The organism is Streptomyces sp. NPDC006365, from assembly GCF_042870755.1.
Lineage (GTDB): Bacteria > Actinomycetota > Actinomycetes > Streptomycetales > Streptomycetaceae > Streptomyces > Streptomyces xiangluensis.
On sequence record NZ_JBIAHS010000014.1, the window covers coordinates 54,900 to 168,210 of the forward strand.

105 protein-coding genes and 1 riboswitch (2 of these 106 only partly in view) are annotated in these 113,311 nt (G+C 69.5%); of the genes, 55 read left to right on the forward strand and 50 right to left on the reverse strand.

Annotated features, from left to right (window positions below):
- The 3 genes from ACFYO0_RS31390 to ACFYO0_RS31400 form a co-directional block, all read right to left on the reverse strand.
- Positions 1-75, reverse strand: partial view of a hypothetical protein gene (locus tag ACFYO0_RS31390; RefSeq protein WP_388682810.1) — the start only. Its footprint begins 1,329 nt before the window's first position; only the first 75 of its 1,404 coding nucleotides appear in the window; it begins with the start codon at positions 73-75; the stop codon falls past the left edge of the window.
- 201 nt (positions 76-276) lie between these two features.
- Positions 277-1,404 (reverse strand): alpha/beta hydrolase, encoded by a 1,128-nt coding sequence (locus tag ACFYO0_RS31395; RefSeq protein ID WP_388682812.1) that lies wholly within the window; start codon positions 1,402-1,404, stop codon positions 277-279.
- A gap of 71 nt (positions 1,405-1,475) precedes the next feature.
- Complete coding sequence (locus tag ACFYO0_RS31400; protein ID WP_388682814.1) at positions 1,476-2,171, reverse strand: class II aldolase/adducin family protein; 696 nt, start codon at positions 2,169-2,171, stop codon at positions 1,476-1,478.
- 194 nt (positions 2,172-2,365) lie between these two features.
- Here ACFYO0_RS31400 and ACFYO0_RS31405 point away from each other — a divergent pair, with 194 nt between their 5' ends.
- From ACFYO0_RS31405 to cobC, 16 genes are all read left to right on the forward strand, one after another.
- A complete protein-coding gene (locus tag ACFYO0_RS31405) occupies positions 2,366-3,145 on the forward strand; it encodes a lysozyme (RefSeq protein ID WP_388682815.1) in 780 nt (259 codons plus the stop codon).
- Between the two features lie 197 nt (positions 3,146-3,342).
- Positions 3,343-4,560, forward strand: a complete 1,218-nt coding sequence (locus tag ACFYO0_RS31410; protein ID WP_388682817.1) for an anion permease — start codon at positions 3,343-3,345, stop codon at positions 4,558-4,560.
- Positions 4,561-4,572: 12 nt separating this feature from the next.
- The gene (locus tag ACFYO0_RS31415; protein ID WP_388682819.1) at positions 4,573-4,794 is read left to right on the forward strand and encodes a hypothetical protein; all 222 of its coding nucleotides are present in this window, start codon (positions 4,573-4,575) and stop codon (positions 4,792-4,794) included.
- A 96-nt stretch (positions 4,795-4,890) separates the two neighbouring features.
- A riboswitch (cobalamin riboswitch) is annotated at positions 4,891-5,031 on the forward strand.
- 124 nt (positions 5,032-5,155) lie between these two features.
- Positions 5,156-6,127, forward strand: coding sequence for a cobalamin biosynthesis protein (locus ACFYO0_RS31420; protein WP_388682821.1), 972 nt, complete (start codon positions 5,156-5,158; stop codon positions 6,125-6,127).
- Complete coding sequence (locus ACFYO0_RS31425; protein ID WP_388682823.1) at positions 6,124-7,719, forward strand: cobyric acid synthase; 1,596 nt, start codon at positions 6,124-6,126, stop codon at positions 7,717-7,719. Before ACFYO0_RS31420 ends, ACFYO0_RS31425 begins: the two co-directional genes overlap by 4 nt.
- A complete protein-coding gene (gene cobN / locus ACFYO0_RS31430) occupies positions 7,716-11,369 on the forward strand; it encodes a cobaltochelatase subunit CobN (protein WP_388682825.1) in 3,654 nt (1,217 codons plus the stop codon). The genes ACFYO0_RS31425 and cobN overlap by 4 nt, the downstream gene beginning before the upstream one ends.
- 169 nt (positions 11,370-11,538) lie before the next feature.
- Complete coding sequence (locus ACFYO0_RS31435; RefSeq protein ID WP_388682828.1) at positions 11,539-13,653, forward strand: putative cobaltochelatase; 2,115 nt, start codon at positions 11,539-11,541, stop codon at positions 13,651-13,653.
- On the forward strand, positions 13,653-14,252 hold the full coding sequence (gene cobO / locus ACFYO0_RS31440) for a cob(I)yrinic acid a,c-diamide adenosyltransferase (protein ID WP_388682830.1): 600 nt from the start codon (positions 13,653-13,655) through the stop codon (positions 14,250-14,252). The genes ACFYO0_RS31435 and cobO overlap by 1 nt, the downstream gene beginning before the upstream one ends.
- The gene (locus ACFYO0_RS31445) at positions 14,246-15,760 is read left to right on the forward strand and encodes a cobyrinate a,c-diamide synthase (RefSeq protein WP_388682832.1); all 1,515 of its coding nucleotides are present in this window, start codon (positions 14,246-14,248) and stop codon (positions 15,758-15,760) included. Before cobO ends, ACFYO0_RS31445 begins: the two co-directional genes overlap by 7 nt.
- On the forward strand, positions 15,745-16,491 hold the full coding sequence (gene cobI, locus ACFYO0_RS31450) for a precorrin-2 C(20)-methyltransferase (protein ID WP_388682834.1): 747 nt from the start codon (positions 15,745-15,747) through the stop codon (positions 16,489-16,491). The genes ACFYO0_RS31445 and cobI overlap by 16 nt, the downstream gene beginning before the upstream one ends.
- A gap of 227 nt (positions 16,492-16,718) precedes the next feature.
- The gene (gene cobM / locus ACFYO0_RS31455) at positions 16,719-17,537 is read left to right on the forward strand and encodes a precorrin-4 C(11)-methyltransferase (protein ID WP_388682835.1); all 819 of its coding nucleotides are present in this window, start codon (positions 16,719-16,721) and stop codon (positions 17,535-17,537) included.
- An 8-nt stretch (positions 17,538-17,545) separates the two neighbouring features.
- Positions 17,546-18,814 carry a precorrin-6y C5,15-methyltransferase (decarboxylating) subunit CbiE gene (gene cbiE, locus ACFYO0_RS31460; protein ID WP_388683157.1) on the forward strand — a complete coding sequence of 423 codons (1,269 nt, stop codon included), beginning with the start codon at positions 17,546-17,548 and terminating at the stop codon, positions 18,812-18,814.
- On the forward strand, positions 18,811-20,502 hold the full coding sequence (cobJ, locus tag ACFYO0_RS31465; RefSeq protein WP_388682837.1) for a precorrin-3B C(17)-methyltransferase: 1,692 nt from the start codon (positions 18,811-18,813) through the stop codon (positions 20,500-20,502). The genes cbiE and cobJ overlap by 4 nt, the downstream gene beginning before the upstream one ends.
- Positions 20,499-21,158, forward strand: a complete 660-nt coding sequence (locus tag ACFYO0_RS31470; protein ID WP_388682839.1) for a precorrin-8X methylmutase — start codon at positions 20,499-20,501, stop codon at positions 21,156-21,158. Before cobJ ends, ACFYO0_RS31470 begins: the two co-directional genes overlap by 4 nt.
- Positions 21,155-22,084, forward strand: coding sequence for a sirohydrochlorin chelatase (locus ACFYO0_RS31475; protein ID WP_388682840.1), 930 nt, complete (start codon positions 21,155-21,157; stop codon positions 22,082-22,084). Before ACFYO0_RS31470 ends, ACFYO0_RS31475 begins: the two co-directional genes overlap by 4 nt.
- Positions 22,074-23,177: an Rv2231c family pyridoxal phosphate-dependent protein CobC gene (gene cobC / locus ACFYO0_RS31480; RefSeq protein ID WP_388682843.1), complete on the forward strand. Its 1,104-nt coding sequence runs from the start codon at positions 22,074-22,076 to the stop codon at positions 23,175-23,177. Before ACFYO0_RS31475 ends, cobC begins: the two co-directional genes overlap by 11 nt.
- A 92-nt stretch (positions 23,178-23,269) precedes the next feature.
- Here cobC and ACFYO0_RS31485 read toward each other — a convergent pair whose 3' ends face one another.
- The gene (locus ACFYO0_RS31485; RefSeq protein ID WP_388682845.1) at positions 23,270-23,680 is read right to left on the reverse strand and encodes a hypothetical protein; all 411 of its coding nucleotides are present in this window, start codon (positions 23,678-23,680) and stop codon (positions 23,270-23,272) included.
- A 255-nt stretch (positions 23,681-23,935) separates the two neighbouring features.
- Here ACFYO0_RS31485 and ACFYO0_RS31490 point away from each other — a divergent pair, with 255 nt between their 5' ends.
- Positions 23,936-25,048: an endonuclease/exonuclease/phosphatase family protein gene (locus ACFYO0_RS31490; protein WP_388682848.1), complete on the forward strand. Its 1,113-nt coding sequence runs from the start codon at positions 23,936-23,938 to the stop codon at positions 25,046-25,048.
- Positions 25,049-25,272: 224 nt separating this feature from the next.
- Here the strand turns inward: ACFYO0_RS31490 and ACFYO0_RS31495 are convergent, their stop codons facing one another.
- Positions 25,273-25,668, reverse strand: coding sequence for a RidA family protein (locus ACFYO0_RS31495; RefSeq protein ID WP_388683159.1), 396 nt, complete (start codon positions 25,666-25,668; stop codon positions 25,273-25,275).
- Between the two features lie 133 nt (positions 25,669-25,801).
- On the opposite strand from ACFYO0_RS31495, the gene ACFYO0_RS31500 reads away from it, so the two are divergent.
- The 12 genes from ACFYO0_RS31500 to ACFYO0_RS31555 all read left to right on the forward strand — a co-directional run bounded on the left by ACFYO0_RS31500 (position 25,802) and on the right by ACFYO0_RS31555 (position 37,949).
- A complete protein-coding gene (locus tag ACFYO0_RS31500; RefSeq protein ID WP_388682851.1) occupies positions 25,802-26,776 on the forward strand; it encodes a helix-turn-helix transcriptional regulator in 975 nt (324 codons plus the stop codon).
- Between the two features lie 301 nt (positions 26,777-27,077).
- Positions 27,078-27,689, forward strand: a complete 612-nt coding sequence (locus tag ACFYO0_RS31505; protein WP_388682853.1) for a glyoxalase — start codon at positions 27,078-27,080, stop codon at positions 27,687-27,689.
- 519 nt (positions 27,690-28,208) lie between these two features.
- Entirely contained in the window at positions 28,209-29,036 is an 828-nt protein-coding gene (locus ACFYO0_RS31510; RefSeq protein WP_388682856.1) for a transporter substrate-binding domain-containing protein, read from the forward strand.
- Positions 29,033-29,875 carry an amino acid ABC transporter permease gene (locus tag ACFYO0_RS31515; RefSeq protein WP_388682859.1) on the forward strand — a complete coding sequence of 281 codons (843 nt, stop codon included), beginning with the start codon at positions 29,033-29,035 and terminating at the stop codon, positions 29,873-29,875. The genes ACFYO0_RS31510 and ACFYO0_RS31515 overlap by 4 nt, the downstream gene beginning before the upstream one ends.
- A gap of 23 nt (positions 29,876-29,898) precedes the next feature.
- Positions 29,899-30,684, forward strand: coding sequence for an amino acid ABC transporter ATP-binding protein (locus tag ACFYO0_RS31520; RefSeq protein ID WP_388683161.1), 786 nt, complete (start codon positions 29,899-29,901; stop codon positions 30,682-30,684).
- A 28-nt stretch (positions 30,685-30,712) separates the two neighbouring features.
- Positions 30,713-31,804: an amidohydrolase family protein gene (locus tag ACFYO0_RS31525; protein ID WP_388682861.1), complete on the forward strand. Its 1,092-nt coding sequence runs from the start codon at positions 30,713-30,715 to the stop codon at positions 31,802-31,804.
- Between the two features lie 84 nt (positions 31,805-31,888).
- Positions 31,889-32,362, forward strand: coding sequence for a GNAT family N-acetyltransferase (locus ACFYO0_RS31530; protein ID WP_388682864.1), 474 nt, complete (start codon positions 31,889-31,891; stop codon positions 32,360-32,362).
- Positions 32,363-32,437: 75 nt separating this feature from the next.
- Positions 32,438-33,163, forward strand: coding sequence for a DsbA family oxidoreductase (locus tag ACFYO0_RS31535; protein ID WP_388682867.1), 726 nt, complete (start codon positions 32,438-32,440; stop codon positions 33,161-33,163).
- Between the two features lie 112 nt (positions 33,164-33,275).
- Positions 33,276-34,328 carry an aminotransferase class V-fold PLP-dependent enzyme gene (locus ACFYO0_RS31540; protein ID WP_388682868.1) on the forward strand — a complete coding sequence of 351 codons (1,053 nt, stop codon included), beginning with the start codon at positions 33,276-33,278 and terminating at the stop codon, positions 34,326-34,328.
- 249 nt (positions 34,329-34,577) lie between these two features.
- Entirely contained in the window at positions 34,578-36,275 is a 1,698-nt protein-coding gene (locus ACFYO0_RS31545) for an IS200/IS605 family accessory protein TnpB-related protein (protein WP_388682870.1), read from the forward strand.
- 14 nt (positions 36,276-36,289) lie between these two features.
- The gene (locus ACFYO0_RS31550) at positions 36,290-36,892 is read left to right on the forward strand and encodes an RNA polymerase sigma factor (protein WP_388682873.1); all 603 of its coding nucleotides are present in this window, start codon (positions 36,290-36,292) and stop codon (positions 36,890-36,892) included.
- Positions 36,893-36,932: 40 nt separating this feature from the next.
- The gene (locus ACFYO0_RS31555) at positions 36,933-37,949 is read left to right on the forward strand and encodes a zf-HC2 domain-containing protein (protein ID WP_388682874.1); all 1,017 of its coding nucleotides are present in this window, start codon (positions 36,933-36,935) and stop codon (positions 37,947-37,949) included.
- Between the two features lie 124 nt (positions 37,950-38,073).
- Here the strand turns inward: ACFYO0_RS31555 and thpD are convergent, their stop codons facing one another.
- The 7 genes from thpD to ACFYO0_RS31590 form a co-directional block, all read right to left on the reverse strand.
- Complete coding sequence (gene thpD / locus ACFYO0_RS31560) at positions 38,074-38,964, reverse strand: ectoine hydroxylase (protein ID WP_388682876.1); 891 nt, start codon at positions 38,962-38,964, stop codon at positions 38,074-38,076.
- A 5-nt stretch (positions 38,965-38,969) separates the two neighbouring features.
- Complete coding sequence (locus ACFYO0_RS31565; RefSeq protein WP_033317823.1) at positions 38,970-39,368, reverse strand: ectoine synthase; 399 nt, start codon at positions 39,366-39,368, stop codon at positions 38,970-38,972.
- 39 nt (positions 39,369-39,407) lie between these two features.
- On the reverse strand, positions 39,408-40,679 hold the full coding sequence (ectB, locus tag ACFYO0_RS31570; protein WP_388682878.1) for a diaminobutyrate--2-oxoglutarate transaminase: 1,272 nt from the start codon (positions 40,677-40,679) through the stop codon (positions 39,408-39,410).
- 124 nt (positions 40,680-40,803) lie between these two features.
- Complete coding sequence (gene ectA / locus ACFYO0_RS31575) at positions 40,804-41,385, reverse strand: diaminobutyrate acetyltransferase (RefSeq protein ID WP_388682880.1); 582 nt, start codon at positions 41,383-41,385, stop codon at positions 40,804-40,806.
- A gap of 326 nt (positions 41,386-41,711) precedes the next feature.
- Positions 41,712-42,260, reverse strand: coding sequence for a DinB family protein (locus ACFYO0_RS31580; RefSeq protein ID WP_388682883.1), 549 nt, complete (start codon positions 42,258-42,260; stop codon positions 41,712-41,714).
- Between the two features lie 61 nt (positions 42,261-42,321).
- Positions 42,322-42,930, reverse strand: coding sequence for a DUF1349 domain-containing protein (locus tag ACFYO0_RS31585; protein ID WP_388682885.1), 609 nt, complete (start codon positions 42,928-42,930; stop codon positions 42,322-42,324).
- 181 nt (positions 42,931-43,111) lie between these two features.
- Positions 43,112-44,641: an aldehyde dehydrogenase (NADP(+)) gene (locus ACFYO0_RS31590; RefSeq protein ID WP_388682888.1), complete on the reverse strand. Its 1,530-nt coding sequence runs from the start codon at positions 44,639-44,641 to the stop codon at positions 43,112-43,114.
- 149 nt (positions 44,642-44,790) lie between these two features.
- On the opposite strand from ACFYO0_RS31590, the gene ACFYO0_RS31595 reads away from it, so the two are divergent.
- From ACFYO0_RS31595 to ACFYO0_RS31605, 3 genes are all read left to right on the forward strand, one after another.
- Positions 44,791-45,564, forward strand: coding sequence for an IclR family transcriptional regulator (locus ACFYO0_RS31595; protein ID WP_344386892.1), 774 nt, complete (start codon positions 44,791-44,793; stop codon positions 45,562-45,564).
- A 1-nt stretch (position 45,565) separates the two neighbouring features.
- On the forward strand, positions 45,566-46,039 hold the full coding sequence (locus ACFYO0_RS31600; RefSeq protein ID WP_388682889.1) for a GNAT family N-acetyltransferase: 474 nt from the start codon (positions 45,566-45,568) through the stop codon (positions 46,037-46,039).
- Between the two features lie 91 nt (positions 46,040-46,130).
- Entirely contained in the window at positions 46,131-47,585 is a 1,455-nt protein-coding gene (locus ACFYO0_RS31605) for a peptidoglycan D,D-transpeptidase FtsI family protein (RefSeq protein ID WP_388682891.1), read from the forward strand.
- Between the two features lie 67 nt (positions 47,586-47,652).
- On the opposite strand, the gene ACFYO0_RS31610 is transcribed toward ACFYO0_RS31605, so the two are convergent.
- A complete protein-coding gene (locus tag ACFYO0_RS31610) occupies positions 47,653-49,101 on the reverse strand; it encodes an NCS2 family permease (RefSeq protein ID WP_388682894.1) in 1,449 nt (482 codons plus the stop codon).
- A 287-nt stretch (positions 49,102-49,388) separates the two neighbouring features.
- Between ACFYO0_RS31610 and ACFYO0_RS31615 the strand changes: the two genes are divergently transcribed.
- The 4 genes from ACFYO0_RS31615 to ACFYO0_RS31630 all read left to right on the forward strand — a co-directional run bounded on the left by ACFYO0_RS31615 (position 49,389) and on the right by ACFYO0_RS31630 (position 53,521).
- Complete coding sequence (locus ACFYO0_RS31615; protein WP_388682896.1) at positions 49,389-49,955, forward strand: SigE family RNA polymerase sigma factor; 567 nt, start codon at positions 49,389-49,391, stop codon at positions 49,953-49,955.
- Positions 49,952-50,809 (forward strand): hypothetical protein, encoded by an 858-nt coding sequence (locus ACFYO0_RS31620; protein WP_388682898.1) that lies wholly within the window; start codon positions 49,952-49,954, stop codon positions 50,807-50,809. The genes ACFYO0_RS31615 and ACFYO0_RS31620 overlap by 4 nt, the downstream gene beginning before the upstream one ends.
- Positions 50,810-50,980: 171 nt before the next feature.
- Positions 50,981-51,808, forward strand: coding sequence for a pectate lyase (locus ACFYO0_RS31625; protein WP_388682900.1), 828 nt, complete (start codon positions 50,981-50,983; stop codon positions 51,806-51,808).
- A 30-nt stretch (positions 51,809-51,838) separates the two neighbouring features.
- On the forward strand, positions 51,839-53,521 hold the full coding sequence (locus tag ACFYO0_RS31630) for a rhamnogalacturonan lyase B N-terminal domain-containing protein (protein WP_388682903.1): 1,683 nt from the start codon (positions 51,839-51,841) through the stop codon (positions 53,519-53,521).
- Between the two features lie 105 nt (positions 53,522-53,626).
- Here ACFYO0_RS31630 and ACFYO0_RS31635 read toward each other — a convergent pair whose 3' ends face one another.
- On the reverse strand, positions 53,627-54,784 hold the full coding sequence (locus tag ACFYO0_RS31635; protein WP_388682905.1) for a right-handed parallel beta-helix repeat-containing protein: 1,158 nt from the start codon (positions 54,782-54,784) through the stop codon (positions 53,627-53,629).
- A 228-nt stretch (positions 54,785-55,012) separates the two neighbouring features.
- On the opposite strand from ACFYO0_RS31635, the gene ACFYO0_RS31640 reads away from it, so the two are divergent.
- On the forward strand, positions 55,013-57,259 hold the full coding sequence (locus tag ACFYO0_RS31640) for a family 43 glycosylhydrolase (RefSeq protein ID WP_388682906.1): 2,247 nt from the start codon (positions 55,013-55,015) through the stop codon (positions 57,257-57,259).
- A 119-nt stretch (positions 57,260-57,378) separates the two neighbouring features.
- Here the strand turns inward: ACFYO0_RS31640 and ACFYO0_RS31645 are convergent, their stop codons facing one another.
- Positions 57,379-58,350: a hypothetical protein gene (locus tag ACFYO0_RS31645; RefSeq protein ID WP_388682909.1), complete on the reverse strand. Its 972-nt coding sequence runs from the start codon at positions 58,348-58,350 to the stop codon at positions 57,379-57,381.
- A 313-nt stretch (positions 58,351-58,663) separates the two neighbouring features.
- On the opposite strand from ACFYO0_RS31645, the gene ACFYO0_RS31650 reads away from it, so the two are divergent.
- Positions 58,664-59,458 carry a hypothetical protein gene (locus ACFYO0_RS31650; protein ID WP_388682911.1) on the forward strand — a complete coding sequence of 265 codons (795 nt, stop codon included), beginning with the start codon at positions 58,664-58,666 and terminating at the stop codon, positions 59,456-59,458.
- Positions 59,459-59,760: 302 nt separating this feature from the next.
- Here ACFYO0_RS31650 and ACFYO0_RS31655 read toward each other — a convergent pair whose 3' ends face one another.
- The 16 genes from ACFYO0_RS31655 to ACFYO0_RS31730 form a co-directional block, all read right to left on the reverse strand.
- Complete coding sequence (locus ACFYO0_RS31655; RefSeq protein WP_388682913.1) at positions 59,761-60,999, reverse strand: dienelactone hydrolase family protein; 1,239 nt, start codon at positions 60,997-60,999, stop codon at positions 59,761-59,763.
- Entirely contained in the window at positions 60,983-62,116 is a 1,134-nt protein-coding gene (locus ACFYO0_RS31660; RefSeq protein WP_388682915.1) for a pectinesterase family protein, read from the reverse strand. Before ACFYO0_RS31660 ends, ACFYO0_RS31655 begins: the two co-directional genes overlap by 17 nt.
- 110 nt (positions 62,117-62,226) lie before the next feature.
- Entirely contained in the window at positions 62,227-63,537 is a 1,311-nt protein-coding gene (locus tag ACFYO0_RS31665) for a polysaccharide lyase family 1 protein (protein WP_388682917.1), read from the reverse strand.
- A gap of 60 nt (positions 63,538-63,597) precedes the next feature.
- The gene (locus ACFYO0_RS31670; RefSeq protein ID WP_388682919.1) at positions 63,598-64,398 is read right to left on the reverse strand and encodes a rhamnogalacturonan acetylesterase; all 801 of its coding nucleotides are present in this window, start codon (positions 64,396-64,398) and stop codon (positions 63,598-63,600) included.
- Between the two features lie 138 nt (positions 64,399-64,536).
- Positions 64,537-65,892 carry an ABC transporter substrate-binding protein gene (locus ACFYO0_RS31675; protein ID WP_388682921.1) on the reverse strand — a complete coding sequence of 452 codons (1,356 nt, stop codon included), beginning with the start codon at positions 65,890-65,892 and terminating at the stop codon, positions 64,537-64,539.
- A gap of 48 nt (positions 65,893-65,940) precedes the next feature.
- On the reverse strand, positions 65,941-67,926 hold the full coding sequence (locus ACFYO0_RS31680; RefSeq protein ID WP_388682922.1) for a pectinesterase family protein: 1,986 nt from the start codon (positions 67,924-67,926) through the stop codon (positions 65,941-65,943).
- A 32-nt stretch (positions 67,927-67,958) separates the two neighbouring features.
- The gene (locus ACFYO0_RS31685) at positions 67,959-69,461 is read right to left on the reverse strand and encodes a family 43 glycosylhydrolase (protein WP_388682924.1); all 1,503 of its coding nucleotides are present in this window, start codon (positions 69,459-69,461) and stop codon (positions 67,959-67,961) included.
- On the reverse strand, positions 69,458-70,303 hold the full coding sequence (locus tag ACFYO0_RS31690) for a PmoA family protein (RefSeq protein ID WP_388682927.1): 846 nt from the start codon (positions 70,301-70,303) through the stop codon (positions 69,458-69,460). Before ACFYO0_RS31690 ends, ACFYO0_RS31685 begins: the two co-directional genes overlap by 4 nt.
- Positions 70,303-71,472, reverse strand: a complete 1,170-nt coding sequence (locus tag ACFYO0_RS31695) for a Gfo/Idh/MocA family protein (protein ID WP_388682929.1) — start codon at positions 71,470-71,472, stop codon at positions 70,303-70,305. The genes ACFYO0_RS31690 and ACFYO0_RS31695 overlap by 1 nt, the downstream gene beginning before the upstream one ends.
- Positions 71,469-72,797: a polysaccharide lyase family 1 protein gene (locus ACFYO0_RS31700; RefSeq protein WP_388682932.1), complete on the reverse strand. Its 1,329-nt coding sequence runs from the start codon at positions 72,795-72,797 to the stop codon at positions 71,469-71,471. Before ACFYO0_RS31700 ends, ACFYO0_RS31695 begins: the two co-directional genes overlap by 4 nt.
- A complete protein-coding gene (locus ACFYO0_RS31705; RefSeq protein WP_388682934.1) occupies positions 72,794-73,693 on the reverse strand; it encodes a carbohydrate ABC transporter permease in 900 nt (299 codons plus the stop codon). The genes ACFYO0_RS31700 and ACFYO0_RS31705 overlap by 4 nt, the downstream gene beginning before the upstream one ends.
- Positions 73,690-74,622: a carbohydrate ABC transporter permease gene (locus tag ACFYO0_RS31710; protein WP_388682936.1), complete on the reverse strand. Its 933-nt coding sequence runs from the start codon at positions 74,620-74,622 to the stop codon at positions 73,690-73,692. Before ACFYO0_RS31710 ends, ACFYO0_RS31705 begins: the two co-directional genes overlap by 4 nt.
- 133 nt (positions 74,623-74,755) lie before the next feature.
- Positions 74,756-76,516: an L-arabinonate dehydratase gene (gene araD / locus ACFYO0_RS31715; RefSeq protein WP_388682939.1), complete on the reverse strand. Its 1,761-nt coding sequence runs from the start codon at positions 76,514-76,516 to the stop codon at positions 74,756-74,758.
- Positions 76,513-77,424 (reverse strand): dihydrodipicolinate synthase family protein, encoded by a 912-nt coding sequence (locus tag ACFYO0_RS31720; protein ID WP_388682942.1) that lies wholly within the window; start codon positions 77,422-77,424, stop codon positions 76,513-76,515. Before ACFYO0_RS31720 ends, araD begins: the two co-directional genes overlap by 4 nt.
- On the reverse strand, positions 77,421-78,077 hold the full coding sequence (locus ACFYO0_RS31725) for a GntR family transcriptional regulator (RefSeq protein ID WP_388682944.1): 657 nt from the start codon (positions 78,075-78,077) through the stop codon (positions 77,421-77,423). The genes ACFYO0_RS31720 and ACFYO0_RS31725 overlap by 4 nt, the downstream gene beginning before the upstream one ends.
- A 260-nt stretch (positions 78,078-78,337) precedes the next feature.
- Positions 78,338-78,937, reverse strand: coding sequence for a TIGR03086 family metal-binding protein (locus ACFYO0_RS31730; RefSeq protein WP_388682946.1), 600 nt, complete (start codon positions 78,935-78,937; stop codon positions 78,338-78,340).
- 207 nt (positions 78,938-79,144) lie between these two features.
- On the opposite strand from ACFYO0_RS31730, the gene ACFYO0_RS31735 reads away from it, so the two are divergent.
- A complete protein-coding gene (locus tag ACFYO0_RS31735) occupies positions 79,145-80,113 on the forward strand; it encodes an NAD(P)-dependent alcohol dehydrogenase (protein ID WP_388682949.1) in 969 nt (322 codons plus the stop codon).
- 28 nt (positions 80,114-80,141) lie between these two features.
- Here ACFYO0_RS31735 and ACFYO0_RS31740 read toward each other — a convergent pair whose 3' ends face one another.
- Positions 80,142-80,792: a DNA-binding response regulator gene (locus tag ACFYO0_RS31740; RefSeq protein WP_388682950.1), complete on the reverse strand. Its 651-nt coding sequence runs from the start codon at positions 80,790-80,792 to the stop codon at positions 80,142-80,144.
- Positions 80,793-80,866: 74 nt separating this feature from the next.
- Between ACFYO0_RS31740 and ACFYO0_RS31745 the strand changes: the two genes are divergently transcribed.
- Both ACFYO0_RS31745 and ACFYO0_RS31750 read left to right on the forward strand, forming a co-directional pair.
- The gene (locus ACFYO0_RS31745) at positions 80,867-81,724 is read left to right on the forward strand and encodes an oxidoreductase (protein WP_388682953.1); all 858 of its coding nucleotides are present in this window, start codon (positions 80,867-80,869) and stop codon (positions 81,722-81,724) included.
- Between the two features lie 313 nt (positions 81,725-82,037).
- Positions 82,038-83,312 carry an MFS transporter gene (locus ACFYO0_RS31750; protein ID WP_388683164.1) on the forward strand — a complete coding sequence of 425 codons (1,275 nt, stop codon included), beginning with the start codon at positions 82,038-82,040 and terminating at the stop codon, positions 83,310-83,312.
- A 164-nt stretch (positions 83,313-83,476) separates the two neighbouring features.
- Here ACFYO0_RS31750 and ACFYO0_RS31755 read toward each other — a convergent pair whose 3' ends face one another.
- Complete coding sequence (locus ACFYO0_RS31755; protein WP_388682955.1) at positions 83,477-83,773, reverse strand: hypothetical protein; 297 nt, start codon at positions 83,771-83,773, stop codon at positions 83,477-83,479.
- Between the two features lie 464 nt (positions 83,774-84,237).
- Between ACFYO0_RS31755 and ACFYO0_RS31760 the strand changes: the two genes are divergently transcribed.
- The 3 genes from ACFYO0_RS31760 to ACFYO0_RS31770 all read left to right on the forward strand — a co-directional run bounded on the left by ACFYO0_RS31760 (position 84,238) and on the right by ACFYO0_RS31770 (position 86,874).
- Entirely contained in the window at positions 84,238-84,747 is a 510-nt protein-coding gene (locus ACFYO0_RS31760; protein WP_388682957.1) for a DinB family protein, read from the forward strand.
- Positions 84,748-84,858: 111 nt separating this feature from the next.
- Positions 84,859-85,476, forward strand: coding sequence for a dihydrofolate reductase family protein (locus tag ACFYO0_RS31765; RefSeq protein ID WP_388682960.1), 618 nt, complete (start codon positions 84,859-84,861; stop codon positions 85,474-85,476).
- 141 nt (positions 85,477-85,617) lie between these two features.
- Positions 85,618-86,874, forward strand: a complete 1,257-nt coding sequence (locus tag ACFYO0_RS31770) for an MFS transporter (RefSeq protein WP_388682962.1) — start codon at positions 85,618-85,620, stop codon at positions 86,872-86,874.
- Here ACFYO0_RS31770 and ACFYO0_RS31775 read toward each other — a convergent pair.
- Together ACFYO0_RS31775 and ACFYO0_RS31780 are read right to left on the reverse strand one after the other, a co-directional pair.
- Entirely contained in the window at positions 86,808-87,974 is a 1,167-nt protein-coding gene (locus ACFYO0_RS31775) for a hypothetical protein (RefSeq protein WP_388683166.1), read from the reverse strand. The genes ACFYO0_RS31770 and ACFYO0_RS31775 overlap by 67 nt on opposite strands.
- Before the next feature lie 29 nt (positions 87,975-88,003).
- A complete protein-coding gene (locus tag ACFYO0_RS31780; RefSeq protein WP_388682963.1) occupies positions 88,004-88,945 on the reverse strand; it encodes a 5-dehydro-4-deoxyglucarate dehydratase in 942 nt (313 codons plus the stop codon).
- A gap of 276 nt (positions 88,946-89,221) precedes the next feature.
- Between ACFYO0_RS31780 and ACFYO0_RS31785 the strand changes: the two genes are divergently transcribed.
- The 8 genes from ACFYO0_RS31785 to ACFYO0_RS31820 all read left to right on the forward strand — a co-directional run bounded on the left by ACFYO0_RS31785 (position 89,222) and on the right by ACFYO0_RS31820 (position 97,072).
- A complete protein-coding gene (locus ACFYO0_RS31785; protein WP_388682964.1) occupies positions 89,222-90,046 on the forward strand; it encodes an NAD-dependent epimerase/dehydratase family protein in 825 nt (274 codons plus the stop codon).
- A 275-nt stretch (positions 90,047-90,321) separates the two neighbouring features.
- Complete coding sequence (locus ACFYO0_RS31790) at positions 90,322-91,083, forward strand: DeoR/GlpR family DNA-binding transcription regulator (protein WP_388682967.1); 762 nt, start codon at positions 90,322-90,324, stop codon at positions 91,081-91,083.
- Positions 91,084-91,193: 110 nt separating this feature from the next.
- Complete coding sequence (locus tag ACFYO0_RS31795) at positions 91,194-92,564, forward strand: ABC transporter substrate-binding protein (protein WP_388682970.1); 1,371 nt, start codon at positions 91,194-91,196, stop codon at positions 92,562-92,564.
- Positions 92,561-93,499 carry a carbohydrate ABC transporter permease gene (locus tag ACFYO0_RS31800; protein WP_388682973.1) on the forward strand — a complete coding sequence of 313 codons (939 nt, stop codon included), beginning with the start codon at positions 92,561-92,563 and terminating at the stop codon, positions 93,497-93,499. Before ACFYO0_RS31795 ends, ACFYO0_RS31800 begins: the two co-directional genes overlap by 4 nt.
- Positions 93,496-94,347: a carbohydrate ABC transporter permease gene (locus tag ACFYO0_RS31805; RefSeq protein ID WP_388682974.1), complete on the forward strand. Its 852-nt coding sequence runs from the start codon at positions 93,496-93,498 to the stop codon at positions 94,345-94,347. The genes ACFYO0_RS31800 and ACFYO0_RS31805 overlap by 4 nt, the downstream gene beginning before the upstream one ends.
- The gene (locus ACFYO0_RS31810) at positions 94,344-95,333 is read left to right on the forward strand and encodes a zinc-dependent alcohol dehydrogenase family protein (RefSeq protein ID WP_388682976.1); all 990 of its coding nucleotides are present in this window, start codon (positions 94,344-94,346) and stop codon (positions 95,331-95,333) included. The genes ACFYO0_RS31805 and ACFYO0_RS31810 overlap by 4 nt, the downstream gene beginning before the upstream one ends.
- A 243-nt stretch (positions 95,334-95,576) precedes the next feature.
- Positions 95,577-95,798, forward strand: coding sequence for a hypothetical protein (locus ACFYO0_RS31815; RefSeq protein ID WP_388682977.1), 222 nt, complete (start codon positions 95,577-95,579; stop codon positions 95,796-95,798).
- Positions 95,799-95,863: 65 nt separating this feature from the next.
- The gene (locus ACFYO0_RS31820; RefSeq protein WP_388683168.1) at positions 95,864-97,072 is read left to right on the forward strand and encodes a TerD family protein; all 1,209 of its coding nucleotides are present in this window, start codon (positions 95,864-95,866) and stop codon (positions 97,070-97,072) included.
- A gap of 77 nt (positions 97,073-97,149) precedes the next feature.
- On the opposite strand, the gene ACFYO0_RS31825 is transcribed toward ACFYO0_RS31820, so the two are convergent.
- The 6 genes from ACFYO0_RS31825 to ACFYO0_RS31850 form a co-directional block, all read right to left on the reverse strand.
- Entirely contained in the window at positions 97,150-98,166 is a 1,017-nt protein-coding gene (locus ACFYO0_RS31825; protein WP_388682979.1) for a 1-aminocyclopropane-1-carboxylate deaminase, read from the reverse strand.
- 14 nt (positions 98,167-98,180) lie between these two features.
- Positions 98,181-98,828: a GntR family transcriptional regulator gene (locus ACFYO0_RS31830; RefSeq protein ID WP_388682981.1), complete on the reverse strand. Its 648-nt coding sequence runs from the start codon at positions 98,826-98,828 to the stop codon at positions 98,181-98,183.
- Positions 98,829-98,920: 92 nt separating this feature from the next.
- Positions 98,921-99,169: a DUF397 domain-containing protein gene (locus ACFYO0_RS31835; RefSeq protein WP_388682984.1), complete on the reverse strand. Its 249-nt coding sequence runs from the start codon at positions 99,167-99,169 to the stop codon at positions 98,921-98,923.
- The gene (locus ACFYO0_RS31840; RefSeq protein WP_388682986.1) at positions 99,166-99,663 is read right to left on the reverse strand and encodes a DUF5753 domain-containing protein; all 498 of its coding nucleotides are present in this window, start codon (positions 99,661-99,663) and stop codon (positions 99,166-99,168) included. Before ACFYO0_RS31840 ends, ACFYO0_RS31835 begins: the two co-directional genes overlap by 4 nt.
- 168 nt (positions 99,664-99,831) lie before the next feature.
- The gene (locus tag ACFYO0_RS31845) at positions 99,832-101,415 is read right to left on the reverse strand and encodes a TROVE domain-containing protein (protein ID WP_388682989.1); all 1,584 of its coding nucleotides are present in this window, start codon (positions 101,413-101,415) and stop codon (positions 99,832-99,834) included.
- A gap of 487 nt (positions 101,416-101,902) precedes the next feature.
- Entirely contained in the window at positions 101,903-103,369 is a 1,467-nt protein-coding gene (locus ACFYO0_RS31850) for an alkaline phosphatase PhoX (protein ID WP_388682992.1), read from the reverse strand.
- Between the two features lie 229 nt (positions 103,370-103,598).
- On the opposite strand from ACFYO0_RS31850, the gene ACFYO0_RS31855 reads away from it, so the two are divergent.
- Positions 103,599-103,922 carry a hypothetical protein gene (locus tag ACFYO0_RS31855; RefSeq protein WP_388682994.1) on the forward strand — a complete coding sequence of 108 codons (324 nt, stop codon included), beginning with the start codon at positions 103,599-103,601 and terminating at the stop codon, positions 103,920-103,922.
- Positions 103,923-103,962: 40 nt separating this feature from the next.
- Here ACFYO0_RS31855 and ACFYO0_RS31860 read toward each other — a convergent pair whose 3' ends face one another.
- Complete coding sequence (locus ACFYO0_RS31860) at positions 103,963-105,390, reverse strand: hypothetical protein (RefSeq protein WP_388682997.1); 1,428 nt, start codon at positions 105,388-105,390, stop codon at positions 103,963-103,965.
- Positions 105,391-105,689: 299 nt separating this feature from the next.
- Between ACFYO0_RS31860 and ACFYO0_RS31865 the strand changes: the two genes are divergently transcribed.
- On the forward strand, positions 105,690-107,522 hold the full coding sequence (locus tag ACFYO0_RS31865; RefSeq protein WP_388683000.1) for an endonuclease/exonuclease/phosphatase family protein: 1,833 nt from the start codon (positions 105,690-105,692) through the stop codon (positions 107,520-107,522).
- Positions 107,523-107,607: 85 nt separating this feature from the next.
- Here ACFYO0_RS31865 and ACFYO0_RS31870 read toward each other — a convergent pair whose 3' ends face one another.
- The 7 genes from ACFYO0_RS31870 to ACFYO0_RS31900 form a co-directional block, all read right to left on the reverse strand.
- Positions 107,608-108,345: an SRPBCC domain-containing protein gene (locus tag ACFYO0_RS31870; RefSeq protein ID WP_388683002.1), complete on the reverse strand. Its 738-nt coding sequence runs from the start codon at positions 108,343-108,345 to the stop codon at positions 107,608-107,610.
- Between the two features lie 26 nt (positions 108,346-108,371).
- Positions 108,372-109,007 carry an ArsR/SmtB family transcription factor gene (locus ACFYO0_RS31875; RefSeq protein WP_388683005.1) on the reverse strand — a complete coding sequence of 212 codons (636 nt, stop codon included), beginning with the start codon at positions 109,005-109,007 and terminating at the stop codon, positions 108,372-108,374.
- 90 nt (positions 109,008-109,097) lie between these two features.
- On the reverse strand, positions 109,098-109,805 hold the full coding sequence (locus ACFYO0_RS31880) for an antibiotic biosynthesis monooxygenase (protein WP_388683007.1): 708 nt from the start codon (positions 109,803-109,805) through the stop codon (positions 109,098-109,100).
- Positions 109,806-109,928: 123 nt separating this feature from the next.
- Complete coding sequence (locus ACFYO0_RS31885; RefSeq protein WP_388683010.1) at positions 109,929-110,774, reverse strand: DUF3618 domain-containing protein; 846 nt, start codon at positions 110,772-110,774, stop codon at positions 109,929-109,931.
- The gene (locus ACFYO0_RS31890) at positions 110,771-111,184 is read right to left on the reverse strand and encodes a phage holin family protein (RefSeq protein WP_388683012.1); all 414 of its coding nucleotides are present in this window, start codon (positions 111,182-111,184) and stop codon (positions 110,771-110,773) included. Before ACFYO0_RS31890 ends, ACFYO0_RS31885 begins: the two co-directional genes overlap by 4 nt.
- A gap of 90 nt (positions 111,185-111,274) precedes the next feature.
- Positions 111,275-111,952 (reverse strand): hypothetical protein, encoded by a 678-nt coding sequence (locus tag ACFYO0_RS31895; protein WP_388683014.1) that lies wholly within the window; start codon positions 111,950-111,952, stop codon positions 111,275-111,277.
- Positions 111,949-112,086: a hypothetical protein gene (locus tag ACFYO0_RS31900; RefSeq protein WP_388683017.1), complete on the reverse strand. Its 138-nt coding sequence runs from the start codon at positions 112,084-112,086 to the stop codon at positions 111,949-111,951. Before ACFYO0_RS31900 ends, ACFYO0_RS31895 begins: the two co-directional genes overlap by 4 nt.
- A gap of 174 nt (positions 112,087-112,260) precedes the next feature.
- Between ACFYO0_RS31900 and dapA the strand changes: the two genes are divergently transcribed.
- Positions 112,261-113,157 (forward strand): 4-hydroxy-tetrahydrodipicolinate synthase, encoded by an 897-nt coding sequence (dapA, locus tag ACFYO0_RS31905; protein ID WP_388683019.1) that lies wholly within the window; start codon positions 112,261-112,263, stop codon positions 113,155-113,157.
- 17 nt (positions 113,158-113,174) lie between these two features.
- Here dapA and ACFYO0_RS31910 read toward each other — a convergent pair whose 3' ends face one another.
- Positions 113,175-113,311 carry the final stretch of a WD40 repeat domain-containing protein gene (locus tag ACFYO0_RS31910; protein WP_388683020.1) on the reverse strand. The gene runs 1,048 nt beyond the window's last position, so 137 of the gene's 1,185 nt are visible here — the last part of the coding sequence; the start codon falls outside the window, past its right edge; it ends in the stop codon at positions 113,175-113,177.

Below are 113,311 nucleotides of genomic sequence, written 5' to 3' on the forward strand. Positions count from 1 at the left end.
CGCTCGGGGAGCGGCGGCCAGGGGTCGTGAGCGGACGAGTCGGAGCCTGGAGTCGCGCGGGATACGGGACGTCACGGGGGCAGTCTTCCGGTTGACGGTCCGAAAACCCAAACGGAATGTCGCGGAGGGCGACAGGAGAGGCCAACGCACCGGGCTCCACGGGCGCTCACAGCCCCGGCAACCAGGCACTCAGGGTCGAACCGGAAGCCGAGGGGGAACGTGAGGAACAGGAAGGAGCCGAGGGAGGCCAGGGAGGAAGGCGAGGGGAGCCGAGGGCTACATCAGCGGAGTGAGGAAGCGGCGCAGGGCCTCTTCGTAACCGGCCGGGTCGGCGTTCCACATGGCTCCGTGCGGGGCGTTCCGGACGGTGTGCAGGGTGACCAGGTCGGGACGGCGGTCGGCGAGACGGCGGGAGTGCGCCCAGGGGGCGACCGCGTCGTCCGGGCCGTGCAGGACGAGGACCGGCACCTTGAGCAGATCGGGGTCGGCCGCGCCCTGGATCCGGTCACCCTGCAGGCCCGTGCGGCCCTGAGCGGCGCGGACGGCCAGCGGAAGCAGGGCGCCGGGGGTACGGCGGGCCGCGGCGAGGGCGCGCAGCGTGTCCTCCCAGCTGAGGACGGGCGAGTCCAGCACGAGCCCGGAGATCCGGTCGCGCAGCGCGGAGTGCGCGGCGGCGCGCACCGCCATGGTGGCGCCGGTGGACCAGCCGTACAGGACGACCTCTTCGGCGCCGGAGCGCACGGCGTAGCGGATCGCCGCGTCGAGGTCGGGCCACTCGGTCTCGCCGAGGTGACAGAGGCCGTCTGGTGGGCGGGGTGCGCCGGGGTCACCGCGGTAGGCGAGGTCGAGAACCGGGAAGCGGAGGCGGTGCAGCAACTCCATGACGTTCATGGGGTGTTCGCGGGTGCTGCCCAGACCGTGCACGGTGATCACCCAGGGCTCGCGGGCGCCGGGCAAGAACCAGGCGGGCAGGGCGCCGAGTTCGCCGGGGATGTCGACGTCGGTGTGGTCGAGGCCGAGCGCGGTGCTCGGGTCGCCGATGTGCACGGTCGGGGTGAACCACACCTTGTCGCCGGCTTCCAGCGTGCCGCGGGTGACGCGTTCCAGTCGGCGTACGACCGTGTCGGCGGGGTGCGGAACGGCGTCCAGGACCGTACCGACGACGGCATGGCTCGCGTTGCCGCTCAGGCCGTACATGCCGGGCCGCTGGGAGGCCAGGGCGCGGGTGAGCGTGATCCGCCCGGCAGCCGTGGCGTGCACGGTGAGCCGGGGTTCGGTGGGCAGCGGTCGGTCCGGCGACGCCTTCAGGGCGGCGTCGCTCGCGAAGCGGCCGGCCGCTACGGTGGCGGCTCCGGCGGCCAGGGCGGCGGTGACGGCCGCGGCCGTCACTTTCACTGTGCGCACGGGTCCAGTCTCCAGACGGAGCGCGCTGTCGGCCAGCCGAAGGGACCGTGAAAAGTGCGCCCGGAGGGCGGTCACGGCTGGCCGTACCCCTTCAACCGCTCCCCCACCTCCGCCACCTGCTCCCGGCTCAGCAGCGACGGCGAGTGACCCGGAAGCGACGACGCCGTCAGCCACAGGCGGCACATCCACTCCAGCTGGGCCGTGCGGTCGTAGGCCTGGAGGAGGGTGGTGCCGTAGGTGAGGGTGCCGTGGTTCTGGAGGAGGCAGGCCGTGCGGTTCCGCAGTGCCCGGAGCATGTTCTCGGCCAACTTTTCCGTGCCGTAGGTCGCATAGGGGGCGACGCGGACGGGGCCGCCGAGCGCGGCGGCCATGTAGTGGATGAGCGGCAGCTCGGCGAGCGTGGAGACGGCCGTGGCGTGCACGGCATGGGTGTGGACGACGGCGCGGGCGTCGGTGGCGCGGTAGACCGCCAGATGCATGGGCAGTTCGCTGGTCGGAACGAGTGAACCGAGCACCTGCCGGCCGTCGAGACCGACCCCGCAGACGTCCTCGGGCCCGAGTTCGTCGTACGGGACTCCGGTCGGTGTGACCAGGACGGTGTCCCCGACCCGGACCGACACATTGCCCGACGTTCCGACGACCAGCCCTTCGGACACCGTCCGGCGGGCCGTCGCCACAAGCTCGCGCCAGGCCCGTTCCGTCGCGTCGCGCGCGCCCTGCCCCGCCACGTCCCGCCCGCCCCCTGCGTCCCACCGCTGTTCGGCCATGTCGCGATCCTGCCAGCCGCGCGCGCCGGACGGCGCAGGCCAGGGCACTTTAGGGCGGAACGCGCACCTCCGAAAGGGCGCATATACGAACAGAACGCCCACCCGGATCAATTGGCCGACGACCGACGGAGTTTCACGGATCTTCCAATAATCTCGGGGAGATTTGTCGTGCACGCCGCCATTCCGGGGGAAAGATGGCCCGTGATCGCAAACCGTCCCGAAGTCGCCGGCTGTCCCGAAGTCGCCAACCGTCCCGAAGTCGTCGCGCCCGTTTCGCCATGCTCTCCGTGGCGACTCTGACCATCGGAACCACCGCCCTCATCGAGGTTCCGGTCTCGGCGGCAGCCAAACCCAGGGGGCACGACGTCTCTTCGCACCAGAAGAACGTCAACTGGTCGAAGGCGAAGAGCAAAGGCGCCAAGTTCGTCTATGTGAAGGCGACCGAGTCCCACACCTACCGCAATCCCTATTACGGCCAGCAGTACCACGGCGCCCGCAGCGAGGGCCTGGTCCGCGGGGCGTACCACTTCGCGCTGCCGCACAAGTCGTCAGGCAGGACACAGGCGGCGTACTTCGTACGCAACGGAGGCGGCTGGCGGGCAGACGGCTGGACGCTGCCGCCCGCGCTCGACATCGAGTACAACCCGTACGGCAAGAAGAAGTGCTACGGCCTGAGCAAGGCCAAGATGGTCGGCTGGATCAAGTCGTTCAGCAACGAGATGAAGCGGCAGACCGGCCGCCGCCCGGTGATCTACACCACCACGCACTGGTGGAAGAACTGCACCGGCAACAGCTCCGCGTTCGCCTCGAACCACGCACTCTGGCTGGCCCGCTACAGCTCGACGGCGGGGGCGCTGCCTGCGGGCTGGAGGACGTGGACGTTCTGGCAGTACGACAACGGCGGGAGCCTGCCGGGTGACCAGAATGTGTTCAACGGGTCCATGAGCCGGCTCAAGAAGTTCGCGAAGGGCTAGAAGCAAGGACCCGGCGGAGCCCGGCACTCCGCCTCAGTTCGACTACACGCCACCCCTCCGGGTACCTGGAGGGGTGGCGCCTCGTTAGGGGTGGCGTCTCGTTTCGATACATCTCGTGGCCCTACTGAGTTCATCTTCCGTTCATCCAGGTTGCCTACGGTCCACGAGCCGCTGACGTCCAATAGAAGACCAGGTAAATGGAGAACTTCTCGCTGATCCTCGCGATAGTGGTGGTCACCGCCCTCGCGTTCGATTTCACGAACGGTTTCCACGACACCGCCAACGCGATGGCCACCACCATCTCGACCGGCGCGATGCGGCCCAAGGCCGCGGTGGCCATGTCCGCCGTACTCAATCTCGTCGGCGCCTTCCTCTCGATCGAGGTCGCCAACACCATCTCCAAGGGCCTGGTCGACGAGTCCGGCATCCAACCCGAGGTGATCTTCGCCGCGCTCGTCGGCGCCATCCTCTGGAACCTGCTGACCTGGCTCGTAGGCCTGCCGTCCAGCTCCTCGCACGCCCTCATGGGCGGCCTGATCGGCGCCACCATCGCCTCGGCCGGCGTCGGCGCGGTGCACGGCGACGTCCTGGTCACCAAGGTGCTGATCCCCGCGATCGCCGCCCCGCTGGTCGCGGGCCTTGCCGCGATGCTCGCCTCCAAGCTGACGTACAGGCTCGGCAGGAACGCGAACGGCGAAGCCGCCAAGAAGGGCTACCGCACAGGTCAGATCGCCTCCGCGGGCCTCGTCTCGCTGGCTCACGGCACGAACGACGCGCAGAAGACCATGGGCATCATCACCCTCGCTCTGGTCACCGGCGGCGCCATCGCCCCCGACTCCGACCCGCCGGTCTGGGTCATCCTCTCCGCCGGCCTCGCGATCGCACTCGGCACCTACCTCGGCGGCTGGCGCATCATCCGGACGATGGGCAAGGGCCTCACCGACCTCCAGCCGCAGCAGGGCTTCGCCGCCCAGACCAGCGCGGCCACGGTCATCCTGGCCTCCTCACACCTCGGCTTCTCCCTGTCCACCACGCACTCGGTCTCCGGCTCGGTGATGGGCGCGGGCCTCGGCCGCAAGGGCGGTGTGGTCCGCTGGTCCACCGCCACCCGGATGTTCGTCGCCTGGGGCCTGACGCTGCCGGCCGCGGCCCTGGTCGCCGCGGTCGCGGAGTACGTGACCTCCTTCGGCACCTGGGGCACCGCGTTCGTCGCCGTCTTCCTGATCGCGTCCAGCGCCGCGATCTGGGTGGTCTCCCGCCGCGAGGTGGTCGACCACACGAACGTCAACGAGGTCGACGACGCAGAGGAGACCCCCGACGTGGTGACCACGGCCATCGCCGCCGTCACCCCGCCCCCGACGGGCACCGTCGAAGAGCCGGACACCGAGCCCGCCACCCGCACCGCCACGGTCTGAGGAATCCACACCATGCACATCGACTGGGCAGCCCTCGGCTCCGTCTTCGGAGTCAGCCTCATCGTCACCGTCGCCCTCGTGGGCCTGTTCACCCTCGGCATCGCCGGCCTCTCCCGGCGCGAGTCGGCGTCCGCCAACGGCAACTCCGCGCTCCTCGCGACCACCGGCGCGTACGCCTGCTTCACGGCGTGCACGGCGGCGGTCGCGTACGGCATCTACCTGATCGTGGCCTGACGTCCCCCCACCCCACCATTGACGTCCAGTACCCCACCCGCCCGTGTGGGCCTTAGCACACTCTCCCTTCGCAGGTCAGCGGCAAGTTGACGGCGGTTCGCGGGCGTGGTGGACTGCCCGAGCCAAGTACGGCGGCAGAAGAGGAAGCCGGTGTGAGTCCGGCGCGGTCCCGCCACTGTCACCGGGGAAGCAATTCCCCGGGAGCCAGGAACTCTCGCCGTCGGTCTCGTCGAACCAGGGCGCGGACACCCTGAGTGAGGACATATCGCCATGTGCGGCTGCCTGTTGCGGATCAGTTTGCCGAGTACGAGGGCTTCAAGGGCCCAAGGGGTTCTGCCTGACGTAGCGACAGGCTGACCCCGTGCGTGCCGATCGCGTTTTCGCGTACGGCGCCGCCGCCGGCCTCCTCGGTGACCTCCTCCTCGGCGATCCGCGCCATGGGCATCCGGTCGCCGCGTTCGGGCGGGCCGCGGGCGCCGTGGAGCGGGTGTTGTGGCAGGACCACCGTGGGTGGGGCGCGCTGCACACCGCCGTATGCGTAGGCGGTGCCGTATCCCTCGCGGCCCTCGCCGCCACGTCCGTACGCACCTCTCCTACCGCCTCCGTCGCACTGACCGCCACCGCCACCTGGGCCGTGGTCGGCGGGACTTCGCTCGGCCGCGAGGCCCGGGCCGTCGGCGAGGCACTCGCGGCCGGGGATCTCGAGGCGGCCCGGGAGCGGCTGCCGCACCTGTGCGGACGGGACCCGCAGGCGCTGGACGCCGACGGGATCGCCCGGGCCGTCGTCGAGTCCGTCGCCGAGAACACCTCCGACGCGGTGGTCGGCGCACTGGTGTGGGGTGCGGTGGCAGGTGCGCCGGGGCTCGTCGGTTTCCGGGCCGTCAACACGCTGGACGCCATGGTCGGGCACAAATCGCCCAAGTACCGGCGGTACGGCTGGGCTTCGGCACGGCTCGACGACGTGGCGGGCTGGCCGGGCGCCCGGCTGACCGCCGCGCTCGCGACCGTCGCGGGCAGCGATCCCCGCGGTGCCGCACGCGCCTGGCGGTCCGACGCCGCCAAGCACCCGAGCCCCAACGCCGGGCCCGTCGAGGCCTCGTTCGCGGGGGCGTTGGGCGTACGCCTTGGCGGGACACTCTCCTACGGCGGGCGAGTTGAGCACCGGCCGGTGCTCAACGGCGAGGGACGGGCCGTCCAGGTCGACGACATCGAGCGGGCCGTACGCCTCTCGCAGCGGGTGGGCGGACTGGCCCTCGGTGTGTGCGTGGCCGGAAGGCTCCTCACGACACGGCTTCTCAACCGACGGCTCAGCGCAAAGGGGCGTACGTCATGAGCGGCGGGCTGCTTGTCGCCGGGACCACCTCCGACGCCGGCAAGAGCGTCGTCACCGCCGGGATCTGCCGGTGGCTGGTGCGCCAGGGCGTCAAGGTCGCGCCCTTCAAGGCGCAGAACATGTCCCTCAATTCGTTCGTCACGCGCGAGGGCGCCGAGATCGGGCGCGCGCAGGCCATGCAGGCACAGGCCGCACGCGTCGAACCGACGGCGCTCATGAACCCCGTACTGCTGAAGCCGGGCAGCGACCGCAGCAGCCAGGTCGTGCTGATGGGCAAACCGGTGGGCGAGTTGAGCGCGCGAGGGTTCTTCGGGGGGCCCGGGCCCGCGGCGGAGCCGCTGTCAGGCGCCGTGTCCCCCGGGAAAATGCTGCACGGGGGCAGGCAGGAGCAGCTCCTCGGGACCGTGCTGGAGTGCCTGGCCGAGTTGCGGGGCACGTATGACGCGGTGATCTGTGAGGGGGCGGGCAGTCCCGCCGAGATCAATCTGCGGCGGACGGACATCGTGAACATGGGGATCGCCAGGAACGCCCGGCTTCCCGTGCTGGTCGTGGGTGACATCGACCGTGGCGGGGTCTTCGCGTCGTTCTTCGGGACGATCGCTCTGCTGTCCCGCGAGGACCAGGCGCTCGTCGCCGGGTTCCTGGTCAACAAGTTCCGCGGCGATGTGTCGCTGCTGGAGCCGGGGCTGGACATGCTGCACTCCCTCACCGGACGCTCCACGTACGGCGTGCTCCCCTTCCAGCACGGCCTCGGCATCGACGAGGAGGACGGGCTGCGCGTGTCACTGCGGGGCACGGTGCGCGAGTCGGTGGTCGCCCCGCCCGTCGGGGAGGACGTCCTACGGGTCGCCGTCTGCGCGATCCCCCTGATGTCCAACTTCACCGACGTGGACGCGCTCGCCGCCGAACCGGGCGTCGTGGTGCGGTTCGTGGACCGGGCGGAGGAGCTGGCCGACGCGGACCTGGTCGTCGTGCCCGGCACCCGGGGGACGGTCAGGGCCCTGGAATGGCTGCGGGAGCGCGGACTCGCGGACGCGCTGATGCGCAGAGCCGCCGAAGGGCGGCCCGTCCTCGGGATCTGCGGCGGCTTCCAGGTGCTCGGCGAGCACATCGAGGACGAGGTCGAGTCGCGCGCGGGCCATGTCGACGGACTCGGACTCCTCCCCGTACGCGTGCGGTTCGCGCGGGAGAAGACCCTCACCCGCCCCGTCGGCGAGGCCCTCGGCGAGTACGTCGAGGGGTACGAGATTCATCACGGCGTAGCCGAAGTCACCGGCGGAACCGCGTTCATCTCTGATGACAATGGACACAGCTTGGACGGCTGCCGGGTCGGCGAGGTCTGGGGGACGCACTGGCACGGCTCGCTCGAGTCGGACGGTTTCCGGCGGGCCTTCCTGCGCGAGGTGGCGGCCGCCGCGGGCCGCCGTTTCGTACCGGCCGCCGACACGTCGTTCGCCGCGCTGCGCGAGGAGCAGCTGGACCGGCTCGGCGACCTGATCGAGAACCACGCGGACACGGACGCGCTGTGGCGACTCATCGAGTCGGGCGCGCCCTCAGGACTGCCCTTCATTCCACCGGGAGCGCCCGCATGAGCACAGTGCTGTTGTTGTCGACCGCCGATACGGATCTGCTGGCGGCCCGGGCCGCTTCCGGCGCCTCGTACCGGATCGGCAATCCGACCCGGGTGGATGTGGCGGAGGAGCTGCCCGCGCTGATCGAGGGCGCGCACATCGCCGTCGTACGCCTGCTGGGTGGCAAACGCGCCTGGGAGGACGGACTCGCGGCGTTGAAGGCATCCGGGATCCCGACGGTACTGCTCGGCGGAGAGGCCGTTCCCGACGCGGAGTTGATGGCCGAGTCGTCGGTGCCGGCCGGTGTCGTGGCGGAGGCGCTTCGGTACCTCGTCGAGGGCGGCCCCGGGAACCTCGCCGAGCTGGCCCGCTTCCTCTCCGACACCGTGCTGCTCACGGGCGAAGGCTTCGAAGAACCGCAGAAGATGGCCGAGTACGGCGTCCACGGTGAGCGTCCGTACGTCGACGGCCGCCCGACCGTCGGCGTGCTCTTCTACCGGGCCCACGAGCTGTCCGGCAACACCGGCTTCGTGGACACCCTCTGCGACGCGATCGAGGCGCGCGGCGCCAACGCCCTTCCCGTGTACTGCGGTTCGCTGCGCGGCGCCGACGCCGGCCTGTACGAGATCCTCGGGCGAGCCGACGCGCTGGTCGCCACCGTGCTCGCGGCCGGAGGCACGCACGCCTCGCAGGCGTCTGCCGGCGGTGACGAAGAGGCCTGGGACATCGGTGCGCTGGCCGACCTCAACATCCCTGTGCTGCAAGGGCTTTGCCTCACATCGTCGAAACAGGCATGGGATGACTCCGATGCCGCCCTCTCCCCCATGGACGCGGCGATGCAGGTCGCGATCCCGGAGTTCGACGGACGGATCGTCACGGTCCCGTTCTCCTTCAAGGAGCAGGGCCCTGACGACGTTCCGGTGTACGTCGCCGATCCGGAGCGGGCCGGGCGGGTGGCCGGAATCGCGGTACGGCACGCGCAGTTGAAGCACAAGCCGAACGACGAGAAGAAGCTCGCGCTCGTCTTCACCGCCTACCCGACGAAGCACTCGCGCGTCGGGAACGCGGTGGGGCTGGACACGCCCGCATCGGCGGTGCGGGTGCTTGATGCCTTGCGGGACGCCGGGTACGGGGTGAGCGGATACCCGGACAACGGCGACGAGTTGATCCACCGGCTCATCGAGGCCGGCGGTCACGACGTCGAGTGGCTGACGGAGGATCAACTGGCCGCCGCACCCGCGCGCGTACCGCTCGCCGACTACCAGGCCTGGTTCGACAAGCTCGACCCCGGACTGCGGGACGGGATGCTGGAGGCGTGGGGTGAGCCGCCGGGTTCGTTGTACGTCGACGGGGACGACATCGTGCTGGCCTCCCTCCAGTTCGGGAACGTCGTGGTCATGATCCAGCCGCCCCGCGGCTTCGGCGAGAACCCGATCGCCATCTACCACGACCCGGACATGCCGCCGTCGCACCACTACATGGCGGCGTACAGGTGGCTGGAACTCTCGTTCGGCGCGGACGCGATCGTGCACATGGGCAAGCACGGCACGATGGAGTGGCTTCCGGGCAAGGGTCTTGGACTGAGCGGGGGTTGTGCACCGGACGCGGTGCTCGGCGACCTGCCTCTGATCTATCCCTTCATCGTCAACGACCCCGGCGAGGGCACCCAGGCCAAGCGCCGCGGTCACGCCACGGTCGTCGACCACCTGGTGCCGCCGATGGCGCGCGCGGACACGTACGGGGATCTCGCGAAACTGGAGCAACTGCTCGACGAGTACGCCCTGGTGTCCGACCTGGATCCGACGAAGGCGCCGGCGGTGCGCGCCCAGATCTGGACGCTGGTCAAGGCCGCCGAACTGCACCACGACCTGCATGTGGACGATCAGCCGGACGACGACGCATTCGACGAATTCGTCATGCACATCGACGGCTATCTGTGCGAGATCAAGGACGTCCAGATCCGGGACGGGCTGCACATCCTGGGCGGCGGCCCGGTGGGCGAGCCACGCGTCAATCTCGTACTCGCCGTCCTGCGGGCCTCACAGGTGTGGGGCGGCGCGGCGAACGCGCTGCCCGGCCTGCGCGCCTCGTTCGCGTCTCATTTCGGCCTGGTCGAGAAGGAGCTGCTCGCCGAGCCGGGCACGCCGCTGAAGGTGCCGGCCGAGCTGACCGACCTCGTCGACGGACCGTCACGCACGGCTTCGGACGCGATCGACCTCCTGGAGATCCTGTGCCGCCGGGTCGCGGAGGGCATGGAGGAGCGCGGGTGGGACGTCACGGCCGTCCCAGGTCTCGTACGCGAGGTCGTCGGCACCGAACTCCCGGACGCGGTCGCGGTGTTGGAATTCGCGTGCCGTGAGGTCGTGCCGCGTCTCGCCCGTACGACTGACGAGATCGACCACATCCTCCGGGCCCTGGACGGCGGTTACGTCCCGGCAGGCCCGTCGGGCTCCCCGACCCGCGGTCTGGTCAACGTCCTCCCGACCGGCCGGAACTTCTACTCGGTCGACCCCAAGGCGATCCCGTCTCGGCTGAGTTGGGAGGTCGGGCAGTCGCTCGCGGACTCGCTCGTGCAGCGGTATCTCCAGGACACGGGTGAGTATCCGCAGTCCGTGGGTCTGACGGTGTGGGGGACGTCCGCGATGCGTACGCAGGGCGACGACATCGCGGAGATCCTGGCCCTGCTCGGCTGTCGTCCGGTGTGGGACGACGCGTCGCGCCGGGTGACGGGCTTCGAGGTGGTTCCGGTCGAGGAGCTGGGCCGGCCGCGGATTGACGTCACGGTCCGTATCTCCGGCTTCTTCCGCGATGCGTTCCCGCATGTGGTGGGGCTGATCGATGACGCGGTGCGGGCGGTGGCGGAGCTGCACGAGCCGGCCGAGTCCAACTTCGTACGGGCGCACGCCGACGAGGACACCGCCGAGCACGGGGATCGACGACGGGCGACGGCTCGGATCTTCGGGTCCAAGCCGGGGGCGTACGGGGCTGGGTTGCTGCCGCTGATCGACGCGCGGAACTGGCGGTCGGATGCCGACCTCGCCGAGGTGTACGCGGTGTGGGGCGGTTATGCGTATGGGCGCGGACTTGAAGGGCGGGCGGCTCGGGGGGACATGGAGACGGCGTTTCGACGGATTGCCGTCGCCGCGAAGAATGTCGACACCCGCGAACACGACCTCGTCGACGCGGACGACTACTTCCAGTACCACGGCGGGATGGTCGCGATGGTGCGGCACCTGACGGGGGCCAGCCCCGAGGCGTACGTGGGGGATTCTGCGACCCCGGACCAGGTGAAGACTAGGACTCTCGGCGAGGAGACCCATCGCGTCTTCCGGGCCCGGGTGGTCAACCCCCGCTGGATGGCGGCGATGCGTCGGCATGGCTATAAGGGGGCGTTCGAGATGGCGGCGACCGTCGACTACCTCTTCGGGTACGACGCCACGGCCGGCGTGGTCGACGACTGGATGTACGAGAAGCTGGCGAGCGAGTACGTGTTCTCGCCGGAGAACCAGGACTTCATGCGGAAGTCCAATCCCTGGGCGCTGAGGGGCATCACTGAGCGCCTGCTGGAAGCTGCTGACCGGGGCCTTTGGGCGGAACCGGACCAGGAAACCCTGGACCGGCTCCGGCAGACCTACCTTGAGCTCGAGGGCGATCTGGAGGGAGACGAGTGATCTCCCTGGGAACCCCCGCGTCGGCGGGGACGACGCGCTGCGGCAGATCGCGGCGACCTGCACGGCCGGAACACCCCCGCGTCGGCGGGGAACAGATCTTCACCCTGGCGCCCTCACCCTCGGCCCTTGTTCCGTTTCGACACGATCCACTCGAAGGAGTGATCCACGCATGAGCACGCCCTACCCGTTCTCCTCGATCGTCGGGCAGGACGAATTGCGGCTCGCGCTGCTGCTCAACGCGGTGAGCCCCGCCGTGGGCGGCGTACTCGTGCGCGGCGAAAAGGGCACCGCGAAAAGTACGGCAGTGCGCGCGCTTTCGGCGCTCATGCCCGAGGTGGACGTCGTCGCCGGATGCCGGTTCTCGTGCGCGCCCGGGGCGCCCGATCCGGCGTGCCCTGACGGGCCGCACGAGGTGGGACCCGGTGTGTCCCGTCCTGCCCGGATGGTCGAGCTGCCCGTCGGCGCGTCCGAGGACCGGCTCGTGGGTGCGCTGGACATCGAGCGTGCCCTGTCCGAGGGCGTGAAGGCCTTCGAACCCGGCCTGCTCGCCGACGCCCACCGCGGGATCCTCTACGTCGACGAGGTGAATTTGCTGCACGACCACCTCGTCGACCTGCTCCTGGACGCCGCCGCGATGGGTGCCTCGTACGTCGAGCGCGAGGGCGTCTCCGTACGGCATGCCTCCAGGTTCCTCCTCGTCGGCACCATGAACCCCGAAGAGGGCGAGCTGCGGCCGCAGTTGCTGGACCGCTTCGGGCTGACCGTCGAGGTCGCCGCCTCGCGGGAGCCCGACCAGCGGGTCGAGGTCGTGCGGCGTCGGCTCGCGTACGACGACGACCCGGCCGGCTTCGCGGCGCGCTGGGCCGACGACGAAGCCGCCGTACGGGCGCGGATCGTGGCGGCGCGTGAGTTGCTGCCGTCCGTACGGCTCGGCGACGGGGCGCTGCGGCAGATCGCTGCTACGTGCAGCGCCTTCGAGGTCGACGGGATGCGGGCCGACATCGTGATGGCGCGGACCGCGACGGCGCTGGCCGCGTGGGCCGGACGGACGGATGTCCTCGCGGAGGACGTGCGACAGGCGGCTCTGCTCGCGCTGCCGCATCGGCGGCGGCGTAATCCCTTTGATGCGCCGGGACTCGACGAGGACAAGCTCGACGACACGCTGGAGGAGTTCGGCGGCGGTGACGACGCCGGCGACGACACCGACGACGAGGACCCCGATCCGGACGGGCCCGGCGGTGGCGGGCAGCCGCCGCAGGACGGGCCGGACGGGGATGACTCCCCCGCCGCTGATGTTCCCGCGCAGGGCGAGCCCTCGGAGGGCGACGGACAGGCACCGGCAGCAGCCGGTGGCGGTGAGCAGTCCCCCGTACGGGCTGCCGAGCCCTTTCGTACCAAGATGCTGAGCGTGCCCGGACTCGGCGAGGGTGCTGCCGGACGGCGGTCCCGGGCGCGGACCGAGCACGGACGGACCACCGGGGCCCGGCGGCCCCAAGGGGCGCTCACCAAGCTGCACCTGGCGGCGACCGTGCAGGCCGCGGCCCCGCATCAGCGGGCGCGCGGACGGTCGGGGCCCGGACTTGTCGTACGGCGCGACGATCTGCGGCAGGCGACGCGGGAGGGCCGTGAGGGGAACCTCGTGCTGTTCGTCGTGGACGCCTCCGGGTCCATGGCCGCCCGGCAGCGGATGAGCGCGGTGAAGGGTGCCGTGCTGTCGCTGCTGCTCGACGCGTATCAGCGGCGGGACAAGGTGGGGCTGGTGACCTTCCGGGGGAAGGACGCCGAGGTCGCGTTGCCGCCGACCTCGTCGGTGGACGCGGCGGCGGCCCGGCTGGAGTCGTTGCCGACGGGTGGGCGGACGCCACTGGCCGCGGGGCTGTTGCGGGCCCATGACGTGCTGCGGGTGGAACGGCTCAGGGATCCCGCGCGGCGTCCACTCGTCGTCGTGGTGACGGACGGGCGGGCCACAGGAGGCGCGGTGCGATCAGCCTCCCCCCTTGCGTTCGGCTCCGAAGGAGCCTCGGCCAGGGGCGGTGGCCGGGTGACGGGCGGGCCTGATCCGGTCGCGCTCTCGGGTCGCGCGGCGCGGCTGTTCGCGGCCGACGGGGTCGCTTCCGTGGTCGTGGACTGCGAGTCGGGGCCCGTACGGCTCGGGCTTGCCGGGCAACTCGCAGGTGAACTCGGCGGTACGGCAGTGACGTTGGACGAGCTGCGGGCCGACTCGATCGCCGGTCTTGTCAGGGACGTTCAGGGCAGCAGGGGCAACGGCAGGAGGGCCGCGTAATGCCGCAGGGACAGCCGAGTGTCGTACCGGACGACGGTCTGACGACGCGTCAGCGACGTAATCGGCCGCTGGTCGTCGTGCATACCGGGATCGGCAAGGGCAAGTCCACCGCCGCTTTCGGGCTCGCGTTGCGGGCCTGGAATCAGGGGTGGCCGATCGGGGTGTTCCAGTTCGTGAAGTCGGCGAAGTGGAAGGTCGGCGAGGAGAACGCGTTGCGGGTCCTCGGTGCCTCCGGTGAGGGCGGGTCCGTCGACTGGCACAAGATGGGTGAGGGCTGGTCCTGGGTGCAGCGCGACTCCCAGATGGACAACGAGGAGAAGGCCCGCGAGGGGTGGGAGCAGGTCAAGCGGGACCTCGCTGCCGAGACGTACAAGCTGTATGTCCTCGATGAGTTCGCGTACCCCATGCACTGGGGGTGGGTCGATGCCGACGAGGTCGTCGCAGTGCTCCGGGATCGGCCCGGAACGCAGCATGTGGTGATCACCGGGCGGAACGCGCCCGAGAAGCTCGTCGACTTCGCCGATCTCGTCACCGACATGTCCAAGATCAAGCATCCGATGGACGCCGGCCAGAAGGGCCAGAGGGGCATCGAGTGGTGATTTCCATCCCTCGGCTGGTCATTGCCGCGCCTTCTTCCGGAAGCGGCAAGACCACTGTTGCCACGGGGCTGATAGCGGCGTTCGCCTCGCGGGGACTTGCCGTGTCTCCGCACAAGGTGGGGCCCGACTACATCGATCCCGGGTATCACGCGCTTGCCGCGGGCCGGGTGGGGCGGAATCTCGATGCCTATCTGTGTGGGGCGGAGTTGGTGGCTCCGTTGTTCGCGCATGGTGCCCGTGGGTGTGATGTCGCCGTTGTCGAGGGTGTGATGGGGCTGTACGACGGGGCCGCCGGGGAGGGGGAGCTGGCGTCCACCGCTCATGTGGCGAAGCTGCTGCGGGCGCCCGTGGTGTTGGTTGTGGATGCGTCGGCGCAGGCCCGGTCGGTGGCTGCGCTCGTGCATGGGTTTGCTTCCTGGGACCCCGAGGTGCGGGTTGGGGGCGTGATCCTCAACAAGGTGGGGTCCGAGCGGCATGAGGTGATGTTGCGGGAGGCGTTGGACGAGTCCGGGGTGCCGGTGCTTGGTGTTGTGCGGCGGGCTCGGGAGGTGGGGACGCCTTCTCGGCACCTTGGGCTGGTGCCGGTCGCCGAGCGGCGGGCGGAGGCCGTGGGGGCGGTTGAGGTCATGGCCTCGCGGGTGCGCGAGGGGTGTGATCTGTCTGCGCTGCTCGCGCTGGCGCGTAGTGCGCCTGTGTTGTCGGATGCGGCGTGGGATGCGGCTGGGGTGGTGGCCTGCGGAGCTTCTTCCCCAGCCCCGCCCCTTCCCGGCTGTATCAATTTGCGGCTCCGCCGCGGAGGGGGCTCCGCCCCCAGACCCCCGAATCGGCCTGGACGGTCTCGTCCTCAAACGCCGGACGGGCTGATTGATGTCGGCCCGGAGTCCGATGAACCGGCCGGACTCGCGGCACCCGTTGTCGCCATCGCCGGCGGCCCCGCCTTCACCTTCTCCTACGCCGAGCATGCCGAACTCCTCTCCGCCGCCGGAGCCGAAGTCGTCACCTTCGACCCCCTCCATGACGAGCAACTGCCGGACGGAACAGCAGGGTTGGTCATCGGCGGCGGGTTCCCGGAGGTGTACGCCTCCGAGCTGTCCGCCAACGAACCCCTGCGCAAGGCCATCGCCGAGCTGGCGTTCAGTGGTGCTCCCGTCGCCGCCGAATGCGCCGGCCTCCTCTACCTCTCGCGTGAGCTCGACGGACAGCCCATGTGCGGCGTGCTGGAGGCGACGGCCCGTATGGACGAGCGGCTGACCCTCGGGTATCGGGACGCCGTGGCCGTGAGCGACAGCGTCCTCGCCGCAGCAGGGACGCGGATGCGCGGTCACGAGTTCCACCGCACCGTCGTCGAGCCCGGCGCGGGCGCCGCTCCCGCCTGGGGGCTCCATGCCCCGGGGCGGCGAGTCGAAGGTTTCGTACAACAAGGTGTGCACGCGAGTTACGTGCACACGCACTGGGCGTCCGCACCCGGCGTCGCCCGTCGGTTCGTGGAGAGGTGCCGGACGTCATGAGCAGCAGCAGGCTGACCGGAGTCGGTGTGGGGCCCGGGGACCCGGAGCTCGTGACCGTCAAGGGGGTCAATGCCCTCCGCGCGGCGGACGTGGTCGTCGTCCCCGTGATGGACACCGGCGAGCGCGGGCGCGCCGAGACCACCGTGCTGCACTACGTGCCCGAGGACAAGGTCGTACGGGTCGTCTTCGCGCTCAACGAGCGGTCGGACCGCGCACGACGCGAGGCCGCCTGGGACGCGGCCGGTGCGCGGGTGGCCGAGCTGCTGCGCGCCCACTCCACGGTCGCCTTCGCCACCATCGGGGACCCGAACGTGTACTCCACGTTCACCTATCTCGCGCAGACCATCGAGGAGTTGATCCCGGGCACGGTCGTCGAAACGGTGCCCGGCATCACCGCCATGCAGGACCTCGCCGCCCGCTCAGGTGCCGTACTGACCGAGGGCACCGAGCCACTCACCCTCGTCCCCGTCACGGCAGGCTCAGCCGTGCTGAAGGACGCGCTGAGCGGTCCGGGGACGGTTGTCGCGTACAAGTTCGGCCGCCTCGCGGAGGAAGTGGCCGCGGCGCTGCTGGAAACCGGGCGGCTCGATGACGCGGTGTGGGGCTCGGCACTGGGCCTGCCCGACGAGTCGATCCGCCCCGCATCCGACCTGGACAGCACTCCCCTGCCGTACCTCTCCACCCTCATCGCCCCGGCCCCACGCGACGGCAAACGTGGCGGCAAGCTGTGAACGGCCAGGCACCTTCAGCCCGTCCGGCGCTTGAGGACGAGGCCGTTCAGGCCCATCGGGGGTCTGGGGGCGGAGCCCCCAGCGGGGCCCAGGGGCAGCGCCCCTGGTTACGGGAAGGGGCGGGCTTGGGGAAAGAAGCGCCGCAGGCCCCCATCACCTCAGCCACCTCCCAGCCCGCACCCGATGCCCCCGCAGCCACTGATCACTCGTAGGAGAGGACCCACCCCATGCCCGACGCCCCCACCCCCAAGGTGACCTTCGTCGGCGCCGGGCCCGGCGCAGCCGACCTGCTCACCTTCCGCGCCGCGAAGGCGATCGCAGAGGCCGACATCGTCATCTGGGCGGCCAGCCTGGTGCAGGAGGAGGTCCTGGACCACGCACACGAGGAAGCGGAGATCCTCGACTCGGCAACCATGTCGCTCGAGGACGTCGTGGCCGTGTACGAACGAGCCGCAACGGAAGGCCTCAAGGTGGCCCGCATCCACTCCGGCGACCCGGCCCTGTGGGGCGGTACGCAGGAACAGCTCGACCGGTGCAAAAGCATCGGCATCGAGACCGAGATCATCCCCGGCGTCTCCTCCTTCTCCGCCGTCGCCGCCCTGGCCGGGCGCGAGCTGACCATCCCCGAGATCGCCCAGTCCGTGATCCTCACCCGCCTCGGCGGCGGCAAGACACCCATGCCGCCCGGCGAGGAAGTACGCGAGTTCGCCCGCCATGGCACCACCATGGCGCTGTTCCTGTCCGCCGCCCGCAGCGGCCAGCTCGTACGGGAACTGCTGGAGGGCGGCTACCCGACGACGACGCCGGTCGTGGTCGCGTACCAGGCGACCTGGCCGGAGGAGCTGATCGTGAAGTGCACGATCGGCACGCTGGAGGAGACCGTCAAGGAGCACAAGCTGTGGAAGCACACGCTGTTCCTGGTCGGCGCGGCCCTCGACGCGCACGGCACCCGCTCGCACCTCTACCACCCGGGCCACTTCCACGGCTTCCGCAAGGCGGACCCCGAGGCACGTAAGGCGCTGCGTACACGAGGTGCCACACCATGATCACAACCGTGATCACCGTCATCGGTACGGGAACGGGGTCGCCCCTTCCTCCGGACGCCGAGGCCGAGTTGGCCACGGCGACACTCGCCGTGGGCGCCCGTCGGCACCTGACGGCGGCCGACCTGCCGGACACGACGGAACGGATCGTGCTCGGCCCGCTGGCCCCTGCCCTCGACGCGATCGAGCAGCACCTGAAGAAGCCCGCGGACCACACAGCTCAGGGGCGCGTCGTCGTACTGGCCTCCGGAGACCCGGGCTTCTTCGGCATCGTACGAGCGCTCGCCGACCGCTTCGGCGCCCACACTCTGGACGTACGCCCCGCTGTCTCGTCCGTCGCGACCGCCTTCGCGCGCCTGGGTCTGACCTGGGACGACGCGATCGTGGTGAGCGCCCACGGCCGGGACCCACGGACCGCGGTGAACGTATGCCTGGCCCACCCCAAGGTGGCGGTGCTGACCGGCCCGGGCGCCGGACCGGCGGAACTGGGCGCCGCGCTGCGATCGCAGTCGAGCGAACGCGTCCTCGTCGTCGCCTCGGCCCTGGGCTCGGGCCCGGACGAGCGCGTCGAGCGGGTCACGCCCGCCGAGGCCGCCGCCCGCGACTGGGGGCCGGCGGTCAGCGTCGTGCTGTGCCTCGACGAGTCACGCGCCCTCTCCCCCGTACGCACGATCGCCGGGGCCGTGCCCGGTCCCGCCCAGTGGGCCGTGGACGAGGGCGAGTTCACCTATCGCGACTCGATGATCAGCAAGTTCGAGGTACGGGCCCTGGCGCTGGCCCGGCTCGGGCCGCGGCTCGGCGACCACGTCTGGGACATCGGCGCGGGCTCCGGCTCGGTCGCCGTGGAGTGCGCACGGCTCGGGGCCGCCGTGACCGCCGTCGAGAAGAGCGGCGACGGCGTGGAGCGCGTACGCGCCAACGCCGCCGCGCACGGCGTCGACCTGACCGTCGTGCAGGGCGTCGCACCCGCCGTACTGGCCGAACTCCCCGACCCCGACGCCGTGTTCATCGGCGGCGGCGGCCGTGAGCTGCCCGCCATCGTGACGGCCTGCGCACGGCGGGCGCGGCGGGCGGTCGTTGTGGCGATGGCCGCGCTGGACCGGGTTCCGGCGGCACGGGAGGCGCTGCTGGCGGCCGGGTTCGGCTGCGACGGCGTACTGCTGCAGTCGTCCCGGCTCGCACCGTTGCCCGGGGACGTGACCCGGCTCGCGGCGACCAATCCCGTCTTTCTGCTGTGGGGCGTCCGGCCTCCGGCACGTACCGAGGGAGTTGCTCAGTGATCGGCCTGATTTCGGCGACGGCGGCGGGTGCCAGGGCCCGTGAACGGGTGGCCGCGGCCTGGCCCGATCGCACCCGGGTGTACGACGGCCCCGTCGGTGATGCCGTGCGGCGGGCCTTCGCGGAGTGTGAGCAGATGGTGTGCTTCCTGGCAACGGGGGCTGTGGTCCGGCTCGTCGCACCCCTGTTGGAGGGCAAGGCGTCCGACCCCGGGATCGTGTGTGTCGACGAGGGCGGTCGGTTCGCCGTCCCGCTCGTCGGCGGACACGGGGGTGGCGCCAATGAACTCGCCCACGCGGTGGGTGAGTTGCTGGGCGCGCAGCCCGTGGTGACGACGGCGACGGACGCGGTCGGTCTGCCCGGCCTCGACACTCTCGGTTTTCCGGTCGAGGGGGATGTCGCCACCGTGACGCGCGCTCTGCTGGACGGGGAGCCCGTAGCCCTGGAGGCGGAGGTGCCGTGGCCGCTCCCACCCCTTCCCGTAACCCCGACAGGTCCGTACACGATCCGCGTCAGCGACCGGCTTGTCGAGCCCGCAGCGCATGAAGTCGTCCTCCGTCCGCCCTCCCTCGTCATCGGCGTCGGCGCTTCCAAGGGCGCGCCCGTGGACGAGGTGTTGGGGAACATCGAGGACGCCTTGCGCGATGCCGGGCTCTCCGCGAAGTCCGTCGCCGAACTCGCCACCGTCGAAGCCAAGGCCGACGAGCCCGGCCTCCTGGAGGCAGCCGCCCGCCTCGGGGTCCCCCTGGTCACGTATTCCGCCGAGGAGTTGGCGGCCGTGGACGTGCCGAACCCGTCGGACGCCCCGCTGACCGCCGTCGGCACGCCCTCGGTCGCGGAGGCCGCCGCGCTCGTACGGGGCGGCGAACTCCTCGTACCCAAGCGGAAGTCGGCCGGTCAGCCCGGACAGCCCGCGATGGCGACCTGCGCCGTCGTACGTCGTCCGTCCCGCGGTCGGCTTGCCGTCGTCGGGCTCGGCCCCGGCGCGCGCGACCTCCTCACCCCACGCGCCAAGGACGAACTGCGCCGCGCCTCCGTGCTCGTCGGCCTCGACCAGTACGTCGACCAGATCCGCGACCTGCTTCGCCCCGGCACCCGGATCCTGGAGTCCGGGCTTGGAGCGGAGGAGGAACGAGCCCGAACTGCCGTTGCAGAAGCCCGACTCGGTCACGCCGTCGCGCTCATCGGCAGCGGGGACGCGGGCGTGTACGCGATGGCCTCGCCCGCGCTCGCGGAGGCGTCCGACGACATCGACGTGGTCGGAGTGCCGGGAGTGACCGCCGCGCTCGCGGCCGGGGCGATCCTGGGCGCGCCGCTCGGCCATGACCACGTGTCGATCAGCCTGTCCGACCTGCACACTCCGTGGGAGGTCATCGAGCGTCGGGTACGGGCCGCCGCGGAGGCGGACATCGTGGTGACGTTCTACAACCCCCGTAGCCGGGGCCGGGATTGGCAGCTCCCCAAGGCCCTGGCGATCCTCGGGGAACACCGGGAGCCGACGACACCCGTCGGTGTCGTACGCAACGCCTCCCGTCCGGACGAGTCCAGCCGCCTCACCGCACTCGCCGAACTCGACCCGGCCACCGTCGACATGATGACGGTCGTGACGGTGGGCAACACGGCGACCCGTGAGATCTCGGGCCGCATGGTGACGCCGCGCGGCTATCGCTGGCAGGAGGAGCCCCGATGAGCCACGTGTTCCCGGAGTCCCGGGTCGTGCACCCCATCGAAGTGGAGTCCTTCCGGCGGCTGCGCGCCCGGCTCGACACCTCGCACTTCCCGCCGCTGACGCGCGCGGTCGTGGAGCGAGTGATCCACTCGGCCGCCGATCTCGCGTACGCGGAGGATCTCGTCATGGACGAGGCCGCGTTGGAGAAGGCCCATGGCGCGCTGCACGAAGGGGCGCCCGTCGTGGTGGACGTGGAGATGGTCGCGGCGGGCATCACCCGGCGCGAGACCGTGTGCCGGCTGAAGGACGCCAGTTCCGGTCCTGGGCTCACGCGTTCGGCGCATGCGATCCGGCTCGCGTACGAGCAGGTCGGGCCCGGTGCGCTCTGGGTGATCGGCTGCGCTCCGACCGCGCTGGAGGAGCTGCTGACGCTGGACGCCGCTCCGGCGCTCGTCATCGGTCTGCCCGTGGGTTTCGTCGGCGCTGCGGAGTCCAAGGCCGCGTTGCGGGAGAGCGGGCTGCCCGCCGTCAGCAACATCTCCGAGAAGGGCGGTTCGGCGGTCGCCGCGGCGGCGCTGAACGCCCTGCTCTATCAACCCGTACCCCCAGATCCACTCGTTTCGCCAGTTCCATCCGCCGTATCCGAGGCCTCAGAGCCCCTGAAGGAGAAACCGTGACCACGTCCCAGCCGCCCGCCCTGCTCATCGCCGGACACGGCACCCGGGACGACGCGGGCGCCGAGGCCTTCCGTGATTTCGTACGGGAGTTGGGCCGCCGCACCCCCCAACTCCCCGTCGCGGGCGGCTTCATCGAACTGTCCCCGCCGCCGCTCGGCGACGCCGTGACGGATCTGGTCGAGCAAGGGGTACGCCGTTTCGCCGCCGTCCCGCTGATGCTCGTGTCCGCCGGGCACGCCAAGGGTGACATTCCGGCGGCGCTGGCCCGTGAGAAGGAACGGCACCCGGGGATCTCGTACACGTACGGGCGCCCGCTCGGCCCGCACCCCGCGCTGCTCACCGTCCTTGAGCGACGGCTCGACGAGGCGCTCGGCTCTACGGCGCGCACGCCCTTCGACCGGGCCGATGTGACCGTCCTCCTCGTCGGCCGCGGCTCGACCGACCCGGACGCCAATGCGGAGGTCCACAAGGCGGCGCGGCTGTTGTGGGAGGGGCGAGGTTACGCGGGCGTGGAGACCGCGTTCGTGTCGCTGGCGGCGCCGGATGTGCCGTCCGGCCTCGACCGCTGCGCGAGGCTGGGCGCCCGCCGGATCGTCGTGCTCCCCTACTTCCTGTTCACCGGCATCCTGCCGGACCGGGTGCGGCTGCAGACCGAGGGCTGGGCGGCGGCACACCCTGAGATCGAGGTACGGTCGGCCGAAGTCATCGGCCCGGAGCCGGAGTTGCTCGACCTGGTGATGGAGCGCTACCGGGAAGCCGTGGCCGGCGACCTCCGGATGAACTGCGACTCCTGCGTCTACCGCATCGCGCTGCCGGGCTTCGAGGACAAGGTGGGCATGCCCCAGCAGCCGCACTTCCACCCGGACGACGACGATCACCATCACGGTGGTCACCACCACGGGCATACGCACTCCCATGCGCACTGAGAGAACCGAGGGACCCGAGAACCGGGCGCACGACCTCCGTCACCACGGTGACGCGGAGGTACGCGACGACGGCTCGGCCCTCGTCGACCTCGCGGTCAATGTCCGCGCCGACACGCCCCCGACGTGGCTGCGCGAGCGGATCGCCGGGTCTCTGGCCGGTCTGGCCGCCTACCCGGACGGGCGGCCCGCGCGTGCGGCGGTGGCTGCCCGGCACGGGCTCCCCGTGGAGCGCGTACTCCTCACGGCGGGCGCGGCGGAGGCCTTCGTGCTGCTCGCCCGCGCCCTGAAGGTACGTCAGCCGGTGGTGGTGCACCCGCAGTTCACCGAGCCGGAGGCTGCGTTGCGGGACGCGGGCCACAGCGTGGACCGGGTCCTGCTACGGGAGGCGGAAGGCTTCCGTCTCGACCCCTCGGCCGTCCCCGAGGACGCGGACCTGGTGGTGATCGGAAACCCGACCAACCCGACGTCCGTGCTCCACCCGGCTGCGGGGATCGCCGAACTCGCCCGCCCTGGACGGACGTTGGTGGTCGACGAGGCGTTCATGGACGCGGTGCCGGGGGAACGTGAGGCCCTTGCCGGGCGGACGGACATCCCCGGCCTGGTGGTGCTGCGCAGCCTCACGAAGACGTGGGGTCTGGCCGGGCTGCGGATCGGCTACGTGCTCGCTCCTCCGGAGGTGATCGCGGACCTGGAGCGAGCCCAGCCCCTCTGGCCGGTCTCCACGCCGGCCCTCGCGGCGGCGGAGGCCTGCATGTCCCCGCGGGCTCTCGCGGAACAGTCCGACGCGGCCCACCGCGCGGCCACGGACCGCGCCCATCTCGTCGAGGGCCTCAAGGAGTTCGCCTCCGACGGGTTGTCGGTGGCCGAGCCCGCCGAAGGCCCCTTCGTCCTCGTACGACTCCCCCACGCGGCGCTCGTACGCCACCACCTGCGCACCCTCGGATACGCGGTGCGCCGCGGCGACACGTTCCCGGGGTTGGGCGAGGACTGGCTGCGGCTGGCGGTCCGAGACCGGGCCACCGTGAACGGCTTCCTGCAGGCGCTGGACCGGGCGATGACGCTGGCCGGCGGCGGTGAGGCCACGGGGTCGTAGTGCGGGCATGCGTGCACCTGCGGCAGCCCCCGCCGTGCGTTACGAGGCGGCGCACGACGAGGGCCGTCAACTCTCAGCGTGGGGCAGGTGGGTCAGCCGGTGATGGTCCGCGAGTCCACACCGACATTGCCGCCGCCCTGCTTGGTGATGTAGCCGCGGGTCATGTACTTCGATCCCGAGATCCGAGTGCTGACACACGACCAGGTCTTGGTCTGGTGCGCGGAGAACGACACCCTCTGCGCGCTCTTGCAGACGCTGACGCTGCCGTTGATGTACCGGAACGTGGTCACCTGGGTCGTCTGCGTCCGGTCGATCAGGTTGCGGACCTGGTGCCGGTGCCTGATCTTGCTCCCGCTCTCGGTGATGACGCAGGCCCGCTCCTGGAAGCTCTCCACCTGCTTCCAGCCGCTGCAATAGGTGGCTGCCTGCGCAGGAGCCACGCCGAACGCGAGCATCCCGGAAGCCATCACCGTGCCCGCCACAGCGAGACGCACCATCCGCATTGGATTTCCCCCTTTTTGTCGGTCAAACAGCGGTCGGTTCACAAAGATCGCGGCTCGCCTCGGGCATGTCAACGACCCCGCGACATCAGCGCGGTGAACTGCCGGAGCGGATCGCCCGGCTCCGCATCCTCGGTCAACTGCCCTGCTAGGCAGGGCACTTCACTGCGGGGCGAGGCGCAGCTCGGCACGAGGCGCATCAATTCTCTGACTCTTCACCTGTCGGTGTGCGGGGCTGTCGCGGGTAGTTCCACGGTGATGCGGATCCCGTCGGCAGAGCGCGGGGTGAGGGTGGCGCAGGTGGACACGGCGGAGACCGGACAGGGCGGCGCCGACCGCCGGGATACCGGCTCCGGTCCCTGGCGCGCGGGCATCCGCCGGGCGATCCGCATCGGCTCCCGACCGGGGCCCTGGAAGCGCGGCCCGGTGCTCGCGGCGCTGGCGCTGCTGCTCGGCCTGCTCATGCTGCTGCATGTGAAGATCCCGAACCGGATCGGGGGCCTCGGCAGCCTGGTGGAGACCTTCCTGCCGTGGTTCGGCCTGTTCATCCCGGTGCTCCTTGCCGGGGCGCTGTGGCGTCGCTCCGTCTCCGCGGTGGTCGCGCTGCTGTTGCCGGTCATGGTGTGGCTGCACCTCTTCGGCGCGCTGCTCAGCGACAAGTCCCAGCCTGGCAGCGACCTCACAGTGGCCAGCCACAACGTCGGCGCCGACAACCCCGACCCGGCCGGCACCGCCCGCGACCTGGCCGCCTCCGGCGCGGACGTGCTGGCCCTGCAGGAGATGACCGAGCAGGCCAGGGGCACGTACGAGAAGGGGCTGGCGAAGGCGTATCCGTACCACACGGTGCAGGGCACGGTCGGACTGTGGAGCAAGCTGCCGCTGTCGGACACCCAGCCGGTCGACATCAAGATGGACGTCGGACCGCTGGGGGACACCAAGCCGGCCGAGGTCAAGATGGCCTACAACCGGGCGCTGCGCACCACGGTGACCACCGGCCACGGGCCGCTGGCGGTGTATGTGGCCCACCTGAGGTCCGTACGGGTGAATCCCAGGGCGGGCTATTGGACGGACTCGCGGGACAGAGGCGCGCAGGCGCTCGGCAAGGCCATCGCCGCCGAGCGGAACGAGCGGGTGGTGCTGCTCGGCGACCTGAACGGCACCATGGACGACCGCGCGTTCGACGGCATCACCTCACAGCTGCGCTCGGCCCAGAACACGGCCGGGGACGGCTTCGGCTTCACCTGGCCGGCGTCCTTCCCGGTGGCGCGGATCGACCAGATCCTGGTCCGCGGCGTGGAGCCGGAGAGCTCGTGGGTGCTGTCGGCCACCGGCAGCGACCACCTGCCGGTGGCGGCGGGAATCAGCTGGTGAACACGTGCACAGCCTCCGGATCCTTCCCGCACCTCCCGCAGGATGTGCTGTCGCAGACCAAGGCGGGTTCCGGCACCGTCAGCCCGAACTGGCCGCTGGACGAGATCGCGACTCGCCGTCGAAGCCATGGACGCCGACTGTCACCATCCTGAGCATCAGGAATCCCCACCTGCCCGCGACTCATGCCGGTTCAGCCGGCAGCCGCCGGAGGCGGCGAGGTCGCATCACGCGACGGCGGTCCCCTCGAGCTCGACCATCAGGGTGGGGATCGCCAGCCGTGTCACCCCGAGCATCGTGGTGGTCGGCGCCACCCCCGCGGCGCCCAACCGCGCCGCCAGCACACCGTAGTGCTGGAAAAGCAGATCGACGTCGGTCGTGTAGACGTTGAGCCGGACGAGGTTCGCGAGAGACATGCCGGCCTCGCCGAGCACGGCCTCCAGGTTGTCGATGCTCAGCGCCAACTGCGCCGCCATGTCACCGTCGTGCTGGGGCTTGCCGTCGCCGCTCATCGCGGTCTGCCCCGAGATGTACAGGGTCCGGGTGTGCCCGGAGACGACCTCACCCTGGTTGAATCCCATCTCCACCGACCAGGTCACCGGGTTGACCACCGTTCGTTCCACTGCCACGTCAGCTCCATTCGATTCATGGGGAGTACGTACGGCCATCGGCTCGGTGGCCGCCGGCCTCGACGTGTTGACGAGCCTCGCAACAAATCACGACATCCTTGGTCACGTATTTCGATAAAGTTCTCGCATGCGCGCCGACCGCTTGGTCTCGCTGGTGCTGCTGCTGCGTCAGCGCGGTCGGCTGACTGCGGACACGCTGGCCCGCGAGCTGGAGGTTTCCACCCGCACCGTGCTGCGCGACATCGAGGCTCTGTCCGCGGCCGGTGTCCCGGTCTACGCCGAACGCGGCCGGCACGGCGGTTTCGCGTTGGCGCCCGGTTTCCGGACCGAGCTCACCGGTCTGAACCACGACGAGGCCCTTGCCTTGCTGACCGCCGGATCGGGGCGCGGCGAGCAGGTGTTCGGCCTCGGCTCGGCGCTCGCTTCGGCCATGCGGAAGGTGGTCGACGCGCTGCCCGAAAGCCACCGGGCCACCGCGAGCGACGCGGCCCAGCGATTTCTCGTCGACCCGGAGACCGACCTGCTCTCGCGTCGGCTGGTCACCGAGGAGGTACCCGACACCACAATGATCGAGGTCCGGCGCGCGGTGCTCGCCGGACACAAGCTGCGCATCCACTACGCGGCCACGGGCCAGACACCACAGTGGCGCACGGTGGACCCGATCGGCCTGGTCACCGTGCGCGACCGGGGCTACTTGCTGGCCACGAGATCTGGCGCGGACCGCACCTACCGGCTGGCGCGCGTGTTGGCCGCCGAGGAACTCCCCGAAACGGCACAGCGACCAAACCGGGTCGATCTGGACCGGATCTGGCGGGAACGCTCCGCGCAGTTTCTCTCCGGCGGCAACCACATCACCGTGCGGGTACGGGTGAACCCGGCGCGGCGGGAGGACCTGCTGGACACCGCGCTGGCCGTCCGCGCAGAAGAACCCGACGCAGACGGCTGGCTGCGGCTGGAGGTGACCTTCCAAGATTCAAGACACGCCGAATGGGCGCTGTGGCAGCTCGCCACGGACGCGGAAGCCCTGGCCCCGCAGTCGCTGCGCACCTCCCTGCGCGACCGCGCCGCCACGATTGCCACCCGCTACGGAGACTCGTCCTGAGACTGGGGCGCCCCGACGACCGGTTTCTGCGCGGCCCCGCATCAAAACGGACGAACTGAACCTCTACCGGTACCAATCCACGGCGCCTACATCAACACCGGACCCGTCGGGTTCGCTGGTGGCGGGCGTGCTCCGTACCCGCCGTTGACACCAGGCACTCCCCGCCGTGGCAGCGCTTGACCGGACAGCCGTCCGCCGGGTTCGCGCTGCGCTCTTCGAGCAGTAGAGGCTCCCGGCCGGTGGCAAAACCGATCAGGAATCAAGAAGCGCCGGTCAACGAGCCGCAGCTGGCGTGAATGCCATGACCGCCATCAATTGCATCACCCTCGAGGTGGCCGACCCCATGGCCGCCGAGCGCTTCTACACCGATGCCTTCGGCCTGGGCAAACAAGTACGTCTGCGGGCCTCGGAGGCGCCGACGTCCGGCTTCCGCGGGTTCACGGTGTCGCTCGTGGTCTCCCAGCCGTCGATCGTCAACGGCCTCTTCGGCGCCGCCCTGGCCGCCGGTGCCACCGAGCTGAAGCCCGCCAAGAAGTCGTTGTGGGGCTACGGCGGCGTCGTACAGGCCCCGGACGGGACAATCTGGCAGCTCGCAAGCTCGTCGAAGAAGGACACCGGTCCGGACAGCCGGCAAATCGATGAGATCGTTCTTCTGCTGGGCGTCTCGGACATGGCCGCGACCAAGCGGTTCTACGTCGACCGCGGCCTCACGGTCGCGAAGAGCTTCGGCAGCAAGTACGTCGAGTTCGACGGTTCATCGAGTCCCATCAAGCTGTCGCTGTACGGACGTCGCGGCCTGGCCAAGGTCGCCGGAGTCCCGCCGGAGGGCAGCGGGTCCCACCGGCTCACGATCGGCGGCGACGCCGGGACCTTCACCGACCCGGACGGGTTCATGTGGGAGCCCACGGCATGAAGTTCCGAACCCACGTCGAGCCCCCGGAGCCCATGAAGGGCCTGGAGGTACCGCCCAAGTCGTGGAGGCGCAGAAGGCTGGGCCATCTGGCGCTGTAGGGGCCACTTCGCCGTTTGAGGAACTCCCCGGTATCGCTCCCCGCGTCCTGGACATGTGGGGCCGACCCGTCGAAGACCGGGGGCTGGAGGCCGAGTTGGAGCGACGGGTCGAGCACTGGCGGGCCCTGGGCGGCGAACTCCTTCCCTCCGCCGCATCCGCAGCTACCTCGCCCAGGTGATCCGCGGTGCGCGCCTCGTCGAGATCCCCCGGCATGGGCCACGCACTGCCACGCCCGTTGCTCGGCCCACTCGCCTCCGCGATCCTCGACCATACGTCGCGGGCCCATCGGCAGAGCTCCTGCGGCCGAAACTTCTCAGGCCGGAGCACCTGCCTGCCATGGGAATGATTTGGGGGTGTCAAAGCTTTCCTTATAATCGGAAGGTAAAGTTCCCTCGCAGCCCCCTTCAGGAGGTCACCCCCGTGAACACCGTCCTCGGACGCCGGGCCCGCATTCTGGCCGCCACCACCGCGACGGCAGGGCTGGTGCTCGTGGCCGGCTGTTCCTCGGGCGACGGGGGTGGTGAGACCGTCAAGGGGGTCTCGATCGTGAAGGCGGGGCAGCTCACGACCTGCACGCACCTTCCGTATCCGCCCTTCCAGTCGGAGATCGACGGCAAGGTGCAGGGCTTCGACGTGGCGCTCATCGACCTGGTCGCCAAGGATCTGGGTGTGAAGCAGGACATCCTGGACACGCCCTTCGAGAACTTCAAGACCGGCGCGTTCCTCAACTCCGGGGAGTGCGACCTCGCCGCGGCCGGCATGACGATCACCGACGAGCGCAAGAAGAACGTCGACTTCTCCGACCCGTACTTCGACGCCACCCAGGCCGTCCTCGTCGACAAGAAGAGCGGCATCGGGTCCTTCGACGCTCTCAAGGGCAAGAAGCTCGGCGCCCAGGCGCAGACGACGGGCGAGGAGTACGCGAAGGGCAAGGGCCTCGACCCGGTCTCCTTCGAGAGCTCCGACGCCGTCCTCAACGGCCTGCGCACCGGCCAGGTCCAGGCCGTCGTCATCGACTACCCGGTCGTCCAGGGCTGGCTCAAGGACAAGGCGAACGCCAACGCCTTCGAGGTCGTCGACAACCTCAACACCGGTGAGCAGTACGGCTTCTCGGTGAAGAAGGGCAACACCGAACTCGTCGAGGCCATCAACAAGGCGCTCAAGGACGCGAAGGCCGACGGCACGTACAAGAAGCTGTACGAGCAGTGGATCGGCCCGTACGACGAGACCGAGACCTCGGCTTCATGAGCACCGAGGCAGACACCCGACTCCAGCCACAAACCCGCAAGTCCGGTCTGACCAGGCGTCAAAGGCGAGCCGTGTCACGCGGTATCCAGTACGTGGTGTTCATAGCCGCTCTGGTCGCGATAGGCGTCACCGCCGACTGGGAGCGGCTTCGGAACCAGTTCGCCCAAGCCGATCTGGCCAAGGAGCTGTTCCCGGACATCATCACGCTCGCCCTGCGCAACACCGTGCTCTACACGGTGTCCGGCTTCGTCTTCGGCCTCGTGGTCGGCTTGGTCATCGCCCTGATGCGGCTCTCGTCCGTGGGCCCGTACCGATGGTTCGCCGGCGTCTACATCGAGATCTTCCGCGGTCTCCCCGCACTGCTGATCTTCATCTTCGTGGGCGTCGGCGTACCACTGGCCTTCCCGGGCACGGAGATCCCGGGCGGGACGTACGGGAAGGTTGCCCTGGCGCTGGGCCTGGTGGCGGCCGCCTACATGGCGGAGACGATCCGCGCCGGCATCCAGGCCGTGCCCAAGGGACAGATGGAGGCGGCCCGTTCGCTGGGCTTCTCGCATGCCCGGGCCATGGTCTCGATCATCATCCCGCAGGCGTTCCGGATCGTGATCCCGCCGCTCACCAACGAGTTGGTACTCCTGTTCAAGGACTCCTCGCTGGTGCTGTTCCTCGGGGTCACGCTGGAGGAGCGCGAACTCGCCAAGTTCGGCAGGGATTTGGCGAGCACGAACGCCAACTCCACGCCGATCCTGGTCGCGGGCCTGTGCTATCTGCTGATCACGGTGCCGCTCGGTTTTGTCGTACGCCGTCTTGAGGCGAAGGCCGGGGAGGCCACCAAGTGAGCAGCACGAACAGTACGAGCGGTATGCCAGAGATCCAAGTCCGCAATCTGCACAAGTCGTTCGGCGACAACGAGGTGCTGCGAGGCATCGACCTGGAGATCAACTCCGGCGAGGTCGTGTGCGTCATCGGCCCGTCCGGCTCCGGCAAGTCCACGCTGCTGCGCTGCGTGAACCTCCTGGAGGAGCCCACCAAGGGCCAGGTCTTCGTCGGCGGCACCGAAGTCACCCACCCGGACGTGGACATCGACGCCGTACGCCGCCGGATCGGCATGGTGTTCCAGCAGTTCAACCTCTTCCCGCATCTGTCGGTGACCGAGAACCTCGCCCTGCCGCAGCGGCGCGTACTCGGCCGGGACAAGGCGGCGGCGGCGAAGGTGGCCGCCGAGAACCTGCGGCGCGTCGGTCTCTCCGAGAAGGCGGACGCGTACCCCTCCTCGCTCTCCGGCGGCCAGCAGCAGCGCGTGGCGATCGCCCGCGCGCTCGCCATGGGCCCCGAGGTGATGCTCTTCGACGAGCCCACCTCCGCGCTCGACCCCGAGCTCGTCGGCGACGTGCTCGCCGTGATGCGCATGCTCGCGAACGAGGGCATGACGATGATGGTCGTCACCCACGAGATGACCTTCGCGCGCGAGGTCGCCGACCGGGTCGTCTTCATGGACGACGGCATGATCGTCGAGGACGGCACCCCCGAGCAGGTCATCGGCAACCCGGCCCACGAGCGGACGAGGCACTTCCTGTCGCGGCTCCTCGACCCGGCGATGGCGGACGTGCAGGAGGAGATCTCGGACCGGGTGGGCAAGGGGGAGTAGCACCCGGCTCACTAATAAAGTGCAGCACATGAGCGATCGCGCGGTGCTGCACGTGAAGGGGCGGGTGCTCGTCGGCCCCGACGACGCCCGGGACGAACTCTGGGTCATCGACGGCAGAATCTCGTACGAGCCTCCCGTCGGCGTCCGTGATGTCCGTACCGTCGAGGGCTGGGCGCTGCCCGGCCTCGTCGACGCGCACTGCCACGTCGGGCTCGACACCCACGGCCCGGTCCCCGACGACGTCTCCGAGAAGCAGGCCCTGACCGACCGCGACGCCGGCACCCTCCTCATCCGGGACGCCGGTTCGCCCTCCGACACCCGGTGGATCGACGACCGCGACGACCTCCCGAAGATCATCCGGGCCGGCCGGCATATCGCCCGCACCCGCCGCTACATCCGCAACTTCGCGTGGGAGATCGAGCCCGACGACCTCGTCGCATACGTAGCCCAGGAGGCCCGGCGCGGTGACGGCTGGGTCAAGCTGGTGGGCGACTGGATAGACCGCGGAACGGGAGACCTGGGCGCCTGCTGGCCGCGAGACGCGGTCGAGGCGGCCATCGCCGAGGCGCACCGCCTCGGCGCGCGTGTCACCGCACACTGCTTCGCCGAAGAGTCCCTGCGCGACCTGGTGGAGGCGGGCATCGACTGCATCGAGCACGCCACGGGCCTGACCGACGAACTCATCCCCCTCTTCGCCTCACATGGCGTCGCCATCGTCCCCACCCTCGTCAACATCGCCACGTTCCCGCGCCTCGCGGACGGCGCCGAGTCCAAGTTCCCGCGCTGGTCCGCCCATATGCGACGGCTCCATGAGGGGCGGTACGACACCGTGCGCTCGGCTTACGACGCCGGGATCCCGGTGTACGTCGGCACCGACGCGGGCGGTTCGCTCGCGCACGGGCTGGTGGCGGGGGAAGTGGCGGAGCTGGTGACCGCCGGGATTCCTCCGGTCGAGGCGCTGTCGGCCACGACATGGGGTGCGCGTGCGTGGCTGGGGCGGCCTGGCCTGGAGGAGGGGGCGCCCGCGGACCTTGTGGTGTACGACGGGGATCCGCGGGAGGACGTACGGGTGCTGGCCGCTCCGCGGAGGGTGGTGCTGAACGGGAAGGTGGTGGGCTAGGGAGTCGCCACGCGGCGGAACCGCGGCGGAACCGGACACGTCCTCCGCGGCGTGATCAGAACGCACCGAACTGTCAGAACCCTGGTGATCAGGACCGCCCTGCCCGCCGAAGCCGCGGACGTGGCCGAACTGCACAGGCGTGCCCGCGCCACGTACTACCCCGACGGCCTGCCGGACGACGGCACCGACTGGCCCGCCGTCTGGCGCGGTGCCATCGAGCGCCCCGACACCCGTGTGCTGTGCGCGGTGCGAGCCACGCGTCTCGTGGGCATCGCCTCCTTCCGGCCCGCCGAAGGGGCCCCGGCCGACTCGGTCAAGCTGTTCCAGCTCCATGTCGACCCCGGCCATTGGCGCTCCGGTATCGGCGCCGAGCTGCACGCGGCCTGCGTCGAACAGTGGCTGGCCGACGGCAAGCGGACCGCGACTCTCGAGGTGCACGTCGACAACCAGCGCGCTCAGGTCTTCTACGCCCGCCAGGGCTGGGTCCCCGATCCGGAGCAGCCGCCCCGCGAAGGCGACCACCACCTCTTGCTGACCTACGCGGTGAACGGGGAATGACCTAAGCCGATTGAACGTTCACACACCCAGCGGAGGGAGCCTTCGCGTACCCGTACGGCCTGGAGAGACGAAGACATGCGCGTCGAGATCTGGAGCGATATCGCCTGCCCCTGGTGCTATGTGGGCAAGGCCCGCTTCGAGAAGGCGCTCGGCGCCTTTCCGCACCGGGATGAGGTCGAAGTGGTGCACAGGTCCTTCGAGCTCGATCCGGGGCGGGGCAAGGACGAGACGGAGTCCGTCGTAGCCATGCTGACCAAGAAGTACGGGATGAGCGAGGCGCAGGTCCGGGCGGGTGAGGAGAATCTGCGGGGGCTGGCAGCCGCCGAGGGTCTGGGGTACCGCGCCGAGGGCCGCGATCACGGCAGCACCTTCGACATGCACCGGCTGCTGCACTTCGCCAAGGAGCAGGGCAGGCAGGCCGAGCTGCTGCAGATCCTGTACCGGGCGAACTTCGTCGAGGAGCGGTCCCTCTACGTGGACGCCGACGCGTATCTGGTGGACCTGGCCGTCGAGGCCGGTCTCGACGCGGACGCCGCCCGCAAGGTACTCGCCGACACGGACACGTACGCCGATGAGGTCCGCGCCGATGAGCGTGCGGCCGCCGAACTCGGCGCGAACGGCGTCCCCTTCTTCGTTCTCGACCGCAAGTTCGGCGTCTCCGGCGCCCAGCCCGTCGAAGTCTTCGGGAAGGCGCTGGAGCAGGCGTGGGCAAGCCGCTCACCGCTCAAGCTGCTCGACGACGGGGCCGACGGCGATGCGGACGCGTGCGGTCCCGACGGGTGTGCGGTGCCGCAGCACTGAGAGACAGCACGAGGAAACGGTGCAGGTCGGGGCCGACGTATAAGCGTTCCTTAGCGGGATCACGTAAAAAATCGCAATGGACCAGGAGGTGGCGAGGGCTCACAGTGGTCTCATGGAGACCTTCGAGAGCCTCGTCCGTACCGAGTTCGCCCCGAAGAACAGCTTTCTGAACACCGCGAGCAGCGGGCTGCTCCCGGCCCGTACCGTCGCCGCCCTGCAGGAGGCCGCGGCGCTCCGGGCCGACGGCAGTGCGCTGGACCCGCTGTTCGCCGATGTGGAGGCCGCCCGGGCCTCCTTCGCCCGGCTGGCCGGAGTGCCGGTCGGCCGGGTGGCGGCCGGGTCCTCGGTCAGCGCCTACACTGGGCTTGTCGCCGCCTCACTGCCCGCGGGCGCCGAAGTCCTCACCGCCGAGGACGACTTCGCCTCCGTCGTGAACCCCTTCCATGTCCGCACGGACCTCAAGGTCCGGGCCGTGCCCCTGGAGCGGATCGCCGAGTCCGTCCGGCCCGGCACCGCACTCGTCGCGGTCAGCGCCGCCCAGTCCGCCGACGGCCGGATCGCCGACCTGCCCGCGCTGCGCGAGGCGGCCAGGGAGCACGGTGCCCGTACGTACGTCGACTTCTCCCAGGCGGTCGGCTGGCTGCCGATGGACGCCGAGGCGTACGACTACACCGCCTCCGTCTGCTACAAGTGGCTGCTCGGTCCGCACGGAGCGGGCTTCCTGGTCGTGCCGGAGGACTTCGGCGGGCTCACGCCGATCCTGGCCGGCTGGGTCGCCGGGGAGAACCCGTGGGACAGCTGCTACGGCCCCGTGGCCGAACTCGCCCACTCCGCCCGCCGGTTCGATCTGCCCCCCGCTCTCTTCAGCTACGCCGGAGTGCGCCGCTCCCTCGAACTCATCGAGGAACTCGGCGTCGACGCCGTGCACGCCCACGACCTCGCGCTCGCCGACCGCTTCCGGGCGGGGCTCACCGGTCTCGGCCACGAGGCCCTGCCGGCGCCGGGCTCGGCGATCGTGTCCGTGCCCGGCCTCGGCCACCTCCAGCCCGAGCTGGGCAAGGCCGGGATCCAGGTCTCCAACCGCGCGGGCAACCTGCGTGCCTCCTTCCACCTCTACAACACGCCCGCCGACGTCGACCGCCTGCTGGACGTCCTGTCTGCCTGAATCACTGGCGCGGGCCCGGAGGGGACGCTAAGAAGGCACCAGGGAGTTGGGGACTGCTGCCGGTGTACTGAGCGGGAGTGACTTGTGGTGAGCGTGTGTGAGTGCCGGGGCCGGATGCGGTTGGCTGGCGCCTGCTCCGGGACGGTCTTCCTGGCCATGGGGTGCGTTCTCGGTCTCCGCTCTCCGGGAGGGGAACGCAGATTCTTGGGTCGAATGGGTGACCTTTATGGGTGGTGCTCGTTGACTGCCGTGACAGAGACCTTCCAGGCGGGCGGGGGTGAACGGGTGGGCGGGCTACGGGAGTTGGCGGCGTCGTTCGTAGTGCCCGGTCCCGCCGGGGTGGCGATCCGGGACCGGCTGCGGGTCTCGGAGACCGACGCGGCCGTGCTGGCCGAGGTCGGTGTCTTCCTGGGTTCGCCGGCCGCGGGTGATCTGGCGGAGCGGTCCCGGCAGGGTGTGGCGCACGATGCGACCGCGTGGGCGGTGCGCAAGCGGGAGCTGACGGGGCGGTCGTCGGCGCGGTGGGCGGGCAGTATCACCAAGGCCACCCATGACCTGTGGGCGCTGGCGAGGCGCGGGCAGGCCGCCCACCTGGCCTGGCTGCGCGGGCAGATCGCCTCGATCGAGGCGCGGCTGGCCCGCCCGTTGGGTGCCAAGGCGAACAAGCGGGAAGGGCTGGCGCGCGGATACGGTTCGCGTGCCGAGTGGCATGCCAAGTCCCGCCGCCTGCAGACCTTGAAAGACCGGCTGGCCGGGGTGGAGGCGGACTGGGCGGCGGGCCGGGTGCGCGTGGTGCGCGGCGGCAAGTGCCTCGTGAACACTCGCCACCACCTGGAGGCGGCCGGGCTGAGCGAACAGGCCTGGCGGGAGCGGTGGCAGGCGGAGCGGATGTTCCTGGCCGCCGACGGGGAGTCCGGCAAACGGTTCGGCAACGAGACCATCCGGATCACCGACACCGGCCGGCTCTCCCTCAAGCTCCCAGCCCCGCTGTCCCACCTGGCCAACGCCCCGCACGGCCGGTACGTACTGGACGCGACCGTTCGCTTCCGGCATCAGGGGCAGGAGTGGCGGGACCGAACCACCGCCAACCGGGCGGTGGCCTACCGCATCCACCACGATGTGGCGCGCGGCCGCTGGTATGTGACCGCGTCCTGGCAGCGCGCCGCCGCCCCGGTCCTGCCGTTGCAGGCGGCGCTGGTTCGGGGTGTGGTGGGGGTGGACATGAACGACGGCCACCTGGCCGCCTGGCAGCTGGACGTGCACGGCAACCCGGTGGGTGAGCCGCGGCGCTTCTTCTACGACCTCTCGGGCAGCACAGCGCACCGGGATGCGCAGATCCTGCATGCGCTGACCCGGCTGCTGCACCACACCCGCCGCTGCGGGGCCGCCGCGATCGCTATCGAGGACCTTGACTTCGCGGCGGAGAAGGGCCGGGAGAAGCACGGCCGCAACAAGCGCTTCCGCCGCCTGATCTCCCGCTTCCCCACCGCCCGCCTCAAGGCCCGGCTGGTGGCGATGGCCGCCGAGCAGGACATCGCCGTCGTGGCGGTCGACCCGGCGTACACGAGCAAATGGGGTGCCCAGCACTGGCAGAAACCGCTGACCACCCCGACGCGCGAGATTTCCCAGCACGATGCGGCGAGCATCGCGGTCGGGCGACGCGCCCTCGGGCACCCGATCCGGCTGGGGGCACCTCCCAGCGGTAGCTGGGGGAGGACGGCACCGCCCCCGCAGCACCGGAGTGATGCTGCGGGGCATCGGACTGTCCAGGCCCGACCGGAGACCCGGCAGCGTGAGGAACCCCGCCCCCACCTGCCCGGACTGCGCACCGGATGCGCGCCGCCCGGCGGTGGAGCGAAAGCGGGCGACCAGCGTGCCCAGCACCGTTCGGGACACGCGGCTGAGCACAGCTCCTGGCACCAGGCCTCCCTCCCACTCAGTCTTTAGGAACGGTGGAGCCGTTGGAGACCACGGGGACGTCCGTCGAACCGGCTGCCGACGCGGAGTTGCAGCGGCGGCTGGTGTACGGCGACGAGTCCGCGCTGACCGAGGCGTATGCCGCGTACAGCGGGCTCGTCCGGGGGGTGGCGGTCCGGGTGACGCGCAGCCCGGCCGCCGCCGAGGATGTGGCGCAGGAGGTCTTCGCCCAGCTGTGGAGCAGGCCGTACGGGTTCGACGCGCGTCGTGGCTCGCTGCGTACCTGGCTGTCCGTGCTGGCGCACCGGCGAGCCGTGGACTGGGTGCGCAGCGAGGCCCGGCACCGCAAGGCCGCCGGTGCCGACGACTCGGCGCTGCAGGCGATCCCCGACGCGGGACCCGGCCCGGACGAGACGGTCGTCGACCGCGAGCGCTCGCTCCTGCTGCACTCCGCGCTCGCCGAACTCCCGCAGTCCCAGCGGGAGGTGGTGCATCTCGCGTATTTCGCGGGCCGCACCTACCGCCAGGCCGCCGTAGAACTCGGCATTCCGGAAGGCACCGCCAAGACCCGGCTGCGCTCCGCCTTACGCAAGCTGGCCGAGTCCATGGCCGACCCACCGGATCCGGCCTTGGAAAGGGGCGCATGATGGATGGATGCGGCCGGGAAGCAGGGAAGGGAGGTGCGCGGTGACCACTGATCACGACGGTGTACGTGAGCTGCTGGGGGCCTGGGCCTTCGGCGCGTTGCGGCCGGAGGAGGGGAAGGCGGTACCGCGGCATCTCGCCGAATGCGAGAGCTGCGCGGCCGAGGCGGAGCGGCTGCGGGAGACGGTACGGCTGCTGGACGGGCCACGGGGAACGGCCATGAGCAACGGTTCGGGAGAGTCGGGAGGCGTACTCGCCCTCGCGCTGCGTGCCCGGCCCGCCGTGCCGCGGGTCGCCCCGCACGCCGCCCCGTATGCCGCCGCCGTCGCCGGACTCCAGGCGCTGGTGCCGGAGTTGGACGGCCGCTGGGGCACGCCGGTCGTGCACGACTGGGACGCGCACGCGACGGTCGCGCATCTCCTCGCCGCCGACGAGCCGTTGGCCCTGCGTCTTGGCCTCGCCGCGCGCGTGCCCGCGTCGACGGTCCCGGAGGGGACGCGCTGGGAGGATGCCTGGAACACGCGCACCGCCGAGGTGATCGCCCATGAACTCGCGCGCACGCCAGAGGAGTCCGTCGCCGACTGGTCCGCACAGGCCGGCGCGCTGCTGGCGACGCCCGAGGCCCAAGATCCCGAACGCGCCGCGCACGCCACGACGTTGATGGGGATCCGGCTGCCCGTCGCCGATCATTTCCTGGTGCGGGCCTTCGAGGCGTGGATCCACACGGACGACATCGGCCGTGCGCTGGGACTCGCCGTACCGCCCCCGCCCGAGGAGCACCTCTGGCAGTTGGTCCGGCTCGCCGTCCGCATCCTCGACCTGGCGCTGGGAACCACAGCTCCCCCGGTGCTCTTCGCGGTGACCGGAGGTGAGGACACCCAGTGGGTGCTCGGCTCCGAGGACGAGCCGGTGCGGGCGGAACTCGTCCTGGAACCCGTCGACTTCTGCCTGCTCGTCGGCGGACGGTACGCGCCCGAGGAGGTCCCGAGAGGCGCGACGGGTGACGAGGGCGCCGTACGGAACGTACTGGAGCGGGCGGCGGCGCTGTCCTGGCTTTGAAGTGCTCTCCCGGCTGAGGCCGGCAGATTCCTGCCCGGAGCACTGCGCAAACTCGAAGGCAGACGGAGGAGGGCGGCACCCGACGAGGGTGCCGCCCATCATCCGTACGTCACTTGCCCGTACATCACTTGACGGGTGTGAAGTCCCGCGCCCCGATGAACTCGGGTCGGCGCACCGGTGCCGCGAACGGCTCCACCGCCGTGTTCTCCACGCTGTTGAACACGATGAAGACGTTCGACCGCGGGAACGGGGTGATGTTGTCCCCGGAACCGTGCATGCAGTTGCAGTCGAACCAGGTCGCCGAGCCGGCCCGCCCGGTGAAGAGCTTGATGCCGTGGGCCTCCGCGAACTTGGTGAGCGCCTCGTTGGAGGGCGTGCCCGCGTCCTGCATCTGCAGCGACTTCTTGTAGTTGTCCTTCGGCGTGGCCCCCGCACAGCCGAGGAACGTCTTGTGGGACCCCGGCATGATCATGAGGCCGCCGTTGGTGTCGTAGTTCTCGGTCAGCGCGATCGAGACGGACACGGTGCGCATGTTCGGCAGCCCGTCCTCGGCGTGCCAGGTCTCGAAGTCCGAGTGCCAGTAGAAGCCGCTCGCCCCGAAGCCGGGCTTGACGTTGATCCGCGACTGGTGGACGTACACGTCCGAGCCGAGGATCTGCCGGGCCCGCCCGACGACACGCTCATCGCGCACGAGCCGCGCGAAGATCTCGCTGATCTTGTGGACCTCGAAGACCGACCGGATCTCCTGCGACTTCGGCTCCACGATCGAGCGTTCGTCGGCCCGGATCGCCGGGTCGCTCACCAGCCGCTCCAGCTCGGAGTGGTAGACGGCGACCTCGTCGTCGTCGATGAGCTGGCCGATGGAGAGGAAGCCGTCGCGCTCGAACGACTGGAGGTCGGCCACCTCGATCGGGCCCGGCTCGCCCGGCGCGCTCCACACGACCGGGTCCTGGCGGGGTACGGACACCTCGGCGGCGCCGCGGCTCGGATACAGATCGGTGAGCGTCATGGTCATGATTCTCAGACCTCCTCGGTCAGCAGGGGGTAGACACCGTTCTCGTCATGGTCCTCCCGTCCGGTCACCGGCGGATTGAAGACGCAGAGGCAGCGGAAGTCCTCCTTGATCTTCATCGTGTGCTTCTCGTGGCCGTCGAGGAGGTACATGGTGCCGGGGGTGATGGTGAACTTCTCCCCGGTCTCGTCGTTGGTGAGCTCGGCCTCGCCCTCTACGCAGACGACGGCCTCGATGTGGTTGGCGTACCACATCGACGTCTCCGTACCGGCGTACAGGATCGTCTCGTGCAGGGAGAAGCCGACCTTCTCCTTGGCGAGGACGATGCGTTTGCTCTCCCAGGTGCCCGACGCGGACTTGACGTGCCGGTCGGTGCCTTCGAGGTCCTTGAACGAGCGGACAATCACGGTGGTGCAGTGCCTCCTTCAGGCTGCGGGCGGTTGCGGTTACGCCGTCTCTCGTACGGCGCGGGCGAGGGTGCGCAGCCCCTCGTCCAGCTCGTCGGGCGTGATGGTGAGCGCCGGGAGCAGCTTGACGACCTCGCTCTCCGGGCCCGACGTCTCGATGAGCAGGCCGAGTTCGAAGGCACGCTGGGCGATGCGGCCCGCGCGTTCCTTGTCGAGGAACTCGATGCCCCAGACCAGGCCGCGGCCCCGGTACTCCTTGATGTCGTCGGGGTTCTCCTCGCAGACGGAGATCAGTGCCTGCTCGATCTGCTCGCCGCGGGCCCTGGTCTGCTTCTCCATGGCCGGCCCGTCGGACCAGTACGTCTCCAGCGCCGCGGCGGCGGTGACGAACGCCGGGTTGTTGCCGCGGAACGTGCCGTTGTGCTCGCCCGGCTCCCAGATGTCCAGCTCGGGCTTGAACAGGGTCAGCGCCATGGGCAGTCCGTAGCCACTGATGGACTTCGAGACGGTCACGATGTCCGGCGTGATGCCCGCCTCCTCGAAGGAGAAGAACGCGCCGGTACGGCCGCAGCCCATCTGGATGTCGTCGACGATGAGCAGCATGTCCTGACGCTCGCACAGCTCGGCCAGGGCACGCAGCCACTCGGGACGCGCGACGTTGATGCCGCCCTCGCCCTGCACCGTCTCGACGATCACCGCGGCCGGCTGGTTCAGTCCGGAGCCCTGGTCCTCGAGGAGCCGCTCGAACCACAGGAAGTCCGGGACCTGGCCGTCGAAGTAGTTGTCGAACGGCATCGGCGTGCCGTGCACCAGGGGGATGCCCGCTCCGGCCCGCTTGAAGGCGTTGCCGGTCACGGCGAGCGAGCCGAGCGACATCCCGTGGAAGGCGTTCGTGAACGACACGATCGCTTCCCGGCCCTTCACTTTTCGCGCCAGTTTCAGCGCCGACTCGACGGCGTTGGTGCCCGTCGGGCCCGGGAACATGACCTTGTACGGCAGGTCGCGCGGGCGCAGCACGATGTTCTGGAACGACTCGAGGAAGGCTCGCTTGGCGGTCGTCGACATGTCGAGACCATGGGTGACGCCGTCGCGCTCCAGGTAGTCGATGAGGGCGCGTTTGAGTACGGCGTTGTTGTGGCCGTAGTTGAGTGACCCGGCACCGGCGAAGAAGTCGAGGTACTCGTGGCCGTCCTCGTCGTACATGCGGCTGCCCTGCGCGCGGTCGAAGATCGTGGGCCAGCCGCGGCAGTAGCTGCGTACCTCCGACTCCAGGGTTTGGAAGACGCTCAGGTCGGGCTGGGTGATGGTCACAGCGAATCTCCTCCTGGGAGATGAAGTCTTGGGGGTTACGACCGGGTGGTCGGGCCCGGTCTGCTGGATCTGCTGGTCGGATCGGCCGTGGTCGGCCGGTTCGCCCAGCCGGCTGCTTGGCCGCTCAGTCGGCCTGGTGGCCCGATCTGGACGCTCGGTCAGCCGGCCGGAAGGTCAGCGGTCCTATGCGGTACAGCACCTCGGGGTCGTGCGGGCCGTCCGGGAAATGCACTGCGTCGAACAGCACTTCACGCTCGACGCTCGCTCCGTGGCGTGCGGCGTACGAGGTGAACAGTCGCTCGGAGGCCGTGTTGCCGGGGGTGATCGTGGTCTCGACGGTTTCGAGGCCGCGGTCGTGGGCTACTCGTGCCGTGAGTCCGTCCAGCAGGGCGGCGGCGAGCCCGCGCCCGCGGTACGCGGAGTCGACGGCCACCTGCCAGACGAGCAGGGTTCGCGGCTGTTCGGGCCGGACGTATCCGGTGATGAAACCGACCGGCATCCCCTCCTTGTCGCGCGCCACCACCGAGGTGCCGGCGAAGTCACGGCACCACAGGAGGTAGCTGTACGAGGAGTTCAGGTCGAGGGTTCTGGAGTCCTTGGCGATGCGCCAGAGGGCGGCACCGTCCGCCACCTCCGGACGGTCGATCCGCAGGCCCTCCGGCATTTCCAAGAATTCCGCTTGCAGGTCTGCTTGTGCGGCGGTCATGCGGATTGAATTTACCGAGAGAAAGTTGAAATTGCATCGCCAGATGGGGTTACATGAGCGCCATTAATATGTTATCGCGCGGGCGCGGGTGCCGCACTTCGGGACGGCAAGAACACCCTGTTTGTCCGGGAAATACGGGAGGAAGCGGACACCCTGTGTGTTGCGTCACATATACGTAACGACCACGAGACCTGCCCGAATTACGAGGCTGACGTTCACGGAATCTTAGTGTTTAAGGCCGAGAAAAGCGGGCAGAAGAATACGGGAAGCTGCACTCGAACAAGCATCGGGTGGATGGCAAATCAAAGGCGGAATGAATTCTTCAATTAGGCTCCGGTGACTCCGTCGATACGCTCCCTCACAATGTCCGCGTGACCGTTGTGACGGGCGTACTCCTCGATCATGTGGATGAGGATCCAGCGCAGGCTGACCTCAACCCCGGCCATCGGACCGTCGGGGATCCGTCCGGTGTCGTCCAGAGACCGCCCCGCACACAGCTCCTGCCCCCGGGCGATCTCCCGGCGCCAGTTCGCCAGCGCCTCGTCGAGCCCACGCTCCGGTACGAGGGTGGTGCCGCCGGACACGTCCCCGACCTTGCCCCCGTACACGGTCGGCACCTCGAGCCCGGCGAACACCCGCTGGAACCAGTTCCGTTCGACCTCAGCGAGATGCTGGACCAGCCCGAGCAGTGTCAGCTCCGACGGCTCGGCGGAGGCCAGCCGCAGCTGGCTGTCGTCCAGCCCCCGGCACTTCAGCTCCAGCGTGGCGCGGTGAAAGGCGAGCCAGCTCTCCAGCATGGGCAGCTCCGGCCCGGTGAGGAGCGGGATGGGGCGGCCGTCGGGCAGAGTCTGGGTCTGGTGTGCGTCGGTGGCCATGCTGGGCAGCATGGCACGGGGGCCCGACGATGCGGGAGAGGCGAAATCCCGCCGTCAGGAATCAGCTACCGTCCCGCAGGTCCGCCGGCCAGTCAGGGCGGAACTCGATGCCGTCGTACGTGACCACGCACCCCTCCCCCAGCGGCGACTGCGTCATGAAGCCGACGAGGGCCGCTCCGGAGGCCTTCTCGTCAGCCAGGGTGAACAGGCGCACGAAGGTCCAGCGCTTGCCGTCCTTGGAGGCGTGGAAGGCGAAGGCACGGCCCGTGCGGCTGATCCGCAGCCAGACCGAACTTCCCTCCACGGTGAAGGAGTTGGCATCGTCGGAGTGGCCACGGGTGACCACCGTGCACACGGTCGGCACATCCGGCGAGTTCTCCAGACAGAGCTTGGCCCACTCCCGCTCCGCCACATGCACGTACAGCACCCCCGCGTCAAAGGCCCCCGCAAAGCCCACAGTGACACGAGCGATCAGCTGAAAGTCCCCCTCCGGCGCCCCCAGCAACCGAGGCGCGTCGGCCGCGGGATCCAGAGCCTCTCCGGTGGGCGACACAAACCGATCCTGCCGAGCCCCCGCCCACCCGGTGAGCACCCCGTCCTCGTACGACCAGTGCCCATCAGGGCCGTAGGAGCGGAGGGGGAAAGGAAGTTCGGGTATTTCGAGGTCCATGCGCAGAGTCTCCCAGGTTCACAACCGCGCCCGCTTGAGGGGCCGCAGGCCCCGACAGGGGCGCGGGGCTGCGACATTTGCGGCTCCGCCGCGGGGCGCGGCCAGCCACGAACAACTCGCAGTCCGCGACGAACCGGCACGCCCTACGGCGCTACCCGCAGCCCCCGCCCCCAGCGGAGCGCTACCGCTCGAGGCGGCCGTTGAAACGCCGCGGCAGCCCCAGCGGGTTGTCGTCGCGCAACTCGGCGGGGAGAAGCGCCTCCGGCGCGTTCTGGTACGCCACCGGCCGCAGCCACCGCTCAATCGCCGTACCGCCCACAGACGTGGACGTCGACGTGGTCGCAGGGTACGGGCCCCCGTGATGCTGGGCCGGAGCCACGGCAACACCGGTGGGCCAGCCGTTGACGAGCACGCGGCCCGCGAGCGGCGTCAGCTCGGCGAGGATCTCGGCGCCGCGGCCCTCGCCCGCCGCCTCCTCGCTGGAGAGGTGCACGGTCGCGGTGAGGTTGCCGGGCAGCCGGGAGAGGACGGCGCCTGCCTCCGCGTCGTCCTCGTACCGGGCGACAACGGTGATCGGCCCGAAGCACTCCTCCAGGAGCAGATCATGCTCACCCTCGGCGACAAGCTTGCTTGCCGGCACGGTCAGGAATCCGGGGCTCACCGTGTGCTCACTGCCCGCGCCCGGCGTCACCGGAGCGTCCACGTCCGGGAGTTGGGCCCGCTCGGCAACACCCGCGACGAAGTTGTCGCGCATCCGGTGGTCCAGCAGCACGCCGGCGTCGGTGTCGCTGACCGCGTCGGTGAGGGACTTCACCAGCCGGTCCCCCGCCGCACCCGTCGGCGCGAGAACGAGCCCCGGCTTCACACAGAACTGGCCGACACCCAGCGTCATGGAACCCCCGAGCCCCGTACCGATCGCCTCGGCGCGCTCGGCGGCGGCGGCCTCGGTGATCACGACGGGGTTCAGCGAGCCCAGCTCGCCGTGGAACGGGATCGGCACGGGCCGGGCGGCAGCCGCGTCGAAGAGGGCACGACCGCCCCGTACGGAACCGGTGAAACCGGCCGCCGACACCAGCGGATGCTTGACCAGCTCGACGCCCGCCTCGAAACCGTGCACGAGCCCGACGACCCCCTTGGGGATGTCATGCAGCTCGGCGGCCCGTCGCAGCGTCGCCGCGACCAGCTCGGACAGCCCCGGGTGGTCGGGGTGCGCCTTGACCACGACCGGGCAGCCCGCGGCGAGCGCACTCGCGGTGTCGCCGCCCGCGACCGAGAAGGCGAAGGGGAAGTTCGACGCCGAGTAGACGGCGACGACACCCAGCGGCACCTTGTAGCGGCGCAGGTCCGGGATCGGCGGCGTCGCGGTGTCGTCGGGGTGGTTGATCACGACGTCGAGGAACGCGCCCTCGTCGACGATGTCCGCGAAGGCCCGCAGCTGGTAGCAGGTACGGGCGAGTTCACCGGTGAGCCGGACCGGGCCGAGCGCGGTCTCCGCGTCGGCGGCCTCCACGAGGTGGTCCTTGGCGCCTTCGAGCAGGTCCGCGGCGGAGCGCAGGAAGGCCGAGCGGACCGTGCGGTCGGCCAGGGCCCCCCGGGCGGCGTGGGCCGCGCGGACAGCCGTGTCCACCTCCTGGGCTGTTGCCTCCACCGCAACCTGTTCACGCTGCTTCCCGGTTCGGGGGTCGACACTCCAGACTGGTGCTGCTGCCACCGCGGGTCCCTCCAGATGTGATGCCGCAGTTCTTATGTGATGCCGCAGTTCTTGTGTCACTCACCAGGGCGTTCGATATGCTGAACACTGTCTCTGATGGTGAATATGTCTCGGAGACTATTTCCCGTCGAACGAAGGGGTCAAGGGCGATGTCGGCTGGCGAGACAGGCGGCGGGGCGCAGGTCAAGTCCGCGGTGCGGACCGTGGAACTGCTCGAGTTCTTCGCCGGCCGACCAGGAATGCACTCCTTGGCCTCCGTGCAGGAGGCCGTAGGTTACCCCAAGTCCAGTTTGTATATGTTGCTCCGTACGCTCGTCGAGCTCGGCTGGGTCGAGACGGACGCGACGGGCACGCGGTACGGCATCGGGGTGCGCGCCCTCCTCGTCGGGACGTCATACATCGACGGCGACGAGGTGGTGGCCGTGGCCAGACCGACCCTCGACCGGCTCTCCGACGACACTACGGAGACGATCCACCTGGCGCGGCTCGACGGCACGAATGTGGTGTATCTCGCCACCCGCCAGTCCCAGCACTACCTCCGCCCCTTCACGCGCGTGGGCCGCCGGCTGCCCGCCCACTCCACCTCGCTCGGCAAGGCGCTGCTGGCCACGCACACCGACGAACAGGTACGCAAGCTGCTGCCGGAGACCCTCCCCGCGCTGACCGAGCACACGATCACCGACCGCGAGAAGCTGATCGAGGAGCTGCACCAGGTGCGGGAGCAGGGATTCGCGGTGGACCGCGAGGAGAACACGCTGGGGCTGCGCTGCTTCGGCGTCGCGATTCCGTACCGCACGCCCGCGCGCGACGCCATCAGCTGCTCCGTACCGGTGGCGCGGCTGACACCCGCGCACGAGCAGATGGTGAAGGACGCCCTGTTCGACGCCCGCGACAGGCTGACGCTCGCCACCCGGAGGCTCTGACATGGAGATCGTGCTCCGCGAGGTCCACGACAGTGATCTGCCGGTGTTCTTTCGGCAGATGAACGATCCCGAGGCCGCTCGGATGGCCGCGTTCACGGCCAGGGATCCGGCCGACTGGGATGCCTTCGAGGCCCACTGGAAGCGGATCCGCGCCTCGTCCGACGTGGTCAATCGCACGGTCCTCGCCGACGGTGACGTCGTGGGCAACGCGGCGGTGTACGGCGAGCCGGGCGAGCGCGAGGTGACGTACTGGATCGACCGCGCGTACTGGGGGCGCGGCATCGCCACGCGCGCCCTGCGGGCCCTGCTCGCCGAGGTCCCCGAACGCCCGCTGTACGCCCGCGCCGCCGCGGACAACGCGGGTTCGCGCCGTGTCCTGGAGAAGTGCGGTTTCCACGTGACCGCGCAGGCCAGGGGGTACGCGAACGCACGCGGGGCGGAGATCGACGAGGTGGTCCTCACCCTGGACGGCTGAAGTCCGTGGACGGGCGGCTTCATGAAGCCCGGATGAGAAAGCCGGGCCGGCGGGAACTCGTCCCCGCGTTTCGCTCGTCTTCCAGAGCGCGATGAACACGACGATCAGACGGGCCTCCGTCTTCACGCTGCTGCTCGTGCTCGCCCTGCTGGTCAGGGCGACCTGGGTGCAGTTCTACGACGGCAGGGCGCTCGCGGAGAACAAGGAAAACCGGCGGAACGTCATCGAGCAGTACGCGTACCCGCTCGGGAGCATCATCGTGGCCGGCGAGTCGATCACCGGGTCCAAGGAGACGGACGGCGGCGACCTCAAGTACCAGCGGGCGTACAAGGACGGCGCGCTGTATTCGGCGGTCACGGGCTACAGCTCGCAGGTGTACGGGGCGACGCAGCTGGAGGGCATCTACCAGGACCTGCTCGACGGCACGGACAACCGGCTGAAGAACCCGGTGGACACGATCACCGGCAAGCGTGCCGACCCGGGCGACGTGGTCACGACGATCGACCCGGATGTGCAGCGGGCCGCGTATGAGGCGCTGGGTGACACGAAGGGCGCTGCCGTCGCCATCGACCCGACGAACGGCAAGATCCTCGGTGTCGTGTCGACCCCTTCGTACGACCCGTCCGAGATCAGCGGCTCCGACGACTCCGCCGCCTGGGAGAAGCTGACGAAGGATCCCGACAAGCCGATGACGAACCGGGCGCTGCGCCAGCCGCTGCCGCCGGGCTCGACGTTCAAGCTGGTCGTGGCGGCCGCCGCGCTGGAGGACGGGCTGTACTCGTCGGTGGACGAGAAGACGGACAGCCCGAATCCGTACCCGCTGCCGGGAACGACCCGCGTACTGGACAACGAGAACCCGTCGGCGCCCTGTGAGGACGCCACGATCCGGGTGGCTCTGCAGTACTCGTGCAACAACGTCTTCGGGAAGATGGCCGTCGACCTGGGCCAGGACAAGGTCAAGGAGATGGCGGAGAAGTTCGGCTTCGACGACGCGGAGCAGGACGTCCCGGTGCGGGCGTACGAGAGCGTCTATCCGTCCGGCATGGACGAGGCGCAGACCGCGCTGTCGGGCATCGGACAGTTCGACGTCACGGCGACGCCGTTGCAGATGGCCATGGTGTCGGCGGCCATCGCGAACGGCGGTGAGCTGGTCTCGCCGCACATGGTGTCGCAGATCAGCGACGCGAGCGGGAACGTGCTGGAGAACTACGACGACAACACGGACACCAAGGAGATCGTCAGCTCGTCCACGGCCGAGCAGTTGCAGTCGGCGATGCAGACGGTCGTCGACGAGGGCACGGGTACGAACGCGCAGATCGACGGCGCGACCGTGGGCGGCAAGACGGGTACGGCCCAGCACGGCGAGAACAACAGCCAGACGCCGTATGCCTGGTTCACGTCGTACGCGAAGGACGACTCCACAGGCAAGGAGGTCGCTGTCGCTGTGATCATCGAGCAGTCGAACGCGGCCCGGTCGGAGGTCAGCGGCAACGGGCTGGCCGCGCCGGTCGCCAAGGCCATGATGGAGGCGGCACTCCAGGACTAGGCACTGCAGAACCATCCGAAGGCCCCGGCGGGCGCCGGGGCCTTCGCACGTCACAGCCTCAAGGGCCTCATACGCCCAACAGCTGCTCGATCGGGTCGATCGCGAAGTACACCAGGAACAGCGCCGACGCGCCCCACAGCAACCAGTGGACCTCGCGGGCCTTGCCGAGTACCGACTTGATGAGGACGTAGGCGACGAAGCCCGCCCCGATGCCGTTGGTGATCGAGTACGTGAACGGCATCACGGCGATCGTCAGGAACGCGGGGATGGCTATCTCGTACTTGTCCCAGTCGATGTGCTTGACCTGAGTCATCATCAGGAAGCCGACCGCGACCAGGGCGGGGGCCGCGGCCTGGAGCGGGACGATGGTCAGCAGCGGGGTCATGAAGAGGGCCAGGGCGAACAGTGAGCCGGTGACCAGGTTGGCGAAGCCCGTACGGGCGCCCTCGCCGACGCCCGCCGCCGACTCGATGTACGAGGTCGAGGAGGAGGCGGAGGACGCGCCGCCCGCGACCGCGGCGGCGCCGTCGATCAGCAGCACGCGGCCCAGGTTGGGCACCTTGCCCTCTTCGTCCAGCAGCCCCGCCTCGGCGCTGATGCCGACGACCGTTCCCATGGTGTCGAAGAAGTCCGAGAGGATGAGGGTGAAGACCAGCAGGACTACGGTGATCGCGCCGGCCTCGCCGAAGGCGCCGAACAGGCTGAAGTCGCCGATCAGCCCGAAGTCGGGGGTGTCGACCACCTTGTCCGGCCAGTCGGGCGTGGTCAGTCCCCAAGTCTTGATGTCGGCCGCCGAGTTGATGACGATCGCGAGGAGCGTCATGGCGACGATGCTGATCAGGATGGCGCCCTTGACCTTGCGGGCGAGCAGCCCGATGGTCAGCAGCACCCCGAGGCAGAAGACGAGCATGGGCCAGCCGGTCAGCGCGCCCGTGGCGCCCAGTTGCACGGGCACCGTGGTGTTCGCCGCGTCCGGGATGCGGCTGACGAACCCGGCGTCGACGAAGCCGATGAACGCGATGAACAGGCCGATGCCGACGCTGATCGCCTGCTTCATGGGCTGAGGTATCGCGTGCATGACGGCCTCGCGCAGGCCCGTCACCACCAACACACAGATCAGCAGGCCCTCGAGGACGATCAGACCCATCGCGTCGGCCCAGCTCATGAGCGGGGCTATCTGGAAGGCGACGACGGCGTTGAGGCCGAGCCCGGCGGCGAGCGCGAGCGGCAGATTTCCGCCGATGCCCATGATGACGGTCATCACGGCGGCCACCAGGGCGGTGGCGGTGACCAGTTGGACGCTGTCGAGCCGCTGCCCGAACTTGTCCTCGGCGCTGCCCAGGATGATGGGGTTGAGGACAAGGATGTACGCCATCGTGAAGAACGTGGCGAAACCGCCGCGGATCTCCCGGGCGAAGGTGGATCCCCGGGCAGAGATCTTGAAGAACCGGTCGACGCTGTTCGCCGGGGGTGGTGCGGCACTCGGCCGGTCGGCCACCTTCTGTGCTCCGGACATGCGGATGCTCCTCGTTCCTGCGTGCTGGTTGTGCGGATGCTGGCTGGATTGTTCCCGCCGTGCTCCGCCTTCGGGTTTTCTCCGTGTTACGGAATCACGTACGGAACCGAGTTCGGCCTACCGCACGACCTTCGAAGTCCTGTACGAGCGCCTGCTACTCTCTCGAATCTCACCCACAGGCGCACCATTCCTTCACGGGTGACACACGGGGTCCGTATACGCACTACGCAGGCACGGCGCACGCAGGTCAACCGCACTGTCCGGATTCAGCAGGGGAGAGGTCGCCCGTGGGCACGGTCGTCGACGACGCAGCCTCCGTGGAGTTCCACGACTTCTTCGAGCGGCACTATGCCGAACTGGCGCGGCTGGCCCACCTGTTGACCGGTGATTCGGACGCCGCCGACGATCTGGCGGCGGACGCGCTGCTTGCCATGTGGCACCGCTGGGACCGGGTGCGGGCGGCGGACCATCCGGTGGCGTACGCGCGCGGAGTGGTCGCCAATCTGGCGCGCAGCCGGATCCGCAGCGCGGTGCGTGAGCGCAGACGCATCACGCTGTTCTGGTCGCAGCGCGACGAGAGCAGCGAGAACCCGGATGTGCCGGCCGTGGTCGATGTCCAGGGGGCGCTGCGCAGTCTGCCGTTCCGCAAGCGGGCATGTGTGGTGCTTCGGCATGCTTTCGACCTCTCGGAGAAGGACACCGCGCTCGCTCTCGGCATCTCGGTCGGTACGGTGAAGAGCCAGACGTCGAAGGGAATGGCCGAGTTGCAGCGGTTGCTGGGCAGTGCGGACAGCCCGAGCCGTGTGCACGCGGCGGTGCTGCGCACCGGTGGGGCCGGAGGGAGGAACCCATGACGGGGCAGCGCGACGCACGTGCCGCAGACGACAACGTGCGCGCCCGGCTGCATGATGCGGCCGGCGCTCATGAGCCCGACCGTGCGCGCATCCTGGCCCGCATCGAGCGCGGCATGGCCGACTCCGAGATTTCCCGGCGCCCCGCGCAGCGGCCCCCGCTGCTCGGCTGGGCGCGGGTCGTCGGTGCCACGGCCGCGGTCGCGGGCGTCCTCGCGGTGGGCGGCTATGCGGCGGCGTCCGCGCTGAAGGACGACGACAAGTCCCAGCAGACCGTCGCGGTCACGCCGACTCCCGAACCGTCGCCGGAGGAGTCCCGCCGCGGCGAGATCCCGCCGGATCCGACGAGTTCCCCGCGCCCCGAGAAGCCGACGGCGGCCGAGTCGCCGCCGGTCAAGCCGCCCGAGCCGCCCCCGGCCGTCACTCCGCCCGCGGACGCCGGCACCGAGGACGGCCCGCTGTGGTCGGACGGCTCGGTCGATCCGCACAGCAACGTCTTCTGGGCGCAGAGCAATGTGACCGTGAAGTCGGACAAGCAACTCACCTCACTGACCGTCGAGTTGCGCGTCAAGCAGACCGGCGGGGTCACTTCGACGGGCGCCTGGCGCTCGCTGCCCGAGGCCGACTTCGAGCACACGGTCGGCGAGCGGGACGGCTTCGTCGTCTACACCTGGGAACTCAAGGAGGGCCGTACGGTCCCGGCCGGTGAGTTCGTGTTCGCCGGGCAGTACGACCACGACCGCGGCGGCCGTGACGCCGGCGACGACCGTTACGCGGCGACCGCGACGGCCGACGGCGAACAGGTGGGTGTGCAGGGCGACTTCGTGGGCCAGGACTCCGACGACGAAGACTCCTGACCGAGGCTCATGACCGACGGAGCCTGCTACCGGCGGCGACTCATGACCCCCGGTTCGGAAAGCTCATAACGAGCGGCGACTGCAAAAAAGTTCCGAGGAGCGGCAACCCGCTCCCTCCGGGTGGCAACCAGGGAGACGCAAGGTCTCTCCCCCCACTCAAGGAAACGGGACATGAGTTCAGAAACACAGCAGCGCGCCCGCCACCGCCGCAAGCTCAGCCGGACACACACCATCGTCGGCAGCCTGTCCGCGTTAGGACTGACCGGAGCCGCCGTCTTCGCCGGCACCATGATGTCGTCAGCCAACGCCGCGGCCGGATGGCCGACCCCCAACGGCAGCGAGGCGGTCTCCAAGACGATCCCGGTGGAAGGTGTCCGGGACGGCGGCATGAAGCGCTTCTACGGCAGCGGAGACCTGGCCGGTGACGGTCAGGAAGAGGGCGGAGACCCGATCTTCGAACTCGCGGACGGTGCGACGCTGAAGAACGTCGTCATCGGCAAGCCCGGCGCCGACGGCGTCCACTGCAAGGGCACCTGCACGCTGCAGAACGTCTGGTGGGAGGACGTCGGCGAGGACGCCGCCACGTTCCGCGGCGGCGAATCGGCCGTCTTCACCATCAAGGGCGGCGGCGCGAGGCACGCCGCGGACAAGGTCCTCCAGCACAACGGCGGCGGCAAGCTCGTCGTCTCGAACTTCGTGGCGGAGGACTTCAAGACCCTCTACCGCTCCTGCGGCAACTGCTCGACGCAGTACAAGCGCAGCGTGATCTTCAACGGCCTGGATGTGACCGCTCCCGGTGGACGTCTGGTCGGCATCAACAGCAACTACGGCGACTCGGCGGCCCTGCGCAAGGTGACGATCACCGGCGACAGCGGCAAGGAGATCGTGCCGTGCCAGAAGTACAAGGGCAACAACAGCGGCGACGAGCCGGAGGAGGCGGGCTCGGACGCAGACGGCACCCACTGCAACTACAAGCCATCCGACATCACGTACAAGTAGGTACGTAACTCCGCACCAGGAGCACCACTCTTGAGCAGGCACAGAAAGCACCTCACCCGTCGCCGGCTGCTTGCCGCGTCCACTGTGGGCGTGGCCGGCTCCGGCGCGGCGGTCGCGGCCGGCACCGGCTTGCTCTCCTCGGCGTCGGCCGCGACCTTCGGCCACTCCGATGACGGCAAGAACCATGTCATCGACACGGGCGCCTCCCTCGTCTTCAAGGTCTCCAAGTCGACCGGCGATCTGACCTCGCTGGTCCACAAGGGCAAGGAGTACGAGGGCTACGGCGGCAAGCACTCGCATGTGGAGTCGGGGCTCGGCGCGTCCACCGTGGGCATCAAGCAGTCCGGGAACACCATCCTGGTCTCGGTGGCGCACGGCACGCTCCGGCACTACTACGCGGCGCGCAAGGGCCAGAACAACGTCTACATGTGGACGAACAAGGCCGACACGTCGTTCACGGCGACCCGCTACATCGCCCGGATCAAGGCCGGGATCTTCCCCAACGAGGGTCCCGACTCCTGGGTGGAGGCGGCCGACACGGTCATCGAGGCCGGTGACGTGTGGAAGAAGCCGAACGGCCAGACCCGCTCCAAGCACTACTCGGGCACGCGGGTCATGGACTATGACTACGTCGGCTACACCACCGGCTCGGTGGGGCTCTGGATGGTGCGCTCCAACCACGAGAAGGCCTCGGGCGGCCCGTTCTACCGCTCGCTGCTGCGCCACTCGAACGACGGCGGAGTGGGCCTGTACGAGATCCTGCACTACAACCAGTCGCAGACCGAGGCCATGCGCTTCGGTCTGCAGGGTCCGTACGTGCTGGCCTTCACGGACGGTGGTACGCCCTCGGCGTCGCTGTTCGCGAAGAACCTCGACACCTCGTGGGTGGACGGCCTCGGCATCTCAGGCTGGGTCGGCAAGTCCGGCCGCGGCAAGGTGTCGGGCGTCGGGCTCAAGGGCATGAACGCCGACTACGCGTACACCGTGGGCTTCGCCAACAAGGACGCGCAGTTCTGGGCGAAGGCCGCCTCCGGCACCGGTGCCTTCTCGTGCCCGGGCATGCTGCCGGGGACGTACACGCTGACCGTCTTCAAGGGCGAACTGGCCGTGCACACCCAGGAGGTGAAGGTGACGGCGGGCGGCACCACCGCTCTCAACTCCCTGACCATCAGCGGCGATCCGAGCACCGCGAAGACGATCTGGCGGCTCGGCGACTGGGACGGTACGCCCGGCGAGTTCAAGAACGCCAAGCTGATGACGTACGCGCATCCGTCCGACGTGCGCGCGTCGAAGTGGACCGGCAACGTCGTCGTCGGCAGCGGTGGCGAGGCCGCGTCGTTCCCGGCGTACATGTGGAAGGACGTCAACGACGGCATCCTCGTGTACTTCAAGCTGACCGCCGCCCAGGCCGCCGCCGCGCACACCCTGCGCGTCGGCGTGACGACCGCCTACATCAACGGGCGGCCGCGTGCGACGGTCAACGACTGGGTGTCGGCGCTCCCTTCGGCGCCGTCGCAGCCCTCGACGCGGTCCCTGACCACGGGCTCGTACCGGGGCAACAACCACACGTTCACCTACAACGTGCCGGCGAGCGCGTGGAAGTCGGACACCGGTCAGTACAACGTGCTGAAGCTGAACATCGTCAGCGGCTCCTCCGGATCCGCCTTCCTCAGCCCCGGCACGTCGTTCGACTGCATCGACCTGCTGGCCTGAGCCCCCCACGAGGGCCAGCGGCAAGGGGAACGCCCCCGCCGGATGCAGCCGGTGGGGGCGTTCCCGTGGGCCGTGGGGGGTGGGCCCGTGGGGGGAGCGGGAGGATCAGTTCATCGTGGAACCGATGGTGGTGGAGCCGGTCGTCAGGAACGTCGTCGCGGGCAGTGAGCCGTTCGCCTTGCGGGCGCCGTACGCGGTGGACGCGTTCGTGGACTTGAAGGCGGGGGCGGCGATGCCCTCGTCCCAGTTGTTGCCCGCGGAGACGGTGGACGGGCCGAGCTTGCCCAGACCGTCGTTGTTGCGCACCGCGAGGTTCTTGCCGAGCCGGGCCTTGCCGGTGGCGAAGTAGTAGCCCGAGCCGGCGTTGGCATACGCGGTGTTGCGGTTCAGGCTCATGGCACCGGTGTTGGAGTTCTCGGTGAAGCCGTGCTTGTTGTTGTCCCAGGCGGCGTTGTTGTTCACGAGGTGGGCGACCGAGGCCCCTCCGCCGCCGAGCTTGAAGCCGTTGCCGTTGCCGTCGAAGGCGGGGTCCTTCCAGCGGTTCTCGCCGTTTCCGAACGCCCAGGAGTGCTCGACGGTGACGGGGCTGGAGAACTGCCAGAAGTCGAGTCCGTCATCCGAGTTGTTGTAGAGGCGGGCACCGGTGATCTTGTTGCCGGTGCCGGAGCCGAACTTGACGGCGATCCCGTCGGCGTTCTGGCCGTGACCGGACGGATCGTAGTTGCCGTAACTGTCCAGGTTCTGCACGAGGTTGTCCGTGGTGCCGTCACCGCGCAGCGTGAAGCCGGAGTCGCCGTTGTTCGCGGTGACGAGGTTCCTGAACACTCCGCCGACGGAGGAGGTGGCGACGAAGCCATGGGCCGGCGCGTTCTGCCAGGTGATGTTCTCGACGGTCCAGTAGTCGCCGTAGATCCCGGCCAGCCAGGAGCCGTCGGGAAGCTTCGAGCCGTCGATCCTCACCTTCGCCCCAGGAGCGGCCCGCAAGGTGATGCGGGCCGAACTGGTGCCGCTCGCCGAGGACCTGAGGCTCTTCGTCGGGTAGTACGTGCCGCCGCGCACCTGGATGACGGTGCCGGCCGTGGCGCCCTTGACGGCGGCTTCCAGCCGAGCGGTGCTGGACACGGTGACGGTCTGGACGGCGGCGGCGTCGGCTCCGTCGTTCGAGAGTCCGAGGTAGACGCCACCCGCCCCCGAGGCTACGGACACCGCGGCGGCAATGGAGAGAGTGCGCGTCCTGCGGTGGCGTCCGGTGCTCTGGAGCACGGCGCGTTCCTTTCCTAGGAGTCGGGGACGGGAGGCAGGCCCGGGGGCCGCCTCTGTACACCCAGGTCGCCGCCATGGCCGGAAAAGGTTGCCGCGCCCACCCGAAAAGGAATCGAAACTTTCGATCATCCCGGTCCCCGTCGCACCGATTGACGCACCGTCTCCCACTGGTGAAACTCCAGGTCAGTTCAGCCCAACAGAAACCACCAGACCCCCACAGGATGTGTCATGCGCCCCCGCACCGCCCGCACGCTCCTGACCTCTCTGTCAGCGCTGCTCGCCCTGATACTGAGCCTCCTGGCAGCCCCGCCCAGTCCCGCACAATCCGGAGCACAACCAGTGGACAGAGCTGACAGAGCCTCGCAGAAGGCCAAGCCGAAGTACGCGGGCTATCTCTTCGCGTACTTCACCGGTGAGGGCACGGCCGACGGCGAGCAGATCCGCTATGCCCTCAGCCGAGGCAACGACCCGCTGCACTGGCGGGAGCTGAACGCCGGGAAGCCGGTGCTCACCTCCACCACCGGCGAGAAGGGCCTGCGGGACCCGTTCGTGATCCGCGCCCCGGAGGGCGACAAGTTCTACATGATCGCGACCGATCTGCGCATGTACCAGAACAGCAGCGGCAGTTGGGACGACGTCCAGCGTCACGGCAGCAAGTCCATCATGGTCTGGGAGTCCACGGACCTGGTGAACTGGACCGACCAGCGCCTGGCGAAGGTCTCCCCCGACAACGCGGGCAACACCTGGGCCCCCGAGGCGTACTGGGACGAAAGGCTCGGCGAGTTCGTCGTCTTCTGGGCCTCGAAGCTGTACGCCGACGACGACCCGGACCACACGGGCTCGACGTACAACAAGATGATGTACGCGACCACGAAGGACTTCCGCACCTTCAGCGAGCCCAAGGTCTGGAACGACCCGGGCTACTCGGTCATCGACTCAACGGTCGTGCAGCACAAGGGCACTTACTACCGCTACACCAAGGACGAGCGCGACCCGAACTCCTCCAGCCCCTGCGCGAAGTACATCACCGGGGAGAAGTCGAGGACGCTGACCTCCACAAAGTACGACTTCGTCGCGGACTGCATCGGCAGCGGGGCGATGGACCGTGGCGAGGGCCCGACGGTGTTCAAGTCCAACACCGAGGAGAAGTGGTACCTGTTCATCGACGAGTACGGCGGCCGGGGCTACCTCCCCTTCGAGACCACCGACCTCGACTCCGGCAAGTGGACCCCGTCGCAGAACTACCAGCTGCCCACCAGCCCGCGCCACGGCACGGTCATGCCGGTGACGCAGAAGGAGTACGACCGCCTGCTGGCCGCGTATCCCGCGAGCCCCACCTCGATCGTGGACGTGACGGCGAAGGACCAGGAGGGCTACGCGATCGTCACGGAGGACAAGAACAAGGTCGTCCTGCCGATGGAGCCCGACGCCGACCTGAGGCGGCTGGCCCCGCAGCTGTGGGTCGGCAAGGGCGCGACGGTGAGCCCGAAGTCGGGCACGCGCCGCGACTTCCGCAATCCGCAGAAGTACACGGTCACGGCGGCGGACGGCACGAAGCGCACCTGGACGGTCGAGGCGGTGCCGACCCGCAGCCCCGTCCTGCCCGGCCTCTACGCGGACCCCGACGTCAAGTACATGAACGGCCGCTACTGGATCTACCCGACCACGGACGGCTTCCCCGGCTGGAGCGGGACCAAGTTCAAGGCCTTCTCGTCGAAGGACCTGGTGCACTGGAAGGACCACGGCGAGATCCTCGACCTGGGACCTGACGTGTCCTGGGCCGACAAGAACGCCTGGGCACCGGCGATCGCGGAGCGCAACGGCAAGTACTACTTCTACTTCTGCGCCGAGCAGCAGATCGGCGTCGCGGTCGCGGACTCCCCCGCCGGCCCGTTCAAGGACGCGCTGGGCAAGCCGCTGGTCGCCAAGGGCGGGCAGTTCCAGGGCCAGATGATCGACCCCTCGGTCTTCACGGACGACGACGGGAAGTCGTACCTCTACTGGGGCAACGGGCGCGGCTATGTCGTCCCGCTGAACGACGACATGGTGTCCTTCGACGCGACGAAGGTGAAGGACATCACCCCGGACAACTTCCGTGAGGGCGCCTTCGTGATCAAGCGCAAGGGCACCTACTACTACATGTGGTCCGAGGACGACACGCGCAGCGAGAACTACCACGTCGCCTACGCCACCGGCTCGTCCCCGCTCGGCCCCTGGACCAAGAAGGGCACGATCCTCTCCAAGCGGCCGGAGTACGGCATCAAGGCCACCGGCCACCACTCGGTGGTGAACACCCCCGGCACGGACGACTGGTACATGGTCTACCACCGCTTCGCCCTGAACGGCCCCGGCAAGTCGGGCGGCGACGGCACCCACCGCGAGACCACGATCGACCGCATGGAGTTCGCGGGGGACGGCACGATCAAGCCGGTGATACCGACACTGGAGTCGATCAGGCCGGTACGGGCCCGCTAAGCGGACTTGTCGAAGCCCGGCGCGTTCCCGCGCCCCAAAGTGAGTGTTCAGGTGGCCACCGGCCTGTTCAAACGACCGGTGGTCACCGAGCACGTCACGATGGCGGCCCGGGGTGGTCTCTACGACCGGTCCTCGAGGATGTCGTGGGCCTTGCGGGCCGCGTCGTGGTTCCAGCGGCGCTGTTCCTCGAGCTTCGTCCGGTTCTTGGCGATGAGCTGGTTCTGGACGCGTATGTCGACGGCGTGCACGGTGCGGACATAGCCGGTCTGCTGCTTGCAGCGGGCGTCGGCGGTCGCGGTCTTCTTGTCCAGGGCGGACGGCTCGGTGGGGTCGTACTGCGGATCCGTCCGCCGTTCCTCCAGCTCCCAGCGGTCGGGGTCGGTCTCGGCGTCCTTGGGAGTGGCGTAGCGGTAGCCCGCTTTCCGCATGCAGACCGACCACGTCTTGTCCGCCTTGGTCCAGGCGGGGTCTTGCATGCCCTGCTCAAGGCTCTTGGTCTCCAGGTCCTGGACCGGGTCCTTGCGGGCCTCAGGGTCCGTCCCGTAGATCGTGCGGTTCGCCTCGCCGAGACAGCCGCGTTCGGGGATCCGGTGGCCCTGGACGGTCTTCGGCTCGTCCTCGACGAACTGGCCGGTGAGCGCGAGGTATTCGGACAGAGTCCACTTCTTCTCCGGGTAGCGGCGCTTGTACTCGGCCTCCACCGCCCGATAGCCGTACCGCGCGGCCTGCCCGGGGTCCTGGATGCCATAGCGGAAGTCGTCCAAGGAGTACGCGATGGCCAGCAACACGCCTGTGCCGGATGGGCGTTGGGGCCAGGCGGGTACGGGGTCGGTGTCAAGGTTCTTCAGGCTGTCGAACCCGAGGCCGGCCATGCACTCCTTGGCGAGCGTCCACCGGGCTTTGCCGACCGTACGGCTCTCGTCTTCGGACATGTCGTACGCGGCCAGCGGACTGAACCTCGGATCGTCCGACGAGGTGGGCCGCGCGTCGGAGACGGGCGCGTCGGAGGCGGGCGGGTCGGCCTGTTGCCCGCACGCCGCGAGGGCGAGACTTGAGGCGAGGACCGGTAAGAGGGAGGCGGCTCTGCGCATCGGGCCAGCTCATCAGGGCCCGATGGATCCGACTGTGCTGGAGGCCACAGTTCCGGGTCACAGCCGCATCACAGGTCCAGCACCGACTGCCGAGGTGCGCGACGACGGGTCAGCTTGTCTTTCAGCCTCGGCGTGAGACGAGACGGGCGAGTGACTCAGAGAGCGCCGCTCCTCGCACCCGATGTCACATCAGAAGCCCTAAGAACAGGGCGCCGAGGCCGAAATCCCCGGCCCCCGTCACCGGTTTCGTGCGAAGATCTCCAGGCCCTCTCGGGCTCCCCCCCTGCCGCTGTACCGATTCCTCGGAGAACCCATGCGCCGCGCCCACCTCCTCTCTGCCGCTGTGCTCCTGTTATGCACCGGCTGTTCCGGCGGTCCGGACCCTGACTCGGGGGACGAGGCGAAGAAGGCCGTAGATCATGGCGCGGCCGTGCGCGCCGCGATCGAGAGGACGAGCGCGGAGAGCGCCCGCGTGGACGAGAAGATCGAGCTGCGGTCCGCAGACAGCCCCACGACGTACGTGTTCGCGATCGCCGGCGCCTTCGACCTGGCGGATGACAGGGGCCGGCTCACGGTGGAGCTTGAGGACAGCGGCATGGACCCCATCGAGGAGGTCTTCGTCGGCGACACCGTCTATGTGCGGGGCTCGCGGACGGTGGACGAGGGCAAGTGGGCCTCTGCCGCCCGGAGCGAGGCCCTGACCCGCTATTTCCTGCGGGCGCCGCTGAACGACCCCGAGCACCTGCTCCGCCAGATGAAGGCGATGCGGCAGGTGTCGAACGAGGGCGAGGAGGAGGTGAACGACGCCCCCGCGGTGCACTACCGGGGCACGATCGACCACGCCACCGCCACGCTCCGGATGACGACGCAGACGAAACAGGGACTGGACGACCTGCGCGAGAAGCTGGGCGACGACATGCCCGTCTACGCGGACGTGTGGGTCGACGGGAAGGGGCGCGCCGTCCAGGCCCGGCTGTCCTACTTCGGCGGCATGAAGGCCATGACGACGATGACGCTGTCGGACTTCGGGACACCGGTGAAGGCCGAGGCGCCGTCGGCCAGGCAGGTCGTCCCCGTGACGGCAGGTGAGGACGTCCTGCTGGCCTGAGCGGGTCGAGCCCGGCGCGGGGGCCATCCTGGGCGACAGCCAGACCGAAGGGGTCGGCGACGGGGACGACACCGCCGGCCTTCGCGCCGGTGCCGGCCTTCGGACGGGGCGGCAGCTCATTTTTCCGCCGGCTGACTTCACCCGGCCGACGGGAGGCGATGCCGTCTTGCCCCGCATGTGACGGTCCGGGCGGCCTCCCGCTATTGCGGTGCGATGGCTTTGAGCCAGTCCTCGGCAGCGAGGACATCTGCCCACTGCGGGATCGCGACCAGGCACGACGAACCCGCAGCGTCGAACATGCCTCACAGGACCTCGTCCAGCCACGCGTAAACGTCGTCCTGCATACGCGAGTTGAAGACATGGCCCGACTCGGGCCACGTCTTCAGCCGCAACCGCTCCTCGGCATGACAAGCGCGCCAAACGGAGCGCATCTTGCCGTAAGCCACCCGCACCCCTTCCGGGGGAAACAGCGTGTCCAGTCCACCGTTGAAGAGCAACAACGGCTTGGGCGCGGCGATACCGGCCACATCCGGGATGTCGAGATGGCGGGCAAGCCCGGGGTGAAGCATGTGAAACGCGGACTGCCCACGCAGTGTGTTGTTGCCGGGCACCATCATCTCCTTGAGCCCGGTCATCCAGCACACGCTCGCCCCGGCCGCGATGTCGTCGCTGAGCGCGGCGGTCTGCCACGCCCGGTAGGCCCCCATGGAGAAGCCGAGGGCCGCGACGCGCCGCCGGTCCACGCGGTCGAGGCCGGCCAGGAAACGGGCGGCGCGTACATCCTCGCGGGCCATGAGCCCGGCGGGCGACGAGCCGAGGTGGTACAAGTTGCCGGCGAGCGCCTGCTGTTGCTCGTAGACGAGCGGTCCCCGGTCGCCCCAGCCGAGGGCGTCCACGGCGAGTACGACGTATCCCCGCCGGGCCAGCTCGTCACCGACGAACCGCCCGCTGAAGCACCGCTCTGCCCACTCCAGCGCGGACGGTAACCGGGCCTCACCGTCGTACCAGGGCCTGACCAGCTTCTCCTTCCCGATGTCGAACTTCGAGCCGTGGTCGTGGAGGAGCAGCACGGCGGGGAAGGGGCCGGTGCCGTGCGGGGTGAGCAGGGCTCCGCGGACCCGGCCGTAGCGGGTGAGCCCGAAGGTGACGAGCTCCCGCGTATACCCGTCGGCCTCGGCGCGATCGCCGAACTCGGGCGCGTAGGCGGTGTCGTCGCGACCGGCGACGAGCAGTTCCTCCACCTTGGCGCGGGCGGCACGGCGCCAGGCGCGGAAGTCGCGGATCGTGGAGTTGCCCCAGGCGAGGGGGAAGCGGAGCTCGTCCTTGAGGGCAGGGTAGAAGTCCGGGAGGTTGCCTTCGACGATGCCTCCTGTTCCGCCCGCCCCCGCTGAGCCCGCGATCGCCGCCGCGTCGGCCGGTGGCTCGGCGGCGATCGCGGGCCCGGACATACCGCTACCGGACTGTGCGGCCCACACCGCGGCGCCCGCTCCCGCGACGAAGGCCCGCCTCCCGACCGGAGCGCGGTCACCATCGACGCTCATAGGGCCTCCAGTCCCCGAGGTACGTCTTACGGGTGTGCAACTGGGCCTCTTCGTCCGTCAGTTGAGGCCGGTTCTCCGGAACGAGAATCTCGGCGCCGGGCCCCGTGTTGCGGTACTCCGCGAACCGCTGATCCTGCCAGGGGAAGCCGGAGGACATGTTGGTGTACGGTGCGGCAGCGTCGATGCCCGGCCCCATCCAGGTGTCTCGGACCACAAGGGCAGGCCGCGCCGTGGTGTCGGAACTCGGCACCCAGGGCCGGGCCAGCTTGTACGCCCCGTCCTCCGCGCCGCTGGTGATACGGCACTTCACGGCCAGGTAGCCATAGGGGTTGGCACCGGCCGTGGACGGTGCGAACACCATGCCCTTGGGCGTGAAGTCCACGTCTCGGGCCAGCGTGTGGAAGCGGCAGTGCTCGTACACGGCGGTCGCCCGCCCGAAGACGAAGTCGACATCGCCCTCGGCGTAACAGTGCGCGAAGTACTGCCGGGCGAAGGTGCCGAGCGCCATCGAGTCGGCGTACAGCGTGTCCTGGTGGCCGAGGAAGCGGCAGTGGTGGAAGGCCGAGCGGTCGCCCTGCACCTTGATGGCGACGGCTTGGGTGCCGCTGATCTCGGGGTGCTCCTCGCGGAGGAAGTCGTTGGCGAAGGTGATCCGGTGAGCGGTGAAGCCGTCTGCCCGGACGGTGGTGGTGGCCGAGCCGGTGGTGCCGTAGTTGCCGGAACCGTCGGGCTTCGGAGTGCCGGCCGCGTTGTCGTAGACGATGACGACGTCGCGCGGGCCGTCGCCGGCGCCGAGCCAGGTCATCTCCGTGCGGGAGCGGTCGACGGAGACCGTCTCCCGGTAGGTGCCCGGCGCGATGACGAGGGTCCAGCCGCTGCCGGTCGCGGCGGTGACGGCGGCCTGGACGGTGGTGAAGTCGCCCTGGCCGTGGGAGTCGACGTACAGGGTTCGCTCGGTCAGGCGGTCGGCCGGGGAGCCATAACGGCCGAAGGAGCAGGACCGGGCGTCGGCGGCCCGTGCGGGGACCGCCCCGAGGGCGAGCGCGGCGCCGGCACCGGCGCTCGCCATCAGGAATCCCCTTCTGGAGAAGGGCAGCTGGAGGTGGGGTGAAGGCATGGTTGTGCTCCTTCGAGGTGCGGCTCGTGCACAGGGTGGTCGGGTACTGCCTCGCGGAGGGGGTTGCTGAGGCCGGGGCGCCGACGCGCGCCCCGGCCCGTCGGAGTACGTCAGTACAGCCGGTCGGCGCCCGCGAGGGCGCCGACGATCCACGGGACCGCCCGTGGATCGTGGACCTTCGTCCGCAGGGTCGGCGTCCACCCTGCACCCGGCTGGAGGGTCTCGCCGGGGATCTCGGCGTTGTGGACGGCGATCAGATCGGTCAGCTTGCCGTTGACGTAGTTGTTCTCGGCGGTGAGCGGCGCCTCCTTCCACTTCTTGAGCGTCCGGGCCGCGCTGACGCCGGCCGGCAGGGAGAACGCGTTGTCGGTGGCGTACAGCCGCGACTCGATGCCGATGCCGAAGACGTAGCCGAACTTCTGGTCCTCGGTCACCACGAAGTGGTTGTTGTAGGAGTCGACCTGCCCGAACCGCACGCGCGGCGCGCGCTCGACGATGCCCTCGAAGCGGTTGTGGTGGAGGGTGACCTTGAGCTTGCCGGCGTCGTCCGCGGCGGCGCTGTCGCTGTTGCCGATCAGCATGGTCTTGTCGTGGTCCTTGAAGGAGTTCCAGGACACGGTCACGTAGTTGGCGCCGCGCACGATGTCGACCAGCCCGTCGTGCTGCTGGAAGACCTTCCCGAAGTACGACGGCAGGGTGCTGTCGGGGTAGCGCCCGTCGGTGAAGGTGTTGTGGTCGAGCCACACATGGGTGGAGCCGTAGACGACGACACCGTCGTACTCGGAGTTCCAGGCGCCGGTCTTGTTGTCGTCGGTCGGGTCCCACTGCGGGAAGCAGTCGATCGGGGCCTCGACGGTGAGGTTGCGGAGGATGACGTTGTCGACGCCCTTGACCTGGAGGCTGCCGCCGAGGATCCCGGAGCCCTTCCCGACACCGACGATGGTGGTGTTGGAGGGGACGTTCGCCTTGATGGCCTTGTTCTGGTTGTCGGCGGACGCGTCGCGCAGGTCCTCCTGCTCGCCGCTGACCGGAGTGTCGTGGCCCCAGACGGCCGGGTCGTAGTCGGCGAGGTACTGCTGGAAGTCGTAACCGTCGGCGGCGAAGGAGTCGCAGCCTTCGGACACGGCGTCGATCATGCCCTTGACTTTGATGATCTTCGGTGCGTCACCGCCATCGGCGAGTGCCCGCTTGAACTCCGCCCAGGTGGTGACGGTGTACACGTGCTCGGCGTCGGCGGCCGACCCCCCGGTCGTGCCGGCGCCCTCGGAGGCCCAGCCGTCGTTCGCGGCGAGCACGTCCCGCCCGACGTCCCGGGAGCCTGCCTGGGCACCGGTGCCGGTGACGCCGAGGACGAGGGCGGTGCAGCCGGTCAGCACGGCCATTCTTCTCATGGCATGCCCATGCCACATACGTCTGTTCATTGTGCGGCTCTCTTCTGTGCGATCGGGGATTGGGTGTTGTCTCTGCGCTCGGTGAGCGGGCTACGCGGCGGCTTCCGGCCAGGTGATCCAGGACTCCGGGATCACCTCGTCGAGCCGGTGCACGTCGTGCGGGGCCAGCACGCGCGTGCGCAGCAGCTCCCGTGCCACCAGTCGCGCCATGGCGATCGCGCCCGGCGGGTTGAAGTGCGTGTTGTCCTGCTCGGTGGCGGTCCAGTTGAAGTACTTCTTCGTCTCCTCGACGCCGAGCTGCTGCCACAGCGCGAGGGACAGGGCCTGGAGGTCGAGCAGCGGCACGCCCTCCTGCTCGGCGAGCGCACGCATCGCCGCCGGATACTCGCCGTGGCTCGGCCTGGCGTTGCCGGCCGCGTCGAACCGGCGACGCTCGACAGGGGTGGCGAGCACGGGCCACGCCCCACGGGCCCGGGCACCGTCGATGTACATGCGCAGATAGTCCTGGTACGTCGTCCAGGGCTCGGTGTACCGAGTGTCGTCGCCGACCTTCTCGTCGTTGTGCGCGAACTGGATCAGCAGGAAGTCGCCGGGCCGGATGGCGGCGAGGATGACATCAAGGCGACCTTCATCGACAAAGCTCTTCGAACTGCGTCCGTTCACCGCGTGGTTGGAAACGGGACGGTCCTTGTGCAGGAAGAAGGGGAGAGCCATACCCCACCCGGTCTCGGGCGCGGCGTCGGCGTGTTTCTGTGCGGCGGTGGAGTCACCGGCGATGAAGAGGGTGCGGGGGCGGTGCGCTGAGCCGGCGTGAGCGGTACCGGTGGCCGCGAGAGCGAGCGGAGCGGCGGCCATGGCCGCCAGGGTGACCTGTCTGCGGGTGAGGGACACGGGGAGGTGCCTTTCTGGGAAGGGTCGTTCAGCGGTGCCTTTCGAACGTGGGGGGTGGGAACGCCCGAGGGGCGCGGGGAACTGCGCGACCGGCCACAAACAACCCGCAGCCGGCCGCGCACAAGTGCGACCGAACTCTCAGCCGTTACGCGAATTCCACTCGGTCTGAGCCTCGTTGAGCTGTCCGGCCAACGTGTCCAGGAACTCCTTGGCGCTCATGTCTCCGTTGAGCACCTTCTGGAAGTTCGGCTCGTTGTCGGCCTTGGAGACGGCGTTCCAGTCGGGCAGGTAGTACGGCAGCTGCACGATCGTGGTCGACCCGTCGTTCAGCGCCTCCGCCGCGAGCTTGGTCGGCTCGGCCTTGGAGATCCAGGCGTCCTTGGCGGCCTCCGTGTGGGACGGGATGGCACCGGCCGACTCGTTCCACTTGGAGTTCGACTCGTGCGAGACGGCGAACTCGATGAACTTCCAGGCGGCTTCCTTGTTCTCGGAGCTCTTGAACACGCTGAGGCCGTCCACCGGGTTGGAGACCTGGACCCGCTTGTCGCCCGGGCCCGTGGGCTGCGGGATGCCGCGGAACTTGTCGACCCCGAGCGCCTTGACGTGGTCCTGGTAGGAGCCGAGGTTGTGGTTCAGCATCCCGATCGTGCCGGAGTCCCACTGCGCGACCATCTTGGTGAAGTCGTTGTTCAGGTCGGCGGCCGGGGTGACCTTCTTGTAGAGGGCCGCGTACTTCTCCAGCGCCTCGACGTTCTTCGGGTCGTTGACGGTCGTCTTCTCGCCGCTGGAGTCCCAGAAGGACGTGATGCCCGACTGTCCGTACATCGCGTCCAGCGCCTGGGCGATGGAGCCGGCGCCACCGCGGATGGTGTAACCGAACTCGTTCTTGCCGGTGTTGGTGAGCTTCTCCGCGGCCTCGTAGAACTTGTCCCAGGTGACGGGCTCGTCCAGGCCGGCCTTGTCGAACAGATCGGTCCGGTAGTAGAGCACACCGTTGTTCGCAGAGGTCGGAACCGAGTACAGCTTCTCGTCACCGCCGCCCGCGGCCTTCATGGACGTCAGCATGTTCTCGTTGAGCTTGCCGTTCAGGGAGGACTTGCCGAACCGGTCGTCCAGCGGTTCCAGCGCGTCCTGCGCGGCGAAGCCCGCGAGCATCGCCGCTCCGACGCCGCCGACGTCCGGCAGGCCGCCGCCCTGGATGGCGGTGTCCACCTTGGACTGGTAGTCGGTGGAAGGGATACCGACATACTTGACCTTGATGTCCGGGTTCGCCTTCTCGAAGTCGGTGATGATCTTCTTCCAGATGTCGGTGCGGACACCGCCGTTGTTGTCCCAGAAGACGATCTCTCCCGTGCCGCTGCCCTCGTTGCCCGTGTCGCCGCTCGTGCCGCTGTCACCACAGGCGGTGGCGGTCAGGGCGAGCACGGCGCTCAGGGCGACGGCGGTCGGCATGCGACGCCCGCCTGTGCTGCTCCTGCGATTGTTGATCTTCATGGTCGGCTCTCTTCTTCTGGATCAAACAGAGATGTGAAGTTGTGGGGGTCAGAGACGGGCGTACGGCATCCAGCCGTCAGTGCCCTTGAGGTAGTCGGCGACGGTGTGGCTTCGGGCGCCCTCGTCGCTCATCTGCGGCCGGTCCGCGGTGACAGCCGCTCCCGGTCCGTAGTTCTGGTACTCGGTGAACCGCGCGTCCTTCCACGAGAACCCGCTCATGTCGGTCCAGGGCGAGGACTTGATCGCCGCCGGCAGTTCGGTCTCCCGGATCAGCACCTGGGCGACGGCCTGTGGTTCACCGCCCGGGTGCCAGGGCCGCCCGAGGTGAAAGCTCCCGTCGGGCGCGTCGCTGACGACCTCCGACCGCGTGATCAGGAAGCCGTACGGATTCCCCGTCCAGGTCGAGGCGGCGGTGATGTAACCGTTGTTGGTGCTGGACCCCCGGCTGAGGGCCTTGATGACGGATCGCTCGATCACGGTCGTCGCCCGCCCGTAGACGAAGTCGACGTCGCCCTCGATGTACGAGTCGCGGATGTAGACCCGGCTGACGGTGGTCAGCCTGGGACTGTCGGTCATCAGGGTGTCCTGGTTGCCCAGGAAGGCGGTGTTCTCGAAGACGATCCGGTCGCCGGTCGTCTTCATCGCCAGCGCCTGCTCGCCCTTCAGCTCGTACGCGGCCTCGTCGAAGTCGTTGCTGAAGGTGAGGTTGCGCGCCGTGATGTCGTTCGCGGCGATGCGTACGGTGGCGCTCCCGGTGGAGCCGCCGTACTCGGCGGGCGTGTCGTAGACGATGACGGTGTCCGACCGATCTTGTCCAGTCCCCTGCAGCACGATGTTCGGCTTTTTCGCGGGGATGAGGACCTTGGCGCGGTACGTCCCCGGCGCAACGGCGATCGTCACCGAGCTCGCGTTGCCGTCGGGCACGGCGTCCACGGCTGCCTGCACGGTCGGGTAGTCGCCCGGGACATGCAGCGTCACCGAGTCACCGATCGGCTTCTGCGGCCCGGAGAACCGCGTGACCAGCGCCGGTACGGCGGCCGCCGGATCCAGCTGGTAGTCGTAGAACTCGCGTGGGTCGAAGGCGGCACCCCACTCGTCGTGCCGGCCCGTCGTGTTCCTCAGGATCGACCCGCGCTCCACCAACTCGGCCGTGACATCGGCCTGGTGGGGGTGCTGGACGCCGTCGTAGTAGCTGTTCTCGATGACCATCCTGGTCCGGCCGCGCGACCAACTGCCGTACGTCCACAGCGGATCGCCGTCGTCGACCTGGTCCGAGAAGTAGTTGTTGTAGAGGTGCGCGTAGGCACAGTTGTCGGCGGAGGGATTGCGCTGTTTCGTCCCCGTGAACCAGTTGTGGTCGATGGTGATCTGCGTCTGGACGTTGGTCGTCCAGCCGATCCCGAGTGCCTTGTTGTGGTTGCTGAACTCGTTGTAGGAGACGGTGATGTACTGGCTGTCCTTGCGGATGTCGAGCAGCCCGTCGCCCATGTGGGTGAGGCGGTTGTGGTCGATCCAGACGTGGTCGACGGTGTCCATCTGGATCGCGTCGAAGTCAGTGGTCTTCCCGTCCCAGTCGCCCTCGACATAGCTGTCACGGATCGTCAGGTTGCGGATGATGACGTTGCTCGTGCCCGGGTTGAGATGCAGCTCGCCGTGGACGATCTCGCCGGTGTCGCCGACGCCGATGATGGTCTTGTTCGAGGTCACCACGATGTCCGAGCCGAAGGGCTCGGCGTCGATCGACCCCGACACCCGGATGACGTACGGCTCTTCCGCCGCCGCGTACTTCACCAGCGAGGCCTGGTCGGTGACGGTGACGACCTCGCCGCCCGCCCCGCCGGTGGTGCCGCCGGCCAGGGAGGCGAAACCGTGGGGTCGGTCGGTCCAGCGGGCGGCCGACGTCGTGGTGTCCGAGGCGGCAGGGGCGGCTTTCGCCTCCCCGATCGCCCCGAGGCCCAGGGCTGCCACCAGGGCCATTACGGCGGCCAGGGTTCTGCCTATTCCTGGCAAGCGCTTGCTATGGAGGTGCGTCATTGCGGCTCCCAAAAAACGTACAAATGGGGTGGTTACAAGGCGCTGATCCTGAACTGCGTGAACGTCGCCGCGCCGGCGTGACCCTGACCGGCGGCGGCGAGACCGAACAACCCCAGTAAGGCGCCGACCCAGCGCCACGGGGTGGCGGCGAAGACGGGACCCGATGACCGCAGGCCGTCGCCGCTGTCGTAGAAGAACCGGCACCGCGCCCCGGCGCCGATCTCGATCCGCAGCCGCACCCGTCCCTCGGGCGCGGGCCGCGGATGATCGGCGTCCCGTTCCTTCTCCGCAACCGCCTCCGCGAACCGGTGCACGACATGCACCACCCCGTCCGCGCCCCGCTGAAGCCCGATCCAGCTGAACGCGTCCCCGAGCACCGCGAGCCCCGCCCGCGCCCCCGGTTCCTCGCTGTCGAGCCGCAACTCGACCTCGACCGCGCACGGCGTGCCCGGCAGCCGCTGGGTGAGCACGTTCGGCAGTTTGCGCAGGTCGTGCGCGTCGGCCGAGCGGACACAGGTCAGCCGCAGCCCGTCCCCGGAGTGCTGGGTGGCCCAGCCATGCTGCGAGTTGGCCGTCCACTGCCACTGGCGGCCGTACCGCCCGCCGGGGAAGTCGTCGTCGGTGGCGGGCGCGGCGGTCGGCTGCGGCGGCAGGTCGGGGCGCTCGTGTACGGCGACGGGGGCGCCGTCGTCGCCGAGTACCGGCCAGCAGTCGGCTCCCCAGTGCATCGGCTGCAGGTGGACGACCCTGCCGTAGGCGCCGCGCTGCTGGAAGTGCAGGAACCAGTCCTCTCCGGACGGGGTGCGCACCCAGCCGCCCTGATGCGGCCCGTTGACGTCGGTGTCCTTCTGTTCCAGGACGACCTTCTCCTCGTACGGCCCGAAGAAGCCGCGCGCGCGGAAGGCGCCCTGCCAGCCGGTCTCCACTCCCCCGGCGGGCGCCAGGATCCAGTACCAGCCGTCGTGCTTGTGGAGCTTGGGCCCTTCGAGGGTGAACCAGCCGGGGATGCGGTCGCCGTCGACGATCACCTTGCCCTCGTCGAGGAGTTCGGTGCCCTCGGGGTGCATGCGGTGGCCGGTGAGACGGTTCTTGATGCCGGAGCGGGACTTGGCCCAGGCGTGCACGAGGTAGGCCTCGCCGGTCTCGTCGTCCCACAGGGGGCAGGGGTCGATGAGACCCTTGCCCTCCTTCACCAGGTGCGGGCGGGTCCACGGGCCCCGGATCTCGGGGGCGTTGACCTGGAAGATGCCCTGGTCGGGGTCGCCCCAGAAGATCCAGAAGCGGTCGTCGTGATACCTGAGCGAGGGTGCCCACACGCCGCAGTCGTGGCGGGGTGCCTTGAACTTGCCCGCCGGTTCCAGGCGTTCGAGAGCATGCCCGACCAGCGTCCAGTTGACCAGGTCCCGGGAGTGCAGCAGGGGAAGTCCCGGGACGCGGCCGAAGCTGGACGCGGTCAGGTAGAAGTCGTCGCCGACGCGGACGACGTCCGGGTCGGACCAGTCGGCGTTGAGGATGGGATTGGTGTAGGTGGTCATGGGCTCACTGCCTTCCTCACGAGGGCAGCGGCCGCGTCCCGGTCCAGGCGGCCATCGGCCACCACCGTGACGACACGCCGTACGACGGTGTCACCCGGCTCGATCGGCACCTGCTCGTCGTACGCCAGGGACGAGCCCACGCCCGGGTACTCGGCGGTGCGCACGAACCACGGATCCCGGCGGGTCCGGTCCGTGGCGCCGGCGAAGACCAGCGTCCAGCTCGCGCCGACGAGGGCGAGCCAGTCGGCGCGGTCGCCGTGGACGGCCTTCTCGCCCTCGGTCTCCGGGGTGAAGACGTCGGGTGCCGAGTCCTCCTTGCGGGCCCGCCAGAAGAAGCCGCCGTAGGCCGCGCCGGGGCGTCCGTTGGTGGCGGGACTGCCGATCGAGAGGGTCCCGGAGGTGACGTTGGTCAGCGAGAAGGTGAAGTCCAGCGCCCAGGCGGCGTCGGTGAGTTCGGTGGCCGCGACCGTACGGCGCTCGCGCAGCAGCTCGGATCCGGCGGCGACCCAGCGCAGCTCCTCCACGAAGCCGTCGGGGTCGCGCAGTTGGAAGGCGCTGTGCCGCTGGGTGCCGTGGTTGTCCAGCTCGGTCGGGCCCTGGCCGCGGACGTAGGTGCGTCCGCCCCAGAAGTTGTACCCCTCGATGTCGGGAACGGCGACACCGACGCCGAGGTGGTGTGTGTGGTCGGCGGGGCTGAGCTCGGTGACAGCCGTGCCGGCCAGGGTGGTGACGGGGTGCAGGTACGGGCGCGGGGAGAGCCGGACCGGCAGTTCGGGCCGGGTGACGTACCGGCCGACCGGGCGGCCGGCGACGCGCAGCACCGCGGTGTCGTGGGGGGGCATCAGGTGCTCACCTCTTTCTTTCTCGCCGGGAGGGCCCAGGAGGCGCCCAGCTCGGAGTAGAGGGCGAGGGTGTCGGCGGCGGCCGCGACCAGGCCATCGATGCCGGGCACGACCCGGCGCCGCTCGTCGGGGAGCAGTTGCCAGGCCTGTTCGGGCAGCGGGGCCGGGTCGGGGGCCAGGCGGATCGCCTCGACGACCTTCATGAAGGCGCCGGTCGTGTCCGGGGTGACCAGCAGGTCGGCGCCGTCGGTGAGGTGCTCGACGAGGTTTTCCAGCAGGTCGGTGCGGTCGTACTCGAACTCCTCGGGACCGTGGTCCGCGCGCTGGAGCAGGACGCGGTCCTGCTTGTACCAGAAGGTGATCCGGCCGCGTTCGCCGTGGACGACGACGTACGGCTCGTCGGGGTCCTCGGCGCAGAGCGTCGCGGCGACGACGACCGGACGGCCCTGCGCGGTGGTGACGCGGACGCAGGAGGTGTCGTCGGACTCGATGTCGTTGGCGCGCAGCAGCTCGGTCTGGATGTCGGTGACGTCCTCGGCGCGGAAGGAGCCGCCCAGCGCCAGGGCGGTGGCGACCGCGTGCGCGAGCGGGTTGGTGAGGGCTCCGTCGATCACGTCGACGCCGTTCAGCCGTCGCTTGCCGGCCCAGGGCGCCCGCCGGTAGTAGGCCTCGGCCCGCGCCCAGGCCCCGGCGCCGCCGATCCCGACGACCTCACCGATGGCGCCCTCGGCCATCAGAGTGCGGATCGCGGGCACGGCGTGCGAGCCCAGCGACTGGAAGCCGATCTGGCAGACGACCCCGGCCTCGGCGACCCCGTCGGCCATGCGCCGGAACTCGGCGTACGAGGGGGCCGGCGGCTTCTCCAGCAGGAGGTGCACGCCCCTGCGCGCGGCCGTCAGCGCCAGGTCGGCGTGGGTGGGGATCGGCGTGCAGATCACCGCGACCTGTGCGCCGGTCGAGTCGAGGAGAGCACCGAAGTCGGCGGACTGCTCGGGGGCGCCCGCCGGGGTGACGATGCCCTCGGGGAGTTCGTCCTCGGTCAGCGGGGTCAGCTCGCAGATGCCCGCCAGCCGGACGATGCCCTTGTCCTGGAGCCGGCGGATGTTGTCGAGGTGCCAGCGGCCGTGGCCGCGCGCGCCCGCCAGGACGACGGGTACGGCAGTGCTCATGAGATCCTCCCTGCGCCCGCGCCACGTGCCACCTCTCGGTCGGCCGCTTTGGCGCTGTCGATCTCTCCGTGCAGGGTGGGTGTCCAGCCGACGTCGGCCGTGAGATCACGTTCGCTGCCGGAGTTGTAGGCGTTGTGGATCGCGAGCAGGTCCACCCGGTAACCTCCCCCAGACTCCGTCCGGGGGGACCCCCAGAGGGTGCCGGACTGATGGAAGGCGGTGCCGTTCCAGCTCTTGACCAGGTCGGCGACCTCGATATGGCCGGGGGTGGTGAAGGCGTTGTTCTCCGCGTAGATCGCGGACTCGGTGCCGACGCCGATCGAGTAGCGGTAGTCGTGGCCGTCGGCCGGGACGACGTACCGGTTGTTGTAGAGGTGCACCTGCCCGAAGCGGACCCGCGGCGCGCGCTGGACGACGGACTCGAACTCGTTGTGGTGCAGGGTGACGCGGAGCTTGCCGCGGTCGCCCGTCGCCGTGTCGCCGTTGCCGATGAGCATCGCCTTGTCGTGGTCGGCGAACCGGCTCCAGGAGACGGTGATCAGGTCGGAGGCGTTGGTGATGTCCAGCAGGCCGTCATGGCGCAGGTAGTTGCGGGCGAAGTAGGTGGGTTCCTTCTCGTCCGGGTGGCCCTTGTCGCTGACGGTCACGTGGTCGATCCACACATGGGTGGCGCCGCGCAGCCAGATGTTGTCGTACGCCGTCTTCCAGTCGCCGAGGCCGCCGGAGTTGGGCTGCCAGACGGGGAAGCAGTCGTAGGCGTCACGGAGTTCGAGGTTGCGGATGATGACGTTGTCCGCGCCTTTGAGCTGGAGGCTGCCGCCCTTGAGGACTGCTGTGTTCTTGGAGTCGCCGAGTCCGACGATGGTGGTGTTGGAGCCGACAGCCAGCTCGACGCGCTCGGCCTGCTTGGCGGCGGACTCCTGGCGGGCCTGCTCCTGCGGGCCGCTGGGCTTGGCGGAGCCCCAGGTGCGGGGGTCGTAGGCGGCCAGGTATTTCTTCAGGCTGTAGCCGTCGGTCGCGTAGTCGGCACAGCTGAGGCGGTCGCCGTCGTCGTCGGTGTTGGCGTCGATGGTTCCGGCGATCCTGATGATCTTCGGGGTGGCGCTGCCGCCGTCGAGGGCGCGGACGAGCTCACTCCGGTTGCGTACGGTGAAGACGTGGGCGTCGTCGGCGGTGGAACCCCCCGTGGTACCACCGTCGGCCGCCGCCCAGCCGCCGTTCACGGGCAGCGTGTCGCGGCTGATGTCGCGGGCCTCGTCGGCGTGGGCGGGGACGCCGAGCAGCCCCAGCAGGGCCGTTGCGGCGACGATGTGACGAAGTCTCATCCCTTCACCGCCCCCGCGCTGAAGCCGGTGATCAGCCACTTCTGGATGAAGGCGAACACGATCACCACGGGTACGGCCGCGATGATGCCGCCCGCGGCGAGCGCGCCCAGGTCGACGCTGTCCGCGCCCATCAGGGTGTTGAGGCCGACCGGGATGGTCTGCTTCTCCTGGTTGTTGAGGAACATCAGGGCGAACAGGAAGTGGTTCCAGGAGTGCACGAAGGCGAAGGAGCCGACGGCGATCAGGCCTGGCCGCAGCAGCGGCAGGACCACGATCCGGAACGCCTTCATCCGGCTGCAGCCGTCGACCCAGGCGGCCTCCTCCAGGGAGTACGGCACGTTCTTGATGAAGTTGCTGATCAGGATGATCGACAGCGGCAGCTGGAAGACGGTCTCCGCGATGATGACGCTGCCGAGGGAGTTGATCATCTGCAGCTCGGCGAAGATCTCGAACAGCGGGACCAGGAGCAGCGCGCCGGGCACGAACTGGGAGCACAGCAGGGCCAGCATGAAGAGCTGCTTGACCTTGAAGTTGAACCGGGCGAGCGCGTAGCCGCCGGCCAGTGCGACCAGGGTCGTCATGAACAGGGTCGCGACACCGACGAGGACGCTGTTCTGGAAGTAGATGCCGAAGCTGCGCTCCGTCCACACCTTTTCGAAGTGGTCGAAGGTCATCGGCCAGGGCACCAGCGTGGTCGAGCCGGACGGCCGCAGGGAGAAGAGCAGGATCCAGTAGAACGGGATCAGGGTGAAGACGAGGTAGATGCCCAGCGGCAGATAGATCTGCCAGCGGGGAGCTTCGTCCCAGGCGCGGTGCCGCGTCTTCGCCGGCTTCGGCGGTTCGGGGACGGCGGTCGCGGGTGTGGAAGGGACCTCGGTGGCCTCCTTGGTGATCACTTCTCGCCTCCGAACTTGCTCAGTCGCAGATAGACGATCGAGCAGAAGAGCAGAATCACGAACGCGACCGTGGTCAGGGCCGACGCGTAACCGAAGTTGTGGGATTCGACGCTGGTGTTGGCGACGTACAGCGGCAGCGTCGTGGTCACGCCCGCGGGTCCGCCGCCGGTCAGCGTGTAGAGCAGGTCGACGTTGTTGAACTCCCACACCGCGCGCAGCAGCGTGGACAGGATGATCGCGTCCTTCAGGTGCGGCAGGGTGATGTGCCAGAACTGCTTGATCCGGCTGGCCCCGTCGACCTCGGCGGCCTCGTAGAGGTCCTTCGAGACGGACTGGAGGTCGGCGAGGATGAGGATCGCGAAGAAGGGCACACCGCGCCACAGGTCGGCGACGATCGCGGCCCAGAACACGGTTCCGGTGTCCGACAGCCAGCTGGTGCCGTAGGAGCCGATGCCCACGTCGGCGAGGTAACGGGTGATGCCCGTCTGGGAGTTGTAGAGCAGCACCCAGATCGCGGAGGTCAGCACGCCGGAGACGGCCCACGGGGAGAAGACCATCGCGCGGCCGAGCGACCGCCCCACGAAGGTCTGGTTGACGATCAGCGCGAGCGCCAGACCGAACAGCAGCTGCAGTCCGACCTCGACGAAGACCCACTTGGCGCTGAAGACCAGCGTGTCCCAGAACAGCGGGTCCTCGGTGAAGGCGTGCACGAAGTTCTCGAAGCCCGCGTAGCCGTTCCGCCACGGCTTGGTGGGGTTGTAGTCCTGCAGGCTGTAGTAGAAGACGCTCAGCACCGGGTAGGCGATGAAGCCGAGCATCAGCAGTCCCGCCGGGGCGATCAGCAGATACGGGAGACTGCGTGGCGTGGCTGAGCCGCGGCGCCGCCGGGGTGGCGCGGGCTTTTTCGCCACGGCTGCGGCTTGGGCCATGACTGTTCTCCGTTCTCGGGGGTGCGGGTGGTGCTGTGCGCGCTCGCTCGTGCTGTGCGCTCGGTGCCCTGTGCTGGTGCGCTCGGTGCGCTGTGCTGGTGCGCTTGGTGCGCGCTGTGCTTCTGCGGTTCGCTCAGCCCGCGTACGGGTCCGGCACCTTGCCCGGCTTGGCCAGGAAGGCGAAGTCGCAGCCGGTGTCGGCCTGGGTGATCTGTTCGTTGTAGAGCGCTCCGTAGCCGCGCTCGTACCGCTCGGGCGGCGGCGACCAGGCCGCCCTGCGTTGCTCCAACTCCTCGTCGGCGATGTTGAGTTGAAGGGTTCGCGCCTCGACGTCGAGGGTGATGGTGTCCCCGGTCCGCACAAGGGCGAGCGGTCCGCCGATGTACGACTCCGGTGCCACGTGCAGCACACAGGCGCCGTAACTGGTGCCACTCATCCGGGCGTCGGAGATCCGCACCATGTCCCGTACGCCCTGCTTCAGCAGGTGGTCGGGGATGGGCAGCATGCCGTACTCGGGCATGCCGGGGCCGCCCTTGGGGCCGGAGTTGCGCAGTACCAGCACGCTGTCGGCGGTGATGCCCAACTCCGGGTCGTTGATGGTGCGTTGCATGGTCTTGTAGTCGTCGAAGACGACCGCGGGACCGGTGTGCTTGAGCAGGTGCGGCTCCGCGGCGATGTGCTTGATGACGGCGCCGTCGGGGCACAGGTTGCCGCGCAGCACCGCGACTCCGCCCTCGTCGGCGACCGGGTTGGAGCGGGGGCGGATCACCTCGTCGTTGTGCACGCGTGCCCCGTCGAGCTGCTCGCGCATCGTGTCGTACGAGACGGTCGGCCGGTCCAGATGCAGCAGATCGGTGATCCGCGACAGGAAGCCCGGCAGTCCGCCCGCGAAGTGGAAGTCCTCCATCAGGTACGTCCGGCCGCCGGGCCGTACGTTCGCCAGCACCGGCACCGTACGGGCGATCCGGTCGAAGTCGTCCAGCGTGAGCCGTACACCTGCCCGCCCGGCCATGGCGATCAGATGGATGACGGCGTTCGTGGAACCGCCGAGCCCCAGGACGGTCGTCACGGCGTCGTCGAAGGCCTCCTGGGTGAGGAGGTCGGACAACTTCCGGTCCTTGCGGACGAGTTCGACGATCCTGAGGCCGGAGGCCGCGGCCATCCGGTCGTGCCCGGAGTCGACGGCGGGGATGCTGGACGCGCCCGGCACGGTGACGCCGAGAGCTTCGGCGGCTGCCGTCAGCGTCGATGCCGTGCCCATGGTCATGCAGTGGCCGGGCGAGCGGGCGAGTCCGCTCTCCAGCTCGGTCATCTCGCAGTCGCCGATGAGCCCGGCGCGCTTGTCGTCCCAGTACTTCCACATGTCGGTGCCGGAGCCCAGGACTTCGTTGCGCCAGTGGCCCGGCAGCATGGGCCCGGCGGGCACGAAGACGGCCGGCAGATCGACGGACGCGGCGCCCATCAGCAGGGCCGGCGTGGACTTGTCGCAGCCGCCCATCAGCACGGCCCCGTCCACCGGATACGACCGCAGCAGCTCCTCGGTCTCCATCGCGAGCATGTTCCGATAGAGCATCGGGGTCGGCTTCTGGAAGGTCTCGGAGAGGGTGGCGACCGGGAATTCGAGGGGGAAGCCGCCGGCCTGCCACACTCCGCGCTTGACCGCCTGGGCGCGGTCCCGCAGGTGTACGTGACAGGGGTTGATGTCACTCCACGTGTTGAGGATCGCGATGACCGGCTTGCCCAGGTGCTCCTCGGGCAGGTAGCCGAGCTGGCGGGTGCGGGCCCGGTGGCTGAAGGAGCGCAGGCCTTCGGTGCCGTACCACTGGTGGCTGCGCAACTCCCTTGCGCTGTCGGCTGTTTCGCCTGCTCCAGCCTGTGGTCCTCTGTCGGTCATATGGACCACCCCGCGGCGATGGCGGCGACTTCGGCGCGCTCGGCCTCGGGCAGCAGGTGGCTCGGCGGCCGGACCTCGCGACGGCACAGGCCCAGCGAGGCCAGGGCCTCCTTGACCACGGTCACGTTGTTGGCGGAGCCGCCGGCCGCGCGCAGCTCCTCGAAGCGGCGGATCTGCTCCCACACCTTCATGGCGCCCGCGTAGTCACCGGATCGAAGCGCTTCGAGCATGTTCAGCGAAACGGACGGGGCGACGTTCACAAGACCCGAGGTGAAGCCGGTCGCACCCGCCGAGAAGTACGAGGGCGCGTACGGCTCGGCGAGCCCCGCCACCCAGACGAAACGCTCCAGCCCCGCGTCCCGCGCGAAGGCGGCGAAGCGCGCCGCGTCCGGCACGGCGTACTTCACGCCGATGACGTTCGGGCAGTCGTCGGCCAGTTCGGCGAGCCGGGCGCCGAGGAGTTGCGCGTTGCGGATGTACGGGACGACGCCCAGCTCGGGGACGGCTTCGGCGATCGCCCGGTGGTAGTCGGCCCAGCCGGCCTGCGCGACGTACGGATGCACCGGCTGGTGGACCATCACCATCTGTGCCCCGCAGTCGCGGGCGTGCCGCGCGGAGGCGACGGCGGTCGGCACGTCGTGCCCGACCCCGACCAGGATGACGGCCCGCTCGCCCGCCTCGTCGATGGTCAACTCCGTGACCAAACGGCGTTCTTCAGGGCTCAGTGCGTAGAACTCGCCGGTGTTGCCGTTCGGCGTGAGCGTGCGTACGCCGCCCTCGAGCAGGCGGCCAAGCAGGGCGCGGTGGCTGTCCTGGTCGACGGTGCCGTCCTCGGCGAACGGGGTCACCGGGATCGCCACCACATCGGCCAGCGCCGCCCGCTCCGTCTCGAACGTCGGGCTGCTCACTTCTGCTCATCCTCTCCCTGGGCCTCGGGGAAGGCCCGGTGCACGAACGACGCGATGTGCGAGTGCAGGGCGCGGGCCGCGCCGTCCGAGTCGCCGTCGAGCGCGAGCCGCAGGATCTCTCGGTGCTCGCCCGCCTCCCGCTCCCAGGAGGGGTTGGCGGCCCAGGCGACCGCGGAGACCAGGGCGGCCTGGTCACGCACTTCGTCGAGCATCCGGCCGAGCAGCGGGTTGCCGCAGGGGACGTACAGGGCGCGGTGGAACTCCCGGTTGGCCAGGGAGCGTTGGGCGGTGTCGGTGGCGGCGTCCGCGCGTTCCAGCGCCTCGCGCGCCGTGTCGAGGGAGGCCCCGCGCTGCACGGAGCGGCGCAGTGCCTCCGGCTCAAGGAGCAGCCGCACGTCGTACACCTCGCGCGCCATGTCCGCGTCCACCATGCGCACCGTGACGCCCTTGTACTGGTTCATCACGACGAGCCCCGTGCCGGCCAGGGTCTTCAGCGCCTCTCGCACGGGGGTCTTGGACACCCCGAACTGCGCGGCCAGCTCCGTCTCGACCAGGGCCTGACCGGGCGTCAACTGCCCGGTGAGGATGCGGTGTTTGATGCCCTCCAGCACGTACTGCGTGCGGGACGGAATCGGGGTGGGCACAGAGGTCATGCGCGCCTCTCGGATCTCATCGATCACTTCACGTGTCGGACCACGGGATCGGAACGCATATGTCTCGCGTATCTGATCTCGCGTATCGCGTCTCATATATGACGTACGAAGTACGACGCGTTGAAGGTAGGAGCACGCTGATGTTTCGTCAACGCTTCTGACAGAAGTTGTTCGCGTTGACGCTCAACAGATATCGGGCCCGGGCTCGCCCCGGGAATACGGAACCCTTCGTTCAGCCCCTTGCCGTCCAGCTCGGACGCTCAGCCCCTTGCCGTCCAGCTCGGATCACGGCCGCTCAGGCCGATCAGGCGGTCCAGGAGAGGGGCCTCGTCCGGTACGGGGACGGCCGGGCCGAAGATGCCGGAACTGTCCGGGTCGTCGGCTGCGGGGGCAAGGAAGTCGTAGGACGCCTGGAGGGCAGCGGCGTCGGGCGCGTAGTGCTGACCTGTGGCTCGGGCCAAGTCCCAGCCGTGGATGACGAGTTCGTCGGTGGCGACGAGGCCCGCGACCTCGCCGGGGAGGCCGACGCCGCCCGCCCGGGTCTCGCCGGTCCAGGCGGACGGGTCGCGCCAGGCCTCGGCCAGTTCGGCGAGGAGCTTGGGGAGTTCGGTGCGCCAGTCGGGCGTGACGTCCGGCAGGGAGGAGCCGGGGTCCGTGTCTGTCGTCGGTCCCAGGTCCTTTCGGCCGGCGTCCCGGAAGGCCCGGGTCAGACCGACCAGGTGGCCCAGAAGATTGCGTACGGCGTACTCCGGACAGGGCGTCGGAGCGCCCAGCTGCTCCTCGCGCACCGCCTCCGCGAGACGCGCCACGATCAGGGCCTGCGGCCCCAGGTCAAGCGTCGTCGATGTCGTGCCGGCCATGCTCGGCTCCTCCTCTGATCACGGGGTCACGGGGTGGCCGGGCTGTGGTCCGGCTGTAGCCCCGTCCTGTAGACCGTCGGCCGTACGAAAAGTCATCGCACCCGCTCCCGAGGTCATGCTCAGGAAGCTGGTCAGGCCTTCGAGCTGCCGCGATGCTCGGGGTACCCGGGACGCCCGGTGTCCGGGACCACGAAGGGGAGACACGCCATGAAGGCGATCGTTCAGGATGCCTACGGATCCGCGGATCTTCTGCGGCTGCGCGACATCGACCGCCCCGTCCCCGGGGACGACGAAGTGCTCGTCGAAGTACGCGCGGCCGGCGTCGGCCCCGAGGTGTGGCACCTCATGACGGGTCGGCCCTATGTGGCCCGGGCGGCCCTGGGACTCCGCAAGCCCAAGAATCCCGTACGGGGCTGGGACGGCGCCGGACGGGTCGAGGCGGTCGGCGCGAAGGTGACCGACTTCAAGCCGGGCGACGAGGTCTTCGGCAACTGCGAGGGCTCGTTCGCCGAGTACGCGTGCGCCAAGGCCGAAAAGCTCGCCCACAAGCCCGTCAACCTCAGCTTCGAACAGGCCGCCGCCCTCCCCGTCTCGGGCATGACCGCCCTCCAGGCCCTGAGCGGCAAGGCCCGCCCGAAGCCCGGCCAACGAGTCCTCGTCATCGGCGCCTCGGGCGGCGTCGGAACGTACGCCGTCCAGCTCGCCACGATGTACGGCGCCGAGGTCACCGGCGTCTGCGGCCCCACAGCCGCGGACTTCGTCCGCTCCCAGGGCGCCACCCACGTCATCGACTACACCCGCGAGGACATCACCGAGGCCCCTCACCGCTACGACGTCATCATCGACAACGCGGGCCTCCGCCCCCTGCCCCTCCTCCGCCGCTCTCTCACGCCACGCGGCACCCTCGTCATCGTCGGCGGCGAAGGCGGCACCGGCTTCTTCGGTGGCATGAGCCGCGGCCTCCGCGCCGTCCTGCTTTCCCCCTTCATCACCCAGAACCTCCGCAACCTCATCTCCATCGCTCGCCGCGAGGACCTGCTGACCCTCAAGGGCCTCGTCGAGAAGGGCAAGATCACTCCGGCGATCGACCACACGTATCCGCTTGCCGAGGCGGCTTCTGCCATCCGGCATCTGGAGACGGGGCATCCTCGGGGGAAGCTGGTGGTCACCGTCTGACGGCCTGATCAGAGCGTTGCGGGTGCCCTCAGCCCAGGCCCAGCTCACCCGCGCGCACCCCGGCCTGGAAGCGCGAACCCGCGTCCAGTGCGTCAAGCAGTTCAGCGACGCGACGGCGGTAGGTTCGCAAGGACATGCCGAGTTCTCGCGCGGCCGTCTCGTCGGTGGCGCCCGATCCCAGCGCGCGCAGGACCGTCCGGCTCTCGGCATCAAGCTCGGGCTGCTCGCCGCGCAGGAAGGCCCTGAGGTCGGTGGCCGTCTCCCAGGCGGCTTCGAACAGCGCGTACACCCCGCCGACCAGGGTGGGTGCCGTGGTCACGGTGTACTCACGGCCGCCAGGGGCGTTCAGGCCGGCGAGGATCGCGAACCGGCGGTCGATGATGATCGTCTCGTGAGGGAGAGCGGTGGCGGCGATCCGCACCAGTGCCCCCTTGCCGACGAGCTCGCTCAAGTGCTCTCGGTCACGCCCGTCAGCCAGCGCAGCCGGGCTGAGCAACTTACGGATCTGGTGTCCGCCGCTCTTCCGCAACCGGGCGCGGGCGGCCTGCCGGGCACCGGGACGAGGCCAGGTGTTGAGATCGCGGGCGGCGCAGATGAACTCCTCGCGGACCGAGGAGAACAGATGCTCGGTACGAGTGAGGAGTTCCAGATCACCGCGGATCGTCACGATCTCTGCCACCCGGCCATTCTGCCCGATGGCAGCAAGCTGCCACGGGTTCGCAGCCTGAACACTGCGCCGCCCAGGCTGAGTTCATGAGCAAAGACTTCCGCCTTGGCGGCGACCTTCTGATCAACCGGATCGGCTTCGGGGCCATGCGCCTGCCCACAAACAGCTTCCGTGGCCCGGCCCGCGATCCCGAGACCGGGCGCGCAGTCCTGCGCCGCGCCGTTGAACTCGGTGTCAACCACATCGACACCGCCGCCTTCTACTCCAGCGGCGACGGCACCGTTCGCGCCAACGCCCTGATCCGAGAAGCCCTTCACCCCTACCCGGCCAACCTGGTCATCGCCACCAAGGTCGGCCCGGTCCACACCCCCGATGGCGGCCTGGCCGAGACCACCGACCCCGCCGGCCTGCGACCGCTGGTCGAGGAGAACCTCGAAGCCCTCGGTGTGGATCGCCTCGACCTGGTCTACCTGCGCATCGGGGGCATAGCGCCGCCGCCGCAGGGCGAATCCGTGGCCGAACGCTTCGAGGCGCTGGCCGCGATGCGTGAGGAGGGCCTGATCCGCCACCTCGGCCTGAGCAACGTCGACACCGGCCACCTCGCCGAGGCCCGTGCGATCGCGCCCGTGGCTGCCGTCCAGAACCACTTCCACGCCGCCAAGCGCGATGACACACAGCTCCTGGCCGCCTGTGAGGAAGCCGGCATCGCCTACGTGCCGTTCTTCCCGCTGGGCGGCGGCCTGAGCGACCTCAACGGTGACCGCATCGCCAAAGTCGCGGACCGGCATGGCGCCACGGTCCCTCAGATCGCCCTGGCCTGGCTGCTCGCCTCCTCCTCCGTCACCCTGGCCATCCCCGGCACCGGCTCCCTCTCCCACCTGGAGGAGAACATCGCCGCCGGGTCGGTCTCCCTGACCCGAGAGGATCTCTCCGACCTCGCCTGACGCGAGGACACGGCGAACGTCTCTCGTACAGAGATAGCCGACGGCATGACCGCGCCGTGGGCGGAACGGACGCCTTCCGCACAGCCATCCCTGACCCGGCCCGGGCGGGCCGCGGGAGGACCGGCCGGACAGCGTGGGAAATGATCGCGATGGGCACCTTGATCTGTCGCAGCGAAGGTAGAGCTACAACTTCCTCCCCATGCCGCACACTGGAAAAGCGTTTGTCTCCGCGGGGAGCCGCGCCGGAACATGACAGGTCGTGACGACCCCCGACGACGCCCCCGCTCCCCCGCCCGCCGCCGGACGCTTACGCATGCTGTTGCCGGACCTGGCCCCATGGCGGACCTCCCCCGACTTCCGACGGCTCTGGGTCGCCGGAATCGTCACCAACTTCGGCAGCTTCCTGACCTTCGTGGCGCTCCCGGTGCAGATGAAGGAACTTACGGGGTCCGCGGTGGCCGTGGGCGCGATCGGGGCTGCGGAACTCGTACCGCTGATCGTCTTCGGTCTGTACGGCGGTGCTCTGGCCGACGCCCTGGACAAGCGGAAGCTGATCGTGTGGACGGAGGCGGGGCAGGGACTGCTCAGCGCCGGTCTGCTGCTCAACGCGCTGCTTCCGCATCCGGTGGTGTGGCCGCTGTACGCGGTGGCCGCTCTGTCCGCCGCGCTCGTCGCGGTCCAGCGACCCGCGCTGGACGCGCTCGTGCCGCGCATCGTCGCGCACGAGCACCTGCCGGCGGCCGCCGCGCTCAACTCCCTGCGCTGGACGGTCGGCGGCGTCGCGGGCCCGGCCGTCGCGGGCCTCGTCGTGGCGTACGCGGGGCTCGGCTGGGCCTACGCCGCGGACCTGGTCACCTTCGCGATCTCGGTCGTCCTGGCCCTCGGCCTGGCGGCGTCACCGGCTGCTCACGAGGCGGCCAAACCCTCTCTGCGGTCCATCGCGGAGGGCGCGCGCTACGCGTGGAGCCGCAAGGAGCTCCTGGGCACGTACACCATCGACCTGGCCGCCATGTTCCTCGCCTTCCCCCTCGCCGTTCTCCCGTTCCTCGCGGACGACCTGGGCGCCGAGTGGTCCCTCGGCCTCATGTACGCCTCGGTCCCGGCCGGCTCCCTCCTGGTCAGTCTCACCAGCGGCTGGACCTCACGGGTCCACCGCCACGGCCGGATGGTGGTCCTGGCGGCGGCATGCTGGGGCCTGGCGATGGTGGCCGCAGGCGCGGCCCACGATGTCTGGATGGTGCTCGCCTTCCTCACCCTGGCCGGCGGCTTCGACATGATCAGCGGAATCTTCCGCGCGGCCATGTGGAACCAGACGATCCCAGACGAGCTGCGCGGCCGCCTCGCCGGCATCGAACTCCTCTCCTACTCGGTCGGCCCCCAGCTGGGGCAGGTCCGGGCAGGCACCATGGCCGCCTGGACGACCGTGCGAACCTCGATCTGGTCCGGCGGCGTGCTGTGCGTGGCAGCGGTAGGGGCCCTGGCCCTGTGCCTCCCGAAGCTCATGACCTACGACGTACGAACGAACGAACACGCCGCACGGCTGAGGCAGACCCGTGAGGCAGCCGCACCCGCGGGGCGCGCCCCGTAAGGCCTCGGCCGGATCGGCCGGACCGAAGACGGCCAGGGAGCGCTGATACATGCGGGAGAACTGAATTCTGACGCGAGTGCTCCCTCCAGACGGGCGTCCGGAGCCAGTCGCAATGGCTCCGGACGCACGTTTCCGCGGCGGCGGCGATCCGTGCGGTCAGCGGATCAGCAGGTGACGACCTTGCCGTACGAACCCCGGCCCCAGTTCCACTCCCACTGCTCACCGTGCTGGTACGTGAGACAAGGAGAGTCGGAACCCCAGTCGATGACGACCTTCAGTTGCATCGCCCGACCGCAGGTGTTGATGACCTTCACGTACTTCTCGTGCTTGATGACGTCCCGCTTGACGCAGGCCGGAGCCGTGCCGGCCTCGGCCGCCGTGGCCGTGGGGGCCATGGCGAGGCCGCTGCCCACAACCGCGGTGGCGAGGATGCCGAGTGCGGCGCTCTTGTGGAGCTTCATGATGCGGTTTCCTTTCCGGCGTTCGGAGTGCCGGGGCGGCACGGAGTGGAGCACGCCGGCCCGACGCAGTGCTCCGACTGTGCCGAGGCTCGGACACCGACCGCCACAAAGATCCCCCCGTTTGGCGCCATCTGGGATGTCCCACACCCTGACCTGCTGGGACGTGGTAGTGGGTGACGCAATCGTGGGACGCGTCCTGGGCTCGGCACGAAAACCCCGGCCGGGCTCCTGGGCCGTACGAGCCGTCCCCCGAGCCGCCGCGTCCATGGAACGGGCAGCCCTGGGAGGTCAGTCCCACGCGAGTCGTTGACCGTCGGAGGCGACGTGAAGCGGCAGGCGCTCGGTCGTGGGCCTGCCTGCCATGTGCCATGTGGAGATCTGCTGGGCGATGTCTCGTTTGGGACGGGACAGCCGACGGCGTAGATACTGGCCCTGATTGCAGGCACGGATGAGGGGCACGGCCAGTGACCAGCGACAATCGCACAGGACCGCCCACTTCTGGAAGCGAACGCGACATGTTGCGGGCCTTCCTCGACTATCACCGCGCGACCCTCGCCATGAAGTGCGAAGGGCTGACCGACGAGCAGTTGCGGCAGCAGTCGATGCCGCCGTCCACGCTGTCGCTGCTCGGGCTGGTGCGGCACATGGCGGAGGTGGAGCGTGCCTGGTTCCGTCGGGTGTTCGAGGACAACGACGCGCCCATGGTGTGGTCCTACAAGATCGACTTCCAGGCGGCATACGACGCGAGCGCGTCGACCAGGGACGAGGCGTTCGGGGCCTGGGAGGCCGAGGTGGAGAACTCGCGCCGTATCGAGCGCGAGGCCGAGTCCCTGGACCAGGCCGGGTATCAGCCGAGATGGGGCGAGGAGGTGTCGCTGCGGATGGTGATGGTGCACGTGCTCCTGGAGTACGGCCGCCACAACGGGCACGCGGACTTTCTGCGTGAGGGTGTGGACGGGACGGTGGGCGCCTGAGCTCGCGGAAGCCACCAGTCTTTCCTGGGGATGTCGAATGCGGCGGTTCCAGATCGACGTGAGAGTGAAGGCAGCGAAGGCTGCACATCCCAGGACTTGGAGCACTCCATCGTGACCGTGACCGCGGACATGGCCATCTCCCTCGACGGCTACATCGCCGGCCCCAACGTCTCCCTCGACAACCCGGGAGGCGACGGCGCCGAGCCGCTCTTCGAGTGGATCCACAACCTGGCGAGCTGGCGGGAGCGCCAGGGCATGACCGGCGGGGAGGAGAACCGCGACTCCGAGCTGATGCGCGAGTGGTTCGATGCCACCGGAGCGGTGGTCATGGGGCGGATGATGTACGACACGGGCGAGGAGTTCTGGGGCGACAACCCGCCCTTCCGGACCCCGGTCTTCGTGCTCACCCACCGCCCCCGGCCGACCCTGGTCAAGGAGGGCGGCACCACCTTCACCTTCGTGACCGACGGCATCCACAGCGCCCTCGACCAGGCGAAGGCCGCCGCCGGCGACAGGAACGTCGACATCGCGGGCGGAGCGAGCACGGTGCAGCAGTACCTCGGGGAGGGGCTCATCGACGAACTGCAGCTACACGTGGTGCCCGCGCTCCTCGGCGCGGGACTGCGGCTCTTCGAGGGACTGAGCGCGGCCGGTCGGCGGACCCTCGAGCCGGTCAGGGTGGTCGACACGCCCCTCGCCACCCACCTGACGTACCGCTTCGTGAAGTGACCCGGCACGGATGAGGTTCGGGCCCGGCAGCCGGCTACTGCGCCAACTCGGCCTCGCCCGGGCGACAGTAGCGCCATAGCTGCCCGATTAAGGCAGTCGCCCGATCCCTTGCACAGGTCCTTAGCCCCAAGATGACGAGCCATGACGACATCGGCATCGCATTCGCCATGGACAGTGACCCGTGTCCTGAGGGACCGCAACGCGGGCCTCTACCTGGGCGGAGTCGTGGTCTCCGGGTTCGGCTCGTCGGCGATGTGGCTGGTGGCCGGGATCTGGGTGAAGGAGCTGACCGGCTCGGACGGACTGGCCGCCTTATGTGTCTTCGCGCTCTGGGCGCCCACGCTGATCGGCCCCCTTCTGGGCACGCTCGCCGACCGCACCCGCCGCAGACCCCTGCTGGTGTGGATGAACCTGGGGCTGTCCGCGCTCCTCCTGTCCCTTCTCGCCGTCGACTCCCGGAGCACCCTCTGGATCCTCTTCGCGGTGCTGCTCGCGTACGGCGCGACCGGCGTCGTCCACGACGCGGCGGAGTCGGCCCTGGTCGCCACGGCGGTTGACGAGGGGCTCCTCGGCGACTTCAACGGCCTGCGGATGTCGGCCAACGAGGGCGTGAAGCTGGTCGCCCCGCTCGCCGGAGCGGGTCTGTACTCGGCCTTCGGGGGCGCAGGCGTCGCCCTCCTGGACGCGCTCACCTTCGTGCTGGCCGCGGGTCTCTACACCCTCCTGCGGGTACGCGAGCCGAAGCCGCTCCCGGCCCCGGCCGGCTGGCGCGCCCAGACAGCCGACGGCGCCCGCTACCTCTGGCGCCACGAGACACTGCGCCCCCTCGTCGTCGCGGGCGGCACGACCATGCTCTTCGCGGGCCTCAACGGCGCGACGATCTACGCGGTGGCGGAAGGCCTGGGCCACTCCCCCGCGTACGTAGGTCTTCTGTACGCCGTGCAAGGCGCCGGTTCGGTGGCCGTCGGCCTGGCCGTGGGCCCGCTCCTCCGCCGCCTGGGCGCACACCGGTTCGCGGGGTACGGCATCGCCCTCACCGCCCTGGCCGTGGCGGCTCGCGCGCTCCCGTACGACGCGGTGGCCCTCGTCTCGTCCGCGGCTGTGGGCGTTGGCCTCCCGTGCGTGCTGATCGCGGCCCTCACCACGGTTCAGCGCGAGACTCCGGACGACCTCCTGGGCCGTACGACCGCGACCGCCAACACGCTGGTCTTCGCCCCGAACGCGGTGGGCCTCGCGCTGGGCGCGGGCCTGGTCGAACTGGTCGACCACCAGGTGCTGTTGGTGACGCTCGGGCTGATCCGGCTGGTGACGGTCGTACCGTTGCTCAGCCGTCAGCCGAGCCGCGCGAGCGCCTCCGCCACGAGTGACAGGTCCTCGTCGGACGCCAACCCCCCGTGATAGAGGCGCACTTCGGTCGCCCCGTGCTCGGCTGCTCGCGTCATGTCTTCCGTCAGTGTGGCCGGGCTGCCGCCCATGCCGCTCACCACGGGGAAGTTGGCGGCCAGGACCGTGCTCTCAACTCCCCTCTCCGTAAAGGGAGTCAGCAACCCCGGGCCTCCGGCGCACGGGACGACCACGCCGTCCGCGACCGACAGGATGTGCTCGGGGTCCACGCCGGCGTTCGCGCCGCAGTGGTACGAGGACGGGTCCGCGTGGAGGAGGATCTGGAAGCCCTCGGGGGCGGCTGCGCGCACGGCGGTGACCGTGTCCGACTGGAGTGTGCGGGCGACGGAGTCGCGCCAGGTGCGCGTGGCCGTCGCCAACTCGGCGCCGAGCAGCTTCTCCACCGCTTCCCAGGCTCCGGTGGGGGCCTCGCCCCGCCAGACGGGTTCCAGGGCACGACGGACCGAGGCCGCCAACTCGTCGGGGGCCAGGCCCAGTTGCGTGTAACCGTCACGGCAGGAGGGACAGAAACACAGCGACATCAGGTACTGGCCCGCGTCCCCGAGTTTCACGCCGGCCGTCTTGTCGTGGGCGTGGAGGTGCGCGAGGCCGTACCAGCCGAGGGACTCCAGCTCCGTGCCTGAAGCGCCGGGCCGCACCGCCGCCTCGACGGCCAGGTCGACGAGGTACGCACGCGTGTCGGGCTGCGCGATGCAGGGCGCCCACGGATAGCGGTCTCCGTAGGCGTTGACCACGGAGGTGTCCGGAAACTCCTCCCCCATACGGGAGTTGTGCGCGAGCACCACCCAGGTGTGTACGTCGAGTCCCGCCTCCGCGAGGGACGCGGCGGCCTGCCCGTACGCGTCCCCGGGGGCCCAGTCCCCGGAGGCGTACGGCCTCAGCCGACGCCCCTGCCATCGCGGGCCGGGCGGATAGAGCACGGCCGCGTGCCGTGCCGTGACGATCCGGTGGCGGGGGTGACGGGGGGTCAGCGCGCGCGTGGAGTGGTAGGCGGAGGCGAGCGTCGCCTGCCGTACGCCCAGGTCGGCGATGCGCGCGGCGGACTCGGGGTCGCCGTTGACGTCCCAGGGGTAGACGAAGGTGGACGCCTTCAGAGACCCCTTCACAGACCCTGCCGCCTGGCTCACTTGTCCTCCTGGAGAAGCGCCTCGCCCCGCTCGATCAGCTGGGCGAGCTGCTTGACGTGGTCGTCGCTCGGCTCGTGCAGCGGCGGTCGCACCTCACCCACGTCGAGACCCCGCAGCCGTACGCCCGCCTTGACGAGTGAGACAGCGTAACCGCGGCCCTGGGCGCGCAGTTCGACGAAAGGACGGTAGAAGCCGTCGAGCAGGCGGTTCGCGGTGGTGTCGTCACAGGAGTTGAGCGCCTTGTGGAAGGCGAGGGCGAGCTCGGGGGCGAAGCAGAAGACGGCGGAGGAGTACAGCGTGATGCCGATGCCGCGGTAGGCGAGGCCCGTGAGCTCGGCGGTCGGCAGTCCGTTGAAGTACAGGAATTCGCCCGGCACTTCGGCGCGTACCGCGCTCACGATGCGCTGCATCAGATCGAGGTCGCCGACCCCGTCCTTGAAGCCGATGACGCCCTCGGTTCGAGCCAGCGAGACGACCGTTTCGGGCGTGAACACGGCGTTGTCGCGCTGGTAGACGATGATCTCGAGCGAGGTGGCGCGGGCCAGCTCGGCGTAGTGCCGCAGCAGTCCTTCCTGCCCGGCGACGACGAGATACGGCGGCATGGCGAGCAGCCCGTCCGCCCCGGCCTCCTCGGCGAGCTTCGCGTACCGGACGGCGAGCGCGGTCCCGTACCCGGCGCCCGCGATCACCGGCACACGCCCGGCCGTCTCCTCGACGGCCGCGCGTACGCAGTCCTGGAACTCCTCGGGGGTGAGCGCGTGAAACTCCCCGGTCCCGCAGCAGGCGAAGACGGCGGCGGCCCCGGCCTCGACACCTCGCCGGACATGCGCGCGGTACACGTCGAGGTCGACGGCACCGTCCGGGCCGTACGCGGTGACGGGGAAGAACAGCGGCCCGCTCGGGATATTGAGGCGAGCGGCAAGGGGCGCTGACGTCACGGGCTCTCCCTAGGCATGCACGCACACGCCGACCGTGCACGTTTCCGATCCACGTTTCTGATCCACGTCCATATTTCTGAACGAGACCACGCTAAAGCGCCTCCTAGGGGGTGGTCAAGCGGGCGAAGTCGCAAGACAGGGGCGACATAGAGGCAATCACGGTGCGGATTCCCCGCCCCCGCGCGACACTTGACGCGGCCGGACGGCGATCCATAGTTTGTCCATGGATGTGAATGCCGTACACGATGACGGCTGTTGATTCAAGGAGACCCGAGGATGCCCGCTCCCCGCACCGTTCTGCTCACCGGCGCCGCCGGCGGCCTCGGCACCCTGATGCGGGGACTGCTGCCCGCGTACGGGTACGAGCTGCGGCTCCTCGACCTGCGCCCCATCGAGGGCGAGCCGGACGCGATCACCGCGGACCTCGGCGACAAGGAGGCCCTGCGCGAGGCCGTGCGGGGCGTCGACGCGATCATCCACCTCGCGGGCATCTCCCTGGAATCCACCTTCGACAAGATCCTCAAGGCGAACATCGAGGGCACGTACAACCTCTACGAGGCCGCCCGAGAGGAGGGCGTCCGGCGCATCGTCTTCGCCTCCTCCAACCACGCGGTCGGCTTCACCCCCCGCCCGCGGGGCGAAGCACCCCATGACCCGAGCACGCTGATCCCCATCGACACTCCGCGCCGCCCGGACACGTTCTACGGACTGTCGAAGTCGTTCGGCGAGGACATGGCGCAGTTCTACTGGGACAAGCACGGTATGGAGACGGTCTCCGTACGGATCGGCTCGTGCTTCCTGGAGCCCACCAGCGTGCGCATGCTCTCGGTGTGGATGAGCCCCGGCGACGGCGCCCGCCTCTTCGACGCGGCCCTGACCGCCGAGGACGTCAAGCACACGGTCGTCTACGGATCGTCCGCGAACACCCGCCTGTGGTGGGACCTCTCGACCGCCCGGGCACTGGGCTACGAGCCGCAGGACGACTCGGAGCAGTACGCCGAGAAGCTCATCGCCGAGCAGGGCGAACTGGACCCGGAGAACCCGGACCACGACTACCTGGGCGGGCACTTCGTGACCAAGCCGCCGATCTGGCCGTACTGACGCAACACGGCACGGCGAACAGCGGGCGCACTATGGACGGGCGGGCACCGAACGGGCCCGCCCGTTCGGTATTTCGGGCACGGACACTGCCCGAACTCACGCCGAGTTCCGCTTCTTCCCAGGTCCGCAGCGGGCACCGGCCGGGGAAAACGGTCGGACACGGGCAGCATCGGGCAATGAACAGACCTGGTCAGCGCCGCATACCCGCTGTAGAACTTCCCCCATAGGTTCACGGGGCCCGAACGGGCAGCAAGCAAGGGAAGCAGGTGTCGGCCATGACCGCGGAAGAACGCCAGCGGGAAATCGTCCTTGCCGCCCGCCGCACGGGTTCTGTCGATGTGAACGCGCTGGCCGCCGAGCTGGGCGTCGCCAAGGAGACCGTACGGCGCGATCTGCGCGCCCTGGAGGACCACGGCCTGGTACGCCGCACGCACGGCGGCGCCTATCCCGTGGAGAGCGCCGGATTCGAGACGACCCTCGCCTTCCGCGCCACCAGTCACGTACCCGAGAAGCGGCGGATCGCGGCCGCCGCGGCCGAGCTGGTCGGGGACGCCGAGACGGTCTTCGTCGACGAGGGCTTCACCCCGCAGCTCATCGCCGAGTCACTGTCCCGGGACCGGCCGCTGACCGTGGTCACCGCGTCCCTGCCGGCTGCGGGTTCCCTCGCCGAGTCCGAGAACATCTCGGTCCTGCTGCTCGGCGGCCGGGTCCGGCACGGCACGCTGGCGACCGTCGACCACTGGACCACGAAGATGCTCGCCGGTTTCGTCATCGACCTGGCATTCATCGGCGCCAACGGCATCTCACGCGAGCACGGCCTCACCACCCCCGACCCGGCCGTCAGCGAGGTCAAGGCGCAGGCGATCCGGGCCGCCCGCCGGACCGTGTTCGCCGGCGTACACACCAAGTTCGGCGCGGTCAGCTTCTGCCGCTTCGCGGAGATCAGTGCGCTGGAGTCGATCGTCACCAGCACCCTGCTTCCCGCGTCCGAGGCGCACCGCTACTCACTGCAGGGCCCACAGGTCATACGAGTCTGACCGCGAGTCCGAAAAACCAACCGACTCCGTCCGAAAAACCAATCAACCCCCCACACGGCAACGCATTCCCCAGAGCCATCCCATTTGCACCAAATATCCAGGAGCGATCCATGCGAACCCAGAGCCGACGGAGGCCGCGCGCGCTACTTGCCGCGACCGCCGCAGGGACGCTGCTCGCCCCCCTGCTCTCCGGCTGCTGGACCGGAGCGGGCGGAGCCGGTTCCGGCGGCAACTCCATCAACGTCCTCATGGTCAACAACCCGCAGATGGTGGAGCTGCAGAAGCTCACCGCCGCCCACTTCACCAAGGAGACCGGCATCAAGGTGAACTTCACCGTGCTGCCGGAGAACGACGTCCGCGACAAGATCAGCCAGGACTTCGCCAACCAGGCCGGCCAGTACGACGTCGCCACGCTCAGCAACTACGAGATACCGATCTACGCCAAGAACGGCTGGCTGCACGAGATGAACTCGTACGTCGCCAAGGACAGCGCGTACGACGAGAAGGACGTCCTCAAGCCGATGCGGCAGTCCCTCACCGCCGAGGACGGCAAGCTCTACGGACAGCCCTTCTACGGCGAGTCGTCCTTCCTGATGTACCGCAAGGACGTCTTCGCCAAGAAGGGCCTGACGATGCCCGAGCGCCCGACCTGGACTCAGGTGGCGGACCTCGCCGCCAAGGCTGACGGCGCCGAGCCGGGCATGAAGGGCATCTGTCTGCGCGGACTGCCGGGCTGGGGCGAGATCATGGCTCCGCTCACCACGGTCGTGAACACCTTCGGCGGCACCTGGTTCGACAAGAACTGGAAGGCGCAGCTGAACTCTCCCGAGTTCGAGAAGGCGACGAAGTTCTACGTGGACCTCGTCCGCAAGCACGGTGAGTCCGGCGCCGCCCAGTCCGGCTTCGCCGAGTGCCTCAACAACATGACCCAGGGCAAGGTCTCCATGTGGTACGACGCCACATCGGCCGCCGGCTCCCTGGAGTCGGCCAACTCCCCGGTCAAGGGCAAGATCGGCTACGTACCGGCGCCGGTCGAGAAGACCGAGTCCTCCGGCTGGCTCTACACCTGGGCCTGGGGCATCCAGGACGCGTCGCGGAACCCGGACAAGGCCTGGAAGTTCGTCTCCTGGGCGTCCAGCAAGGAGTACGAGCAGCTGGTCGGCGACAAGATCGGCTGGTCGAACGTACCGGCCGGCAAGCGGGCGTCGACGTACACGAACGCCGCGTACCGCAAGGAGGCCGCCGCCTTCCAGGAGACGACGAAGGAAGCCATCGAGGGCGCCCGGCCCAACGACCCCGGAGTGCAGCCGCGCCCCGCCCCCGGCATTCAGTTCGTCGGCATCCCCGAGTTCACCGACCTCGGCACCAAGGTCTCGCACGAGATCAGCGCGGCCATTGCCGGGCGCCAGTCGGTCGAGTCGGCCCTGGACAAGGCGCAAGCACTCGCCGAGGAGATCTCCGAGGAGTACGAGGGACGATGACCGCCACGACTTCGGCTCCGGTAGCCGCCACACCCGTACACACCGAGAAACGCCCCTCGGGCCGACTGCGCGCGTGGGCGACCAGGGCCCCGCTCCTGCCCGCCCTGATCTTCATGATCGCCGTGACCCAGCTCCCGTTCGTGGCCACGCTGGTGATCTCCTTCTTCGACTGGAACTCGCTCTACCCGGATGCCCGCGAGTTCGCGGGCCTCGCGAACTACTCCGAGGTGCTGACCGACGCGGATCTGCGGAAGTCGGTCTTCACCACGATTCTGCTGACCGCGGCCGTGGTCCTGGCCAGCCTCGTCATCGGCCTGGTCCTGGCGCTGCTCCTGGACCGCAGGTTCCGGGGCCGCGGCATCGTCCGTACGCTCCTGATCGCGCCCTTCCTGGTGGTCCCTGTGGCCGCGGCCCTCCTGTGGAAACACGTGCTCTACAACCCGGAGTACGGCCTGTTCAACGGCCTGCTGCACTATGTGGGCGGCCCTCAGCCGGACTGGATCTCCGACAACCCGCTGCTCGCCATCGAGGCCTCGCTGATCTGGCAGTGGACGCCCTTCATGATGCTGATCCTGCTGGCGGGTCTGCAGAGCCGCGACCATCAGCAGATCGAGGCGGCGAAGGTGGACGGCGCGAACGACTGGCAGGTCTTCCGTTACCTGACACTCCCCCACCTGCGCCGCTACCTCGAACTCGGCGCCCTCCTGGGATCGATCTACATCGTCCAGAACTTCGACGCGGTGTTCACGATCACGTCCGGCGGCCTGGGCACCGCCAATCTCCCCTACACCGTCTACCAGAGCTTCTACCAGGCTCACGAGAACGGCCTCGCCTCCGCGGCCGGCGTCCTCGTCGTCATCGGCTCCATCATCATCGCGACCTTCGCACTGCGCGTGGTCTCGTCCCTGTTCCGTGAGGAGGTGTCCCGCGCATGAGCGCCACCGCGATCCGACTGCGTCCCCGCCGTACCCGGGGAGCCGGCCTGGGTGTGCTGGCCTGGCTGCTCGGTCTGCTGTTCTTCCTGCCCATCGCGTGGATGGCCCTGACGTCCTTCCACTCCGAGGAGGACGCCGCCACCAATCCCCCGTCCTTCGCCGCGGCCCTCACGCTCGACGGCTATCGCGAGTTCTTCGGCGCGGGCGGCGGCGCGAGCCCCTGGCCCTCGCTCATCAACTCGACGGTGGCGTCGCTGGTTTCGACGCTCTTCGTCCTCGTGCTGGCCCTTCCGGCGGCGTACGCGCTCTCCATCCGCCCGGTGAAGAAGTGGACGGACGTCCTGTTCTTCTTCCTCTCCACGAAGATGCTGCCGGTGGTGGCGGGCCTCCTGCCGATCTACCTCTTCGCGAGGAACACCGGGATGCTGGACAACATCTGGCTCCTGGTCATCCTCTACACGTCGATGAACCTGCCGATCGCGGTGTGGATGATGCAGTCGTTCCTCGCCGAGGTCCCGGTGGCGATCATCGAGGCGGCACAGATCGACGGGGCGAGGCTGCCCACGATCCTGGCCCGCGTGGTGGCCCCCATCGCTCTCCCGGGCATCGCGGCCACGGCCCTGATCTGCTTCATCTTCAGCTGGAACGAGCTGCTGTTCGCGAGGGTGCTCACGGGCGTCGTGGCCGAAACAGCCCCCGTCTTCCTCACCGGCTTCATCACCAGCCAGGGCCTGTTCCTGGCGAAGGTGTGCGCCGCTTCGCTCGTCATCTCCCTGCCGGTGCTCGCCGCGGGGTTCGCCGCCCAGGACAAACTGGTCCAGGGCCTGTCCTTGGGAGCCGTGAAATGAAGGCCGCCGTCATCGAGTCCGTGGGCCACGCCGTCGTCACCCAGGTCCCGGACCCGACGCCAGGGCCCCGCGAGGTCGTCGTCGAAGTCGCGGCCTGCGGCCTGTGCGGCACCGATCTGCACATCCTGCAGGGCGAGTTCGCGCCCAAGCTGCCGATCGTGCCGGGGCACGAGTTCGCGGGCGAGGTGGTCGGGGTGGGCACCCAGGTCACGGAACTGTCGGTGGGCGACCGGGTGGCGGTGGACCCGTCCCTGTACTGCTACGAGTGCCGGTACTGCCGTACGGGCCACAACAACCTCTGCGAGCGCTGGGCGGCGATAGGCGTGACCACGGCGGGCGGCGCGGCCCAGTACGCCGTGGCCCCGGTGGCCAACTGCGTCAAGCTCCCCGAGCACGTACGCACCCAGGACGCGGCCCTGGTCGAACCCCTCTCCTGCGCGGTACGCGGCTACGACGTCCTGAAGTCCCGTCTCGGCGCCCATGTCCTGATCTACGGCTCCGGAACGATGGGCCTGATGATGCTGGAGCTCGCCAAGCGGACGGGCGCGGCGAGTGTGGACGTGGTCGACCTGAACCCGGCCCGCCTGGCGACGGCCCAGCAACTGGGGGTCTCGGCCTCGGCCGCGACCCCCGACGAACTGGACCGCCCCCAGGGCTGGGACCTGGTCATCGATGCCACGGGCAACGCTGCGGCGATCCAGGACGGCCTCGACCGGGTGGCGAAGGCGGGCACGTTCCTGCAGTTCGGGGTGGCGGACTATGCGACGCGGGTGACGATCGACCCGTACCGCATCTACAACCAGGAGATCACCATCACCGGCTCCATGGCGGTCCTCCACAGCTTCGAACGCGCGGCGGAACTGTTCGCGACGGGTGTCCTGGACCCGGACGTCTTCATCAGCGACCGCATCTCCCTGGACAGCTACCCGCAGGCGCTGGAGCAGTTCGCATCGGGGGTGGGGAGGAAGATCGTGGTGGTTCCGTAGGGGGTTTGCTCGCCCCGCAAAAATCAGCCCCTCCGGCGTTTGAGGAGCGGGGGTTCGGGGGCTGGCCCCCGAAACGGGGTCCGGGGCGGAGCCCCGAGGGGGTCCGGGGCGCAGCCCCTGGCGGGGGTCCGGGGCGCAGCCCCTGGCGGGGGTCCGGGGCGCAGCCCCTGGGATGGGACGGGCAGGGGCGGCGGGGGCGAAATCCACTGGGCCGGCCCATCGCCGGGCCGTAGCATCCGGGACATGCCACGTCCCCAGGGATTCCAATACGAGGCCCACCCAGACGGCACCGTACGCATCACCCACAACGGCCGCCCCGCAACCACCCTCCGCGGCCCCCGCGCCGACGAGTTCCTCACGGAAGTGGAATCCGGTGATCCACAACTCGTCATGGCCCGCTGGACCGGCAACTACAAGCGCGGCAACGAGCGCACGGCCCGCAATCACCCCCGCAACAGCCGCTGACCCAATTGGCTGCCAGGTAAGGGAACGGTAAAGCGGGCCCGGTCGTTACCCCACACATGACAGCTATGACCCCCGGCTCGAACATCCCTCTCCCCGTCGCCCGCGTGACGGTGGACGTCACCGCCCCGGTGCGGCTCGACGTATCGGGCCTGCTGCTCACCGCCGACGGCAAGGTGCGCTCCGACGACGATTTCATCTTCTACAACCAGCCCACGGGCCCCGGCGTGACGTACCGCTCGGGCGGCGGCGCGGCCCCGGACGCGATCGTGGTCGACACAGCCACCGTGCCCCCGGGCATCGAGAAGATCGTCGTCACGGCGAGCCCGGACGCGGCGGGCCAGACCTTCCAGGGCATCGAACCGACCGCGACGATTCGCAACGCGGACGACAGTTCCGTACTGGCCACCTTCACACCCCCACAGCTGGGCGCGGAGACGGCACTGGTGATCGTGGAGGTCTATCTCCGTAACGGCGCCTGGAAGGCCCGCGCGGTCGGCCAGGGATACGCGAACGGCCTGGCGGGCATCGCCACGGACTTCGGCGTCACGGTGGAGGAACCGACTCCGGCCCCGGCCCAGACACCCGTCGCCCCGCCCGCCCCCGCGATGCAGCCCCCGGTCGCCCCGCCGGCCCCGACGCTCGCGACACCCTCGGCCCCGGCCGCACCCCCGGCGGCCCCGCCCGCCCCCGGCGCCGGAAAGATCAACCTCGACAAGGGCCGCGTAAGCCTCCAGAAGAACCAGACCGTCTCCTTGGTCAAGGGCGGCGCCCCGCTCCTCTCCCAGGTCAAGATGGGCCTCGGCTGGGAGCCGGCGTACCGCGGCAAGGACATCGACCTGGACGCGTCGGTCATCGCGTACGGCCCGCAGCGCAACCACATCGACAGCTGCTACTTCGGCAAGCTCTCGATCGTGAACGGCGCGATCAAGCACTCCGGCGACAACCTCACGGGCGAGGGTGGCGGAGACGACGAGGTCATCACGGTCGACCTCGGCCGCCTCCCCCAGGAGGTCACCGGCCTGGTCTTCACCGTGAACTCCTTCTCCGGCCAGAAGTTCACCGAGGTCGCCAAGGCCTACTGCCGCCTCCTGGACGCCGCCACCGGCGAGGAACTGGTCCGCTTCGACCTCACCAACGCCGAGGCCCAGACCGGCGTCATGATGGCCAAGCTGATCAAGCAGTTCTCCGGCGAGTGGGAGATGACGGCCATGGGCGACTTCGTCAAGTCCCGCACGGTACGGGGCATGGTGAAGCCTGCGGCACAGTCGCTGTAAGCGTCCGTCCGTGCGCGTCTTGGGGCGCCCTCTTCCGAGAGGGCGCCCCGCCGTGCGTCAGCAGCTGCCCGGCCCCGCTAGAACAGTGCGCTGTACGCGTTCAGTGCGGGCTGTCCGCCGAGGTGCGCGTACAGCACCGTGGACTCCCGACCGATCTCTTCCCGTGAAACGAGATCGACGAGCCCGGCCATCGACTTCCCCTCGTACACCGGATCCGTCACCATCCCCTCGGTCCGCGCGGCGAGCCGCATCGCCTCCAGCGTGGCCTCGTCGGGAATGCCGTACGTGCCCGCGTGGTACCGCTCGTCCAGCTCGACATCCGACTCACCCAGCTCCCTCTTCACGCCGATGAGTTGACCCGTGCCGTAAGCGATCCGCGCGATCTGCGCACGGGTGCGGGCGGGCGCGGCCGACGCGTCGATACCGATGACGCGCCGCGTCCGACCACCCGCCTCCTCCAGCGCCGCGAACCCGGCGACCATGCCCGCCTGCGTGGAGCCGGTCACGGAGCACACGATCACGGTGTCGAAAAAGACGCCCAACTCCCGTTCCTGCTCCGCGACTTCATACGCCCACCCGGCGAACCCGAGACCACCGAGCGGATGGTCCGAGGCACCGGCCGGAATCGCGTACGGCTTCCCGCCCGACTCCTCGACCTCCCTGAGCGCCTGCTCCCAGCTCTCCTTGAACCCGATCCCGAACCCGGCGCGCACGAGCCGTACGTCGGCGCCCGCGAGCCGACTGATCAGGATGTTGCCGACCTTGTCGTACACGGCGTCGGGCCACTCCACCCAACTCTCCTGCACGAGCACGCACTTGAGGCCCGCGCGGGCGGCGACGGCCGCGACCTGCCGGGTGTGGTTGGACTGCACACCACCGATGGACACGAGCGTGTCGCACCCCTGCGCGAGCGCGTCCGCGACGAGGTACTCGAGCTTGCGCGTCTTGTTGCCCCCGTACGCGACACCGGAGTTGCAGTCCTCGCGCTTGGCCCAGAGGGCGGCGCCACCGAGGTGCTTGGTCAGTCGCTCCAGCGGGTGCACGGGCGAGGGCCCGAAGAGGAGGGGGTAACGGTCATACGAGGAAAGGGACATGGATCCTCCCAGGATCAGTCGCCGTCGGCGAGGCCTTCGAGCCCTCGCCAGATCTCCGCGGTGACGCGGACCGCCTCGTCCACGTCACCGGCCGCACAGGCCTCGATGAGCTGCTCGTGCAGCCCGGCCGAACGGCAGTTGCCGCCCTCACCGAAGCGCCGTCGCTCCAGCCGGCGGATGAGCGGGGTGTAGCGGGCGATGGTGGCGGCGGCCGCGCGGTTGCCACTGACGCGTACGAGCACGTCGTGCAGTTCGTCGTCGGCGCGCAGAACGGTGTCCACGTCGCCGGTGCGGACGGCGACCGAGAACCGCTCGTTGGCCGAGCGCATCGTCTCGACGTCCGCGGCGAACAGCCGGGGCACGGCAATCCGCGCGGCCAGCTCGTGCATGGCCCCGACGACGGCCGCCGCATCCCGTACGTCAGAGGCCACGACAGGGGTGACTCGCGTGTAGCTCTGCGGCTTGCTCTCCAGCAGCCCCTCGTCGACGAGCCGCGAGAAGGCCGCGCGGACGGGCGCCCGGGACAGCCCGAGCCGCTCGGCCAGTTCGGCGTCGCGGACCACCGCGCCCGGTTCGATGTCCCCGGTCACGATGGCGTCCCTGATCACTTCGTACGCCCGGTCCCTGAGCAGGGTGCGGGGCACGGGCCTTATGGCGTCCACAAACTGAAATGTTAGATGTCAATCTCCGCCACACACAAGGCTGTGGCCCGCACCGAAGTACGGGCCACTCCCTGGATCTTGAGGCCCAGGGCTCAGGTCTCGCGGGAGGCGTAGGCGACGAAGGCGGTCCAGGCGCCGGCGGGGACGGTGAAGCGGGGGCTTCCGGGGCCGAGCTTCGAGTCACGGATGTGGATGGTGTGGGGGCAGGCGGTGACTTCGAGGCAGGCGCTGCCTTCGGAGTCGCTGTAGCTGGACTTGCGCCAGGTGTATGCGACTTCGAGGCAGGCGCCGCCCGAGGAATCGCTGTAGCTAGACTTGAACCACGACAGCTCGGCGCTCATAGCTCCTCCGCCAACTTCCTCATGAACCGGGCAGACTCCTCAACGTTAAGCGCCTGCGAGCGGATCATGCCATAGCGTTGCGCGAGCGCGCTGATCTTGTCGCCGTCGGCATAGAGTGCCCCTGTTTCCTGCGCTTCCACGTGGGCGTACACGTCATGCTCGACGGTCTCCACAAGAATGAGCGCGCCACTGAGCGCCACAGTTGGGGCAAGCGCGAACGACAAGACCTGCAGTGTCACATTGCGCAGTTCGCCCACCTTCAGCAGATACTCAAGCTGCCTCCGCATCACGGCCTGATCGCCGACCACCCCCCGCAACGCTGCCTCATGCATCACGAAGGTGAAGTGCGCCAGCGGCTTGCTGGTCAGCTTCTCCTGCCGTTTCAGCCGGGCCGCCACCCTTTCCTCAATGGTCTCCTCGTCCAGCGGCGGACAGTCGTGGCCGATCAACTCCCGTGCGTACTCCTTGGTCTGCAACAGGCCGGGAATCAGCAAGACGGGGCAGTGTTCCACGGGTACCGGATGAGCGGTGGACACTGTCCCGCGTTCAGGCGCTCATCGTGGACACACTCGGGATCGAGATGTCCGTCCGCGCCGTGTGAGTGCGGATCCGCACAAGGATGTGGCCCGCACCGAAGTGCAGGCCACACCCCTTACCGCTCCTCAGGCCGCCCAAGGCCAGTCGGCGTCCCGGGCCGCCTCAAGAAGCGGCACCATCCGGAAAGCCGCGTCCGAGAGGCCGCCGAACGTGTGCCTGTTCCCCTTCCCGGACGGGCCGTGGCCCACCTGGTACCCCGCGAGGTTCCAGGTGTAGACCGGCACGTTCGCCGGGACCTGTTCGGTCGGGGCGCCGTAGCGGCTGTACATGGCCTGCTCGTCCGTGACGATCAGTACGCGGTCGTGCTTCTTGTAGTGCTTGCGCACGGCCTCGGTGGTGTTGGTGCCGCCGAGGTCGCCGAAGCGGTCGAGCACCTTGAGGACCGACTCGCCCCTGCGGAACTTCACGCGATTGCTCGCCGTACCGAACTCCACCAGATCCGCGTCCGCCGCCCGCAGCGCGAGCGCCGTGCCGAAGATCGCCGCGGCGTCCGCCCGGTTCAGCTCGGAGCGGTCGGACAGCCGCGAGTAGAACATCGAGCCCGAGCGGTCGACGAGCACCAGTGTGCGGCCCGGCAGGGCGGGCACGTTGGCCAGCGAGTGACCGAGTGCCTGCTCCAGCGGGTACGACCAGCGCAGCGACGGCGCGTGCTGGTACGCGGCGAGGTAGCGGAACGGGAACTGCCGCGAACGCGCCACCTCCGCCGGGTCGCTGATCTTGGCGGCGACCTGAGCCGCCACCTCGTCCGAGACGCCCGCCTCGTCGAAGTTCCGCAGGTTGCGGACCAGCGCCATGGAGCCCATGGACGGGATCACGGCCTCCCAGGCCGCCTTGTCCATCGGGCCCTGCAGCCAGCCGGCCAGCGCCTCCCAGGTGATACCGGCGTCCGCGAGGCGCTGCGCGCCACCCGCACCGGTCACGACCCTGCGCCGCTTGGCGGGCCGCAGTGCCATCAGGTCACGGTGGGCCGCCAGTACGGGCAGCGACTTGGGCACCACTGCCGCCTCCGGGTGGTGCCGGCGGTCGAGGGCGTACTCGAACAGGTCGCCCTGCCACGGCTTGTGAGGGTCCGGTGCGGCGTGCACGAGGTTGAGGATGTCGCCGAAGCGGTAGCCCTTGGACGCCGTGTCGTACTTCAGGAGCGACTTGGCGCTGTAGAGGCGGCGTACGGCGTCGGCGACGCCGCGCTTCACGGGCTTCGGGATGGCTCGGCCGTACCGCGAGGTCCAGTACGCGAGCAGCTCGCCGGGCTCGTCGGGACGGCGCAGCACGGAGTCGATGACCTGCCGGTTGGACGGACCGTCCGTCACACCCGCGTCGAGGCGCGCCTTCACGTACTCGGCGGCGCCCACGATCGAGGCCGTACGCAGGTTGCCCTCGCCGCGCAGCCAGCCGAGCAGGCCCGCGGTCCACTCCGGGTCCTCGACGGCGAGCCGGCGTACGAGCTCGGCGAACCGGTCGTCGCGGGCGTCGCCGGTTTCGTAGAAGGTCTTCTGCGCAACGAAGTTGGCGATCGACAGAAGGAAGAGCTCGGAGCGCGCGTCACGCTCGTGGCCACGGCCACCCTGGTGGGTACGCAGGATGCGGCCGGTCGAGGTCACGCGAGAAGTGGGCTGGGCCTTGGCAGTCTTGTTGTTGAACCGTGCCATGCTGAATTCCCCCGAATTCGTTCGCATTTCGGAGGGAGGCGCAGCAATAAGAGGGTGCCCGAGATCAGGGTCGGCGACGGGATTATGTCGGATGCGTCTTCCAGTTCCGCCACATCGGCCGACGGCCGATGACGGGATTCGAACCCGCAGAATGTCCGAACCGAAGTATCCGCTGCCTGCACACCGGGCATGCACCATATGCTGCGCCTCCCGAGATCAAGTCGGCTGCGGCGTGGATTCCTTGAGAGAGAAGTAGCCGCAGCCTGCGCACCGGGAGGTGCGTGACATGCATGAAATTGTGGTGTCCAGAGTTCAAGGCCGGCGGAACCGACGTAGGTGCTCTAACCCCTGAGCTACACCGGCGCGTTGTACCGGTGGCGGGACTCGAACCCGCGGCCGCCCCATTATCAGTGGAAGTAGGTCCTGCCTTCGCACCTGGACATGCATCACTTTAGGAGGCGTACCGCGGGCCGATCCAATGAATTAATCAGCCGAGCGTCTGGCGCTTCCAGGGCCCCGTGATCGCGAGCAGAATGCCTGGTTCCTGGATGTTGGCGTACAGGGTCTTGCCGTCGGGGGAGAAGGTGATGCCTGCGAACTCGCCGTATTCCGGCTCCTCTTCGGTGCCGACGTTGAGGTCGTTGCGGGCGATCGGGTACGTACGGCCGCTGTCGGTCGCGCCGAAGAGATGCGAGACGCCCTCGCCGTCCTCGGCGAGGACGATGCCGCCGTAGGGGGAGACGGTGATGTTGTCGGGGCCGTCGAAGGCGCCATCCGCCGTGGGGTCGGGGTTCACGCCGAGGAGGACCTTGAGGGTGAGCGTGCGGCGCCGGGGGTCGTAGAACCAGACCTGGCCGTCGTGCTGGACGGGGCTCTCCTCACGGGCGTACGAGGAGACGATGTACGCGCCGCCGTCGCCCCACCACATACCTTCGAGCTTGCGGGCGCGGGTGACCTCGCCCTCGTCGAACTGCTTGCGCACCGCGACCGTCTTGGCGTCGCGGTCGGGTACGTCCACCCAGTCGACGCCGTACACGGTGCCGATCTTCGTGGCGCGGGACAGGTCGTCCACGTAACGGCCGCCGGAGTCATAGCACTTGGGGGCCTGCAGGACGCCGGCGTCGTCGGCGAGGGTGCGGAACTTGCCGCGGCCGTAGGTGAATCCCTTCGGCGGGACCCAGCGGAAGAAGAGGCCGTTGGGCTCGTCGTCGTCCTCGGTGAGGTAGGCGTGGCCGCGCTTGGGGTCGATGACCACGGCTTCGTGGTCGTAACGGCCGAAGAACTTCAGGGGCTTGGGGTCGCGGTTGGCGCGGCGGTCCACGGGGTCGACCTCGAAGACGTAGCCGTGGTCCTTGGTCATGCCGTTCTGGCCGGCCCGGTCGGAGTTCTCCTCGCAGGTGAGCCAGGTTCCCCAAGGGGTGCTGCCGCCCGCGCAGTTGGTGGAGGTGCCGGCGATGCCGACCCACTCGGCGACCTGTCCGTCGGGGCGCACCTCGACGACCGTGCAGCCGCCGGACGCGGCCGGGTCGTAGACGAGGCCCTCGGTGAGCGGCACCGGGTGGTCCCAGTTGGCGCGCGGGCCCTTGAGCTCGTGGTTGTTGACGAGGAGGGTCGTGCCGCGCGGGCCCGGGAAGGCGGCCGTGCCGTCGTGCTCCTGCGGAGTGAACTCCCCCGACTCCAGCTTGGTTCTGCCGCTGTAGGTGAGGACGCGGTACGAGAACCCGGCGGGCAGCGCGAGGATGCCCTTGGGGTCGGGGAGGAGCGGGCCGTAGCCGACGCCGCCGCCCGGGCGTTCCGCGGCGTCCCCCGCATCCGCGTCGTCCCCCATGGTCTCGGTGTCCTGGGTCGCGAGGGCGCCCGGCGCGGTGGCGAAGGCGCCGACGCTGCCGACCAGGGCGACACCGGCACCGGTGACCGCGGACCGTCTGGCGAAGTCCCTACGAGTGAGCGACATGCTGTCTGTCTCCTGTGACGGTGGAGTGGGACCGTGGAGGGTGGCCGATTGTCGGCCTTGGGCCACACCGTTCCGCTTGTGACTGAACTCTGGTTGAACGCGGACCGACAACCGGGAGCCAAGGGACCACCCATATGGCCCAGCAATCCCGGCGTGCGAACGAATGATCGGAAGAATCTTCGTAAAATAGGCATTAATCATCCGCACGACCCATGGGAGGCGAGCCGGAGTGGACGCACGTCAGGCGCGCCGCCTCCATGAGGACCGGCTGATGGGGCTGGCCCATGTGACCGGTGTCGGCATCGGCCGGGACGAGGACTCGGGCGAGGATGTGATCGTCGTCTTCGTCACCCACGAGGTGCCCCGCGACCGTCTCCGGCCCGAGGACGTGATTCCGGACGAGCTCGAGGGCGTACCCGTACGCGTGCTGCCGATGGGCGACGGCGAGACGCAGGACGACACGCAGGACGACACGCAGAGCGAGACGCAGGCCGGGTCAGAGAGCGAGGCGCAGGGCGAGACGGAGCAGGAGCAGTCGCAAAGAGGCTCGTGAGTCCCTGGAACGCACCCGCGCCGAAGCCCCCTTACACCCGTCAGCCCCCTTTCTGCGACCGCGCCTTGAACGCCGCCTTACGGGCCTCCTTGGCGACCTTCTTGTCCGGGTGGAGCCGCCCCATGGCCTCCAGGACATCCGGTGTGGCCGGGTGGTCGACGCGCCAGGCGGCGGCGAAGAAGCTGCTGTGCTGGGCCGCGAGCCCTTCGACCAGGGACTGGAGTTCCTCGGAGTTGCCCTCCGCCGCCAGCTGCGCGGCGATCGTGTCGACGGTCAGCCAGAAGATCAGTTCCTCGGAGGGTGCGGGCACGTCGGGGGCACCCCGCTCGGTGAGCCACACCCGGGCGAGCCCGCCCAGCTCGGGGTCGTCGAGTACTTCGCGCAGGGCCTGTGAGGCCTCGCCGCCGACGAGCGACAGGGCCTGCTGGCAGAGCAGCCTCCGCAGCGGTGCGCCCGGGTCGGAGCCGCGGGCCGCGGCCAGCAACTCCCGTGCGGCGGCGAGGGGTTCACGCCGGGCGAGCCACTGATCGGTCTCGGCCTGTGCTGCCGCGGGCGGGAACGTGGAGGTGCCGTCGAGCAGGGCGTCCGCCCCCTTGTCGGCGAGGTCGCCGACCGCCGGGGCGTGGATCCCGTCCTCCCGCAGCCGGGTCCGGATGCCGTAGAGGCCGAGCGGGGTGAGCCGCACCATTCCGTACCGCGAGATGTCCGTCTCGTCGGACGGCGCCGCGGGCTCCTCCTCGGGGTCGGTCATCAGCGTCTCGTCGACCGGCTGGAAGTCGACGAGACCGGCCGGTTCCAGGAGCCGGAACTGGTCGTCGAGCCGCATCATCACGTCCGACACCTGCTCCAGGACGTCGTTCGTGGGCTCCGCCATGTCGTCCGGCACGACCGCCGAGGCGGCGAGCGCGGGCAGCGGCACCGGGCTGTCGCCGGCTCCGTCCTCGCTGACGGTCAGCAGGTAGAGGTTGCCGAGCACGCCGTCGAGGAAGTCGGCCTCCGCGTCCGGGTCCCAGTCCAGTGCGGAGAAGTCGATCTCGCCGTCGTCGTCCATGGCGGTCATGAGGTCGTCGAGGTCGGGCACGCTGGCGTCGGCGAGCGCCGTGTCCAGGGCGATGCGCCACAGGCTCAGCACGTCGGCCGGCGCACCCGAGGTGACGAGTGCCAGTTCGGCGCCCTTGTCGACCGTCCCCTCCTCCTCGTCCAGGACCGCGACGAGGCCGGTGTCCACAGCCACCCGCCAGGCCTCGCTCGCGAGAGCGGCGGCATCCTCCCCCTCGAGGCCGAGTTCCGCGGCGGCGCCCGGCAGTTGATCCTCGACGAGTTCGCCGCCGGCTCCGACCCGGGTGTCCGGGCCGGCCCAGCGGGCGAGGCGTACGGCACGGGAGAGCAGGGGCGTGGCGAGCGCGTCCCGCGCGAGCTCCGCTTCGGACGTCAGCCGCACCGGCGGCAGGGTGGAGCTGTCTGACATCGGCTGGTTCTCTCCTCGGACGTACAACCGTGCACAGGTGCATGGGGTCGGGCGGCCGTCCCGCACGTCGTGCTCCGGCCGCCCCTTGACCGCAGCCTCAGCCTAGACGGATTTCAACCCACTCGGCCTAGTTCATGAACCTGTCAGAACCCGTACATGGCTGAAACCTTGACAAGTCACGTGGCCACACACGAGATTGACGCGCGTAGAGCCCTATTGCTCCTCAGGCTCCACTGGATCCACCAGTCCCTTGCACCACCCTCGTCCCGGCGCTCATGTAAGTCCCCGGAGGGATTCCGTTGCCGAGCAAGTCTTCCGCGCGCATAGCCGCGCTCACCGTCGCCGCCGTCTGTTCCACCGTCTCCGCCGTGGTGTTCACCGGCTCCGCCCAGGCGGATGCCGTGGCCGTCCACGACATTCAGGGCAGCACCCGGACATCCCCGCTCGCGGGGCAGCAGGTCACGGATGTGACCGGCATCGTGACGGGCGTACGGACCTACGGTTCGTCCCGTGGCTTCTGGATCCAGGACCCGAACGCGGACGACAACCCGGCCACCAGCGAAGGAATCTTCGTCTTCACCAGCTCCACGCCGAAGGTCGCCGTCGGGGACTCGGTGAAGGTCTCGGGCACCGTCACGGAGTTCGTGCCGGGCGGTACGTCCTCGGGCAACCAGGCGGTCACGGAGATCACCAGGCCGACGGTGACGGTGGTGTCGAGCGGCAACGCGCTCCCGGCGGCCACGACCATCAGCGGTCGTTCCGTACCGGACACGTACGCGCCCGCGGGCGACAAGGACGCGAACGGCTCGGTCAACGGGCTGGCCCTGCAGCCGCGAAAGTACGCCCTCGACTTCTACGAGTCCCTGGAGGGCATGAACGTCAAGATCGGCTCCTCGCGTGTCGTCACCGCCACCGACCCGTTCTCCGAGCTGTGGGTGACGGTGAAGCCGTACGAGAACCCGAACCGCCGCGGCGGCACCGTCTACGGCTCGTACGACGCGCAGAACACCGGCCGGCTGCAGATCCAGTCACTGATCCCGACGGCCACGCAGCCGTTCCCGACGGCGAACGTCGGCGACACCCTGAAGGGCACCACCGAAGGCCCGCTCGACTACACGCAGTTCGGCGGCTACACGCTGACCGCCCGCACCCTGGGCACGGTCGCCGACGGCGGACTGGAGCGCGAGACGACCCGTAAGCAGTCGCGGAGCGAGCTGGCGGTGGCGACGTACAACGTCGAGAACTTGGACCCGACGGACGATTCCTTCGCCGATCACGCCGCCGCGATCGTGAAGAACCTGCAGTCGCCCGACATCGTGTCCCTGGAGGAGATCCAGGACAACAACGGCGCGAAGAACGACGGCACGGTCGCCGCCGACGAGACGATGCGCAAGCTGACCGACGCGATCACCGCGGCGGGCGGCCCGGCCTACGAGTGGCGGGCCATCGACCCCGTCGACCTGGCGGACGGCGGCCAGCCGGGCGGCAACATACGCAATGTATTCCTCTTCAACCCGGAGCGCGTCTCCTTCACCGACCGCGCGGGCGGCGACGCGACGACCGCCGTGGGGGTCACGAAGACCAAGGGCAAGGCGCAGCTCACCGCGTCCCCGGGCCGTATCGACCCGACGGACGAGGCGTGGCAGAACAGCCGCAAGCCGCTGGTGGGCGAGTTCGTCTTCCGCGGCAGGACCGTGTTCGTGATCGCGAACCACTTCGCGTCGAAGGGCGGTGACCAGGCGCTGCACTCCCAGTACCAGCCGCCGGTCCGCTCCTCGGAGACCCAGCGCCACCTCCAGGCGAAGTCGGTGAACGCCTTCGTCAAGGACATCCTCGCAGCGCAGAAGAGCGCGTCCGTCGTCACGCTCGGCGACATCAATGACTTCGAGTTCTCTCAGACGACGAAGCTCCTGGAGGACGACGGCGTCCTCTACTCGGCCATCAAGTCCCTGCCGAAGAGCGAGCGTTACAGCTACGACTTCCAGGGCAACAGCCAGGTCCTCGACCAGATCCTGATCAGCCCGTCGATCCGTAAGTACTGCGACTTCAGCTACGACAGCGTGCACATCAACGCGGAGTTCGCCGACCAGATCAGCGACCACGACCCGCAGGTCCTCCGGTTCAGGCCGTAGTTCCTGTGCGCGGACGAGCCCGGCCCCGTCGTCCGGGGGGCCGGGCTCGTTCCCTTTTCCGCCTCGCACGTACGCCTGTACGGGCTCAGGCGAAGACGCTGTTCAGCCAGCCCTGCCAGGCGGTCTCGTCGGCTTTGGCGTCGGCACCGGGCGCGAAGTCGTGCACCGAGATGCCGACCGGATAGCCCCAGTGGTTACGGCCGAAGAAGCGGATGAGGGCATCCTCCGTGCGCAGCCCGAGGAAGTACGGATTGCGGAAGTCGACCTCAGTGTCGAGGAGTTGACCCTCCGGACCGCGCGCCTGGACCCGCGCGCCCTCTGCGGTGTCGTCCCCGAGGCCGAGCGCCCGCCCCACCGCGGCGAAGGCGTCCGGTGCCTTGGAGGCCTCGGGTCCGTCGAAGGTCGTGAAGGCGACGACCGGGCGTCCGCCGAACTGCGTCAGGAACTGGCGCAGCGTGTGCAGATAGAAGTCCGTGTGCCGGCCCGCGGCGTCGTACTGGTTGTCCCAGTCGTCGACCAAGATGCCGCTGTGCACGTACCGCACCCAGGCACGGCGGCCCTCGTCGCGCGGTTCGATGGTGTAGTCGAGCTGGTTGAGGGTCTGCTCGGAGATGCCCTCGACGTCTTCGATGCGGTTGACGTAGCGGTGCGGCGGGTCCCAGGCGGTGACCGTGGACCCCATCGCGCCCTTGCCACCCACGCGCGGCTCGGGCGGCTCCGACGGCCACAGCCAGCCACCGGTGTTGTTGGTGATCGCGTCCCACACCTGCTCCGGTGTGGCGTCGACCTCGAACTCGCGGGCGATCTCGAATTCCTTGGACATGGTGGGCTCCTGAGCACTTCTGGCTGCTACTGGTTCAGTTCCGGGGCGGGTTGGTCCTCGACCGTGGGCTGGGCCGCCGTGGGCTTGACCGTGGGATGGACGGCGACGACGATCCGGTGATCCCGGCCGCCCTCGGCATCGGGCGCGTCGTACTTGCGGATCAGCGCGCTCACACCGGCCGTCAACTCCTGGATGAACGCGGCCCGTTCGGCGGCCGAGGCGAATCGGACCTCGCCGTCGAGCGCGTACGTCGCCAGCCGTTTACGGGCCTTCGCCGCGCCCGTGATGAGCAAGCCGACGTCCCGGACCAGCCGGGCGCCGAGTGCGAGCAGCCAGCGGGCCGAGAGCTGGTCCCGGAAGCGGTCCGGGTCGGGCTGCACGGAGGCGAGCGCGAGCGGCGAGATGACGTACGACGCGGCGGTCGCGCGCATCAGCCGCTCGGTGACATTGCCCTTGCGGCGCTCCCCCGCGAGCTCGACCAGGCCGTGCCGCTCCAGCGCCTTGAGGTGGTAGTTCACCTTCTGGCGCGGCAGCCCCACCTTGCCGGCCAGCATGGCGGCCGACGCGGGTCCGGCCGCCAGCTCGGCGAGCAACTGGGCCCTTTTGGGGTCCAGGGAGGCGGCGGCTGCCGCCGGGTCCTCGATCACGGTGACGTCCAACATGGCTCCACCGTCTCACCGAAAGTTTTTCTTGTCCAGACGGTTAGAGTTTTCGGTGTGCCACTTCGAGGTGCGGTCACTTCGGGGTGCGAGTCACTTCGGGACAAGGCCGAGGGCGTACGAGTACCTGCTGACCGTGGAGCCCTTCAGGCCGGGGTATGTCTGTACGCGCTCCCACTGCGGCGTGCGCGATCCGACGCCGTCGCCCGGGCCGGACAAGGCGTCGATGTGGGCCTGCGCGCTCTCCCACTCCGCGTAGTTGAGGACCTTCGTGCCGTCGGTGCTCAGGTGGAAGTGGGCGGAGAACCCGCCGGTGTGCTGCTTCGGCTCGCTCTCCAGCGCCTCGAACACGGCGTCCACCCAGGCACGCTGCCGGTCGGGGTCCGGACCCTCGAACTCGACGTCGACGATCACGATGCAGCCGGGTACGCGTGGCTCCGCCTCGGGGCGGGTGCCGCTGCGGTAGTGCCGGTACCGTCCGAGGGCCACCCGCTCGATCCCGGGAACCGCGGTGTCGATCTCGTCGACGCGCCCTTGCCGGTGGACCTTCGTGAACGCCTCGTACGCCTGCTCATCCGCCCACTGCGAGTGGTGCAGCAGGGTCGTGCCGTCGTGGCCGGTGTAGACGTAATAGCCGAGCAGGCCCTCGGTCGGCCAGGGCCTGCTCTCCCAGGTGTCTGCGATCGCCTCGACGGTCCGCTTCTGCCGCTCGGGCGTCCCCACCCGCCAGGTGCTGAAGAAAGGAGCTCTGACTGCGGGGCGGGTCATATCGGGGTGCACGTCGGTACGGCGCGTGGTCATCACAGCCTCCAGTGTTTCGATGCTCGGTGCGAGCACCTCCCACCCTCTGACCTCAACCAAAGTTCAGGTCAAGGTCATGAAGGCGGCAACAAGATGACTGTGGCGCTGTGACGGCTGCCGGTGTCAGCGACGGCCCACAGCGCGGCGGAGGTCAGTAGCGCGACCGAGGCCGGTAGCGCGGCGGAAGCGGAGACCGCTCGTGCGGCGGAGACCGAAGCGGCGAAGGCCCGTGGTACGACGGAAGTCGATGGGGCCGAGGCCCGTCGTGCCGCGGAAGCCGGTGCGGCGGAAGCCCCTGGGGCCGCGGAGACCGATGCGGCCGAGGCCCCTCGTGCGGCGGATGCCAATGCGCCCGAGGCCCTTGGTCCGGCGGAAGCCGATGCCACCGAGGCCGGGGGTCCGGCGGTTGCCCACGATGTAGCGGTGGCCCTGGGGCTGACGGCGCAGCAACCCCGCCGCGATCGCAGCTCCCACTCCGGTGATCAGCAGCGACCGAGGGTGTCGCCGCCCGGCTTGACCGACCGCTGTCGCGGCGGTACGCACGGGCTGCGGCACGTTCGCCTGCACGGCATGCCCGGCGTGGGCGGCCTTCTCCTGTACCGCGTGCCCGGCATGAGCGGCCTTCTCCTGTACCGCGTGCCCGGCATGAGCGGCCTTGTCCTGCACGGCATGCCCGGCGCCGGAAGCCTTGCTCTTGAGCTTCGCGCCCCCCGCACGCGCGCGGCCCCGCACATCCGCCTTGGCGGCCAACTCCTCTACGGTGTCGCCCAGTTGCGCACGGGTCTGAGCGATCTGCTGTCGCAGTTCGTCCGGGCCCTTGGCCCCACGAGCCGCCTTCGCGGCGTCCTCGGGCGCGGCGGACTCCGCAGGCTCTCCGGCCCCGGCGGCTCCCGCGGCGCCGGCCGCGGCAGCCCCGGCAGCCCCGGCAGCCCCAGCCTCGACGCCGTTCTTGTTCTTCCTCTCCTTCATCGATGAGCCCTTTCCTTGATTTCGTCAACGTCGGTCCGGACGCTGTCGAGGGTCTTCTCGGGCATGGGAGGCGCGGCGCGGCGCAGCTGGCTGCGGCCGGCCTGGCCCAGGACGGCGGCGACCACGAAGAGTACGGCCGTGACGATGAGCGCCGCGGCCCATACGGACAGCACCAGGGAAAGCGCGGCGACGCCGGTGCCGGCCAGGGCCATCACGCCCACATAGGCGATGGCACCGGCCGCGCCCAGCAGCCCGCCACCTCGCCCCGCGCGCCGTCCCTTCTGCGCCAGCTCCGTCTTCGCGAGCCGCATTTCCTGCCGTACGAGCTCGGAGAGCTGTTCGGTGGCCTGTCCGACCAGTTCACCCACCGAGTGGTTTTCCTCCGGCCGCCGCTGCATGGTCTCGGTCACAGCGCCCCGCCTCCTCTCGTCTCGGGACGACCGAGTACCCCACCGAGCCGCCGCTACCCGTTCCCGGCGCCTGTGCTCGCCGAGTCGGCGCTACTCCTGTCCGGCCCCCTGCTCGCCGAACCGGGCCAGCTGGGTCTGGAACCAGTCGAGCCGGGCCTGCAGGAGCGCGGCCTCGGCGATCAGCTCGGACACGCCGAGCCCTTCGGGCAGGTCACCGCCGGACGGTGCGGCACCGCCCCCGGCCCGTACCCGCAGCCCCTCTCCGCCCAGCCGCGCGAAGGTCGCCAGGGATACGGACGGACGGCCGCGTACGCATCCGGCGCAGCTCGCCGCGAGCGCCCGCCAGCCGGGCCTGCCCCAACCGGCGTCGGCCAGCGCCACGGCCACAGAGCCGCACGTACAGGGGCCGACCGTGGCGGTACGGACCCGCTGCCGGGCGTAACGGAACCCGAGCTCGAAGCGCAGGTAGGCGCCGAGGACCGACACCTCGAGGAGTACGGCGGTCCGGTGCTCGGCGGTGCACAACATGGCCTCCGCCGCCGTACGGTCGTGCACGCAGTGGAAGCCGCAGTCGCAGCGGCGATGCGGTGCCCGGTGCCGCAGCCCGTACACGCAGCGGGCCTCGTCGAGCACCCCGTACGGCAGCGCGCCGCCCAGCGACACACCGGTGAACCCGGCCCGGCTGCCGTCCTGCGACAGCATCGGGTGGGCGATCTTGAATCCGGTGGGCGGCTCCGCCGGACGTTCCTCGGGGAGCCGCCACCTCATCGCGCGACCGGAACCTCTTCGGCGGCGGGCTCCAACTCCTCGATCTCCTCAGCGAGTTGAAGCTCTTCCTGTTCCTCTTCCACCCACGGCCGCTCCTCGGCGACTCCGGTGGCGAGCGCCTTACCCAGCCTCATAACGCCTCCCGTGACCGATCACCAACTACCGTTCCTCGCCATGGTGACCCAAAGGCCGCCGAGTTCCTAGACCGCGCTCGCACGCTCAGCTTCGGCCACCGCGCAGGGTTCCTTACGGATATCTCGTAGGAGAATTAAGTGGAGCTTCAGCGTCGGTGTGCCGACACTACGGACATGACCACATCCCCCGCCCCGCCTTTCGGCCGCGCCCTCTGCGCGATGATCACGCCCTTCACCGAGGACGGGCTGCTCGATCTTGACGGTGCGCAGGCCCTGGCCGAGCGGCTGGTCACGGACGGATGCGAGGGGCTGGTGCTGTCGGGAACGACCGGGGAGTCACCGACCACGACGGACACCGAGAAAGCCGCGCTCGTACGGGCCGTGGTCGAGGCGGTCGGAGGGCGGGCCGCGGTGGTGGCGGGCGTCGGGACCTCCGACACGCGGCACACGATCGAGCTGGCCCAGGAGGCCGAAAAGGCGGGTGCGGACGGCCTGTTGGTGGTCTCGCCCTACTACAGCAAGCCGCCCCAGGAAGCCCTCGAGGCCCACTTCCGGGAGATCGCGGACGCCTCCGGGCTGCCGCTCGCGCTGTACGACATCCCGGGCCGCACCGCCACCCGCATCGAGCCGGAGACCATGCTGCGCCTCGCCGCGCATCCGCGGATCGTGGCGGTCAAGGACTGCGCGTACGACCTGCTCGGCACCCAGAAGGTACTCGCCCGCACGGACCTCGCGTACTACACGGGCTGTGAGGAGTTCACGCTCCCCCTGTACGCGGTGGGCGGCGCCGGATACATCAGCACCGTCGCCAACGCCGCACCCCGCCAACTCCGGGGCATCCTGGACGCGTTCGACGCCGGTGACACCACGGAGGCCGCCCGGCGACAGCGCCGCGCCATCCCTCTCGTCGAGTTGATGATGGCGTCCGGCCTGCCCGGCACGGTCACGGCGAAGGCCCTGCTCGGTGCCCTCGGCCTCCCCGCCGGTCCCGTTCGCGCACCGCTGCGGCCCGCCGGCCACGAGACGGTCGACGGGCTGCTGGCCGCGTACGAGCGGCTCGTGGCCGCCTGATCGGTGTTCGGCGAAGATCAGCGTTCGGCGAAGATCGGCGTCCAGCGTCCCGGCGCGCCGTCCTTCCCCTTGAGAGCTCCACTCAGCCGCACGAGTTCGTCGCTGCCGATCGTGACGACGACAAGCCGATTGCGGTGCTCGTTCTGGCCCGGTT

Bases quoted from the DNA above. Each gene is read 5' to 3' on its own strand.
- ACFYO0_RS31400 (WP_388682814.1), bottom strand. From the start codon at position 2,171: ATGGCCGAACAGCGGTGGGACGCAGGGGGCGGGCGGGACGTGGCGGGG.
- ACFYO0_RS31405 (WP_388682815.1), top strand. From the start codon at position 2,366: ATGGCCCGTGATCGCAAACCGTCCCGAAGTCGCCGGCTGTCCCGAAGT.
- ACFYO0_RS31410 (WP_388682817.1), top strand. From the start codon at position 3,343: ATGGAGAACTTCTCGCTGATCCTCGCGATAGTGGTGGTCACCGCCCTC.
- ACFYO0_RS31415 (WP_388682819.1), top strand. From the start codon at position 4,573: ATGCACATCGACTGGGCAGCCCTCGGCTCCGTCTTCGGAGTCAGCCTC.
- ACFYO0_RS31425 (WP_388682823.1), top strand. From the start codon at position 6,124: ATGAGCGGCGGGCTGCTTGTCGCCGGGACCACCTCCGACGCCGGCAAG.
- cobN (WP_388682825.1), top strand. From the start codon at position 7,716: ATGAGCACAGTGCTGTTGTTGTCGACCGCCGATACGGATCTGCTGGCG.
- ACFYO0_RS31435 (WP_388682828.1), top strand. From the start codon at position 11,539: ATGAGCACGCCCTACCCGTTCTCCTCGATCGTCGGGCAGGACGAATTG.
- cobO (WP_388682830.1), top strand. From the start codon at position 13,653: ATGCCGCAGGGACAGCCGAGTGTCGTACCGGACGACGGTCTGACGACG.
- cobM (WP_388682835.1), top strand. From the start codon at position 16,719: ATGCCCGACGCCCCCACCCCCAAGGTGACCTTCGTCGGCGCCGGGCCC.
- ACFYO0_RS31470 (WP_388682839.1), top strand. From the start codon at position 20,499: ATGAGCCACGTGTTCCCGGAGTCCCGGGTCGTGCACCCCATCGAAGTG.
- cobC (WP_388682843.1), top strand. From the start codon at position 22,074: ATGCGCACTGAGAGAACCGAGGGACCCGAGAACCGGGCGCACGACCTC.
- ACFYO0_RS31485 (WP_388682845.1), bottom strand. From the start codon at position 23,680: ATGCGGATGGTGCGTCTCGCTGTGGCGGGCACGGTGATGGCTTCCGGG.
- ACFYO0_RS31490 (WP_388682848.1), top strand. From the start codon at position 23,936: ATGCGGATCCCGTCGGCAGAGCGCGGGGTGAGGGTGGCGCAGGTGGAC.
- ACFYO0_RS31500 (WP_388682851.1), top strand. From the start codon at position 25,802: ATGCGCGCCGACCGCTTGGTCTCGCTGGTGCTGCTGCTGCGTCAGCGC.
- ACFYO0_RS31505 (WP_388682853.1), top strand. From the start codon at position 27,078: ATGACCGCCATCAATTGCATCACCCTCGAGGTGGCCGACCCCATGGCC.
- ACFYO0_RS31515 (WP_388682859.1), top strand. From the start codon at position 29,033: ATGAGCACCGAGGCAGACACCCGACTCCAGCCACAAACCCGCAAGTCC.
- ACFYO0_RS31520 (WP_388683161.1), top strand. From the start codon at position 29,899: ATGCCAGAGATCCAAGTCCGCAATCTGCACAAGTCGTTCGGCGACAAC.
- ACFYO0_RS31525 (WP_388682861.1), top strand. From the start codon at position 30,713: ATGAGCGATCGCGCGGTGCTGCACGTGAAGGGGCGGGTGCTCGTCGGC.
- ACFYO0_RS31535 (WP_388682867.1), top strand. From the start codon at position 32,438: ATGCGCGTCGAGATCTGGAGCGATATCGCCTGCCCCTGGTGCTATGTG.
- ACFYO0_RS31540 (WP_388682868.1), top strand. From the start codon at position 33,276: ATGGAGACCTTCGAGAGCCTCGTCCGTACCGAGTTCGCCCCGAAGAAC.
- thpD (WP_388682876.1), bottom strand. From the start codon at position 38,964: ATGACCATGACGCTCACCGATCTGTATCCGAGCCGCGGCGCCGCCGAG.
- ectA (WP_388682880.1), bottom strand. From the start codon at position 41,385: ATGACCGCCGCACAAGCAGACCTGCAAGCGGAATTCTTGGAAATGCCG.
- ACFYO0_RS31580 (WP_388682883.1), bottom strand. From the start codon at position 42,260: ATGGCCACCGACGCACACCAGACCCAGACTCTGCCCGACGGCCGCCCC.
- ACFYO0_RS31585 (WP_388682885.1), bottom strand. From the start codon at position 42,930: ATGGACCTCGAAATACCCGAACTTCCTTTCCCCCTCCGCTCCTACGGC.
- ACFYO0_RS31595 (WP_344386892.1), top strand. From the start codon at position 44,791: ATGTCGGCTGGCGAGACAGGCGGCGGGGCGCAGGTCAAGTCCGCGGTG.
- ACFYO0_RS31600 (WP_388682889.1), top strand. From the start codon at position 45,566: ATGGAGATCGTGCTCCGCGAGGTCCACGACAGTGATCTGCCGGTGTTC.
- ACFYO0_RS31605 (WP_388682891.1), top strand. From the start codon at position 46,131: ATGAACACGACGATCAGACGGGCCTCCGTCTTCACGCTGCTGCTCGTG.
- ACFYO0_RS31610 (WP_388682894.1), bottom strand. From the start codon at position 49,101: ATGTCCGGAGCACAGAAGGTGGCCGACCGGCCGAGTGCCGCACCACCC.
- ACFYO0_RS31620 (WP_388682898.1), top strand. From the start codon at position 49,952: ATGACGGGGCAGCGCGACGCACGTGCCGCAGACGACAACGTGCGCGCC.
- ACFYO0_RS31625 (WP_388682900.1), top strand. From the start codon at position 50,981: ATGAGTTCAGAAACACAGCAGCGCGCCCGCCACCGCCGCAAGCTCAGC.
- ACFYO0_RS31640 (WP_388682906.1), top strand. From the start codon at position 55,013: ATGCGCCCCCGCACCGCCCGCACGCTCCTGACCTCTCTGTCAGCGCTG.
- ACFYO0_RS31645 (WP_388682909.1), bottom strand. From the start codon at position 58,350: ATGCGCAGAGCCGCCTCCCTCTTACCGGTCCTCGCCTCAAGTCTCGCC.
- ACFYO0_RS31650 (WP_388682911.1), top strand. From the start codon at position 58,664: ATGCGCCGCGCCCACCTCCTCTCTGCCGCTGTGCTCCTGTTATGCACC.
- ACFYO0_RS31655 (WP_388682913.1), bottom strand. From the start codon at position 60,999: ATGAGCGTCGATGGTGACCGCGCTCCGGTCGGGAGGCGGGCCTTCGTC.
- ACFYO0_RS31660 (WP_388682915.1), bottom strand. From the start codon at position 62,116: ATGCCTTCACCCCACCTCCAGCTGCCCTTCTCCAGAAGGGGATTCCTG.
- ACFYO0_RS31665 (WP_388682917.1), bottom strand. From the start codon at position 63,537: ATGAACAGACGTATGTGGCATGGGCATGCCATGAGAAGAATGGCCGTG.
- ACFYO0_RS31675 (WP_388682921.1), bottom strand. From the start codon at position 65,892: ATGAAGATCAACAATCGCAGGAGCAGCACAGGCGGGCGTCGCATGCCG.
- ACFYO0_RS31680 (WP_388682922.1), bottom strand. From the start codon at position 67,926: ATGACGCACCTCCATAGCAAGCGCTTGCCAGGAATAGGCAGAACCCTG.
- ACFYO0_RS31685 (WP_388682924.1), bottom strand. From the start codon at position 69,461: ATGACCACCTACACCAATCCCATCCTCAACGCCGACTGGTCCGACCCG.
- ACFYO0_RS31690 (WP_388682927.1), bottom strand. From the start codon at position 70,303: ATGCCCCCCCACGACACCGCGGTGCTGCGCGTCGCCGGCCGCCCGGTC.
- ACFYO0_RS31695 (WP_388682929.1), bottom strand. From the start codon at position 71,472: ATGAGCACTGCCGTACCCGTCGTCCTGGCGGGCGCGCGCGGCCACGGC.
- ACFYO0_RS31700 (WP_388682932.1), bottom strand. From the start codon at position 72,797: ATGAGACTTCGTCACATCGTCGCCGCAACGGCCCTGCTGGGGCTGCTC.
- ACFYO0_RS31710 (WP_388682936.1), bottom strand. From the start codon at position 74,622: ATGGCCCAAGCCGCAGCCGTGGCGAAAAAGCCCGCGCCACCCCGGCGG.
- araD (WP_388682939.1), bottom strand. From the start codon at position 76,516: ATGACCGACAGAGGACCACAGGCTGGAGCAGGCGAAACAGCCGACAGC.
- ACFYO0_RS31725 (WP_388682944.1), bottom strand. From the start codon at position 78,077: ATGACCTCTGTGCCCACCCCGATTCCGTCCCGCACGCAGTACGTGCTG.
- ACFYO0_RS31730 (WP_388682946.1), bottom strand. From the start codon at position 78,937: ATGGCCGGCACGACATCGACGACGCTTGACCTGGGGCCGCAGGCCCTG.
- ACFYO0_RS31735 (WP_388682949.1), top strand. From the start codon at position 79,145: ATGAAGGCGATCGTTCAGGATGCCTACGGATCCGCGGATCTTCTGCGG.
- ACFYO0_RS31745 (WP_388682953.1), top strand. From the start codon at position 80,867: ATGAGCAAAGACTTCCGCCTTGGCGGCGACCTTCTGATCAACCGGATC.
- ACFYO0_RS31750 (WP_388683164.1), top strand. From the start codon at position 82,038: ATGCTGTTGCCGGACCTGGCCCCATGGCGGACCTCCCCCGACTTCCGA.
- ACFYO0_RS31755 (WP_388682955.1), bottom strand. From the start codon at position 83,773: ATGAAGCTCCACAAGAGCGCCGCACTCGGCATCCTCGCCACCGCGGTT.
- ACFYO0_RS31770 (WP_388682962.1), top strand. From the start codon at position 85,618: ATGACGACATCGGCATCGCATTCGCCATGGACAGTGACCCGTGTCCTG.
- ACFYO0_RS31785 (WP_388682964.1), top strand. From the start codon at position 89,222: ATGCCCGCTCCCCGCACCGTTCTGCTCACCGGCGCCGCCGGCGGCCTC.
- ACFYO0_RS31790 (WP_388682967.1), top strand. From the start codon at position 90,322: ATGACCGCGGAAGAACGCCAGCGGGAAATCGTCCTTGCCGCCCGCCGC.
- ACFYO0_RS31795 (WP_388682970.1), top strand. From the start codon at position 91,194: ATGCGAACCCAGAGCCGACGGAGGCCGCGCGCGCTACTTGCCGCGACC.
- ACFYO0_RS31800 (WP_388682973.1), top strand. From the start codon at position 92,561: ATGACCGCCACGACTTCGGCTCCGGTAGCCGCCACACCCGTACACACC.
- ACFYO0_RS31805 (WP_388682974.1), top strand. From the start codon at position 93,496: ATGAGCGCCACCGCGATCCGACTGCGTCCCCGCCGTACCCGGGGAGCC.
- ACFYO0_RS31810 (WP_388682976.1), top strand. From the start codon at position 94,344: ATGAAGGCCGCCGTCATCGAGTCCGTGGGCCACGCCGTCGTCACCCAG.
- ACFYO0_RS31815 (WP_388682977.1), top strand. From the start codon at position 95,577: ATGCCACGTCCCCAGGGATTCCAATACGAGGCCCACCCAGACGGCACC.
- ACFYO0_RS31820 (WP_388683168.1), top strand. From the start codon at position 95,864: ATGACCCCCGGCTCGAACATCCCTCTCCCCGTCGCCCGCGTGACGGTG.
- ACFYO0_RS31825 (WP_388682979.1), bottom strand. From the start codon at position 98,166: ATGTCCCTTTCCTCGTATGACCGTTACCCCCTCCTCTTCGGGCCCTCG.
- ACFYO0_RS31835 (WP_388682984.1), bottom strand. From the start codon at position 99,169: ATGAGCGCCGAGCTGTCGTGGTTCAAGTCTAGCTACAGCGATTCCTCG.
- ACFYO0_RS31845 (WP_388682989.1), bottom strand. From the start codon at position 101,415: ATGGCACGGTTCAACAACAAGACTGCCAAGGCCCAGCCCACTTCTCGC.
- ACFYO0_RS31850 (WP_388682992.1), bottom strand. From the start codon at position 103,369: ATGTCGCTCACTCGTAGGGACTTCGCCAGACGGTCCGCGGTCACCGGT.
- ACFYO0_RS31860 (WP_388682997.1), bottom strand. From the start codon at position 105,390: ATGTCAGACAGCTCCACCCTGCCGCCGGTGCGGCTGACGTCCGAAGCG.
- ACFYO0_RS31870 (WP_388683002.1), bottom strand. From the start codon at position 108,345: ATGTCCAAGGAATTCGAGATCGCCCGCGAGTTCGAGGTCGACGCCACA.
- ACFYO0_RS31875 (WP_388683005.1), bottom strand. From the start codon at position 109,007: ATGTTGGACGTCACCGTGATCGAGGACCCGGCGGCAGCCGCCGCCTCC.
- ACFYO0_RS31880 (WP_388683007.1), bottom strand. From the start codon at position 109,805: ATGACCACGCGCCGTACCGACGTGCACCCCGATATGACCCGCCCCGCA.
- ACFYO0_RS31885 (WP_388683010.1), bottom strand. From the start codon at position 110,774: ATGAAGGAGAGGAAGAACAAGAACGGCGTCGAGGCTGGGGCTGCCGGG.
- ACFYO0_RS31895 (WP_388683014.1), bottom strand. From the start codon at position 111,952: ATGAGGTGGCGGCTCCCCGAGGAACGTCCGGCGGAGCCGCCCACCGGA.
- ACFYO0_RS31900 (WP_388683017.1), bottom strand. From the start codon at position 112,086: ATGAGGCTGGGTAAGGCGCTCGCCACCGGAGTCGCCGAGGAGCGGCCG.
- dapA (WP_388683019.1), top strand. From the start codon at position 112,261: ATGACCACATCCCCCGCCCCGCCTTTCGGCCGCGCCCTCTGCGCGATG.